Here is an 86,135-nt window from a genome sequence, read left to right on the forward strand (position 1 = left end):
GCGGACCGGCTCCCCGTCGCCCCCAGCACACTCCCGCAGCCGACCCAGGCCTCCCCCGCCGCCCTCCCGCCCCGAGAGGCCCTCCGCCTGCGCATCCGCTGGGTGCAGGAGCTCCAGATACGGCTGGTCAGGGACGTGGCCAGGCGGGCCGGGGCCGACCCCGAGCGCATGGGTCTCCTCCGCTGGCCGGAGCTGGTCACCGCCCTGCGGGGGGATGGGCTCCCCGCCGACCTTCACCTGCGCGGAGCGCCCTCCGCCACACCCCCGCTCCCCGACTCCTTCCGCCTGGCGGACGGCGGCGTCGTCGTCGCCGAGCGGACCCGCGGCCGGGGCGACAGCCTGCGCGGTGTCTCCGCCGGACGCGCGGTCGGCACGGCCTGGGACGGCCTGGGGAAGCGACCGCCGGACGCCGTGCTCGTCGTACGGACCCTGGACCCCGCTCTCGCCCCGCTGCTGCCGGGGCTGACCGGGCTGGTCGCCCAGACCGGCAGCCCGCTGTCCCATCTGGCCGTGCTGGCAAGGGAGTTCCACCTCCCCGCGGTCGTCGGGGCGCCGGACGCGGTACGCCGGTTCCCGGTCGGGGCCCGCCTCACCGTCGACGGGACGGCGGGTGACGTACAGCTGGGGGACGGATCATGAGGAAGATCGCGTATGTCTTCGGAGGGCTCGCCGCCGCCGGGGCGGGGACCTACCTCGTGATCTATCTGTACCGCTGGCAGTGGCAGCGGGCCATGATCTGCGGGGTACTGCTGCTGGTGGTCGAGGTCATGCTGTTCGGTCTGGTGCTGCTGGGACGCCTGGCGCGGATCGAGGAGCGGCTGCGCGACTCCGACCGCAGGCAGCGCGAGCTGGCCGCACGGCAGGACGATGCCCTCGCCCGGCTGCGTTCGGCGCCCGAGCCGGAGCACAGCGGCGGCGGCCGGTTCCGCTGGCTGGACGAGCCGACCGAGCGGACGTACGTCTTCGTGCCGGTGCTCATGGTCGCCGGGGTGGCGCTGTCCGGGATCGCCTGGATCGTCCAGCGGATCGCCTCGGCCACGGCGAAACCCGCCGAGCGGCACCTCGCCGGGCGGCTGGCCGTGCTCACCGCGCCCGATCCGGCCGCGCCCGGCGATCTGGAGGAACTGCCACCGGTCGGCGCCCCGCCCTCCCGGGGCCGTACCGCACGGGCCGTGGCCGCCGGCGTGGTGGGCGCCGCGCTGCTCGCGGCGATGGTCGTGGCGCTCGCCGATCTGACCCAGACCAGGGAGGAGCGGGCGGACGAGAGCGAGGCGACCTCGGTGCTCGTCCAGGTCGATCTGCGGGGCGCCGACCTGACCGAGGCGCGCAGGTCGCTGGCGGCGCAGCAGGTCTGGGAGCGGTGCCGGGACTCCACGTCCGTGCCGCTGCACCACGCGAGCCTGGGCGATCTCGGGGACGGCCTGTACGCGGGAGTGGTGCGGCCGGCCCTCACCGATCACGACCGGATGCGGCTGCGCGGCTGCCTGGAGGACGCGACGCTGGAGCGCGCCAACCTCACCGTCGTGGGCATCGGGGACGCCGAACCGGCCAAGGAGTGAGGCTCTACGACCACTGGTCATGACAAATGAGACATGGCACACAAAACGGACGTAAAACGTAGACGATCACGAACCCGGGGTACGCTGCCTAAGCGCCCATCGTCCCCTAGTCCCCCGGGTCGCCCATGGCTGTCCTCACCGCAACTCTGCCTCGCCCTGCCCTCCGCAAGCGCCCGCTGTCACAGCGCGCCATGCGGGCCCTCGCCGGCGTCATCATCGGTTACCTCATTCTGTGGGCCGTCGGCGCGGGAGGCATTCTCGGCCTCTCGTACTGGGCCAAGGCGGAGACCTCGGCGCCCGCCGGCACCCGCACTGTCCAGGGTGTGCACAACTTCCAGCCGGTCAGCTCGGACGGAAAGCTGTGGCGCGGCGCCGCCCCCTCGCCCGCCGGATACCGCGAGCTGGAGAGCATGGGCTTCGCCACCGTCGTCGACCTGCGCGCCGAGGATCTGAGCGCGAAGCAGCTCGCCGAAGCCGGCGAGGCCGGTCTGGACTACGTACGCCTGCCCATCCGGGACGGCCAGACGCCGACGCCCAAGCAGGTCCAGCAGCTGCTGGCCGTGGTCAAGAACGCGTCAGGGCCGGTGTTCGTGCACTGCGGTGCGGGAGTCGGCCGTACGGGCACGATGGCCGCCGCCTATCTCGTGCAGACCGGCGAGGAGTCGTCCGCCCAGGCGGTCCGGCGCAACCTCGCGGTCGGACCGCCGTCGATCGAGCAGATCTACTACGGGCTGAACCTCAGCCCCAGCAAGGCCGAGCAGCCTCCGCTGCCGGTGGTGGTCGTCAGCCGCGTGGTGGACGCCCCGCGCCGGATCATGTCCTGGTTCTGACACCTGCCCAAGTCGGCTTCCACCAGCGGTCGTTCATCAACTCAGTGTCGTAGTGGGGCAATTGAAAAGGGCACAGGCCTCAGGAGAGCAGGAAGTCCGCCACACCCGCCTTGGCGCCTTCGATGAAGGCCGTCATCTCGTCGGTGGTGTAGATCAGCGCCGGCCCGTCCGGGTCGGTCGACTGGCGGACGGCGATCCGGCCGTCGGCAAGCTTCATCGCCTCCAGGCAGTTGCCGCCGTTGCCGCCGCTCCACGGCTTGTGCCAGCCCTCGCTGCCCAACTCCCGCGCGGGCATGCCGTTGTAGACGGGTATGCGCGGCTTGATGCGATCCATTCACAGCTCCTTGCGGAGATCCCGGAGGATCTCCTTCGTGCGATGTGCCGTAGCGGCCTGCGCCGCCATGCGGTCCATGACCTCCAGGTGGGTCGCCACCTCGGGGCGCGCGTCGAGGTAGACGGCGCCGGTCAGGTACTCGCTGTAGACCATGTCCGGCAGTTCCGACATGGCAAATCGGAACAGCACGAAGGGCCCGTACGTGCCGGGATGCGGTCCGCTCTCGAACGGGGCGACCTGCAACGTCACATTGGGCAGCTTCGTCAGTTCGAGCAGCCGGTCGATCTGGGCACGCATCACCTCCGGGCCGCCGACCCGGCGGCGCAGCACGGTCTCCTCCATGACGACCCAGAAGCGGGGGGCGTCGGGACGCGTGAGCAGTTCCTGGCGCTGCATGCGCAGGGCCACATGGCGCTCGATGTCGTCGGGCTTGGTCTGGCCGATGGCGCCCGATCGCAGCACCCCGCGCGCGTAGTCCTCGGTCTGCATCAGGCCGGGCACGAAGTGGGGCTCGTAGGACCGGATGAGGCTCGCGGCCCCCTCCAGGCTGACGTACATCGAGAACCAGCCCGGCAGGATGTCGTGGAACCGCTGCCACCAGCCGGGCTTGTTGGCGTCCTCGGCGAGCGACACGAAGGCCTCGGCCTCCTCGTCGCCGACCCCGTAGGCCTTCAGCAGCAGTTGGAGGTACGGGATCTTGAGGGCGACCTCGGCCATCTCCATCCGGCGGACGGTGGCGGGGGCGACACGCAGGACGCGGGCGGCCTCCTCACGCTTGAGCCCGGCGCGTTCCCGCAGGTCCAGCAGGCGCCGGCCGAGGACGACCTGGCCGACCGTCGGCGCGGACCGCGGCTCGCTCACGCTCCCACCTCCCAATGAATCCCGACAGCCCTGCGGCGCCATTCGAAGACCTATTCGAAGATCTGGGCAGACCTCCGGCGATCCCAATTGGCGCCGCTCGACATGCTGTTGCGAGCAGTGTGCCACGGCCATCCACCGCGTCACACAGCACTCTGCAATTTTCAGAGTGACACTTGCCAAGTGTTCACGGCGGGGCGATAGTGGCAACCGTGATTCCGTCCGCGCCCTTAGGAACAGACGCTGCCGCAGGCCTGCTCGGCCTCGGTGCCGCCACGGCGGTAGGCCCTCAGCGGGGTCCCGCCGAGCGCCGGTTTCGCTTCGAGCTGGCCGCACATCCGGGCTCCCCGGCACAGGCCAGACGCCTGACGAGGGACCGGCTGACCGGCTGGTCGGTCTGCCAGGACACCTGCGACACGGCGGTCCTGGTGGTCTCCGAACTCGTCACCAACGCCATCGTGCACACCGCGAGCAGGCACATCGTCTGCGAGCTGCACGACGGCGACGAACGGGTGCGAATAGCCGTGCGCGACCAAGGGTGCGCACCGGGCGAGCCCCACCCCGCGGCGCAGCGCGCCGACGAGGAGCACGGGAGGGGATTGCTCCTGGTCGACGCCCTCTGTCACTCCTGGGGCGCCCATGAGCACGGGCCCGGGCTGCTGGTCTGGGCCGAACTGCCGCGCAAGGCGGACACCCCTCGCGAGGACACCAGGCCGCGCAACGACCTGGGCTGGGGAGCCAGGCCCAAGCCCGGCGGCCCGGCCGGCGGATCCGACGGCGACGACGAACACGGGGGGCCTGCGTGAGCGTCACGTCCGGCGGCGGTCAGGTGCTGAGCCTTGACTCACTGGTCCGACTTCGCCGTGGGTTCGCTCCGCGGGCCGAGCCGCCGAAATTGGCGGTGCCGGAAGGTATGACTGCGCCGCTGGGGTTTGATGCAGTGGCCGTACCTGCTCGTCTTGGGCCACTCATTCTGCCTCGACTGCCTCAGGCGGGGTGTGTCTACACCGATGACGCGTACTGGTGGTGGATCGTTCCTGCTGACTCCGACTACGCGCTGGAGTGGCCTTCATCGACCCGGTATGTGACGGGGGCAGTGGTTCCGGATGCGGTGCGGTTGATTCATCGGCCGGACGGGACGGTGCCGTATACGCCGCCGATTCCCTTCTACTTGGTTCTCTGTCGACTTACGGGGACCACGCCTTCCTGGTCTCGGCAGGTCAGCGCGTAGCGCTCCGCGGGTGCGCGGTAAATCAGCTGCGGGCCGGTGGGGGCTGCTCCCAGTACTCCCTGTTTGCGCCCTGGCCGTCGGTCCTCCGCGCCGCCATAGTGTCCCTCCGGCGATCGGGGGAGGCGACGTGGGGAAGAAGGACGCGGCCGAGGTGTCCGAGTCCGAGCAGCTGCTCTTCGGTGGACCGCTGCGGTACGACATGGGCTGGAACCAGCACCGTGACGCGTTTCTGGAGTTGAACTTCCGCTCCATGGTCACCCGCCTGCCCGGGCTGCTGACCTCCAGTTTCCGGCTCGCCTGGCAGGCCGACCGGACGGCAGCGCGGACCGTGCTGGCGGCCGAGGTCGGGCGGGGGCTGACCCAGGCCGTGAGTCTGCTCGCCGTGAACAGCGTGCTGGCGCGGCTGATCGGCGACGGGGCGATCGAGGACCGGCTGCGGCAGGCCGTGCCGGCGCTGGTCACGATGGCCGCCGTGATGCTGGTCGGCGCGCTGCTGCGGGCCGCGTCCACGTACGCCACCGGGCGTCTTGAGCCGAAGGTGGAGCGCGTGGCCACCGAGCTCTACCTGGAGCGGGCCGCCGCCGTGGAGCTGGCCGCGATCGAGGACCACGCCTTCCACAAGCTGCTGGACACCGCCCAGTACGGCGCCTCCTCGGCCCGGCGCATGATCTCCTACAGCGCCCGAGTGGTGAACGCGATGATCTCCCTGATCGCGGCCGCCGGTGTGCTGACCGTGCTGCACCCGGCCCTGCTCCCGCTGCTCGCCACGATGACCCTGCCCAGCGCCTGGAGCGCCCTGACGAACGCCCGGCGCCGCTACGAGTCGTTCCACACCTGGGTGCAGCACGCCCGCGCCGGCCATCTGATCAGCGGACTGCTCACCGAACCGGCCGCCGCCCCGGAGATCCGGGTGCACGGAGTCGGCCCGTTCCTGCTGCGCCACTACCGGGCCATGTCGGAGACCGCGGAGGCGGAACAGGCACGGCTGGCCCGGCTCGCGGCCCGCACCGGCCTGATCGCGGCGGCCTGGACCGGCCTCGCCACGGTGGCGACGTACGCGACGCTCGGCGCCCTGCTGCTGGCCGGGGCGATGGCGCTGTCCGTGGCGGGCACCGCGGTGATCGCCATCCGGACCGGCTCGGCGAGCCTGGACAGCCTGGTGCTGGAGATCAACCAGTTGCACGAGGAGGCCCTGTTCGTGGGCGATCTGCAACGGCTGTACGCCGAGGCGGCCGAACGGGCGATCCCGGTCGGCGGTGAGCCGCTGCCGGAGGACCCGCGGGAGATCCGCTTCGAGAACGTCACCTTCAGCTACCCGGGTGAGTCCACCCACCCGGCCCTGGACGATGTCACGCTCACGCTGCCGCTGGGCCGGATCGTGGCGCTGGTCGGCGAGAACGGCTCCGGCAAGACCACCCTGGTCAAGCTGCTCGCGGGCCTGTACACCCCGGACCGCGGCCGGATCCTGTGGGACGACGTCGACGCGGCCGGGGCCGACCGGCACCAGCTCGCCGAGCGCATCGCGATGGTGGCCCAGGACTTCAAGCGGTGGCCGTTCACCGCGCGGGTCAATGTCGCCGTAGGCCGGTCGGCGGCGCCGTTGACCGAGGAGCGGCTGGCGGACGCGGTGGCCGCGGCCGGGGCCGAGGAGGTGGTGGCCGATCTGCCGCGCGGCCTGGACACCCTGCTGGCCCGGCAGTTCAACGGCGGGCATGAGCTGTCCGGCGGGCAGTGGCAGCGGCTGGGGATCGCGCGGGCCGCCTATCGGCGCGGCCGGATCCTGATCGTGGACGAACCCACGGCCGCCCTGGACGCCCGGGCCGAGCTGGAGGTCTTCGACAAGATCCGCGCCCTGGCCTCGGCCGGGCAGACGGTCGTCCTGATCACCCACCGGCTGGCGTCCGTGCGCCACGCCGATCTGGTGCATGTCCTCGACCAGGGCCGGCTGGTGGAGTCCGGCGCACCCGACGAGCTGCTGGCCGAGGGCGGTCTCTACGCGGAACTGTACGCCCTCCAGGCGGAACAGTTCACGCTACGGGTGCCCGCCCCGAACGCCCGGAACGCCCCGAAGGCGGGCTGAGCTCTTCGAAGACATGCTCATGCGGCCGCGTCGATGGCCACGTCACTGCGCACGATCACCAGGAAGGTGTCGGTCGCCAGGTCCATCACGACCTCGGCGTCCAGGCCTTCCCGACGCCGCGCCTGCGCGAACTCCTCCGCCGGCCACGAGCCTCGCGGACCGCCGGCGGGAAAGCGTTCGAGCACTGTTCGCCCGTTCACCCTGCACCTCCATCTAGCGCTGTACTCGAAGAGTTAAACGCCAACAGCGGGGTGAACGCCTCGCGAAGTGACGGGACTGAGACATAGTTGACACTCGTCCACCGCAGAGTGTGAGGCGGATCGCGGCTTTGTGCCGTTTTCGGTAACTTTCCGCGTCGGTCCTCGTACTCATCGTGATACCGGACGCGTTCCCTCGGTCCCAGGATTCTTTCCGTACGTCACCTCAAGCGCGCGCAGACCCCGGGCGCGCAGGGAGGGGCGCCACCGTACGTCGGTCTCGGCGAGGGCGAGTCGTGGGAACCGTTCGAGGAGCGCGGCGAGGGCGATCTCGGTCTCGGCGCGGGCCAGCGGGGCGCCGAGGCAGTAATGGATGCCGTGTCCCAGGGCGAGATGGCCGGAGGCGTCGCGGCCGAGGTCGAGGCGGTCGGGGTCCGGGAAGCGGGCGGGGTCGCGGTTGGCGGCGGCCAGGGAGAGCAGGACGGTCTCACCGGCGGGGACGGTGACGCCCCCGAGCGTGACGTCCTCGGTGGTGAACCGCCGGATGGCGAGCAGGGCGGGGCCTTCGTGGCGGACGAACTCCTCGACGGCGGCCGGGATCCGGGACGGGTCCTCGCGGAGCACGGCGAGCTGGTCCGGGTGGCGCAGGAGTCCGAGGACCGCGTTGCCGATGAGCTGCACGGTGTTCTCGTAGCCGGCGAAGAGGATGAGGAAGGCGAGCGACATCAACTCGTCCTCGGTGAGTCGGTCGCCCTCGTCGCGCACCGCGATCAGGTCGGAGAGCAGATCGTCGGCGGGCCGCTCGCGCTTGTCCGCGAGGAGCCCGGTGAAGAAGGCGAGCATGGCCGCCACGGCTTCCTTCGCGGCGCCGGGCCGTGCCGGGTCCGGGGCGACGAGGACGTCGGTCCAGGTCCGGAAGTCCCGTCGCTGTCCGTCCGGGACGCCGAGGAGGTCGCAGATGACGGTGATGGGGAGCGGGGCGGCGTAGGAGGCGATGAGGTCGGTGGTGCCGCTCTCGCCGAGGGCGTCGAGGAGCCGGTCGGCGGTCTGTCGTAGGGGCGCGCGGAGTTGCTCGACTCGGCGTGGGGTGAACGCGCGGACGACCAGTCGGCGGATACGGGTGTGGTCCGGTGGGTCCATGTTGAGGAGGTTGGCGTCGAGGGCGGGCGGCAGCGCGAAGCCACGGTAATTCCCGGGCGCCGCATGCCTCTTGTCGAGCGACAGCCGGGGATCGGCGAGCCCCGCGCGGACGTCCTCGTACCGGGTGACGATCCAGGCGGGGTTCCCGTCGGTCCCGGCGATCCGATGCACGGGCGCGCTCTCGCGCAGGCGCCGGTGGACGTCGTGGGGGCGGTCGATGAGGCCGTCGGCGAGGTCGGTCATAGGGGTCAGCCTATGTGCCGTACTCCTGGATGCGTTTGCCGTGGCTCCGGTCGAGGAGGCCGGGCATCCGCTCTGTCAACTCCCCTACCACGGCGGCGACATCGAGGGTCAGCAGCTCGCGGTCGCGCATCAGGACACGGCCGTCGACGATCGTGGTGCGTACGTCGCAGGAGTGGGCGCTGTGGACGAGGGTCGCGGCGAGGTCATGGACGGGTTGGGTGTGCGGGCCGGTCAGGTCGACGAGGATGATGTCCGCCCGTCGGCCGGGGGCGATGCTGCCGATGCGGTCGCCGAGCCCAACAGCCTGCGCGCTTTGGAGCGTTGCGTGGTGCAGGGCTTGACGGGACGTCAGCCAGCGCGGATCACCGGTCGTCGACTTCTGGATGAGCGCGGTGAGCGCCATCGACTCCCAGACGTCGAGGGAGTTGTTGGACGCGGCGCCGTCCGTGGCGAGTCCGACGGGGATTCCGATCTCACGCAGGGCGCGCACCGGAGTGGTGGTGGGCCAGGCGAACTTGAGGTAGCCGCGGGGCGCGGTGGCGACGGAGACACGGCCGCCCGCTTCTGCGAGGAGAGGCAGGTCGGTGTCCAGGATCCCGGTGCCGTGGGCGATCAGGACATCGGTGTCGAGGATCCCGGTGCGCTTCAGGACCCCGATGGGTGTGACGCCGTGCCGGGCGAGGCTCGCCTCGGCCTGGTCGCGGTTCTCGGAGGCGTGGAGGTGGACGGGGAGTCCGTGCTCGCGGGCGAGTTCGGCGGTGGCGGTGAGGTCGGCGTCGGTGACGGTGTAGGGGGCGTGCGGGGCGAGGGCGGTGGTGATACGGCCGCTTCGGTGACGGAGCGCGAACTCCAGTGACCGCTCCCGGCCTTGAGGACCCTGCGAGGAGAAGAAGGCCTCGCCGAGATGAGCCCGCATTCCGCACTCCTCGACGACGGCGCCAACGGCGTCCATGGAGAAGTAGTGGTCGGCGAAGCAGGTGACCCCCGCCCGGATCATCTCGGCGCAGGCGAGCCGCGCCCCCAACTCCACATCCCTTTCCGTGAGGTTGGACTCGATGGGCCAGACGACGTCGTTGAACCACTCCTCGGTGGGCAGATCCTCGGCGACCCCGCGCAACGCGACCATCGGGGCGTGGGTATGGCAGTTGATCAGCCCGGGAAGGGCTACCTGCCCACCCGCGTCGAGCCGCTCCACGGCAGGCAGATCCACCACCTGTGCGGCGCCCGTGACGGACTCGACGGCCCCCTCCCGTACGACGATCGCGGCGTCCTCCTCGAACCGGATCCGCTCTTGATCGTCGTGCAGAAGGACGGTGCATCCGGTGATGATGAGATCGGCGACGGTTGGCGTCATGCGGCCAACGTACGACGGCGTACACGCGTGGTGTGAGCCGAACCGCGCATGTCGTCATCGCTCTGTCGCGGCCCCCGGCGGGCGAGCACTGTGGCCTCACCACAGCCCGCCACAACGGCTTCGGAAAGGGGCCCGGCATGCTCCTCGGCACCTGGAACCTGGAGAACCTCTTCCTGCCCGGCGGCCCGTCGGGCCCCAAGGACAAGGCCGCCTACGAGACGAAGCTGGCCGCTCTGGCCGCCGTGATCGCGGAGCTCGACCCGACGCTGCTCGGCGTGCAGGAGGTCGGCGATCCGGCGGCACTGCGGGACCTGGTCGCCATGCTGGGCGGCGACTGGCACACGGCGCTCTCCGAACACCCCGACGGCCGGGAGATACGGGTCGGGTTCATCAGCAGGGTGCCGTTGCGGGTGCTGGCCGACACGACGGCGTTCCCGCCGAAGGTGCGGCCCGTGCAGGTGGACGACACGGGCGGGGAGACGCGGGAGGCGGGCCGGGGGTTCCTGGCGGTGGAGGCGGGGTCGTTGCGCGTGGCGGTCTGCCACCTGAAGTCGAAGCTGCTGAGCTACCCCGGGGACCGTTTCCAGCCACGGGACGAGGGCGAGCGGGCCCGGTTCGGGGCGTATGCGCTCTACCGGCGGGCGGCGGAGGCAGCGGCGCTGCGCGCACTCGCGGACGAGCTGCTGGAGGGTGCGGGCCGTGAGCGGGAGGTGGCGGTCCTGGGCGATCTGAACGACGAGGTCCAGGCGGCCACGACCCAGATCCTGCTGGGCCCGCCCGGCTCGGAGATCGGCACACCGGGTTTCGAGACCCCGGACAAGGGCGACGGGGCACGCCTGTGGAACACAGCGCCCCTGATCCCGGCCGGGCAGCGCTTCTCCCGTATCAACTCCGGACGACGCGAGCTGATCGACCACGTCCTGCTGAGCCATCGCCTGGTCCACCGCGTGACGGAGGCCGGCACGGGCCTGCCCGGCGCGGACGCCCCGCACCTGCCGTCGATCGGCCCGGACCCGGAGCAGCGCCGCGGGGAGCCGGGGTCGGACCACGCGCCGGTGTGGGTGCGGTTCAACTGACGCGCCGCAGCACGGCCAGTTCGTCCACCGCCCCGGCGAGCTGCTGGGCGTACCGGGGTGTGAGCCGGCCGGAGTCGTCGAGGTGGACGGCGCAGGCGGTCGTGGTGTCCACGAGGCGTTCGAGAGCGCCGGCCACCTCCTCCGTGCCCTCCGAGTGCCGGGCGAGCGGCGGGAGTTCGGCGGCGGCGAGAGCGATGGCGGCACGGGCCTCGGCGAGCGTGCGGTAGGCCTCGCGGCGGAGGGTCCAGCGGGTGGCACGGCTGTCGGCACCGTGACTGTCGGCGCCTTGGCTGTCGGCACCGTGGCTGTCGGCCTCCCGCAACACATGCGTGAGATACGCCTGCGCCGCATGCTCCGCCGCCCCGAGCCGCGCCCGCACTCCCCCACCCCGCTGCCCGGGCATCGGCAGATGTCCTACGACGAGCACGATCGCACAGGCCAGCAGGGTCTCCCCGATCCGGCTGACGGAGGCCTCCGGCTCACCCCCGACCATGACCAGCGCGAGGACGAGCAGCGTGACGACGGCGGTCTGGGCGGCGAAGTGCCGAGTGGCGACGGGAATGAGCGCACCGCACACGGCGACCAGCGCGACGAGCCCCTCGGGCCGGGGCAGCACGGCGGCGAACCCGGCGAAGAGCAGAGCCCCGAGCACAGTCCCGGCGGCCCGGCACAGCACCCGGGACACCAGCGGCCCGAGATCGGGCTTGACGAGGAAGACGGCGGTGGCGGGCAGCCAGTACCAGTGCGTGTGCTGCCCGTACCAGTGGGAGTGGTACAGGCCCTGCGCCACGGCGGAGCTTGCCCCGAAGCAGAGGGCGACCCGAAGCCCGTACTCCCGCCCTCCGGCGCCGAGGACGGTGCGGACAAGGGAGGACAGGGACCGTCGCCGGGTATGCAGATCGTTCCCGCCCTCGGCCCGGTCGAAGGCCTCGGCGGCACGCAGCAGGGCATCGTCGAGGGCACGCAGGGCGGGCACGCTCCGGGAGGGCGCGGGCAGTGGCCCGGTAGGCGTGTTGGCGCGTACGGCGGAGGCGAGCCGCCGTGGCCCTTCGGCGGCTCGCGCCGGGACCGCCGCCCCGGCCCAGGCCAGCGCGGTGGCGGCCTCGGCGAGCGGAAGTGCGGCGGCGTACTGCGCATGCAGCCGCCGCTCGGCGGAGGAGGAGGCGTACCGCCGCAGCCGGGGTCCGGCGAGGGCGTCCTGAGCGTGATCGAGGGCGGCGGTGAGCGAGGCTCGCCGGGCGTGGGCGTGGGCGGTCCCGGCGCCGTCGAGCAGTTCGGCGATGGCGTCATAGACGGACGCGACGGCGTCCCGCTCCCCGTCGAACCGGAAGTCACCGACGAAGGACCCGGGACTCGGCAGCGCGAGCCGCAGCACCAGCAGCCACCCGGCCCCGGCAAGATAGGCAACCGCCCGCTCCCACCCCGTCTCCGGCAAGGGCATCCCGGCGCCGATCGCAGAAGCGACGAGCAACTGAGTACCGGCACCGGAGGCAACGGGCCCGACGGCGCTGACACTGCCGGCGAGCAACCCGACGAGGGTGAGCAGAAGCGTGAGCCCTACGGCCCCCAGGCGCTCCCCGCCATAGGTCCCGACGGCCAACCCGACAGCCCCCGCGACCGCAGGCACCCCCATCCGCCTGACGGCCGCCCGCCGACTGCCGGGCCGGTCATTGATCCCGGCGAGCATGGCAGCGATGGCGGCAACGACCCCGACGGAAGCCTGCCCGGCGAGCACGGCGACCAGCAGCAACGGCCCCGCCGCCAGCCCACCCCGCACCACCGCACTCCACGGAACGGGCCCCCGCTGAGCACGAAAAGCATGACCGAGCCAGGGCGGCAGAACAAACACGCGGCGCGACACAGGGCTCCTGTCAGAACGAGGGCGGGGCATGCCTTCGGGCGACGGTGGCCGGGCTTTCTGGTGTGAGTCCGACGGTAGATCACGCACTTGGAGATTCAGGAACGGGCGTATTACCCGCGTGTGACAATGCTTGCCGGGGCCACGTTCTTTATGAACGCAATGCCGTCGCGCCCTCCATCGCCCTCTCGAACAGCCGCCCCGCTTCGACAGCCGCCCGTCTCAAGGACTCGCGCCCCTCCCCCAGAGCCCCGATGACATCGTCGACACCTCGCAGCCCCGCACGCTCCAGCAGCCGCTTCTCGTTCGTCACCCACTCCCCGCGCGCCGCCAGCACCGCGTGTCCGGTCTGCGCGGCAGCGGTGGCGATGGCACCCGCGAGCTCGGTACGACGGCCTGCCTCGGCATGGTTGGCCTCGGCGTAGGCGAGCGTGGCACGCGCAGTCCCGTACCACCGGTCACTCGCCGTATGTCGCAGCTTCTCCGGATAGACCGTCGGTCGCGGCAGCTGTCCCCGCAGTACCCGGTTGATCGCCAGCTCGGCCACCACCAAGTAGCTCGGGATCCCAGCCAGATGGAAGAGCAGCGGCTCCACCCGGAAGCGGCCCTGCTCCGCCTCCGCGAGCTCGTGTTCCACGACGTCCAGGTCGCGGTAGTGGACGTCCACGCGGTGGCCCTCGATCGTCAGCCAGGCGCCGCCGTTGAAGACGCCGCCGCCCCAGGCGCCGAGTTCCGACACCTCGCCCTCCCAGCCCACCGCGCGCAGGTCGGCCGGATCGAAGGCGCCTCGGTAGTAGATCGCCAAGTCCCAGTCGCTGTCGGGGCGGTGGGTGTGCTGGGCCCGGGAGCCGCCGAGGGCCACCGCCTGCACGGTGGGGAGGGCGGCCAGACGGTCCACCGTCGTATCGAGGAAGTCGGACATGGTGGCTCAGGGCCTCCCAGAGGTCGCGGTGGCGATGGCGGGTGGGTGGGTCACAGGGTTGCGGGGTGGGCCACCGCGTGTCGAATGGTTATCCGTCGGAACAGGAAATCGGGACGGAAAATCGGATGCGCCACCGGCCCCCGAGCCCGAAGATCGGTGGGTTGTCCGCACTCCGTCGCACCGTCCGGGAGCCGCCGTGATCCAGCGCGTCATCAGCCCCGCACTCTTCCCTCCCCCGACCTACTCCCACGCCTCCGTCGTCGAGGCCGGGACGAAGGTCGCCTTCCTCGCCGGGTCCGTTCCGCTCGACGCCGAGGGGAAGATCGTCGGTGAGGGGGATCCCGTACGACAGGCCGAGCAGGTGATCGCCAATCTTCGGGAGCAACTGGCCGCCATCGGCAGCGACTTGGCGCATGTGCTGTCGACCGAGGTGTACGTCGTGAGCAGTGAGACCTCCGTGCTCTCCTCCGTGTGGGAGGTCGTCGAGGCGTCGGGGCTGAGTATCGGGCCGCACTCGTCCACGCTCATCGGGGTGGCATGCCTCGGCTACACCGGGCAGTTGGTGGAGATCACGGCCACCGCGGCCGTACCGGAGGAAGCCCCGTGATCACCCTGCGCAGGGCCACCGCCGCCGACGCCTCCGCCGTCGCCGACGTCTGGCTGCGCTCCTTCGACGCCGCTCTGCCGAGCGTCGTACGGCCGCGCTCCGATGACGAAGTACGCGACTACTTCCGGGAGTTCGTCGTCCCGCGGCAGGACACCTGGGTGGCCGATGCCGACGGCACGCTCGTCGGGGTCATGGTCCTGCACGGCGAACTCCTCTCCCAGCTCTACCTCGAACCCGACTGGCGCGGCCGCGGCCTCGGCGACCGGTTCGTCCAGCTCGCCAAGGAGCGCAGCCCTCAGGGGCTGAACCTGTGGACCTTCCAGATCAACAAGCCCGCCCACCGCTTCTACGAACGCCATGGCTTCGTCGCCGTCGAGCGCACCGACGGCAGCGACAACGAGGAGCGCGAGCCGGACGTACGGTACGTCTGGCGGCCCTAGTCACACGGCCGCCCCCACGCCCTCCGCTTCGGCAGCGGCCGCGCGTACGCCCCCGCCCTGCTCGTCGTCAGCCCCAGCGCGACCAGCGACTCCGCCAGCCGTACCGCCGCCCCGACCCCGTCCACCACCGGCAGCCCCAGCTTCTCCCCCACCGCCCGCTGCAGCCCCGTCATCCCGGCGCACCCCAGCACCAGCACCTCGGCCCCGGCCCCGCGCACCCGCTCGGCCGCCGTCAGGAAGGCGGCCTCGGTGCGCTCGGCGTCCTCCAGTTCCAGGACCCCGAGGCCCGTCCCCACCACGCCCACGCAGTTCCGCCCGACCCCGGCCAGCTCCAGACTGTCCTGGATCTGGCCGCACGACCGTTCCAGCGTGGTGACCACCCCGTACCGCCGCCCCAGCAGACACGCCAGATGCGCCGCCGCCTCCGTGATGTCCACGACGGGGACGTCCACCAACTCCCGTACGCCTTCGCGCCCGTGCTCGCCGAACCCGGCCATGACCACGGCGTCATAGCGAGTTTCGTACGTCCGCAGCGCGTCCAGCACCGCCGCCGCCGACAGATAGCTGTCCAGCCAGCCCTCCGCGGACTCCGGTCCCCAGGACGGGGTGAGGCCGGTCACGGTGGTGCCCGGGCCTGCGGCGGCCCGGGCACCTCGTACGATCTCCTCGGTCATCTCCTGCGTGGTGTTGCAGTTGGTGACGACGATCCGCACCCGCTCAGCCCTCCACTCCGGCACGCTCACCGCGGCACAGCACCAGATACAGGCCCGCCGCCAGCGCCGTACCGATGAACCAGGAGTACGGCGCCACATCACTGAAGGTCGTCACCAGCGCCAGCACCGCCGCGACCCCGGCCGCCGGCAGGAACGCCCACAGTGCCTTGGGGTTGACGCCCTTGCGGTAGTAGTAGCGGGAGCCCGGCTCGGCGGAGAACAGCTCGTCCACGTCCACGCGACCGCGCTTGATCAGGTAGTAGTCGACCATGATCACGCCGAACAGCGGGCCCAGGAAGGCGCCGAGGCCGCCCAGGAAGTAGTTCACGACCGTCGGGTTCGAGAAGAGGTTCCACGGCGTCACCAGCAGCGCGGCGACCGTGCTGATCAGGCCGCCGACCTTGAAGGTGATCTTCTGGGGCCAGACGTTGGCCAGGTCGTAGGCCGGTGAGACGAAGTTGGCGACGATATTGACGCCCATGGTGGCGATGGCGAAGGTGAGCGCCGCCACGACCAGGACCCAGGTGTTGCCGACCTTCGCCACCAGCTCCGCCGGATCCGTGATGGCCTCGCCGAACACCTCCAGCGAACCGGCAGTCACGATCACCGAAACCACCACGAACGCCGTGGAGTTGATCGGCAGACCCCAGAAGTTGCCCCGCTTCACGGTCCGGTAGTCGGGTGCGAACCGCGAGAAGTCGCAGAAGTTGAGCATCAGCGTGCCGTACGTGGCGAGGACAAGACCGATCGCGCCGAACCACTGACGCCACTGCTCCCCCACGGAGACCGGGTGCGGGGTGGAGGTCAGCGAGATCGTCCAGCCCGCCTTGGCGAGGATCCACACCGCCAGCGCGATCATCACCAGCCAGATCGCGGGACCGCAGAAGTCTTGGAACTTCCTTACGGACTCCATCCCCTGACTGATGATCAGCGCCTGGATCAGCCAGAGGGAGACGAAGGAGACCCAGCCGAGCGCGTCCAGGCCGAGGAAGGAGCTGTGGGTCCATGACTCCAGTCCTGGCCACGCGGCCAGCAGCATCACATTGACGGCGACCGACGCGAGGTAGGTCTGGATGCCGTACCACATGATGGCGATCACGGCCCTGATCAGCGCGGGGATGTTGGCGCCCCAGACACCGAAGCTGATCCGGCTGACGACGGGGAAGGGCACGCCGTGGCGCTGGCCGATCTTCCCCATCCAGTTCATGCCGATGTAGATCAGCACGAAGCCGATGAGCAGGGAGGTGAAGATCTGCCACACGTTCATGCCGAGGACCAGCAGGCCCGCGGCGAAGGTGTAGTTGCCGAGGTTGTGGACGTCGGACATCCACAGGGCGAACAGATCGAAGACCTTCCAGTTGCGCTTGCCGGCGGGCGCGAGGTCTTCGTTGGTGAGCCGGGGGTCGGGGACGAACGCTGTTGTGCCGGTGGCTTCGGCACGGTCGGCGAGGGACACGGGGCCTCCAGGAAGGGGACGGAGGAGGACGTACAAGAACCGAGCGCGTTTGGTATACCAAACAACCGACATAGTCCCGCCGTCAACCGTTCCGACGGATATCGCTGCTGTTAACGCTCCGTAAAACACCCCCGGAGTCGGCGAAGATGGGCCCATGACGAAGATCGAACCCCTCGGCGCGGTACGCGAACGCGTCCTGGCCACGCTGCGGCAGGAGATCATCTCGGGCCGCCTCCGCCCCGGCGACCGGCTGGTCGAGCGGGAGCTGGCCGAGCGGTTCGGGGTGTCCCGGGTGCCGGTCCGGGAGGCGATCCGGGCGCTGGTCGCCGAGGGCTTCGTCCTGTTCGAGTCCGCGCGCCGCACGGTCGTACGGCGGCTGACCCCGACCGACGTCAAGGAACTCTTCGAACTGCGCGAGGCGTTGGAGGTGTACGCGGCGGGCCTGGCCGCGTCACGGGCGACACCTCAGGCACTGGCGGAACTGCGGGAGCTGCTGGACAGTGCGGCCGCCGCAACCGAGGCCGGGGACGCCGAGACGATCACCGACGTCAACACCCGTTTCCACGACCGCATCCTCGCCCTGGCCGGCAACAGCCTGCTGATCTCGGTCATGGAACCGGTCGACGGCCGCCTGCGCTGGCTCACCCGGCGCAACGAGGAGTGGCCCCAACTCCTCACCGAGCACCGCGAGTTGTACGAGGCCATCGCCTCCGGCAACCCGGACCGCGCCCGAGCGCACGCCCTCAGCCACGTCCGCGCCAACTACGAGTCGACGGTCCGGCACCTCTTCGGCGACGACGCCTAGAGTCCCGCTTCCTGCGCCGCCGTCCGCAGCACCTCCCGCAGCATCGCGGGGGTGAGCCGGCCGGTGAAGGTGTTGCGCTGGCTGACGTGGAAGCAGCCGAAGAGGGTGAGGCCGTCGAGCGGCACCCGCACCCCGTGTCCGAAGACCGGCCTCGGCCGAGGCACCGGCAGACCCGCCTCCGCCAGCGCGGGCAGCGTCGCCTGCCAGCCGAACGCGCCGAGCACCACCACAGAGCGCAGCGTGGGCCGCAGCAACCGCAGCTCCCGCACCAGCCAGGGCCTGCAGGTGTCGCGCTCCCTGGGTGTGGGCTTGTTGGCGGGCGGCGCGCAGTGCACGGGTGAGGTGACGCGGACGCCGTACAGCTCAAGGCCGTCGTCGGCGGCGACCGCGGTGGGCTGCGAGGCGAGGCCTACGTCGTACAGCGCCTGGTACAGCACGTCCCCGGAGCGGTCGCCGGTGAACATCCGACCGGTGCGGTTTCCGCCGTGCGCGGCCGGGGCGAGGCCGACGATCAGCAGCCGGGCGTCCGGCGGGCCGAATCCCGGCACCGGGCGCCCCCAGTACGTCTGGTCGGCGAAGGCCGCCCGCTTGGTCCGGGCAACCTCCTCCCGCCAGGCGACCAGCCGAGGACAGGCCCGACAGCCCGCGATCCGCCGGTCCAGTGCGACGAGGGCGTCCATGGCTCCACCGTAAGCCCACCGAAATGGCCAGGTCGGTCCTGCGGCTCAGCGACTAAGGTCGGAGACATGGCTTCCGAGGGTGACGAGGACAAGAGCGGCGGGCCCAGCGATGCCGCCGCCGTGGCCGCCGCCGAGGCGGCCGGCCCGCAGGCCGGTGAGAGCGTGCGGGTCGACAGCTGGATCTGGGCGGTACGGCTGATCAAGACACGTTCGGCGGGCGCCGCCGCCTGCAAGGGCGGGCATGTGCGGGTGAACGGCGAGCGGGTCAAGCCCGCTCACTCGGTGCGTGTCGGCGACGAGGTGCGGCTGCGGCACGAGGGCCGGGAGCGGATCGTCGTGGTCAAGCGCCTGATCCGCAAGCGGGTCGGCGCCCCGGTCGCGGTCCAGTGCTACGTCGACAACTCCCCGCCGCCCCCGCCCCGCGAGGCCGTCGCCCCGGCCGGCATCCGCGACCGCGGCGCCGGCCGCCCGACCAAGCGGGACCGCCGCGACCTGGAACGCCTGCGCGCCCTGGAGAAGGGCAGCCGCCCCGGAGCGCGCTGACGGGGACGTACGTACGGCAGCGGCCACGTCCGACCCGGGCCCGGGGCCCGTCGGACGCAGCCGTCACCGTAGGTACGTCGTAGGTCACGCCCGGCGCACCAGCCGCAGCAGCTCCGCGTTGTGGCTGCGCCGCGCCCAGGCGATGAGGGCGAGCGGGATGATCAGGATGAGTGGTGTGGCGGCGTTCTCCCCGTCGAAGGCGGTGACCGAGACCACGAACGCACCGACCATCAGCGCGCTGAGCGCGATTCCCGCCACCGACTGGAGGACCGGGATCAACAGGGCGACGGCTCCGGCGAGTTCGAGGGCGCCGATGGTGTACATGCCCGCGCTGCCCCAGCCCAGCTCGTCGAAGGCCTCGACGGCCGTGGAGTGCGCGATCAGCTTCGGCAGAGCGCTCGCGAGGCCGAAGAACAGCGCGAGCAGGATCTGCAGCCCGCGCAGGGCGATCCGGGCGCGGCGCCCACGGGCGGTCGCGGACTCGGCGATGACGGGGGCAGGAGCGGTGGTCTCGGACATCGGGGTCTCCTGTGTACGGCGGTTGGTGTCGCTGTCACAGAGACAGACCGCCGCCCGCCGCGAAACTCATCGCCGCCCGGCGGAAGTTGACCCTTCCAGTGGGAACCAGCCGTGCCCGATGTACCAGTGACCGCCCGCCCGCAGATGATCCCCCACCGCCCGCTCGACCGCCGTCCGCCGAGGCAGCCCCTCGACCGGCAGTTCCGGGTCCCCGAACACGAACTGCACCGGCTCGGTGTCTGCCTCCTCGACGTCGTCACGGCCGATCCGGAACCGCTCCTGGAAGCGCACGATGTTGGAATCGGCCGGCAGATACTCCTTGAGCTGCGGATCGAGCAGCCAGGAGTGGCACAGCGCGGCCGAGTACCGCTCCTCGGGGAAGTGCCGGGCGAAGAACTCCCGGGCCAGCGCCAGGGACCGGTCGCAGGCGGCCGGGGACAGCGGTCCGTGGAAGTCGGGGATATGGAGGTTCAGGCAGAGTGTGTCAGGGTCCGGCCCGTCCGCGGCAGACATCTGCCCCGTACGCGTCCGCTCGAACTGGAGCCGCCCCAGCTGGTACAGCTCCCCGCGGAAGTGATGGGTGAGCCACCTCGGAGCCTGTACGCCCGCCCGGCCGTGCCGTCTGCGGTGCACGGCCATGTTCCGGCCGAGGTCGGCCAGGGTGCGCCGAGTCACCTCGGCGGGGACACCGCGCTCGCGGTGGTACGCGCGCGTGTGGGGCAGCGCCGCGACGAAGACGTACACGGGGAAACAGCGCTGCAAGGGCCCGGCGGGCCAGTCCAGCTCGGGCAGCTCGACCCTGGCGCCCAGCGTCCCCATGTCCCGGACAAGCTCCTCGACCGACGCCTCCAGGAACCGCCTGAGCTCGGGATCGTCGACGACTCTTCGGCGCATGCGGACCAGGGCCTCGATATCCTCGTGAGGCACGGCGAGGTCGATCAGGATCTCGGGCAGATCATCGGCATCCGGCAGCGGCACGACACAGACCCCCTTTTTGTGAACGGCCCTTCGAAGAGTACGTTCCGAAGGAGGAGTAGTGATCCCGATGCGTACGGGCAGTGAACCCACGACCGCGCGCAGTGCTTTGCGCACGCGGTTCTGGCTGAGTGTGTGGGGGCTGGTCTGGGCGGTCTTCGGTACGGCCGCCTTCGCGCTGGCCGGCCGTACCGGCTGGGCCGTGGCCTGCGGGGTCCTGGCGCTGGTCGCCGCCTTGGACATGTTCTTCATCGTCCGGCACATCCGTCAGGGCCCGCACTACCAGCCGGGCCCGGACGTCCCGCCGTACAACCCGCCCGACAGGCGCTGACGCTCAGGTCTCGAACCGCGCCGCCTTCATGTACTGCGGGTTGGGGTCCAGCGCGGCCGCCAGACGGAAGTGCCGTACGGCCTGGTCGCGTCGCCCCTGTCGCTCATAGGTGCGGGCGAGCGCGAAGTGCGCGAACGCGTTGTCCGGCTCGCGCTCCAGGACGATGGTGAACTCCAGCTCGGCGGGCCGCAGTTGGGCGGCGGCGAAGAAGGCACGCGCGCGCAGCAGGCGTGCGGCGGTGTTCTCGGGGTGCGCGGCGATGACACCGTCGAGCAGCTTCACCGCGCCCCTCGGGTCCCGCGCGGCGAGCAGATGCTCGGCGGCACGGAAATCGATGACATGCGTCTCCGGAGTACGTCCGGTCGAACCGCTGGTCTCGGGCACGGCAGAGTCCTTCCCTCACTGAAGGGCTTCAACGCCCCGACGAGGGGCCGCTATTCCTGAGGAGGCGTCCGGGACGCGTGCGCTCGGCGCTCCAGCTCGGCCCAGACCTCCCGCACCCGCCGCTGAAGCTGCTCCAGCGGTACGTCGTTGTCAATGACGATGTCCGCGATCTCCAGGCGCTTCTCCCGCGTCGCCTGGGCGGCCATCCGGGCGCGGGCGTCCTCCTCGGTCATCCCGCGCAGCCGGACGAGCCGGTCGAGCTGTGTCTCGGGGCTGGCGTCGACGACGACCACGAGGTCGTACAGCGGCGCCAGGCCGTTCTCCGTCAGCAGCGGGACGTCATGAATCACGACCGCGTCCTCGGCGGCGGCCTGCTCCAACTCGCGGGAGCGGGCGCCGACCAGGGGGTGCACGATCGAGTTCAGTACGGCGAGCTTGTCGGGGTCGGCGAAGACGATGGAGCCCAGCTTGGGGCGGTCCAGGCTCCCGTCCTCGGCCAGCACGCCCTCGCCGAAGGCCTCCACGACCGCGGTGAGCCCGGGCGTTCCGGGCGCCACGACCTCCCGCGCGATACGGTCCGCGTCGATCAACACGGCACCGCAGTCCACGAGCAGCCGTGACACCTCGCTCTTGCCGGCACCGATGCCGCCGGTCAGACCAACTTTCAGCATGGCCCAGAGCTTAGGGCCTGCTGTTCCGGCGTCAGTTGTCGCCTTCCCGCTCGGCCAGGAACCGCTCGAACTCGCGCCCGATCTCGTCCGCCGACGGAATCTCCACCGGCTCGGCCAGCATGTTGCCCCGCGTCTCGGCCCCCGCCGCCGCGTCGTACTGGTGCTCAAGGCCCTGGACCAGCGCCACCAGTTCCTCGTCGCCCTCCTGGATCTGGCGGTCGATCTCGGTCTGGGTGCGGTGGGCGTCCGTGCGCAGGGCGTGCGCGATGCCGGGGAGGACCAGGCCGGTCGCGGCCGTGATGGCCTCCAGGACGGTCAGGGCGGCGTCCGGGTACGGGGAACGCGCGATGTAGTGCGGGACGTGCGCGGCGACACCGAGGACCTCATGGCCCGCCTCCATCAGGCGGTACTCCAGCAGCGACTCGGCGCTGCCCGGTACCTGCGCCTCCTCGAAGGGGCTGCGATGGCCCGGGACGAGGTCGGTGCGGTTGCCGTGCGGGGTGAGGCCGACGGGCCGCGTGTGCGGGACACCCATGGGGATGCCGTGGAAGTTCACGGACAGCCGGACGCCGAGCCGCTCCACGATCTGCTGCACGGCGGCGGCGAAGCGCTCCCACTCCACGTCCGGCTCGGGCCCGGACAGCAGCAGGAAGGGCGCTCCGGTGGCGTCCTGGACGAGCCGTACCTCGATGGCCGGCACTTCGTATTCGGTCCAGCGGTCGCGCTTGAACGTCAGCAGCGGGCGGCGGGCGCGATAGTCCACGAGCCGGTCATGGTCGAACCGGGCCACGAGCTGGTGGGGCAGCGAGTCGAGCAGCCGGTCGACGATCTGGTCGCCGGTCTCGCCCGCGTCGATGTATCCGTCGAAGTGGTAGAGCATGACAAGGCCGGCCGACTCCTGCGCCAGCGCCATGTCGACGACAGCCAGGCCCTTCGGCTCCCATGCGTACAAACCCTGCGGATCAAGCACAGTGACCGCTCCTCCTCGTGTTCATACGGAACAACGCGGAGTAGGGCAGGGCCATTCCCCTGATCATGAAACTCAGGGGACAGCAACTCCCGTAAGGGGCGCAGGGAACTGCGCGACAAGCCCCCCCCCGGCCCGCAGCCGACGTACTGGCACGCCAAAGGGGCCGCACCCCGAAAGGTACGGCCCCTCAGTCAGGAGCTACTGCTCAGTGGGCGTCAGCTCTGCCCACCCGCCAGCTTCTCTCGCAGAGCGGCCAGCGCCTCGTCCGAGGCAAGCGCGCCGGAGTTGTCCGGGCCCTCGGAGGAGTACGAGCCACCGGACGCGGCCGGAGCCGCACCCGCCGCGTCGCCACCCTCGGCAGCGGCGGCAGCGTCGGCCTCACGGCTCTTGATGACCTGCTGCTGGTGCTGCTCGAAGCGCTGCTGCGCCTCGGCGTACTGGCGCTCCCACTCCTCGCGCTGCTTCTCGTACCCTTCGAGCCAGTCGTTGGTCTCGGGGTCGAAGCCCTCGGGGTAGATGTAGTTGCCCTGGTCGTCGTAGGACGCGGCCATGCCGTACAGCGTCGGGTCGAACTCGACCGAGGCCGGGTCGGCACCGAAGGACTCGTTGGCCTGCTTCAGGGACAGCGAGATCCGGCGACGCTCAAGGTCGATGTCGATGACCTTGACGAAGATCTCGTCGTTGACCTGGACGACCTGCTCCGGGATCTCCACGTGGCGCTCGGCCAGCTCGGAGATGTGGACCAGACCCTCGATGCCCTCGTCCACGCGGACGAACGCACCGAACGGAACCAGCTTCGTGACCTTGCCGGGCACGACCTGGCCGATCTGGTGGGTGCGGGCGAACTGCTGCCACGGGTCTTCCTGGGTCGCCTTCAGCGACAGGGAGACACGCTCGCGGTCCATGTCGACGTCGAGAACCTCGACGGTGACCTCCTGGCCGACCTCGACAACCTCGGACGGGTGGTCGATGTGCTTCCAGGACAGCTCGGAGACGTGGACCAGACCGTCGACGCCACCCAGGTCCACGAAGGCACCGAAGTTGACGATCGAGGAGACGACGCCGGAACGGACCTGACCCTTCTGGAGGGTGGTGAGGAACGTCTGGCGGACCTCGGACTGGGTCTGCTCCAGCCAGGCACGGCGGGACAGGACCACGTTGTTGCGGTTCTTGTCCAGCTCGATGATCTTGGCCTCGAGCTCCTTGCCCACGTAGGGCTGGAGGTCGCGGACGCGGCGCATCTCGACCAGGGAGGCCGGGAGGAAGCCACGGAGGCCGATGTCGAGGATGAGACCACCCTTGACGACCTCGATGACGGTACCGGTGACGATCCCGTCCTCTTCCTTGATCTTCTCGATCGTGCCCCAGGCACGCTCGTACTGAGCGCGCTTCTTGGACAGGATGAGGCGGCCTTCCTTGTCCTCCTTCTGGAGAACCAGGGCCTCGATCTCATCGCCCACGGCGACGACCTCGTTCGGGTCGACGTCGTGCTTGATGGAGAGCTCACGGCTCGGGATAACGCCTTCGGTCTTGTAACCGATGTCGAGCAGGACCTCGTCCCGGTCGACCTTCACGATGACGCCGTCGACGATGTCGCCGTCGTTGAAGTACTTGATCGTCTCGTCGATCGCGGCGAGGAAGGCTTCCTCGTTACCGATGTCGTTGACCGCTACCTGCGGGGTGGTGGCGGTGGTCTCGGTGCTGCTCGTCATGTGGGAAAGGGCTCCGGTACGGACATTGAAGTCGTAGGTACTGCTACGCCGGGAGCCCGTATCGCTCTGAAGAAGCCGGACAGCCAAGGAAGCGCCCCACCAGCCAAAACCGGTGATGCGCCTCGAAAACCGAGGGGACATACAACAGATGCGAGCGCAGCCTGCTACGTCTGAGGTGCGCAGGCCCGCAGCGCAACTTGTAGCATACGGGGGCAGCCGGGCAGGGTCAATGCGCGAAGGCGCACACCCGGGGCGGATCGCCGCATACCCGGCACAAGACCTGTCTCCTGAGGCCACGCAGGGCCCACTGCGCCCCTTTCGTGACGCCGCCGGGGGGCCGCGCCGTCCAGGTGACGGAAGAGTACGACGAGGGAGCCGATCATCCAAGAGCCCGTATCCATCGAGACCGCGCCCGGGTCCGAAGCCGAACCCGAGGCCACTCGGCGTGTCGCCGGGGTCGCGGAGAGTTCCCGCGCCAACCGGGGCTGGTGGGACCGCAACGCGGACGAGTACCAGATCGAGCACGGCACCTTCCTCGGCGACGACCGCTTCGTCTGGGGCCCCGAGGGCCTGGACGAGGTGGAGGCGGAGCTGCTCGGCCCGCCGGAGCAGCTGAAGGGCAAGGACGTCCTGGAGATCGGCGCCGGCGCGGCCCAGTGCTCGCGCTGGCTTGCCGCGCAGGGCGCCCGCCCGGTCGCCCTGGACCTGTCCCACCGTCAGCTCCAGCACGCGCTGCGGATCGGCGGCTCCTTCCCGCTGGTCTGCGCCGACGCGGGCGCCCTCCCCTTCGCCAACGGCACCTTCGACCTGGCCTGCTCGGCGTACGGGGCGCTGCCCTTCGTCGCCGATCCGGTGCTGGTGCTGCGCGAGGTGCGCCGGGTGCTGCGCCCGGGCGGCCGGTTCGTCTTCTCGGTCACCCACCCCATCCGCTGGGCGTTCCCGGACGAGCCGGGCCCCGAGGGCCTTTCGGTGTCCGCCTCGTACTTCGACCGCACGCCGTACGTCGAGCAGGACGAGGCGGGCCGCGCGGTGTACGTCGAGCACCACCGGACGATCGGCGACCGCGTCCGGGACATCGTGGCGGCGGACCTCCGCCTGGTCGACCTGGTGGAGCCGGAGTGGCCGGCCTGGAACTCCTCGGAGTGGGGCGGCTGGTCCCCGCTGCGCGGCAATCTGATCCCGGGGACGGCGATCTTCGTCTGCGTACGAGACTGAGCGTGTGATCCGCTACGACGCTCTGGACGCCCTTCCCGTACGCGGTGCCCTTCCCGGCCTGACCGACGCCCTGGAGGCGCACGGCACCGCGGTCCTGGTCGCCCCGCCCGGCACCGGCAAGACGACCCTCGTCCCGCTGGCGCTGGCGGGGCTCCTCGGCGAGGGGCCCGCCCGACGGGTCGTCGTCGCGGAGCCCCGCCGTATCGCCGCCCGCGCCGCGGCCCGGCGGATGGCGTGGCTGCTGGGCGAGAAGGTCGGCGAGAGCGTCGGGTACACCGTGCGCGGCGAGCGGGTCGTCGGACGGCACGCACGCGTGGAGGTCGTCACGACGGGTGTGCTCCTGCAGCGCCTCCAGCGCGACCAGGAGCTCGCGGGCGTGGACGTCGTGGTCCTGGACGAGTGCCATGAGCGGCATCTGGACGCGGACACGACGGCGGCCTTTCTGTGGGACGTACGGCAGGCGCTGCGGCCGGAGCTGCGGCTGGTGGCCGCGTCGGCGACGACGGACGCGGAGGGCTGGGCCCGGCTGCTGGGCGGCGCGCCGGTGGTCGAGGCGGACGGCGTCTCGTATCCGGTGGAGGTCGTGTGGGCACCGCCGGCGCGTCCGGTACGGCCGCCGCACGGCATGCGCGTCGACCCGGCGCTGCTGACGCATGTGGCCTCGGTGGTACGGCGGGCACTGGCGGAGCGGCAGGGGGACGTGCTGTGTTTCCTGCCGGGCGTCGGGGAGATCGCGCGGGTGGCCGGACAACTGGGTGACCTGGGCGATGCGGAGGTGCTCCAGGTGCACGGCCGCGCTCCGGCGGCGGTGCAGGACGCGGTGCTGTCGGGCGGGGAGCGGCGCCGGGTGGTGCTGGCGACCTCCGTGGCCGAGTCCTCGCTGACGGTTCCCGGGGTCCGGGTGGTCGTCGACTGCGGTCTCGCGCGGGAGCCGCGTGTCGACCACGCGCGTGGACTGAGCGCGCTGACGACGGTACGGGCCTCGCAGGCGGCGGGACGGCAGCGGGCGGGCCGGGCCGGGCGTGAGGCGCCGGGTGCGGTGTACCGCTGCTGGGCGGAGGCGGAGGACGCGCGTCTGCCGCGGTTCCCCTCCCCCGAGATCAAGGTGGCGGACCTGACGGCGTTCGCGTTGCAGGCGGCGTGCTGGGGAGATCCGTCGGCCGCCGCTCTGGCCCTGCTGGACCCGCCTCCGGCGGGCGCGATGGCGGCGGCACGGGACGCCTTGGCGGCGGTGGGAGCCGTGGATTCCCGGGGCCGGGCCACGGAGCGCGGGCTGAGGCTGGCCCGGCTCGGGCTGCATCCGCGTCTGGGGCGGGCTCTGCTGGACACCTCCGGTGCGGGCGCCGAGGTGGTGGCTCTGCTGTCGGAGGAGGCGCCGCGGGAGTACGGCGATGATCTGGCGGCGGCTTGGCGGGCCGCCCGGCGTGGGGGTGACGCCTACTCGGGGCGGTGGCGTGCCGAAGTCCGGCGGCTGCGGGCCGTCGCCGGGGAGGTTTCCCCGCCGCCCGCCCATGACCGCCGGTCACCGGCAGCCGCCGAGGCCGGACCGGGCGCCCCCGATCAGGACGCGGCCCTCTTCGCCGACCGGCTCGCCGGGGTCGTCGCCGCCCTCGCCTTCCCGGAGCGCGTCGCCAAGCTCGACGGCCGCTCGTACCTCATGGCATCCGGGACCAGGGCCGACCTGCCCGACGGCTCACCCCTGCACGGCGCCCCCTGGATCGCCGTCGCCGCGGCGGACCGGCCCGTCGGCAAGGGGCACGCACGCGTGCAGCTCGCCGCCGTGGTGGACGAGGAGACGGCTCGCTCGGCAGCCGCTCCTCTGTATACGGAGGGCGAGGAAGTCCACTGGGCCGACGGGGACGTGGTCGCACGGCAGGTGGAGCGGTTGGGGGCGATCGAGCTGACGGTGCGTCCGTTGCGCGACGCCGACCCCGCGCTCGTACGCGACGCCCTGTTGGAGGGGTTGCGTCAGGAGGGGCTGGGCCTGTTGCGATGGTCGCCGGAGGCGGTCGTACTGCGGCAGCGGCTGGCGTTTCTGCGGCTGCGGGTGGGCGACCCGTGGCCCGATGTGTCCGAGGATGCGCTGCACGCGCGCGTGGAGGAGTGGCTGGAGCCGGAGCTGAGCCGTGCCCGGCGACGGGCGGACCTTGCGCGGATCGATGCGGGGGCGGGCCTGGGCCGACTGCTGCCCTGGGCCTCGGGCGAGGCGGCACGGCTGGACGAGCTGGCGCCCGAGCGCCTCACCGTCCCCAGTGGGTCCAGAATCCGGATCGACTACACGAACCCCGAACAGCCCGTCCTCGCCGTGAAGTTGCAGGAGATGTTCGGCCTGCACGAATCGCCGACGGTCGCCGGGGTGCCGGTCCTCGTCCATCTCCTCTCCCCCGCCGGCCGTCCCGCCGCCGTCACCGCCGACCTCGCCTCCTTCTGGAAGGACGGCTACAAGGGCGTACGAGCGGAGCTGCGGGGACGGTACCCGAAGCATCCGTGGCCCGAGGATCCGGCGACGGCCGAGCCGACGCGGCATACCGCGGCTCGGGCTCGGCGTCAGGCGGGCGGGAGCTGAAGGGCGAACAAGGCGTTGGCCGTGGCTACGCCGATGAGCCGGTCGTCGACAGGGGCGACGGACCAGATGTCGGCGCCTACGTGGACATTCGCGATGGGTTGGGCAGAGCCCGGCGCATAGAAGTGAAGAGGCCGTCGGAGGTGGGGTTGTGGAGGCGGTCGCCGTCCTCGTAGCCGAGCTCGCGGAACACCTCGGCGATGGTGTCCATGTCCAGCTCCGCGCAGGGCAGCGGGGGCAGCTCGTGGTCGTAGGAGTCCGTGCCGCTGACGACGACCGTACGGCGGGTCATGGCAGAAGTCCGGCGGCTACGGCCGCTCCCGTCTCGGCGGCGGTGAGGTGGGGGACGAGGTCGTGGGCCTGGCGGCCGTTGTCGATCAGGATGTCCGTGACGGCGAGGCCGTCCGGGGACTTGAACAGCGGCGCCAGTTCCTTGGCGAGGGCCACCACGTCTCCTCGGTCGCAGATGTTCGTCCACTCCCGTAAGCCGGCGGGCCAGGTGCCCGGCGCGGGGCGCAGCCGGTCGTAGACCAGGCGCGGGATGCCGAGCGGGGACCCGAGGCTCACCAGTGTGCACACCGGCCACTCGGGACGCGCGCACAGGGCCTCGTACGCGATCACGCTGCCCAGGGAGTGCGCCACGAGCACCTGGGTGTCGTCGGTGACGGTGTCCGCGATGCTCCGCTGGACCCGCTCGCGGGTGTCGTCGTCCGTCAGGTAGAGGCGCACCTGCTTGAGGACACCGATCAGGAAGCGGTCGGTGAAGCGGGACGGCAGCAGGGCGCTGAGCGCGTGCAGGGCGCGCTGCACGGTATGGGGGGTGGTGGCCTTGGCGGTCTCGGCGGGGGCGGGCGGTGGCACGCGGTCGGGGGCGATACGGGCCGCCTCCTGCCACAGCGCCATCAGCAGCTCGGTCTCGAAGCCCTCGGTCACATCGCGGTGGGTCCAGGCGTAGCCGTCGCTCTTCACCGGAGCGCCCGGAGGCCGGAACCAGTGGCCATAGAAGGCCACTTCGATGTCCCGGGGCGTCAGGTCGAAGGCGCGCCCGTCGCCCTCAGGCCGTCCAACAGCGCTGGTGCCACTCCCCCGTGCAGGGTGTGCGGTCCGAGGTACTGCTTCCCGATCCCGTGTACGACGACGACCCTGGCCATGACAGCGGCCTCCCCCGATGCTGCGTACGTCATGCCGGATCGTACAACTCGGGCCCTCCGCTCAGGCGTTGACCGGCTCCGGTTCCGTGGTCTGTGCCGGTGCCGGGTCCTCGGGGCGGCGGCTGCGGGCCTCCAGGTAGAGGGACAGGGAGAGCAGGAGGATGCCCAGGGTCAGGAAGCCCCAGGGCAGGTAGGACGTCATCAGGAGGACCAGGGTGCGGTTCGATTTGACCAGGTCGACCGTGTAGTCGATGTAGTCCTCGCGCATCTTCACATGGCCTGCGAACGCCGTGACCTTGTCACGGTCGCCGAGCAGGGTGCCGCCGCGCAGCTCCTCCTTGTGGATCTCCTCGCCGTAGACGGGGGCGCCGGTGAGGGGTTCGACCCAGAACTTGCGGACGGTGGTGTACCAGCGGGTGGTGCCGGTGTCGGCGAGTGACTCCGGTGTGACTCCGTCGACGGGCATCGTCCTGGGGTACGGCACCTTCGTCCACGGGATGGTCTGCTCGAAGTAGTAGACCTCGACGCCGCGGAAGTCCTCGGTGCCCTTGTAGTGGATGGGCGCGGCGGTGCGGGTCTGGGCGTCGAAGTACTCGTAGTCCCGTTTCTCGGTCAGGAAGGGCCACTTGAACTCGATGCCCTCGCGGTGCACGGGGTCGCCGTCGACCATCTCGCCGGTGGCGTGGACGGGTTCCTGGGTGTGGGCGTCGAAGATGTAGCGCTCGGGGATCCGGGAGACCATCTTGCCGTCGGGGCCCTGGACATAGGAGAGGCCGTCCCAGACCACCACGTCCCGGCCCGCCGTCTTCTCGATCCGTTCCGAGGCCTCCACGTTGCCCTTGAGGGTCTGCACGATGGTGACCTCGGAGACCTTCCTCGCCTTCATGGTGCCGTAGTCGAGAAGGGTGGCGTCCTTCGCCTCCAGGACCATGTCCTGGTACTGGTTCGCGGGGATCTTGGCCAGGCGCGGGAAGGCGTACCAGCGCAGCATCGGGGACAGCGCGGCGAAGAACACGGCGAAGGCGAGCAGGATCAGACTGGCCTTGCGGCGCATCTCGGCCTCCCTCCCGGGCGGTTACGGGTGTGCGGGCACCGTCGTCAGCAGCGGCTTGGGGGAGGTCTCGCCGGCCGGGGAGCCGAGCGCGGTGAGCGTGAAGACCAGGGCGAGCGCGACGGCGAGACCGGTCGCGGCGGCGATCAGGGCGCGCACGGTGCCTCCCCACGGGCCGGAGCTGATACATCGTCAGGTTCCGGCACCGTAGCAACGGGCGGGCGAGATGAGAACACGTCGCACACGACGACGGCGCCCCTCCGGGCTGGAGGGGCGCCGCTCGGGCCGTGCTTATGCGCTGGGGCTCGCCGACGGGGTGGGCGACGGCGACTCGGCCGCCGCGACGGTCAGTTCGATCGTCAGCGTCGCGCCGCCCGCGGTGTTGATACGGAGCAGGAAGGTGCCGGTGGTGTCGTCGGCGTACAGCTTCGGCAGCTTCAACAGGCCGTCGGCGTCCGTCTCCAGGCCGGTCAGGGTCCGTACGGCCTTGCCCTCGGCGTCCTTGAAGTAGGGGCCCTTGTCGTTCTCGGTCGGGTCGTCCGCCGACTTGATCAGGGTGGCGGTGGCCGCGACTCCGTCCGCGACGGCGCCCTTGTAGGTGGCCTTCACCTCGACCTGTTCCGCGAACTCGCCGCCCGGGGTGCAGGTCAGCGCGGTCTCGGTGGTACGGGCGAGGGTGTCGGCGGCGCGTTCGGTGACCGTGGCCGTGTAGTCGAGCCCGCTGATCGAGCGGCCCACGACGGTCGCCCGGACGATGAACTCGCCGGTCTCCTCGCCCGCCTGGAGCGCGGGCGCCACGGCCGTACCGCTGCTGTTCGTGAGGGCTGTGGCGTACTTCTCGCCGCCGGTGAAGGTGGTGTCGGTGTCGCCGACGATGGTGAAGCGGATCCGCACCTTGCCGACGCCCTTGCCGGCCGAGGTCTCGGCACGGGTGCTGATCTTCTCGCCGAAGGCGTCGCCCGCCATCGCGGTGAGCTTGGCGGTGTCGGCGTCCTCCAGGTGGTGCACCGTGTCGGTGGGGGTCCCCGGAGGCGTCGTGGGCGGGGGTGCAGAAGGCGGCGCGGACGGGGGCGGCGTCGTCTGTGGGGGCGTAGTAGGCGGCGGCGTGCTCGGCGGCTGCGAGGCCGGAGGCGACGGCTGGGTCCTGGCCCCGTCGTTGTCGTCGCTGCGGTCCTGGGGGATCGTGCCGGTGCCGTCGGGGATCTCGTCGACGCCCTTGCGGTAGTGCTCCAGCCACGCCAGGACCGTGTTCAGGTAGTCCGTGGAGTTGTTGTAGCTGAGGATCGCGCTCTTGAGGTCGGACGGGTCGGACAGGTCCCAGTCGAAGCGGCACAGATAGTGGCCTGCGGCGAGGGCGGCGTCGTAGACGTTGTTGGGGTCCTTCTCGCCGTCGCCGTTGCCGTCGCGGCCCGCCCACGCCCAGGTGGACGGGATGAACTGCATCGGGCCCACGGCACGGTCGTAGGAGCTGTCGCCGTCGTAGGCGCCGCCGTCGGTGTCGCTGATGTTCGCGAAGCCGTTGCCGTTGAGCTGCGGGCCGAGGATCGGGGAGGTCGTGGTGCCGTCGGCGCTCACCCGGCCGCCGCGGGCGTGGCCCGACTCGACATGGCCGATGGCGGCGAGCAGTTCCCAGGGCAGGTTGCAGCCGGGCTTGGAATCCTGGAGCGAGGCGGCGGCCTGCTTGTAGGCGTCCAGGACGGTCGCGGGTATGTCGGACTCGGTGTCCGTGATGTCCGTCCCGCCCGCGCTCGGCGAGGGCTGGGGGCTGTCGAGGGGCGGCAGGTCCGTGTAGTACGGGGAGTTACCGGTCGCGCTGTCGTCGGCGTCGGGGGTCGGCTGGGTGTCGGAAGTCGTCCGTCTGCCCTGGTCGTCGACCGTCACTCCGGGAGCCTGGGAGCCGGACAGCGCCGCGACCGCCAGTGCGGCCACGGCGGCGGTGGCCGCACCCTTGTACAGCCTCCTGCCGAATTGCGCCGACATAGAGTGAACCCCTCCCGTGGACGCCCGAGCGCCCGTCTCTGTCTGTCCCGTCGCCCTGTTGTGACGAACGACCCGCCGTGGGGGTTGCGCTCGTGGGGCCGTTCGGTGGTGCGCCCGCGAGCATCCGTCCGTTTTTGTCCGTACGTCGGCCACGCTCCCCGCGCGCCAACCCAAGTGACCCTACGACAACTTCAGTGCCACGGGCACCCGTTCGGGTCCGATATTCACCAGTTGGCCATGCGTGATACTGGCCGGGTCGATCACATCCCCCAGTAAGGAGCGTCGGTGCCGTTCACCCTGAGCCATGCGGCGGCGGTGCTGCCCGCCGTGCGCACCGACGGAACGGGCCGGAGCCGCCTGGTTCCCGCCGTCCTCGTGGCGGGGTCCTTCGGGCCCGACATGACCTACTACGCGGCCGGCGCCGTCCCCGGCGCGATGGAGTTCGGCGACGTCACGCACTCCTTCGCGGGCGTGTTCACGGTGGATGTGGCCATCGCCTGGGCGCTGGTGGGGCTGTGGCTGCTCATGCGCGAGCCCTTGGTGGCCCTGCTGCCGCCGGCCCGGCAGGGGCGGGTGGCCGCGCTGCTGCGCTGCGGTGCGCCACGCGCGCGCGTGGGGCCGGAACTGGTGGTGTGGTGGTACGTCTCCGCGGTCCTCGGTGCGCTCACCCATGTCGTCTGGGACGCGTTCACGCATCTCGACCGGTGGGGGATGTGGCTGTTCCCCGTCCTCGGGGAGGAGTTCGCGGGGTCCCCTTTGTACTGGTATCTCCAGTACGGCGGTTCGGCGGTGGCGGCGGTCGTCATCGCCGGGTTCCTGTCGGTGGCGCTACGGCGGGTTCCGGCCGGCGTCCTGCCGGTCGGGGTGCCGGTGCTGTCCTCGCGGGACCGGTGGGTGGCCGGGGTGGTGCTCCTCGGCTGCGCGGTGGTGTTCGCGGTGCAGCGGGCGGTGCGCTGGTGGGCGTACTGGGGGTCGGTCGCGAAGCCCTGGGAGCTGATTCCGACGGTGTGCTTCGGGGCGGGCTCGGGACTGGTGCTGGGGGTGCTGGTGTACGCCGTGGCGGTCAGGGTGTGGCGTCCTGTCGAGGCGCTCGCACCGCGGACGCCACAAATACGGTGACTCTGCGCAGGGGGCGTGGCCCTACGGGCCGGGTGAGCTCCGCCCAGAGAAGGAGCGTTGCCCTCAGGTCGGTGGGGATGCGGGGGGTGCTGGCGTCAGCCGCGTGTGCCGTCCGGCGGTGGCGTGTGCGTATACCCATGCCCGCATCCTGACGGTGTCCGGGGCCCGGGGGCGTCTTCGCGGGGGCCACGTGGGTGACGGTCCCTTCGGGGGTGGGGCCGCGTCCTTCGCGTCTGCGTGGTTACGGTTGTTTGGGGGGCGCGGGTGGTTTGTGGCTGGTCGCGCCCACGCGGCGGAGCCGCACATCGACACAGCCCCGCGCCCCTTTCCGGAGCTGCAGTGCCCCTCGTTTTAATGCGCCGCCGATTCCCAGTCCGCGCCCGAGCCCACCGAGACTCCCAGGGGCACGTCCAAGGTGACCGCGTTGGACATCTGCTCGCGGACCAGTTCCTCTGCCCGTTCCCGCTCGCCCGGGGCGATCTCCAGGACGATTTCGTCGTGGACCTGGAGGAGCATGCGGGACTTGAGGTCGGCCTCTCGCAGGGCCTTGTCGACCTTGAGCATGGCGATCTTGACGATGTCGGCCGCCGTGCCCTGGATCGGGGCGTTGAGGGCCATGCGCTCGGCCGCCTCCCGGCGCTGGCGGTTGTCGCTGTTGAGATCGGGCAGGTAGCGGCGGCGGCCGAAGAGGGTCGCCGTGTAGCCCGTCGCGCGGGCCTCGTCGACCGCTCGGCGCAGATAGTCCCGTACGCCGCCGAAGCGCTCGAAGTAGGCGTCCATCAGGGCGCGGGCCTCGGCCGCCTCGATGTTCAGCTGCTGGGAGAGGCCGAAGGCCGAGAGGCCGTACGCCAGGCCGTAGGACATCGCCTTGATCTTGCGGCGCATCTCCGCGTCCACCGCGCCGGGCTCGACGGCGAAGACCTGGGAGGCGGCCGTGGTGTGCAGGTCCTCCCCCGAGGTGAACGCCTCGATCAGGCCCTCGTCGGCGGACAGGTGGGCCATCACACGCAGCTCGATCTGGCTGTAGTCCGCGGTCATCAGGGACTCGAAGCCCTCGCCGACCACGAAGCCGCGGCGGATCGCGCGGCCCTCGTCGGTGCGGACCGGGATGTTCTGGAGGTTCGGGTCCGTCGAGGAGAGCCGACCGGTCGCGGCGACCGTCTGGTTGAAGGTGGTGTGGATCCGGCCGTCCGCCGCGATCGTCTTGATCAGACCCTCGACCGTGACCCGCAGTTTCGCCTGCTCACGGTGGCGGAGCATGATCACCGGGAGTTCGTTGTCCGTCTGGGTCGCGAGCCAGGCCAGGGCGTCGGCGTCGGTGGTGTAGCCGGTCTTGGTCTTCTTCGTCCTGGGCAGGCCGAGCTCGCCGAAGAGGACCTCCTGGAGCTGCTTGGGCGAACCGAGGTTGAACTCGTGTCCGGCCGCGGCGTGCGCCTCCTTCACCACCTGCTGCACGGCGCCCGCGAACATCTGTTCCATTGCTTCCAGGTGGGCCCGGTCGGCGGCGATGCCGTGCCGCTCCATACGGGCCAGCAGCGCGGAGGTGGGCAGCTCCATGTCGCGCAGGAGGTCGGCCGCGCCGACCTCCTGGAGCCGGCCCTCGAAGGCCTCGCCCAGGTCGAGGACCGCGCGGGCCTGGACCATGAGCGCCTCGGCCTCGGCGCCGTCGTCCGCGCCGAAGGCGAGCTGGCCGTCGGCCGCGGCGGCGGGGGCCAGCTCGCGGTGGAGGTACTCCAGGGAGAGCGCGTCCAGGTCGAAGGAGCGGCGGCCGGGCTTGACCAGGTAGGCGGCGAGGGCGGTGTCCATGGTCACGCCGTCCACGGTCCAGCCGTGCTCGGCGAAGACCCGCATCGCGCCCTTGGCGTTGTGGAAGACCTTGGGGCGCTCGGCGTCGGCCAGCCAGGCCGCGAACGCCGTCTCGTCGGCCTCGTCCAGCTGGGACGGGTCGAACCAGGCCGCCGGTCCGCCGGCCGTGGCCAGCGCGACCTCGGCGACCGAGCCGGTGCCGAGTGCCCAGGTGTCGACGGTGGCGATGCCGAGGGGCGCGGTGCCGTGCCCGGCCAGCCACGGGGCAAGATCGCCGGTGCCGAGCACCTTGCCGTCCAGCTCCACGCCGTCCGCGACGACCGGGGTCTCCTCGGCCTCCTCGGCGCCCGGGTCGACCGCCAGCAGTCGCTCCCGGAGGGAGGGGTTACGGATCTCCAGGGTGTCGAGGACCATCGCGACGGCCTTGCGGTCGTACGCGGCCCGCTCCAGGTCGGCGACCGTCTTGGGCAGCTCGACGGTGCGGACCATCTCGGTCAGCCGGCGGTTGAGCTTGACCGCCTCCAGGTGGTCGCGGAGGTTCTGACCCGCCTTGCCCTTGACCTCCTCGACCCGCTCGACCAGCTCCGCGAACGAACCGAACTGGTTGATCCACTTCGCGGCGGTCTTCTCGCCGACGCCGGGGATGCCCGGCAGGTTGTCGGACGGGTCGCCGCGCAGGGCCGCGAAGTCGGGGTACTGGGCGGGCGTCAACCCGTACTTCTCGATGACCTTCTCCGGCGTGAACCGGGTCAGCTCGGAGACGCCCTTCGTCGGGTACAGCACGGTGACGTTCTCGGTGATCAACTGGAAGTTGTCCCGGTCGCCGGTGACGATCAGCACCTCGAAGCCCTCGGCCTCGGCCTGGGTGGCGAGGGTGGCGATGACGTCGTCCGCCTCGTACCCCTCGACCGCGAAGCGCTCGGCGTGCATCGCGTCGAGCAGCTCGCCGATCAGCTCGACCTGGCCCTTGAACTCGTCCGGGGTCTTGGAGCGGTTCGCCTTGTACTCCGTGAACTCCTCGGAGCGCCAGGTCTTGCGGGACACGTCGAAGGCGACCGCGAAGTGCGTGGGCGCCTCGTCGCGCAGCGTGTTGGCCAGCATCGACGCGAAGCCGTAGATCGCGTTCGTCGGCTGGCCCGTCGCGGTCGTGAAGTTCTCCGCGGGCAGCGCGAAGAACGCGCGGTAGGCCAGGGAATGCCCGTCCATGAGCATCAGCCGCGGACGGCTGCCGCCGGGGTTCGTTTCGGTCTTCTTCGATGCTGTCTCTGCCACGTCCCCGATCCTGCCACGCCGCACTGACAGTCGGGGCCCACGGCCGGATCGGCGGTGCCCGAGGGGTTCCCGCACCCATTGCTCGCGCCCGGCGGTGAACCCGGGCGCGGGCGTTGTCGGTGACACGTGCGAGGATCGGAGACGTACCTCACATACGCAGTCGTAAGGAGAGCGTGCGATGGCGACGAAGCCGCCCAAGGGTGATCCGGTTCAGGACGCGCCGCAGGTCGCCGAGCCGAAGCACGCGGCGGCGGGGCTGCCCGCCATCGGGCACACCCTGCGCGTCGCCCAGCAGCAGATGGGCGTGAAGCGGACCGCGCTGACGCTGCTGCGGGTCAATCAGAAGGACGGGTTCGACTGCCCGGGCTGCGCCTGGCCGGAGCCGGAGCACCGGCACACCGCGGAGTTCTGTGAGAACGGCGCGAAGGCGGTCGCCGAGGAGGCCACCCTGCGCCGGGTGACCCCGGAGTTCTTCGCCGCGCACTCCGTCGCCGACCTGGCGACCCGCAGCGGCTACTGGCTGGGACAGCAGGGACGGCTGACCCACCCCATGTATCTCCCCGAGGGCGGCGACCACTACGAGCCGGTCACCTGGGAGCGCGCCTTCGACATCGTCGCCGAGGAGCTGGCGGCCCTCGGCTCCCCCGACGAGGCCCTCTTCTACACCTCCGGGCGGACCAGCAACGAGGCGGCGTTCCTCTACCAGCTGTTCGCCCGCGAGTTCGGCACCAACAATCTGCCGGACTGCTCGAACATGTGCCATGAGTCGTCGGGTTCCGCGCTGAACGAGACCATCGGCATCGGCAAGGGCAGCGTGCTGCTGGAGGACCTCTACAAGGCCGATCTGATCATCGTGGCCGGACAGAACCCGGGCACGAACCACCCCCGGATGCTCTCCGCGCTGGAGAAGGCCAAGGCGAACGGCGCCAAGGTGATCAGCGTCAACCCGCTGCCCGAGGCCGGTCTGGAGCGGTTCAAGAACCCGCAGACCCCGCAGGGCATGCTCAAGGGCGCCGCGCTCACCGATCTGTTCCTGCAGATCCGCATCGGCGGCGACCAGGCGCTGTTCCGGCTGCTCAACAAGCTGATCCTGGAGAGTGAGGGCGCGGTCGACGAGGAGTTCGTCCGCGAACACACTCACGGGTACGAGGAGTTCGCGGCCGCCGCGCGCGCCGCCGACTGGGACGAGACGCTCACCGCGACCGGGCTGTCCCAGGAGGAGATCGAGCGGGCCCTCGGCATGATCCTCGCCTCCGAGCGGACGATCGTCTGCTGGGCGATGGGCCTGACCCAGCACAAGCACTCCGTGCCGACCATCCGCGAGGTGGTCAACTTCCTGCTTCTGCGCGGCAACATCGGGCGCCCGGGCGCGGGCGTGTGCCCGGTGCGCGGGCACTCCAATGTGCAGGGCGACCGCACGATGGGCATCTTCGAGCGGCCCGCCCCGGCCTTCCTGGACGCCCTGGAGAAGGAGTTCGGGTTCGCGCCGCCGCGCGAGCACGGCTATGACGTCGTACGGGCCATCCGCGCGATGCGGGACGACAAGGCGAAGGTGTTCTTCGCGATGGGCGGCAACTTCGTGTCGGCGTCGCCCGACACGGAGGTGACCGAGGCGGCGATGCGGCGGGCGCGGCTGACGGTGCATGTGTCGACCAAACTGAACCGTTCGCACGCGGTCACGGGTGCGCGGGCGCTGATCCTGCCGACGCTGGGGCGGACCGAGCGCGATCTTCAGGGCAGTGGCGAGCAGTTCGTGACCGTCGAGGACTCCATGGGCATGGTGCACGCCTCGCGCGGGCGGCTGGAACCGGCGAGTGCGCAGTTGCTGTCGGAGCCGGCGATCGTGTGCAGGCTGGCGCGTCGGGTGCTCGGCTCGGACAGCCGGGTGCCGTGGGAGGAGTTCGAGAAGGACTACGCGACGATCCGTGATCGCATCGCGCGGGTGATCCCCGGTTTCGAGGACTTCAACGCGCGCGTGGCGCGTCCCGGCGGGTTCGCCCTGCCGCACGCTCCGCGTGACGAGCGGCGGTTCCCGACGGCGACGGGCAAGGCGAACTTCACGGCGGCGCCGGTGGAGTATCCGGAGCTGCCCGAGGGGCGGCTGCTGTTGCAGACGCTGCGGTCGCACGACCAGTACAACACCACGATCTACGGCCTCGACGACCGTTATCGGGGGATCAGGAACGGTCGGCGGGTGGTGCTGGTGAACCCCGAGGACGCGCGGGGGCTCGGGGTCGCGGACGGGTCGTACGTCGATCTGGTCAGTGAGTGGAAGGACGGGGTCGAGCGGAGGGCTCCCGGGTTCCGGGTCGTGCTCTATCCGACGGCTCGGGGGTGTGCGGCGGCGTACTACCCCGAGACCAATGTGCTGGTGCCGCTGGACGCCACGGCGGACACCAGTAACACCCCGGCCAGCAAGTCCGTCGTCGTGCGTCTGGAACAATCGGCGACCGACTGAGCGTTTGCTCAGGTGCCGGCGAACGCTGGACCGGATCGACGACGAACGGAGTCTGGCCCCATGGGCGAGCAGCAGCAGGTGAGGTTCCCGCAAGAGGTCATAGACGAGTACGCCGCGCTCGGGGTGGATCTGCCGGCGCTGTTCTCGGCGGGGCATCTGGGGACGCGGATGGGGGTGCAGATCCTGGAGGCGTCGGCGGAGCGGGTAGTCGGGACGATGCCGGTGGAGGGGAACACGCAGCCGTACGGGTTGCTGCACGGGGGTGCGTCCGCGGTGCTGGCGGAGACGCTGGGGTCTGTGGGGTCGATGTTGCACGGGGGGTCTTCGAAGATCGCCGTGGGTGTCGATCTCAACTGCACGCACCATCGGGGGGTGCGGTCGGGATTGGTGACCGGGGTTGCTACACCGGTGCACCGGGGGCGCTCTACGGCGACGTACGAGATCGTGATCAGTGACGAGGACGACAAGCGGGTGTGTACGGCGCGGCTGACCTGCCTGCTTCGGGATGTGCGGCCGGGGGACGGGGCGCATGTGGGTGCCGCCGGCTGATCGACTGACCGCGCACTGGGGCTGAGCGGGAGGTGGGAGGCGCGGCCCGTCGCTGACAGGGTGCCGCCGCTTTGGCGGCGGGCGCCTCCCCAGCGGCGCGGCTGCCCCAGCTGTGCCGGCCATTCAGCGGCGACCGTCCCCGGCTTCCGCGGTACCGTTCCCTCATGACCGGCACCGGCCCCGTCGAGCCCGTCAACGCCCCTGATGCTGACGGGAGTTTCGAGGTCATCGGGGCCGATGCACCGCGCCTCACCGACCGGGTCGCTCAGCGATGGGGCGCGCTCCCTCCCCGCGCGCGGAAGAGCGCCGTCGCCGCGGGTCTCGCGCTCCTCACCGCCGTCGGAGCCCTCCTTCTCGCCCCCGACGACCCCGAGACCCGCGAACCCCTCGACCTCTCCGCCTGGCCTGCCGACGTCACCAGATGGGACTACCTCGGCCTCGCCGAGCACCCCAACTCCCCCACCACCAGGGGAAGTTACCGATTCGCCGTATCGGTGCTCCGGGGGCCTGACGTCACCTTGCGGGTCACCGGGGCCGCCTTCGACGGGCTCCGTGCCCAGAGCACCCCTCGTCCCGAGTTCACCGTCCCGGGTGGCGCAACTCGGCGCATCACGGTGGAGATTTCCGTATCCGACTGTTCGGAACTGCCCCTGGATGCGGGATTTCACTATCTCGACGTAACGCTGCGTAACACCCACGCAATACAGCGCCACAGCTTCATCTTCGGTGGCGCATTCTCGCGGGACCTTTCCGATCTTCTTCACGAGGCCTGCGACCCCATACCCCCTGGACCGGGCCCACGGCCAATCGGAAGTGCAAGTTCTCAGAATGCGGACTGAGTGGAAATTCTGCCAAAACGGCTGAGAGCGCCCTCAGGCGAGGCCTGCCCTCCACCACGTCATAACAAGAAAGTCACAAGGAAGCTCACGACGATGCTCATCCGCACATACCGGGCTTAGAGTCACGGCCAGTCACCGCTCCATCGGGAGTTCGGTACCAGCGCGGCACCCGCCGTCCCTACCCGGGACGGGCGTGACTGCGGAAAGGACTGATTGTGCGACGTTCCTTGGTGATACTTACCTCCGTCCTCGCGACCGGAGCTCTGACGCTCACCGCCTGCGGCTCCCGAGACGACAACGGCGGCAGCGACAACAGCGACGGAGACACCACCACCCTGACCATCGGCGTGGACGCCCCGCTGTCCGGTGAGAACTCCACCACCGGCCTCGGCATCCAGTACGGCGCCCAGATCGCCGTCGACGACGCCAACAAGAACAAGCTCGTCCCGGGCGTGACCTTCAAGCTGAAGGCCTACGACGACAAGGCGCAGCCCGCCACCGGCCAGTCGAACGCCACGGCGATCACCGGCGACAAGACCGCCGTCGGCGCCGTCGGCCCGCTGAACTCCGGCGTCGCCCAGACGATGCAGCAGGTCTTCGCCTCGGCCAAGATGGTCCAGATCTCGCCGTCCAACACCAACCCCGAGCTCACCCAGGGCAAGGACTGGCAGACGTCGAAGAAGCGGCCGTACGACACATACTTCCGCACCGCCACCACCGACGAGCTCCAGGGCAGCTTCGCCGCCGACTACGCCTACAACGGCCTCAAGAAGAAGAGCGTCTTCGTCGTCGACGACAAGCAGACCTACGGCGCCGGTCTGGCGAAGATCTTCAGCGAGCAGTTCAAGAAGCTCGGCGGCAAGGTCGTCCAGACCGACCACGTCAACACCGGTGACAAGGACTTCGGCTCACTGGTCACCAAGATCAAGAACTCCAAGGCCGACCTGCTCTACTACGGCGGCCAGTACGACGAGTCGGCGCTGCTCACCAAGCAGATGAAGGACGGCGGCGCCAACATCCCGCTGTTCGGCGGTGACGGCATGTTCGCCACCACCTACATCGAGGCCGGCGGCGCGGCCACCGAGGGCGACCTCGCCACCGCGATCGGCGTCCCCGCGGACACCCTGCCCGCCGCGAAGTCGTTCATCGAGACCTACAAGGCCAAGGGCTACAAGGGTGACTACGGCGCCTACGGTGCCTACTCCTACGACGCCACCACCGCCATCATCAAGGCTGTGAAGGCGGTCGTGGACGCCAACGACGGCAAGGTCCCGAGCGACATCAACGACCTGCGTGCCAAGGTCGTCGAAGAGGTCCAGAAGTCGGACTTCGAGGGCCTCAGCGGCAAGGTCGCGTTCGACGAGTACGGCGACACCACCAACAAGCAGCTGACGGTTTACCAGGTCGAAAAGGGTGCGTGGAAGGCTGTGAAGACCGGCACCGCCGACCTCGGCTGACCCAGGCAGCCCACCAGCAACGCGGGCCGCGCGGGCGGGGACCCCGACCGCGCGGCCCGTTCTCACACCCAGACCCTGCACACGTTCAGTGCACCCACGACCTTGCACGCGACCAGTGCACAAGACATCCAGCGACATGGAGGCCATGCGGTGAACACCCTGCCGCAGCAGCTGGCCAACGGGCTGCTTCTAGGCTCGATGTACGGGCTGATCGCCATCGGCTACACGATGGTGTACGGCATCGTCCAGCTCATCAACTTCGCGCACGGCGAAATCTTCATGACCGGGGCCTTCGGCGCCTTCACGGTCTACTTCTACATCCTTCCCGACGGCACCTCGATGGCCGTCGCCGTCCCGCTGATGCTGATAGGCGGTGGCCTCGTGGCCATCCTCATCGCCGTCGGCGCGGAGCGGTTCGCCTACCGACCACTGCGCGGAGCACCACGACTGGCGCCACTCATCACCGCGATCGGCCTCTCCCTGGCTCTCCAGGAAGTCGTCCGCAACTTCTACCCCGGCGCCGACCGCGCCATCGCCTTCCCGGGCCTGGACACCACGCATGACATCGGCTCCATCACCATCAAGGACGCCGACATCTTCCTGATCCTCTCCGCGATCGTGTGCATGGCGGCGCTGGCGTACTTCGTCCGCAAGAGCCGTACCGGCCGCGCCATGCAGGCCACCGCGCAGGACCCGGACACCGCCCAGCTGATGGGCATCGACACCAACCGCATCATCGTGATCGCCTTCGCGATCGGTGGCTTCTTCGCCGCCGTCGCCGCGGTCGCCTACGGCCTGAAGTACGGCAACATCGACTACCGCATGGGCTTCCTGATGGGCCTCAAGGCCTTCACCGCGGCCGTCCTCGGCGGCATCGGCAACATCTACGGCGCCATGCTCGGTGGTCTGGTCCTCGGCATCGCCGAGACCCTGGCCTCCGCCTACATCGACGAGATCCCCGGCATGCAGCAGCTCGGCGGTCAGAGCTGGGCCAACGTCTGGGCCTTCTGCCTCCTCATCCTCGTACTCCTGGTCAGGCCACAGGGTCTGCTCGGCGAGCGCGTCGCGGACAGGGCGTGATCACGTGACCGAGATCGAGAAGACCACCCCTGACACGCCGGCCGCCCCCACCCCGGCCGCCCGCGGTCTGATCGCGCTGCCGCTCGCCGCGGCCCGCGCGCTCCTGCTGGCCGGCGGTATAGCCACCGCCGCCTCCGCCTTCCTCGCCTGGACCTGGACCGACGAGTTCCCCGGCGACCTCACCATCACCGGCTACCCGGGCGGCCTGCAGTGGCTGACCTTCATCGCCGGTGCGCTCACCGCCCTGTTCGCGCTGTCCTCGTACGGCATCCGCGGCCTCGGCTGGCTGCTGCCCGCCGGGAACAACGCCCCGCTGGCACTCACCGCGCTCGGCGGCTTCGCCACCACCTGGTTCACCGTCATCGCCATCTGCACGGAACTCGGCGGTGTGGTCAACCTGGAGCCCGGCGGCTGGATCGCGGCCATCGCCTCCCTGCTGCCCGTGCTCGGCGCCCTCGCCCTGCCCGAGCAGCTCGGGGAGGACACCAAGGAGAACCTGAAGGCGTACGTCGCCAAGCCCGACCGCATCCCCGCCCCGAAGGCGCTCGCGCCCTGGGTCGAGAGGGCGATCATCACAATCGTCACCGCGATCGGCCTGGCCGTCTTCACGTACGGCATCGACACGGAATACGGCGAGCTGTTCATCGGCTACCTGATCCTGATCGCCTTCTCCCTGTGGGCCCTGCACACCGCGGGCCTGATGGACCGTTTCTCCCGGATCGTCGCCCACAACCGCAGCTTCACGCTGGCCATGGGCTTCGTCGCCGCGATCGCGTTCCCCTTCACCCAGACCGACGACCACTACGCCAACATCGGCGTGAACATCCTGATCTTCGGTACGGTCGCCCTCGGTCTGAACATCGTCGTCGGCCTCGCCGGCCTGCTGGACCTCGGTTACGTCGCCTTCCTCGGCGTCGGCGCCTACACCGCCGCGCTGGTCTCGGGCTCCGAGTTCTCCCGGTTCTCCGGTGTGCAGTTCCCGTTCTGGGCCTCGGCACTGACCGGCGCCGCCGCCTCGCTGCTGTTCGGTGTGCTCATCGGTGCCCCGACCCTGCGACTGCGCGGCGACTACCTCGCCATCGTCACCCTGGGCTTCGGTGAGATCTTCCGTATCGCCGTGAACAACATGGACGGCGACTCGGGTCCGGACATCACCAACGGCCCCAACGGCATCCCGTCCATCCCGGACCTGAGCTTCTTCGGGTTCAACCTGGGCGAGTCGCACGACATCGGCGGCTTCACCCTCGGCCGGTTCGCCAACTACTACCTGCTGATGGTCCTGATCATGGCCATCGTGGTCCTCGTCTACACGCGTGCCGCGGACTCCCGCATCGGCCGATCCTGGATCGCCATCCGGGAGGACGAGACCGCCGCCACCGCCATGGGCATCAACGGCTTCAGGGTCAAGCTCGTCGCCTTCGCGCTCGGCGCGGCCCTCGCGGGTCTGGCCGGCACGGTCAGCGCCCACGTGACCTACTCCGTCGTGCCGACGCCGTACCAGTTCGCCGGTTCCACGCCGCCCAACTCGGCGTTCCTCCTGGCGGCCGTCGTCCTCGGCGGCATGGGCACGGTCGCGGGTCCGCTGCTCGGTGCGGCGCTGCTGTACCTGCTCCCGGAGAAGCTGAACTTCCTCCAGGACAAGTCGCTGCTGGCCTTCGGTATCGCGCTGGTGCTGCTGATGCGCTTCCGCCCGGAGGGCATCATCGCCAACCGCCGCCGCCAGCTCGAATTCCACGAGACCGGCCAACTCGACGTACCAGAACAAGCGACGCTGACCGACGAACCGGCCGTCACCAAGGCAGGGGCGTAACGAACCATGACGACACCTGTACTCGAAGCCCGCGACGTCACCATGCGCTTCGGTGGCCTGACCGCCGTCCGCTCGGTCGACTTCACGGTCAACGCCGGCGAGATCGTCGGCCTGATCGGCCCCAACGGCGCCGGCAAGACGACCTTCTTCAACTGCCTGACGGGCCTGTACATCCCCACCGAGGGCACGGTCTCCTACAAGGGCACGGTGCTGCCGCCCAAGCCGCACCTGGTGACCAAGGCGGGCATCGCCCGTACCTTCCAGAACATCCGGCTGTTCGCCAACATGACGGTGCTGGAGAACGTCCTCGTCGGCCGTCACACGCGCACCAAGGAAGGCCTGTGGTCGGCACTGCTGCGCGGACCCGGCTTCAAGAAGGCGGAGAAGGCCAGCGAGGAACGGGCCATGGAACTCCTGGAGTTCATCGGCCTCGCCCACAAGCGCGACCACCTCGCCCGCAACCTCCCCTACGGCGAGCAGCGCAAGCTGGAAATCGCGCGCGCCCTCGCCTCCGACCCCGGCCTGCTGCTCCTCGACGAGCCGACGGCCGGTATGAACCCGCAGGAGACGCGGGCGACGGAGGACCTGGTCTTCGCCATCCGCGACAAGGGCATCGCCGTCCTCCTCATCGAGCACGACATGCGCTTCGTCTTCAACCTCTGCGACCGCGTCGCCGTCCTGGTCCAGGGCGAGAAGCTCGTCGAGGGCACCTCCGAGGTCGTCCAGGCCGACGAGCGGGTCATCGCCGCCTATCTCGGTGAGCCCTTCGAGGGCGAGCCCGGCGAGGCGGAGGCCGCCGAGGTCGCGGCCGCCGAGGCCGGGTCCACCAACGCCGCGGCCGAGGAGCGGAGCACCACCAGCACCAAGGGAGAGTCCCAGTGACCGCACTGCTAGAGGTCGAGGACCTCAGGGTCGCCTACGGCAAGATCGAGGCCGTCAAGGGCATCTCCTTCAGCGTCGAGGCCGGCCAGGTCGTGACCCTGATCGGCACCAACGGCGCCGGCAAGACCACGACCCTGCGCACCCTGTCGGGTCTGCTGAAGCCCACCTCCGGGAAGATCCTGTTCGAGGGCAAGCCGCTCACCGGCGTCCCCGCCCACAAGATCGTCGCGCTGGGCCTGGCCCACTCCCCCGAGGGCCGGCACATCTTCCCGCGCCTGACCATCTTCGAGAACCTCCAGCTCGGCGCGTTCCTCCGGAACGACAAGGAGGGCATCGCGAAGGACATCCAGAAGGCGTACGACCTGTTCCCCATCCTCGGAGAGCGCCGCAACCAGGCGGCCGGCACCCTCTCCGGCGGTGAGCAGCAGATGCTGGCGATGGGCCGCGCCCTGATGTCCCAGCCGAAGCTGCTGATGCTCGACGAGCCCTCCATGGGTCTGTCGCCGATCATGATGCAGAAGATCATGGCGACGATCGCCGAGCTGAAGTCGCAGGGCACGACGATCCTGCTGGTCGAGCAGAACGCCCAGGCGGCGCTCTCGCTCGCCGACCAGGGCCACGTCATGGAGGTCGGCAACATCGTCCTGTCGGGCACCGGCCAGGACCTGCTGCACGACGAGTCGGTCCGCAAGGCCTACCTCGGCGAGGACTGATCCCCTATGACGAAGGCCCGCGCCCCCAGCCGGGGGTGCGGGCCTTCGTCATACCGGCTGAAGGGCTCAGCCCTTGGCGGCCTTCTTCTCCTCGGCGTCCTGGATGACGGCCTCGGCGACCTGCTGCATGGACATCCGCCGGTCCATCGAGGTCTTCTGGATCCACCGGAAGGCGGCCGGCTCGGTCAGGCCGTACACGGTCTGAAGGATCGACTTGGCGCGGTCGACGAGCTTGCGGGTCTCCAGGCGCTGGGTGAGGTCGGCGACCTCCTTCTCCAGCTCCCTCAGCTCGGTGAACCGCGAGACGGCCATCTCGATCGCGGGCACGACATCGCTCTTGCTGAACGGCTTGACGAGGTACGCCATCGCTCCGGCGTCCCGAGCCCGCTCCACCAGATCGCGCTGCGAGAACGCGGTGAGCATGAGAACCGGGGCGATGCTCTCCTCGGCGATCTTCTCGGCGGCCGAGATGCCGTCGAGCTTCGGCATCTTCACATCGAGGATGACGAGGTCGGGCCGGTGCTCCCGGGCCAGCTCGATGGCCTGCTCGCCATCGCCCGCCTCACCGACGACGGAGTAGCCCTCTTCTTCGAGCATCTCTTTGAGGTCGAGCCGAATCAACGCCTCGTCCTCGGCGATGACGACACGGGTCGTCAGCGGAGGCACGTGCGACTTGTCGTCGTCGGGCGCGTCTACGGGCTGGGGCGACTCGGGGGCGGTCACGGGGGCTCCTCGTTCAGGGGCAGGGGTGCTGCTCCCAAGAGCCTACCTAGCTACGGTATGGTGGACGGGCAGCGGGTCGAGGTGAACCTTCGATTCATGAGCCCCGGTAGCCCAATCGGCAGCAGGCGATGCTCTCAAACAGCATACAGTGTGGGTTCGAATCCCACCCGGGGCACTTTTCCTTCGATTCCAAGGTTGCCACCCATAAGCGGATGTTCCCGTTCTCGTGAACATCCGCTTTTTTGACCCGCGGACGTTTGCGCGTAGACCGGGAAGGTCCGTCCCGGTATCGGCGTCTACACCCTTCAGAAGCAGGGACCTCAAGGACTGAAGAGGGGCCCTCCGCCTTCTACTTGGGACTGTCGTCCTCCCCGATGTGATGCACCCGCACCATGTTCGTCGAGCCCGACACCCCCGGAGGCGAGCCCGCCGTGATGACCACCGTGTCGCCCTTCTGGCAGCGCCCGTACTTCAGGAGCAGCTCATCCACCTGGTCGACCATCGCGTCCGTGGACTCCACATGCGGGCCCAGGAACGTCTCCACACCCCACGTCAGGTTCAGCTGCGAGCGGGTGGCCGGCTCCGGGGTGAACGCCAGCAGGGGGATCGGGGAGCGGTAGCGGGAGAGGCGGCGGGCCGTGTCGCCGGACTGGGTGAAGGCGACCAGGAACTTGGCTCCCAGGAAGTCGCCCATTTCCGCTGCCGCACGGGCGACCGCTCCGCCCTGCGTCCTCGGCTTGTTGCGTTCCGTCAGGGGCGGGAGGCCCTTCGCGAGGAGGTCCTCCTCCGCCGCCTCGACAATCTTCGCCATCGTCCTGACCGTCTCGATCGCGTATTTGCCGACGCTCGTCTCGCCGGACAGCATCACCGCGTCCGTGCCATCGATCACCGCGTTCGCCACGTCCGACGCCTCCGCCCTCGTCGGACGGGAATTGTCGATCATCGAGTCCAGCATCTGCGTCGCCACAATCACCGGCTTGGCGTTGCGCTTCGCCAGCTTGATCGCGCGCTTCTGGACGATCGGGACCTGTTCCAGCGGCATCTCCACGCCGAGGTCCCCTCGCGCGACCATGATGCCGTCGAAGGCGGCCACGATGTCGTCGATGGCCTCTACGGCCTGTGGCTTCTCCACCTTGGCGATGACAGGGAGTCGGCGGCCCTCCTCGTCCATGATCCGGTGGACGTCCTCGATGTCCCGGCCGCTGCGCACGAAGGACAGGGCGATCACGTCGAAGCCGGTCCGCAACGCCCAGCGGAGGTCGGCCTCGTCCTTCTCGGAGAGAGCGGGGACGGAGACGGCTACGCCCGGCAGGTTCAGGCCCTTGTTGTCGGAGACCATGCCGCCCTCGACCACCGTGGTGCGGACGCGGGGGCCGTCGACGGCCGTGACCTCCAGGCAGACCTTGCCGTCGTCGACGAGGATGCGCTCGCCCGGGGTGACATCGCCGGCGAGGCCCGCGTAGGTGGTGCCGCACTGCTCGCGGTCGCCGTCGGCGCCCTCTTCCACGGTGATGGTGAAGGAGTCGCCACGTTCAAGGAGTACGGGTCCTTCGGTGAAGCGGCCGAGGCGGATCTTCGGGCCTTGAAGGTCGGCGAGCAGGCCGACGCTGTGGCCGGTCTCGTCGGAGGCCTTTCGTACGCGCTGGTAGCGCTCCTCGTGTTCGGCGTAGCTGCCGTGGCTGAGGTTGAATCGGGCTACGTCCATTCCGGCGTCGACCAGTTCCTTGATCTGGTCGTACGAGTCGGTGGCGGGGCCCAGGGTGCAGACGATTTTCGCTCGGCGCATGTTTCGAGCCTAGGCCTTACCGACGGGTAGCGAATTGGCCCTGCATGACTACTCAACAACCTTTGCGTGAAGGGCTATTGACAAGTGTTGAATTGTGCGGCCGGTCGCTCCGATGAGCGAAATTCGGAGACTTGCACTACAACTGCGGCGGCCTCATGGTGAATCGCGCATTCACCTGGGCGTAGACCTGCTGGCGCTGGGGTTCGAGATCGAGGGCGGCCACGGTGTCCTCGGCGGCCTCGGCGAAGGCCATGGAGCGCATGCGGCCCGCCGCCATCGGGCGGGGGCCGCCGTCCTCGGCGCCGATGTCGGCGATCTCCACCAGGGCCGCCAGTGAGGTGCCCAGCGCCTCGGCGTACTCGCGGGCCCGCTGGACCGCCTCGCTGACGGCCTGCTCGCGGGCCCGGCGGTGGGCGGGCGAGTCGGGGCGCAGGTCCCACCAGGGGCCGTCGACGCGGGTGAGCTCCAAGTCGGCCAGGCGTGTGGTGAGTTCACCGAGAGCGGTGAAGTCGGTGAGTTCGGCGGTGAGATGGACGGTGCCGTGGTAGGTGCGCACACGCTCGCCGCGTCCGTGCTTGGTGAGTTCGGGCCGCACGGAGAAGGCGCCGGTCTCCAGCCGTTCCACCGCCTCGCCGTACGACTTGATCAGGTCGAGGGCGGTGGCGTTGCGCCGGGTGAGGTCTTCGAGGGCGGAGCGTCGGTCCTTGCCTCGGGAGGCGACCGTGATGCCGATCCGGCCGATCTCGGGGTCGACTTCGAGGTGGGCCTCGCCACGGACGGCGATGCGTGGGGCGTCGGGGGTGCCGTAGGGGACGGCGGGCGTGGTCATACGCCCCACTCTGTCACTCCTTGACGGGTTGTGGATCCGCCAACTCACAGCTTTGGACATCAGATCGCAACCTGCGGGGCCTATTGCCGGTCGCCATGTCCGGGACAGAATCTACGCGCGTCGGTCCGTCTTCATGTCCGGGATCTACGCGCGTCATTGACCATCCCGAGGAGAACCGAGACATGCCCCTGAACCGTCGGAAGTTCCTGAAGAAGTCGGCCGTGACCGGAGCGGGGGTCGCGCTGGCCGGCGCGGCGGCGGCTCCCGCGGCCGAAGCCGCCGAGGCGACGAAGGGCCCGAGGCCCGCCAAGCGGTACTCCCTGACGGTGATGGGCACGACCGATCTGCACGGCAACATCTTCAACTGGGACTACTTCAAGGACGCGGAGTACACCGACGCCAAGGGCAACGCGAAGGGCCTCGCCCGTATCTCGACGCTCGTCGACCAGGTCCGCGCGGAGAAGGGCCGCCGTAACACGCTGCTGATCGACGCCGGCGACACGATCCAGGGTACGCCTCTGACGTACTACTACGCCAAGGTCGACCCGATCACGGCCCCCGGCGGGCCCGTCCACCCCATGGCGCAGGCCATGAACGCCATCGGATACGACGCGGTGGCGCTCGGCAACCACGAGTTCAACTACGGCATCGAGACGCTGCGCAAGTTCGAGGAGCAGTGCGACTTCCCGCTGCTCGGCGCGAACGCGCTGGACGCGAAGACGCTGAAGCCGGCCTTCCCGCCCTACTTCATCAAGAAGTTCCATGTGGAGGGCGTGCCGCCGGTCAAGGTCGCGGTCCTCGGTCTCACCAACCCCGGCATCGCGATCTGGGACAAGGCCTATGTGCAGGGCAAGATGACCTTCCCCGGCCTGGAGGAGCAGGCGGCGAAGTGGGTGCCGAAGCTGCGCTCGATGGGCGCGGACGTGGTCGTCGTATCGGCGCACTCGGGCTCCTCCGGCACTTCCTCCTACGGTGACCAGCTGCCGTACATCGAGAACTCCTCGGCGCTCGTCGCGCAGAAGGTGCCGGGCATCGACGCGATCCTGGTGGGCCACGCGCACACGGAGATCGCCGAGTTGAAGGTGACGAACGAGCAGACCGGCAAGACGGTGATCCTGTCCGAGCCGCTGGCCTACGCGGAGCGGCTGTCGCTGTTCGACATCGAGCTGGTCTTCGCCAAGGGCCGCTGGACCGTCGAGTCGGTCGCGGCGACGGTGCGTGACTCCAAGACGGTCGCCGACGACCCGGAGATCACCAAGCTGCTCCAGGACGAGCACGACCTCGTGGTGGCGTACGTCAACCAGGTCGTCGGCACCGCCACCGAGACGCTGACGACGGTGGACGCCCGCTACAAGGACGCCCCGATCATCGACCTGATCACCAAGGTCCAGGAGGACGTGGTCAAGGCGGCGCTGGCGGGCACCGAGTACGCCTCGCTGCCGGTGATCGCGCAGGCCTCGCCGTTCTCCCGGACCTCGGAGATCCCGGCGGGCAATGTGACCATCCGGGATCTGTCGAGCCTGTACGTCTACGACAACACGCTGGTCGCCAAGTTGATGACGGGCGCGCAGCTCAAGGCGTACCTGGAGTATTCGGCGGGGTACTTCGTGCAGACGGCGGCCGGTGCGGCCGTGGACGTGGAGAAGCTGACGAACGCGGGCGGCCGCCCGGACTACAACTACGACTACGTGTCGGGTCTGTCGTACGACATCGACATCGCCCAGGCGGCGGGTTCGCGGATCAAGAACCTGACCTACAACGGTGCCGCGCTGGACGACGCGCAGCAGTTCGTGTTCGCGGTGAACAACTACCGTGCCAACGGCGGCGGCGCGTTCCCGCATGTCGCCTCGGCGCAGGAGCTGTGGTCGGAGTCGATCGAGATCCGCACCCGGATCGCCGAATGGGTCACCGCGAAGGGTGTGCTGGACCCGAAGGAGTTCGCCTCGGTGGACTGGAAGCTGACGCGGGACGGCACGCCGGTCTTCTGAGTCGTTGTTGATCGAGCCTCAGATCCCGTCCATGAGCGGTGTCAGTGCCTTCGGGCGGCGCGCGGGTGGGATCTGGGGCTGCCGTGTTTCCAGGCCGAAGGTGGTGAAGGCGGTGCGGGCGGGAAGGGGGTAGGGCTCCTTCTCCGTCACGGAGTTGAGGATGGTCGCGCTGCGCCAGGCGGCGAGGCCGAGGTCGGGGGTGCCGACGCCGTGGGTGTGGCGTTCGGCGTTCTGGACGTAGACATTGCAGCCCGAGCCGGTGACGGAGGGGTCGAGCACGAGCCGGAACCGCTCGTCCACGCGCGGGCGTTCGCTGTTGTCGCGGCGCAGGTAGGGGTCGAGACCGGCGAGGACGCGGTCGAGGGGGCGTTCGCGGTAGCCGGTGGCGAGGACGACGGCGTCGGTGGTGAGGCGGTCGCGGGTGTTCTGCTCGATGTGTTCCAGGTGGAGTTCGACCCGGGCGGTCGCGACCCGGCCGGCGGTGCGGACGCGCACGCCCGGGGTGAGCACGGTGTCCGGCCAACCGCCGTCCAGCGTACGGCGGTAGAGCTCGTCGTGGATGGCGGCGAGGGTGCCGCTGTCGATGCCCCTGTGGAGCTGCCACTGCGAGGTGACGAGCCGGTCGCGGACGGGTTCGGCGAGGGCGTGGAAGTAGCGGGTGTGGTCGGGGGTGAAGTGCTCCAGGCCGAGCTTGGAGTACTCCATGGGGGCGAAGGCCTCGGTACGGCCGATCCAGTGCAGCCTCTCGCGGCCGGCGGGGCGGGCGCGGAGCAGGTCGAGGAAGATCTCGGCGCCCGACTGTCCCGAGCCGACGACGGTGACGTGCTCGGCGGCCAGCAGTTCCGCGCGGTGGGTCAGGTAGTCGGCGGCGTGGAACACCGGTACGCCCGGGGCCTCGACGAGGGGCCGCAGCGGGTCGGGGACGTACGGCTCGGTGCCGATGCCGAGGACGACGTTCCGGGTGTACGTACGGCCCAGTGCCTCTGCCTCTCCTTCGGCGTCGAGCTGGGTGAAGTCGACCTCGAACACGTCCCGTTCGGGGTTGAAGCGCACGGCGTCGACCTGGTGGCCGAAGTGGAGCGCGAGGAGGTTCTCCGACACCCAGCGGCAGTAGGCGTCGTACTCGGCGCGCTGGATGTGGAAGCGCTCGGCGAAGTAGAAGGGGAAGAGCCGGTCGCGGCTTCTGAGGTAGTTGAGGAACGACCAGGGGCTCGCGGGGTCGACGAGGGTCACCAGGTCGGCGAGGAAGGGGACCTGGATGGTGGCGCCCTCGATCAGCAGGCCCGAGTGCCAGGCGAAGGCGGGGCGCTGGTCGTAGAAGACCGTGTCGAGTTCGGCGAGCGGTTGGGCGAGGGCGGCGAGGGAGAGGTTGAACGGGCCGATGCCGATGCCGACCAGGTCGCGGGGGGTGTCGGGGGTGGGGCTCATCGGGGGGTGGTTCCTTCCACGAGGTTCAGGAGGGCGGCCAGGTCGTCTTGGCGGGTGTGGGGGTTGAGGAGGGTGACCTTCAGCCACAGTCGGCCGTCCAGCCGGGCGCGGCCGATGACGGCGCGGCCTTCGGTGAGGAGCTTTCGGCGTACGGCGGCGACGGTGTCGTCGGTGGCTTTGGTGGGGCGGAAGACGACCGTGCTGATGGTGGGGCGGTCGTAGAGCTCGAAGCCGGGGTGCTTGTCGACGAGGTCGGCGAACTCGCTTGCCTGTTCGCAGACTTGGTCGACCAGTCGCCCCATCCCCTTGCGTCCGAGGGTCTTGAGGGTGACCGCGATCTTGAGGATGTCGGGGCGGCGGGTGGTGCGCAGGGAGCGGGCGAGGAGGTCGGGGAGGCCGGCCTCGGTGTCGTCGTCGGCGTTGAGGTAGTCGGCGTGCTGGTGCAGGGCGGTGAGGTCGTGGGGGTCCCTGACGACCAGGAGTCCTGCGGCTACGGGCTGCCAGCCGAGCTTGTGCAGATCGAGGGTGACGGTCGCGGCGGCGTCGAGGCCGGCGAGCTTGTGGCGGTGCCGGTCGCTGAAGAGAAGACCGCCGCCGTAGGCCGCGTCGATGTGGAGGCGGGCGTGGTGTGCGGCGGTGATGCGGGCGATCTCGGCGAGCGGGTCGATGAGGCCCGCGTCTGTGGTGCCGGCGGTCGCGGCTACGAGGTGGGGGCCGGGGAGGCGGGTGAGGGCCTCGTCGAGGGCGACGGGATCGAGGATGCCGGCGGGGGCGGGTACGACGACGGGGTCGGGGAGCCCGAGGAGCCAGGCGGCACGGGAGAGGGAGTGGTGGGCGTTGGCACCGTGGATCAGGCGGGCGCCGGGGTGAGCTTCGCGGGCGAGGAGGAGGGCGAGCTGGTTGGATTCGGTGCCGCCGGTGGTGACGAGGGCGTCTGGTGGAGTGCCGTGGATTGGGGCTGCCGTGGCGCGGGAGCCACTCGCCCGCGCATGCGGGGCGCCGCTTGCCGTTGGGCCGGGCACCGCCCCAACGGCGCAACTGCCCGCGACCGGAACGGTGGCCGCGGACCTCTTGGCGCCCGCGGCTGCGGCGGGGGCCGGGGTGCCGGCGGCCGGGGCGGGAGCCAGAGCATCGGCGCCCGCGCCCTGGGCGGGATCCGGGGTGCCAGCGCCCGCGGCTTGGGCGGGACCATCGGCCGCGGCCTGGGCGGGAGCCGGGGTGTCCGCCGCCGGGGCGGGGGCCAGAGCATCGGCGCCCGCGGCCCGGGCGGGAGCCATGGCGTCGGCGGCTGGGGCTGGAGCCAGAGCGTCGCCCGCGGCTGCGGCGGGGGCCGGGGTGTCGGCGGCCGGGACGGGGGCCAAAGCGTCGGCGCCCACGGCCCGGGCGGGAGCCATGGCGCCGGCGGCCGGGGCGGGGACCAGAGCATCGGCGCCCGCAGCTGCGGCGGGAGCCACGGCGCCGGCGGCCGGGGCCAGAGCATCGGCGCCCGCGCCCTGGGCGGGGGCCGGGGTGACGGCGCCCTGGGCGGGGGCCGGGGCGTTGGCGGTTGTGGTCAGCTTGGTGAGGGCTCGGGTTACCAGGGCTTCCAGTTCCGAGGCCGCCGGGGCCTGGTCCCAGGAGTCCAGGGAGGGGTTCAGGGTGCTTGCCGCCAGGTCGGCTGCCGTTGCTACCGCCAGGGGTGGGCAGTGGAGGTGGGCCGCGCACAGGGGGTGCGCGGGGTCCGAGGCGCCCTCTGCCAGGGCCCGGACCAGGGTGTACAGGGCGTCCGGGGTGCCCTCCTCCGGCAGTGCCTCGCCCAGCGCCTCCCGGACCCTCGCCGCCACCGCCTCCGGGCCTCCCGACGGCAGCGGGCCGCCGCGTGCCCTGGTGCCGTCGGTCAGTGCGTCGAGGACCGTGTCGAGCAACGGGCCCAGGGCTTGGGGGCCTTCTGGGCCCGATGCTGGAGACGACGTGCTCATGGCTTCCAGCTTGTACGCCGATGAGGCGTCGTGTCCGAAAAGCCCGGGGTTCGGAACCCGAAAGAGGGTACTTCCGTCCGCGGGCCGTCAGGCCTGCCGTACCCCCTGCCTCACCCGCAACGCCCTCCCCAGGTCGTCCAGTTGGTCCACCAGCTTGCGCCGCAGTGCCGGGATCGGATCCGCTTCGCTCAGACAGGTCTCGCCCAGGCCCAGGGTCTCCTCGTCCACCGCGTACACCGGGAACGCCCACCGGCCCACGACGTCCGCGATGGCCGGGCCCCGCCGGGCGGCGACGGCGACCGCGTCCTCGTAGAAGCGCGGCACGTACTGCCGTACGAGATCGGCCTGTTCGGGCTGCCAGAAGCCCTGGGCCGTGGCGGTGAAGAGGTAGTTGGAGAGGTCGTCCGTGGCGAACATCGCGTCCCACGCGCGTGCCTTGGCCTCCGCGTCCGGCAGGGCCGCACGGCAGCGGGCCGCGCCCTCCCGTCCGGTGGCGCTCGGGTCGCGCTCCAGCTCGGCGGCGATGGCGGCCTCGTCGGTGGCGCCGAGGACCGCGAGCCGGGACAGGATCCGCCAGCGCAGTTCGGGGTCGAGCTCGGGTCCGCCGGGCACGGTGCCGTCGGCGAGCCAGGCGGCGATCGTGTCGGGGTGCGCGGCGACGTCGATGGCGTGGCGTACGGCGATCAGGCGCAGGCCGGGGTGGTCGCCGTCCTCGGTGCGGCGGATGAGGTCGCGGCACAGGGAGGAGAGGGTGGCCAGGGCGGCGGGGCGCTCCTCGGGGGCGAGGTAGCGGTCGGCGACCTGCGCGGCGGCAAAGCCGAGGACACCTTGGACCAGGGCCAGGTCCGTCTCGTGCGGGAGATGCGTACGGGCCGTCTCCAGGTAGGCGGCGGCCGGGAGTTCGCCGTCGCGGACGGCGTCCCTGAGGGCGTTCCACACCACCGCGCGGGTCAGCGGCTCGGGCAGCCCGGACAGGGCCGTACGCACGCCCTCGAAGGACTCGGCGTCGAAGCGGACCTTGGCGTAGGAGAGGTCGCCGTCGTTGAGCAGGAGCAGGGTGGGGCGCTTGCCGATGGGCCGCGGCTCGGTCTGCGGGACGTCGAGGGCGAGGCGCTCGCGCAGGACCAGATGGCGGCCCTCGTCGGCGACGTCGAGGTCGTAGAGGCCGACGGCGATGTGGTGCGGGCGGCTGCCGGTGCGCTCGACCTGCAAGGTGTACGTGCCGTCGTCGCCGGGCGTCACGCGCGGGGTGAGGGTGTCGACGCCGGTGGTGCGCAGCCAGGAGTCGGCCCAGGCGTGCACATCGCGGTCGGTGTGGGCGGCGAGGGAGTCGATGAAGTCCGCGAGGGTGGCGTTGGCGAACTTGTGCCGCTTGAAGTGGGTGTTGATACCGGCGAGGAAGTCCTTCTCGCCGAGCCAGGCGACCAGCTGGCGCAGTGCGGAGGCGCCCTTGGCGTAGGAGATGCCGTCGAAGTTGAGCAGCGCGGAGGCGGTGTCGTCGACGGCCTCGGGGGCGACGGGGTGGGTGGAGGGGCGCTGGTCGGCGTCGTAGCCCCAGCCCTTGCGGACGACTCCGAAGTCGGTCCAGGTGTCGGTGAAGCGGGTCGCCTCGGTGAGGGTGTGGTAGCCCATGTACTCGGCGAAGGACTCGTTCAGCCAGATGTCGTCCCACCAGCGCAGGGTGACGAGGTCGCCGAACCACATGTGGGCCATCTCGTGGGCGATGACCATGGCGCGGGTCTGCCGCTCGGTGTCGGTGACGGCGGAGCGGTAGACGAACTCGTCACGGAAGGTGACGAGGCCCGGGTTCTCCATGGCGCCGGCGTTGAACTCGGGGACGAACGCCTGGTCGTAGGAGTCGAAGGGGTAGGGCTCGTCGAACTTCTCGTGGTAGCGGTCGTAGCACTGCTTGGTGATCTCGAAGAGCTCGTCGGCGTCCGCGTCCAGGTAGGGGGCGAGGGAGCGGCGGCAGTGGATGCCGAAGGGCAGTCCGCGGTGTTCGGTGGTGACCGAGTGCCAGGGTCCCGCGGCGACGGCGACGAGGTAGGTGGAGATCAGCGGGGTAGGCGCGGCCTTCCAGACGCCGTCGGTGTGCTCGGTGACGCCGTTGGCGAGCACGGTCCAGCCCTCGGGGGCCTTGACGGAGAGCTCGAAGACGGACTTGAGGTCGGGCTGGTCGAAGGCGGCGAAGACGCGCTGCACGTCGTCCATGAACAGCTGGGTGTAGACGTACGCCTCGCCGTCGGTGGGGTCCGTGAAGCGGTGCATGCCCTCGCCGGTGCGCGAGTAGCGCATGGCCGCGTCGACGCGCAGTTCGTGCTCTCCGGCGGTGAGGTTCTTCAGGGGCAGCCGGTTGCCGTCCAGGGTCTCCGGGTCGAGGGGCTGTCCGTCGAGCGTGACCGAGCGCAGTTCCGCAGGCTTGACCTCGACGAAGGTGTCCGCGTCCGCGCGCGTGACGAACCGGATGACGGTCAGGGAGTCGAAGGTCTCGTCCCCGGTGGTCAGATCGAGTTCGATCGTGTAGCGGCGGACGTCGAGGAGCTGGGCACGGGTCTGCGCTTCGTCGCGCGTCAGTACGGACATGCAGGACATGCTGCCTGATGGCACTGACAAGTCACAGAGGCGGATCGGTACGCGGCCTATGTCCGGTCCTGCGCCGGTCGGGCGCCGGAGGGGTCGCGCTGCGGCGGGACCTGGGCGTCGGGGTGGGGCAGGACGGGCTCGTCGGGCTCCGTCTGGCCCTTGACCAGGGCGCGCAGTTCGCGGACCTCCTGCTCCAGGGCGCGGTGGCGGCGGTGGGCGTCGTAGAGGTAGCGGACCTTGGTGCGCAACGCCCAGGGGTCGATGGGTTTCATCACGAGGTCGGCCACGCCCAACCCGAAGGCGGCCGAGGTCAGTTCCTGATCCTGACCGAAGCCGGTCAGTAAAATGACCGGAATGTGCTGGGTCTGTTCCAGGCGGCGCATGTAGCGCACCACGTCCAGACCGCTGACGCCGGGCATGCGCACATCGAGCAGAAGGAGCCCGACCTGCCCGCGCAGCACCTGCTTGAGCGCTTCGTCGCCGGTGGTGGCGCGGCTGAGCCGGTAGCCCAGGGGGGCGAGGGCGCTCTCCAGCGCGTACAGCGTGTCCTCATGGTCGTCGACGATGAGGATCTTGGCATCCGACGGCATGGCCCGACGTCCCTCCCGCATGGGACAACCAGCTTATGTCTGTGATGCTGACGGGTTGTGCCCGCCGGCTGACAAGAAGTGCACAGCGCAGCATGCCCCGCGCGGGCGGCCGTGTCACGCCCTCGGAGGGGTGGGAGGTGGTCAGTTCGCCGTGGGCGCAGCGCCGTTGACGGCATCCTCGGCGATGGACTCGTGGTGTCTGATCACCTCGGCGATGATGAAGTTCAGGAATTTCTCGGCGAAGGCCGGGTCGAGCTTGGCGTTCTCGGCGAGAGTGCGCAGCCGGGCGATCTGCCGGGCCTCGCGGGCCGGGTCGGCGGGCGGCAGCTGGTGGGCGGCCTTGAGGTGGCCGACCTGCTGGGTGCACTTGAAGCGCTCGGCGAGCATATGGACGACGGCCGCGTCGATGTTGTCGATGCTGTCGCGCAGCCGGGCGAGCTCCTCGCGGACGGCGGGGTCGACGTCACCGGTTCCGGTGTTGCTGGTGGTCATAAGCGACAACCCTACGGGGCTCAGGGGCGCTCGATCATCGGTGGATCATCCGGGTCCGGAATGCGGTCGCTCCAGCCACCGGGGACGGTCCGGCCCTGCTGGGCGCGGAAGCGTACGGGGGGCATGCCGACGCGGCGGGTGAACAGGCGGGAGAAGTAGGCCGGATCGTCGTAGCCGACGCGGCGGGCGACGGCCGCGACGGGCAGTTCGGTGGCGGCGAGGAGTTCCTTGGCGCGGCCGAGGCGGCTGCCGAGGAGGTAGTCCTTGGGGCTGTGTCCGGCGCCGCGGCGGACGGCGGTGCGCAGTTCGGCGACGGTCATGCCGTACCGGGCGGCGTGCTGCCGAGGGCCCGCTCCCCCGCCTGACCACCTGGGCGTCCCTGGCCGCCGTACTGTAGGCGCGTGGCGGTGCGGAGGTGTCCGGGCCCGTTCCGCCGACGTTCGAGGAGCTGGGCGTGGACCGGGGTGTGGTGCGCTACGAGGTGGGCGTGCCGGGGCCGCGGCAGCCGTATCCGCTGATCGCGCGGGGGCTGCGGGACATCGCGGTGGTGTACGCCGACGGGGAGCGGGCCGGGGGCAGCGGGGAGGCCAAGGGGATCACCGGGGGGATCCTGCACGAGCGGCAGTATCGGCACGGCGTACGCGCGCGTGGGCTGCGGCTCGACGACCTGGACGACGTGTCGGGCGTGCTTCGCTGCTGGAACTGTCGGGCTGGACACGCGGGTTCGTGTGGATGAACGGCTTCAACCTGGGCCGGTACTGGTCGGCGGGGCCGCAGCGGGCGCTGTTCGTTCCGGGACCGGTGCTGGGCGAGGGGGAGAACGAGGTGCGGGTGCTGGAGTTCGAGAGCGCCCCGGCGCAGGCGCCCGCCCTGAAGAGCGTGTGAGCCGCACCGGAACGCGTTGAGCCGTACGCCCTCCCTGACGGTGAGGGCGTACGGCTCACGCCGTCCGTGACCGCGTGCCCTACAGGGCCGACGCGGCCCGGGCTATGTCGGCGGCGAACGTGTTCACCTGGGTGTAGACGCCGGGCACGCCCGCGCGGGCGCAGCCGTCGCCCCAGCTGACGATGCCGACCTGGATCCACTTGCCGGCGTCGTCCTTGCGGAACATCGGGCCGCCGGAGTCGCCCTGGCAGGTGTCGACGCTGCCGCGCGTCCAGCCGGCGCAGATCTCCTCGTTGGCGACCAGACGGTTGCCGTAGTGGCGCTTGCAGACGCGGTCGGCGACGAACGGCACCGTGGCCTTGCGCAGCTTGGTGGTGCCGGTGCCCGCGCCCTCCTGGGTGTCGCCCCAGCCGGCGATCGTGAACATGCCGCGGTTGTAGCGGTCGGTGGTGGCGATCTTCAGCGTGGGCTTGTCGATCGGCTTGGCGAGCTTGATCAGCGCCCAGTCCTTGCCGGTGCCGTCATAGCCCGGGGCCACCTTCACCTTGGTCGACTTGACCTTGATCGCCGCGGAGGAGTTGAGGTCGTTGACACCCGCGGTGACGGTGATGCGGTTGTTGTTGCCGGAGCCGTCCATGCAGTGGGCGGCGGTCAGGACGATGTCCTTCTTGTAGAGCGCCCCGCCGCAGCCCATCGAGAGGTGGACCATGAAGGGGAACTCGTTCTGCGCCGCGGGCGTTCCACCCACGACGCGGGTGTCCGCGGCCTGGGCGTCGCTCACGGGCTGGAGGGAGGCGACGGCGAGGGCGACGGCACCGAGCGCCGCGGCTCTCTTGACCAGGGTCAGGCCGCCGCTTCTCTTGGGCGAGTTATGGGTCAACGCATGTCCTTTCGTGGGGGGTTGGGCGGCCCGCAGTATGGAGATCAAGGAGGGGGCATGACAAGGACGGATCTCACGTACCGGGGATGGAACCCGAGCGGGGAAATATCCCTCACATCCCCGTAGAGTGGAATCGGGTTCAGGCGTCTTGGGGGTTCGGACGTGGCGAACGGCGGACCGGTCGAGCACGGCTACCCACACCTGGAGAAGGTGCGGGCGGCGATCACCGCGCTGTACAAGCGGTTGTCGTACGACACCATCCAGACGTTCGCGAGCAGTGTGGTCCCGGCGGATATGGCGTTCTGCGACACCGATGATCTCTATCTGGGCACCCAGCGTGTGGCTCGGGAGCTGGTGCGGCACTATCGGCTGCCGGACGCCCGGATCATTGTGAGCTTCCGGGAGATGACGCATGCGGCGAATGTCGAACTCGCCGCGGGGCCCGAGTACTTCGTAGAGCTGAACGACCGGTTCCGGAAGCATCGGCGGGACATCGGGGCGGCGCTGGCGCACGAGATCATGCATGTGTATCTGCACCGGCTGGATCTGTCGTTCCCCGGGACGAGGGACAACGAGATCCTCACGGACACGGCGACGACATATCTGGGCGCGGGGTGGCTGCTGCTGGACGCGTACCGGGAGGACGGGGCGTCGTCGCAGAAGCTCGGGTATCTGACGCCGGAGGAGTTCGGCTATGTCCTCGCCAAGCGGGCGCTGGTCTTCGGGGAGGATCCCTCGGTGTGGTTCACCAGTCCGCAGGCGTATGTGGCATACGGCAAGGGCATGGCGGAGGCCCGCCACGACGAGCAGCAGCCTCCGCTGACGGCTGCGGGATGGGCGGGGCGGCGACGGTATGCGCGGGACCGGCGGTACGGGCGTGCCGGGCCGGCTCCGGGGGCGCCGTACACGTTCAGTCCGGATGGCGGGGGGCTGCGGGTGTCGTTTCCCTGTCCTACCTGTCATCAGCGGATTCGGGTGCCGGTGCGGGGGAGGGTACGGGCGCGGTGTGGGTTGTGCCGGACGGTTCTTGAGTGCGATACGTAGGATTTCGGCCCCGAAAGGGCCTCGGCCTCAAACACCGGGCGGCTGAACAGCCCTACGCCCCGTACACCGGCTCTGGCGCCTGTGCCTCCCCCAACAACTTCAGCACCGTCTCCCCCACCTCCCCCACATCCCACCGTGCCCCCTTGTCCGCGCTGGGCCCCCTCCGCCAGCCCTCCATCACCGTGATGCGCCCCGCCTCCGCCTCGAAGATCCGGCCCGTCACCCCCGCGCTCGCCGCCGACCCCAGCCACACGACCAGCGGGGACACGTTCTGCGGGGCCATGGCGTCGAAGCCCGATTCGGGGGGCGCCATCGTGTCGGCGAAGGTGCGTTCCGTCATCCTCGTTCGGGCCGCCGGGGCGATCGCGTTGACCTGGACGCCGTAACGACCGAGTTCGGCCGCCGCCACCAGGGTCAGCGCCACGATTCCCGCCTTCGCGGCGCTGTAGTTGCCCTGCCCCACCGCGCCCAACAGACCTGCCCCGCTGCTGGTGTTGACGATCCTGGCCGTTGGAGTGCGCCCCGCCTTCGCCTCCGTGCGCCAGTGCGCCGCCGCGTGTTTCAGGGGCAGGAAGTGGCCCTTCAGGTGGACGCGCACCACCGCGTCCCACTCCTCCTCGTCGAGGTTCACCAGCATCCGGTCACGCAGGAACCCGGCGTTGTTGACCAGGGTGTCGAGGCGGCCGTACGTCTCCAGGGCCGTCCCGATCAAGGATGCCGCGCCCCCCGACGTCGCTATGTCGCCTCCGTGTGCCACCGCCTCGCCGCCCGCCTCGCGGATCTCCGCCACCACCTGTGCCGCCGGGCTGTCGGGGTCCGGCGTGCCGTCGAGGCCGACGCCGAGGTCGTTCACCACCACCCGCGCGCCCTCCGCAGCAAAGGCGAGCGCGTGGGCGCGGCCGAGGCCCCGGCCCGCGCCGGTGACGACGACGACCCGTCCGTCGCAGATTCCGGTCATCTCAAGCCTCCTTGTGGGCAGTTGCCCGCGCCGGCGAAGGCGACGCGCTCTCCCTGTCCCGCACACACCCGCTCATCTCAGGCCTCCTTGCGGGCCGTTGCCGCATCCAGGAAGGCGGGCCGCTCCCCGCCGCCGTGCACATGCAGGCTCGCCCCGCTGACATACGCGGCCGCGTCCGAGGCGAGGAAGACCGCCGCCGCGCCCACGTCCGCCGGCTCGGCCAGGCGGCCCAGCGGGACCGTGCGAGACACCGCCGCGACGCCCTCCTCACCGCCGTAGTGCAGATGCGCCAGCTCGGTGCGGACCATCCCGACCACCAGCGTGTTGACCCGGACCTCCGGCGCCCACTCCACCGCCATCGAACGGGCGAGGCTCTCCAGTCCCGCCTTCGCCGCCCCGTACGCCGCCGAACCCGGCGAGGGCCGGCCGCCGCTCACGCTGCCGATCATCACCACGCTCCCCCTGGCCCGCCGCAACAGCTCGTACGCGGCGAGCGAGACCGTGAGCGGGGCGGTCAGGTTCAGCTCCAGCACGCGCGCGTGCCGCTCCGCGTCCGCCTCCGTCAGGAGCCGGTACGGCGTGCCGCCCGCGTTGTTCACGAGGACGTCGAGCCGGGGCAGACCGTCGAAGAACCGACGCACGGATCCGGGGTCCCGTACTTCCAGAGACCTGAACTCGGCGCCCTGGCACGGCACTTCCGGCGCCCGACGCGCGCCCACCACCACCTGCGCCCCCGCCTCCACGAAGGCCCTGGCGATACCGGCGCCGACGCCCCGCGTGCCGCCGGTGACGACGGCGAGCTTCCCGTTCAGCTCCATCCGCTGCTACCTTCCACCTAACAAACGTTAGGTGGAAGGTAGCTGATGCGCCCATGAGTGTCTCCACCTCGTCCCCGGAAAAGGGGATCCGTGTCGTCACGGTCGACCACCCGCCCGTCAACGCCCTCCCGGTGACCAGCTGGTTCGCCCTCGCCGACGCCCTGCGCACGGCGGGCCGCGACCCGGAAGTGCGGTGCGTGGTGCTGGCCGCGGCGGGGCGGGGCTTCAACGCGGGCGTGGACATCAAGGAGATCCAGGCCCACGGCCGGGCCGCGCTCATCGGCGCCAACCGGGGCTGCTACGAGGCCTTTTCGGCCGTGTACGAGTGCGAGGTCCCCGTGGTGGTGGCGGTGCAGGGGTTCTGCCTCGGCGGGGGCATCGGTCTTGTCGGGAACGCCGACGTGATCGTCGCGAGCGAGGACGCCACCTTCGGGCTCCCCGAGCTGGACCGGGGAGCGCTGGGCGCCGCCACCCATCTGGCCCGCCTCGTCCCCCAACACCTCATGCGCGCCCTGTACTTCACCTCCCGCACGGTCACGGCGGCCGAGCTGCACGCCCACGGCTCGGTGTGGCGAGTCGTGGCGCGGGAGCAACTCCAGCAGGAGGCCTTGGAGTTGGCCCGGGACATCGCCGCCAAGGACGGCGAGCTGCTGCGTCTCGCCAAGGCCGCCATCAACGGCATCGACCCCGTCGACGTCCGCCGCAGCTACCGCTTCGAGCAGGGCTTCACCTACGAGGCGAGCGTGAGCGGCGTCGGCGACCGGGTCCGGGACGCCTTCGGCGCCGAAGGCCCAGGACGGTGACCGGCATGACCGACAAGACGATGACCGCCGACGACGTGGCGTCCCGGCTGTCCGACGGCATGACCCTCGGCATCGGCGGCTGGGGCTCCCGCCGCAAGCCGATGGCCCTGGTGAGAGCACTGCTCCGCGCCGAGATCACCGATCTCACGATCGTCTCCTACGGCGGCCCCGACGTCGGCATGCTCGCCGCCGCCGGACGTATCCGAAGGCTCGTCGCCCCCTTTGTCACCCTCGACTCGATCCCCCTCGAACCCCACTACCGCGCGGCCCGCGAGCACGGCACCCTCGAACTCACCGAGATCGACGAGGCGATGTTCCTGTGGGGCCTGCGCGCCGCCGCCAGCCGGCTGCCCTTCCTCCCGGTGCGCGCCGGACTCGGCTCGGACGTGATGCGGGTCAACCCCGGCCTGCGCACGGTGACTTCGCCGTACGAGGACGGTGAGACCTTCGTGGCCATGCCCGCACTGCGGCTCGACGCGGCCCTCGTCCACGTCAACCGCGCCGACCGGCGGGGCAACGGCCAGTATCTGGGCCCCGACCCGTACTTCGACGATCTGTTCTGCGAGGCGGCCGACACCGCGTACGTCTCCTGTGAGCGGATCGTCGACACCGCCGAGCTGACGAAGGAGGCGACACCCCAGACCCTGCTGATCAAACGGCACACCGTCACCGGCGTGATCGAGGCCCCGTACGGCGCCCACTTCACCTCCTGCGCCCCCGACTACGGCCGCGACGAGGCCGTACAGCGGGAGTACGCGACCACGCCCTGGCCGGAGTTCGCCGAGCGGTACCTCAAGGACGGGAGGACGGCATGACCGCCACCCGCGCCGAGTACTGCGTCATCGCCTGCGCCGAGGCCTGGCGCGGCGCGGGCGAGATCCTCGCGAGCCCCATGGGCCTGATCCCCTCTGTCGGTGCCCGCCTCGCCCGGCTGACCTTCGCCCCCGACCTGCTGCTCACCGACGGCGAGGCGATGCTCGTCCGCCCGGACGGCACCGTCGAGGGCTGGCTGCCGTACCGGCAGCACCTCACCCTGGTCACCGGGGGACGGCGGCACGTGATGATGGGCGCGAGCCAGATCGACCGTTTCGGCAACCAGAACATCTCCTGCGTCGGGGAGTGGGCGAGGCCCAGGCGGCAGCTCCTCGGTGTGCGCGGGGCACCGGTGAACACCCTCAACAACCCCACCAGTTACTGGATCCCCCGCCACTCCCGGCGCGTCTTCGTCGAGCGCGTCGACATGGTCTGCGGAGTCGGCTACGACCATGCCGCCGGCGCCCGGTACCACCACATCCCGCGCGTCGTCTCCGACCTCGGCGTCTTCGACTTCGCCACCCCCGACCGCTCGATGCGGCTGGCCTCGCTGCACCCAGGGGTCAGCGTCGAGGAGGTCCGGGAGGCGACGGGCTTCGCGCTGACGGTCCCGGACGAGGTGCCGTACACCCGCGACCCCTCCCCCGGGGAACTACGCCTGATCCGCGAGGAGATCGACCCGGAGAACACCCGCGCGCGGGAGGTGGACCGCTGATGGAGACCGCGCTCACCCGGCTGGTCGGGGTCCGGCATCCGCTCGTGCAGACCGGCATGGGCTGGGTGGCGGGCCCTCGTCTCGTCTCCGCCACGGCCGACGCGGGCGCGCTCGGCATCCTCGCCTCCGCCACGATGACCGTCGACCGGCTGCGCGAGGCGATCCGCGAGGTCAGGTTCCGTACGGACGCGCCCTTCGGCGTCAATCTGCGCGCGGACGCCTCGGACGCCGGGGACCGTATCCAGGTGATCATCGGCGAGGGCGTCCGGGTCGCCTCCTTCGCCCTCGCGCCCTCCCCCGGCCTGATCGCCGAACTGAAGGAGGCAGGGGTGGTGGTGATCCCGACCGTCGGCGCCCGGCGGCATGCCGAGAAGGTCGCGGGCTGGGGCGCGGACGCGGTGATCGTGCAGGGCGGGGAGGGCGGCGGGCACACCGGCGAGGTGGCCACGACGGTGCTGTTGCCGCAGGTGGTGGACGCCGTGCGGATTCCGGTGGTGGCAGCGGGTGGGTTCTTCGACGGGCGGGGTCTGGTGGCCGCGCTCGCCTATGGGGCGGCGGGCGTCGCCATGGGCACCCGCTTCCTGCTGACCTCGGACTCGACGGTCCCGGACGCGGTGAAGGCGCGCTATCTGGCGGCGACGGTCCGGGACGTCACCGTCACCACGGCGGTCGACGGTCTGCCGCACCGCATGCTCCGTACGGAACTGGTCGAGTCCCTGGAGAACTCCGGCCGTGCGAAAGCCCTGTTCCAGGCCGTACGGCGGGCCGCGGGCTTCCGGCGGCTCTCGGGGCTGACCTGGCGCCGGATGATCCAGGACGGGCGGGCGCTGCGGCACGGCAAGGACCTCACCTGGAGCCAGGTGCTGCTCGCGGCCAACACACCGATGCTGCTCAAGGCCTCGATGGTGGACGGCCGTACGGATCTCGGGGTGATGGCGTCCGGACAGGTCGCCGGAGTCATCGACGACCTGCCGTCGTGCAAGGAACTGGTAGAGCGGATCATGGCCGAGGCCGCGCGAACCGTGGGCGCGCTCTCGGCGGGCGGTGCTTCAATGCGCGCATGACTGAGACGATCAAGGAGCCCTGGGGGCGAATGGGGGTACCGCCCGCGCGAGCGAAGCCGAGCGTGGGGGAGTGTTCGGCGCGGGCGAGGTGCGGGCGGAGCCCCAGCTGGTCCGTGTGAAGCTGGGCGTGGAGGTGCTGGAGCCCGCCCCGGAGCAGGCGTTCCACGAGGCGGGCGCGGCCGTGACCCGGCTGCGTGAGGTGCTGCGCGGGCATGGCATAGCCGACTCCTCGGTGTCGGGTTCCCGGCTGAGGCTCAGCTCGGAGTACGGCCATGCCAATGGCACGCGGAAGTTCCTCGGCTACTTCTGCCAGGCCCAGTACGTCATCGAGAGCGAGGCGCTGGACGACCTCCAGCAGCTCATGGTGGATGTGGTGGAGGCCGGTGCGCGCAGCATCGACAGCGTGGAGTTCGATGTGCACGACAAGCCCGCGCTGCGGGACGAGGCGCGCCGCAGGGCGGTGGCCGCCGCCCGCCGCAAGGCCGAGGTGTACGCGGAGGCGGCGGGCGTGCATCTGGGCCCTGTCGTGCACATCCAGGACGTGGACGCCGAGTCGTACGAGTTCCGTCAGTACCGTGGGCACGGTGGCGGTGGCGGCGGTGCCTCCGCCAATGACCTCGCACCGGGGATGGTGCAGGTGGCCGCCGGGGTGGTGCTCGGCTTCTCACTCGGCCACTGACAGCCTCTCGATGATCGTCACATTGGCCTGACCCCCGCCCTCGCACATGGTCTGGAGCCCGAACCGGCCGCCGGTGCGCTCCAGTTCGTGCAGCAGGGTCGTCATGAGCCGCACGCCTGTGGCTCCCAAGGGGTGCCCCAGGGCTATGGCGCCCCCGTTGACGTTGACCCTCTCGGGGTCCGCGCCGGTCTCCTTCAGCCAGGCCAGGACGACCGGCGCGAAGGCCTCGTTGATCTCGACGAGGTCGATGGCGTCGATGGTCATGCCGGTCTTCTTCAGGGCGTGCGCGGTGGCCGGGATCGGCGCGGTGAGCATCCGGATCGGGTCCTCGCCGCGCACCGAGAGGTGGTGCACGCGCGCGCGTGGCGTGAGCCCGTGTTCGCGCACCGCCCGCTCGGAGGCGAGCAGCATGGCCGCCGCGCCGTCGGAGACCTGCGAGGAGCAGGCGGCGGTGATCGTGCCGCCGTCCACGACCGGCTTCAGCGCGGCCATCTTCTCCAGCGAGGTGTCCCGGCGCGGGCCCTCGTCGGCCACGACGTCGCCGTGGGCCACCAGTTCCCGGTCGAAGCGCCCCTCGTCGATCGCCCGGACCGCCCGCTGATGGGAGCGCAGCGCGAACTCCTCCTGGTCGCGCCTGCTGATCCCCCACTTCGCGGCGATCATCTCGGCGCCGACGAACTGGTTCACCGGCTTCGAGCCGTACCGCGCCCGCCAGCCCTCGCTGCCCGCGAAGGGGCCCTGGGTCAGCCCGAGGGGCTCGGCGGCCTGCCGGGTGGCGTAGGCGATCGGGATCATCGACATGTTCTGCACGCCCCCGGCCACGACCAGGTCCTGGGTGCCGGAGAGCACGGCCTGCGCGGCGAAGTGCACGGCCTGCTGGGAGGATCCGCACTGCCGGTCGACGGTCACTCCCGGCACCTCCTCGGGCAGCCCGGCCGCCAGCCAGCAGGTCCGCGCGATGTCCCCGGCCTGCGGCCCCACGGCGTCCAGGCAGCCGAACACGACGTCCTCGACGGCCGCCGGATCGACGCCCGTACGCGCCACCAGCTCCTTCAGCACATGGGCACCGAGGTCGGCCGGATGCACCTGGCCGAGCCCTCCACCGCGCCGCCCCACGGGCGTACGGACCGCTTCGACGATATAGGCCTCGGCCATGGCAACTCCCCAGTGGTTTACGTGCGTACGGCGATCCCGTCCAGCACCATCGACAGGTACTGCCGGGCGATCTCCTCCGGGCTGTGGTGTCCGCCGGGCCGGTACCAGGACGCGGCGACCCACACCGTGTCCCGCACGAACCGGTAGGTGAGCCGGACGTCGAGGTCGGCCCGGAAGACCCGGGCGGCGACCCCGCGCTCCAGCGTGGACAGCCACGCCTTCTCGAACCGGCGCTGGGACTCGGCGAGGAACGCGAACCGCTCCTGCGCCACCAGCTGCCTGCTCTCCTTCTGGTAGATCGCGACGGCGGCGCGGTGCCGGTCGATCTCCCGGAACGACTCGGTGACCAGTGCTTCGAGGGTCTCCCGGGGCCCCAGCTCGGCGCCGAGGACGGTGTCGTAGCCGTCCCACAGCTCGTCGAGGAAGGTGCGCAGGATCTCCTCCAGCATCGACTCCTTGGAGTCGAAGTGGTAGTAGAGGCTGCCCGCGAGCATGCCCGCGTGGTCCGCGATCTTGCGTACGGTGGTGGCGTTGTAGCCCTGATCGGCGAAGACCTCGGCGGCGGTGTCGAGGAGTTCGCGGCGCCGGGCGGGGGCGGCGGTCACCTGGGGCTTCTTCTTGGTCGGCACGGATCCATTCTCGTCCTACGCGTGCTGGCTGCTGACGGAGACGACCTCTCCGGTCAGGTACGAGGAGTAGCCGGACGCCAGAAAGACGATCACGTTGGCCACCTCCCAGGGTTCGGCGTACCGCCCGAAGGCCTCGCGCGCGGTGAGTTCCTCCAGCAGTTCGGGCGAGGTCACCTTCGCCAGGTGCGGATGCATGGCGAGGCTCGGTGCGACGGCGTTGACCCGCACCCCGTACTCGACGGCCTCCAGCGCGGCGCACCGGGTCAGCGCCATGACGCCCGCCTTCGCGGCGGCGTAGTGCGCCTGCCCGGCCTGCGCGCGCCAGCCCAGCACGGAAGCGTTGTTGACGATCACCCCGCCGCTCTGCCGCATCCGGCGCAGGGCGGCCCGGGTGCACCGGAAGGTGCCGTTCAGCGTCACGTCGAGCACCCGCGACCACTGCTCGTCGGTCATGTCGACCAGGGCCGAAGTCCCGCCGAGCCCGGCGTTGTTGACGACGACGTCCAGCCGTCCGTGCTCCTCCAAAGCCGCGTCGAACAGCGCTCCGACCTGCCGCTCGTCGGTGACGTCACAGGGCACGGCGGCCACCGACTCCCCGCCGAACTCGCCGGTCAGCTCGGCCTCGCACTCCTTCAGCCGCCGGGCGTGCGCGTCGCTGATCAGCACCCGCGCGCCCTCCTCCAGGAACCGCCGCGCGGTGGCCCCGCCGATGCCCGCGCCCGCGGCCGCCGTGATGACGGCGGTACGGCTCTGCAGCAGCCCGTGCCCGGGTACGTACGCCGGGCTCTCGACGCCTGTCATAGGAGCACGCTAACCTACCAAACACTTGTTAGGGAAGGACTGGCGGCCGATGGATCTCACGTTCACCGCGGAGGAGACGGCCCTGCGCGACCAGGCCCGGGCCTGGCTGCGCGCGCATGTGCCGGCCGAGCCGCTGCCGTCCCTGGAGACCGAGGAGGGCTTCGCGGCGCATCGCGCGTGGGAGGCCGAACTGGCCGCGGACCGCTGGTCGGTGGTCAACTGGCCGACGGAGTACGGCGGCCGGGGCGCCTCGCTCGTCGACTGGCTGCTGTTCGAGGAGGAGTACCACGCGGCGGGCGCGCCGGGCAGGGTCGGCCAGAACGGCGTCAACCTGCTCGCGCCGACCCTGTTCGACTTCGGTACGGCTGAGCAGCGGGCGCGGGTGCTGCCGCCGATGGCCTCCGGCGAGGTGGTGTGGGCCCAGGCCTGGTCGGAGCCGGAGGCCGGCTCGGATCTGGCGTCCCTGAGGTCGAGGGCGACGCGCACGGACGGCGGCTGGCTGCTGTCGGGGCAGAAGACCTGGTCGTCCCGGGCGGCCTTCGCGGACCGCGCGTTCGGCCTGTTCCGCAGCGACCCCGACCCGGCGAAGCCCCATCAGGGGCTGACCTACCTGATGTTCGACCTGCGCGCACCCGGTGTCACGGTCCGCCCGATCCGCCGACTGGACGGAAAACCCGCCTTCGCCGAGCTGTTCCTGGACGAGGTGTTCGTGCCGGACGAGGACGTGATCGGCGAGCCGGGGCATGGCTGGCGGATCGCGATGTCCACGGCGGGGAACGAGCGGGGGCTGATGCTGCGTTCGCCGGGCCGGTTCCTGGCATCGGCGGAGCGGCTGCGTCGGCTGTGGGCGGAAAAGGGCAGCCCCGAGGGCACGAAGGCCCGCGTCGCCGACGCCCTCATCGGCGCCCGCGCCTACCAGCTCTTCACCTACGCCGCCGCCTCCCGCTTCCTCGACGGCGAGCGGATCGGCCCCGAGTCCAGCCTGAACAAGGTCTTCTGGTCGGAGTACGACATCGCGCTGCACGAGACGGCGCTCGATCTCCTCGGCGAGGACGGCGAGTCGGCGGACACGGACTGGGCCGAGCGCTATGTCTTCGCCCTCGCGGGCCCGATCTACGCCGGGACGAACGAGATACAGCGGGACATCATCGCCGAGCGGCTGCTGGGCCTGCCGAAGGGACGCCGCTGATGCGCTTCCTGCCCGACGTCGAACAGCGCGCGTTCGTCTCCTCCCTGGACGCCATGCTGGGCTCCGCGGACACGCCGACGGTCGTACGGGACTGGAGCCGGGGCCGGCACACGCGCGGGCGCGCGCTGTGGGGCCGTATCGCCGAGGCCGGGGTGTTCGGACTCGCCGTACCGGAGGAGTGCGACGGCCTCGGACTCCGTCCTGTGGAACTCGCCCTCGCCTTCGTGGAGTTGGGTCGGTATGCCGTCCCCGGTCCACTCGTCGAGACCGTCACGGCGGCCGTCCTGCTCGCTGAGCCCAAGCGGCTCGTCTCCGGAGAGGCCATGGCGACGGTGTCCTACGGCGGCCCGTACGCCCTGGACGCAGACGTGGCCGACATCCGCCTCGCGCTGACCCCCGACGGCCTGTTCCGCTCCCCCGGACACGGCCCGGTACGCCCGTCGATCGACCCCGCCCGCCGTCTCACCGCCCTGGAAGCAGGCGAACTCCTCACGCCCGCCCCGCCCACCGGACAGGCCCTCGCCCTCGCCCGTCTCACCACCGCCGCCCAGGCCCTCGGCGTAGGACTGACCCTCCTGGACAAGACCGTCACCCACGTCAAACGGCGGACCCAATTCGGCGCCCCCATAGGCTCGTTCCAGGCCGTCAAGCACCGCCTGGCCGACGCGAAGATCGCCCTGGAGTTCGCCCGCCCCCTGGTCCTCGGCGCCGCCCTCACCCTCACGCCCGCGGACATGGCCGCCGCCAAGACCGCGGCCTGCGAGGCGGCATACGCCACCGCCCGCACCGCCCTCCAGTTGCACGGCGCGATCGGCTACACGGCGGAGTGCGATCTGTCGCTCTGGCTGACCAAGGCCCGCGCCCTGCGCACCGCCTGGGGCAGTCCGGAGGAGTGCCGGGCCGTGGTCCTCAGTGGTGGTGGTCGCCGCTGGTGACCTCTCGGTACTCCTCGGCCGTCGGCTTCGGGATGTGTGTCCCGGGCCCGAACATGGCCCGCGCAAGCCTCGCCCGCACCCGCTGCGAGGGCTTCACCGGCCTGCGCACCCCGTTCGCGTCGACCAGCGGCCCGATCTCGTACGGCGGGTGCTGCTCGTGCGCGGTCAGGGTGTGCAACTGCGCCTGCGAGAGCGGTTCGTGGACCTCGACGTACTCGCCGTGCGGGAGTCGTTTGACGGTGCCGGTCTCCCTGCCGTGCAGCACCTTGTCCCGGTCCCGGCGCTGGAGGCCGAGACAGATCCGTTGGGTGACGATGAAGGCGAGGACGGGCGCGACGAAGACGGAGATCCGGACGAACCAGGTGATGGCGTTGATGGACAGATGCAGATGCGTGGCCACGATGTCGTTGCCGCCGCCGATCAGCAGCACCACGTACAGGGTCAGCCAGGCCACGCCGAGGCCGGTGCGCACGGGTACGTTGCGCGGCCGGTCCAGGATGTGGTGGTCGCGTTTGTCGCCGGTGATCCACGCCTCGATGAAGGGATAGACACCGAGGGCCAGCAGGATCAGCGGGAAGAGCGAGAAGGGGATGAACACGCCCAGCACCAGGGTGTGGCCCCAGGCGTTGATCTCCCATCCCGGCATCACCCGGATCAGGCCCTCGGAGAAGCCGAGGTACCAGTCCGGTTGGGCGCCGGTGGTGACCAGGTCGGGGCGGTAGGGGCCGAAGGCCCACACGGGGTTGATCTGGGCGAGCCCGCCCATGATCGCGAGCGCCCCGAAGACCAGGAAGAAGAAGCCGCCCGCCTTGGCCATGTACACCGGCAGCAGCGGCATGCCGGTGACCGTGCGCTGATCGCGTCCCGGACCCGGGAACTGCGTGTGCTTGTGGTACCAGACCAGGATCACATGGGCGACCACCAGGCCCAGCATGATCCCGGGCAGCAGCAGCACATGGATCGGGAAGAGCCGCGAGATGATGTCGTGCCCGGGGAACTCCCCGCCGAACAGGAAGAAGGACAGATACGTCCCGACGATCGGCACCGACAGGATGGCGCCCTGCGCGAACCGGATACCGGTGCCGGAGAGCAGGTCGTCGGGGAGCGAGTAGCCGGTCAGGCCTGTGATGATGCCGAGCATCAACAGGGTCCAGCCGAACACCCAGTTGAGCTCCCGGGGCTTGCGGTAGGCGCCGGTGAAGAACACCCGCATCATGTGCACGAGCATGCCGGTGACGAAGACCAGCGCGGCCCAGTGGTGCATCTGCCGGATCAGCAGACCGCCGCGCACATCGAAGCTGATGTCCAGCGTGGACTCGAACGCCCGGGTCATCATCACGCCGTTGAGCGGCTCGTACGAGCCGTGGTAGACGACCTCGACGCCGCTCGGCTCGAAGAACAGCGTGAGGTAGATGCCGGTCAGGATCAGCACGATGAAGCTGTAGAGACAGACCTCGCCCAGCATGAAGGACCAGTGGTCCGGAAAGACCTTCCGCATCCCCTTGCCGAGCGAGTAGATCCCGAGCCGCCCGTCGGCCCAGTCGGCAACCTTCTCGCCCTTGCCGGCCGCGCCCCTGCGGGCCGTCCGGTTGTCCGATCGTGCGCCGTCCATACGTCGTCGCCCTCCCCGTCGGATCAACCTCAGGGTGGCACGGCCGTACGGCTGAGCCAACGGGGCGAGCAGCGTTCAGGCGCGTGGCGGGATGATCCCCTGCGCCCTCGCCGCCACCAGCCACTTGGGGAACTCGCTCACCAGGCGGTCGTACAACTCGGCGTCGGACACCTTGCGCGGGTCCTGCCCGGCGTGGAAGAAGCCGGCGTTGTCGATCACCCGCTTGCCCGGCACCGACAGCTCGTCCAGCTTGCGCAGATAGTCGAACTGCTTGCTGGAGGGGTCCCCGAAGCCGATGAACTGCCAGAACAGCGGCAGCCTGGCCGCCTTGCACAGATAGCGTTCCGCGGCGAGCTTGTTGATCGGGCCGCCGTCGGTCTGGAAGACCACGAGGGCGGGTTCCCGGGAGCCGCTGTCGAGGTAGTGGTCGATCACGGCGTCCATGGCGAGGTGGTAGCTGGTCTTGCCCATGTGCCCGAGCCCGGCCACGATCCGCTCGATCCGCCCCTGATGGTCGGCGAGGGCGATATCGGTCTCGGCGTCTACGTCCGTGGAGAAGAACACCACCGGCACCCGGCCGTCGTCGTCGAGATGCGCGGAGAGCCCGAGCACCCGGTCGGCGAGCGCCTGCACACTGCCGTCCTTGTAGTACGGCTTCATGGAACCGGAGTAGTCGACGACCAGGTAGACCGCGGCCCGCAGCCCGTCCAGACCGTGCTTGGTGAGTGACACCCCGGCGCTCTTGTACAGGCTGACCAGCGCGGGCGCGGTCTCCTCCACCTTGCTGAGACTGATCGCCGCCATGCGGCTCCCCCCTTGACTCGACCCACCGGCAGCCGAGATTACGTCACACTTGACCCGCCTCTCCCGGCATCCACAGCTGTTCGTTATTTTGATCGCCGCCGTCCCCACCGGCTCACCGACCGTCCCAGCCTTTCGAGGAGCCGGCATGGAACCCGAGTCCACCGTCACGACTTGCTACCGCCATCCCGCGGTGGAGTCGTACGTCCGCTGCACCCGCTGCGAGCGGTTCATCTGCCCCGACTGCATGCGCGAGGCGGCCGTCGGCCACCAGTGCGTCGAGTGCGTACGGGAGGGCGCGAAGTCGGTGCGGCAGGCGCGCACGATCGTCGGCGGCCGGATATCGGGGACGCCGGTGGTGACGTATGTCCTGATATCGCTGAATGCGCTGGCGTATCTGGCGGAGCTGGTGCGTCCGGAGATCGTGGAGCGGTTCTCGATGGTCGCGGCGGGGATGGTGGGCCCGGACGGCGCCCACTACCTGTACCAGTCGCCCCTCCCGGCCGGTTTCGAGGCCGAGGGTCTGGTGGCCGGAGAGTGGGAGCGGCTGATCACCAGCGCGTTTCTGCACCAGGAGCCGACCGGGGGCATGTTCGGGCCGCTGCACATCGTGGTGAACATGTTCTCGCTGTGGATGCTGGGCCGGGCCGTGGAGGGAATGCTCGGGCGCACCCGCTATCTGACGCTGTATCTGCTCTCGGCTCTCGGCGGATCGGTCCTCGTGCTGCTGCTGGACGACCCCGCGTCCCCCACGCTGGGTGCGTCCGGCGCGATCTTCGGCCTGGGTGCCGCCTATTACGCGGTCGCCCGGCGGATCGGCGCCGACATGCGGGGCGTCAACCAGTTCATGGCCTTCCTGCTGCTCTGGCTGCTGGTCTCCGCGGGCCTGACCTCCTGGCAGGGCCACCTCGGCGGGCTGCTGACCGGCGGGGTGGTGGCGCTGGCGTACGCCTATGTGCCCCGGGGGCCGCGCCGGGTGCTGATCCAGGCGGTGGCCTGCGTGGCGGTGCTGGCGGTGCTGGTGCTGGCGGCCGTGGTGAAGGTCGGAGGACTGAAGTGAGACGTACCGGAATCCTGGCCTTCGCGGCCGTGCCCGTCGCCATCACGGCGGCGGTGTACTTCCTGATGCCCACCGACTCCGCGGAGAGTCCGGCCAAGCCGCCCGTCTCGGCCGCCCAGCTGGCCCGCGAGGAGGCCAAGGAGCGGGCCGAGACGGAACGCGCCGAGGACGAGAAGATGATCGCGAGCCTCCCGCCGGGTCTCGCCGACCCCGCGAAGAAGGAGCTCGCCCTCCAGATCACGGCCACGGCCGAGTTCTCCAGCCTGAACTGGCGCCTGGGCTACGGCAGCGTCGAGGACAACCACGACGGTTGCGGCTACACGGCCGGCATCATCGGCTTCTGCACCGGCACCCACGATCTGCTCGCCCTGGTCGAGCGGTACACGAAGGCCCACCCGGACAACGGCCTGGCCCGCTATCTGCCCGCCCTGCGCGAGGTGGACGGCACGGACTCGCACGAGGGCCTGGACCCCGGCTTCACGGCGGCCTGGAAGGCGGAGTCGAAGAAGCCGGCGTTCCGCGCGGCCCAGGACGAGGAGCGCGACCGCGTCTACTTCAACCCCGCGGTCCGGCTCGCCAAGCTCGACGGCCTGGGCACGCTGGGACAGTTCGTCTACTACGACGCGATGGTCCTGCACGGCCCCGACCCGAGCCCGAACGGCTTCTACGGCCTGCGTGAACGCGCCCTGCACGAGGCGGAGCTGCCGTCCCGTGGCGGCTCGGAGAAGGCGTACCTCGACATCTTCCTGGACATCCGCAAGCAGGCGATGCAGCGGAAGAAGTCGACCGCCGACACCAGCCGGGTGGACACGGCTCAGCGGGAGTGGCTGTACAACGGCAACCTCTCGCTGAGCACGCCGCTGCGTTGGCGGATGTACGGGGAGCCGTACCAGGTGTCCTAAGAAGCACCCCACTTCTCTCTCAGCACCTTCTCCGCCGGCTTCCCGTGCGGGGTGTACGCCAGCTTCGCCGGTGTCTCCCCGCTGTCGGGCCAGTCGTCCCACATCCACCAGCAGACGCCGGCCCACCAGCGGCGGCCGGTGAAGGTGTCCAGCAACGCCCGGTAGGCCGCCGCCTGTTCGGCGTCGCCGGGGCGGGTGCTGACCGTCCAGTCGTACGGGGCTGTCGTCGTCCCGCGCTGGCTGACGTAACCCGCCTCGGTGAACAGGATGCGGCGGTCCTGCTCGCGGGAGTAGGCGGCGAGCCGTTCGCTGATCGGCTTCCATGCCTTGCGGAGCCGTTCACCGGACTGGGTCGGGCGGTCCGACAGCGGCCAGTACGCGTCGATGCCGATCAGGTCGAGTTCGCGCCAGAAGCCGATCCGCCGGTACTCGTCGTAGTTGGCGGCGTAGGTGAGGGTGCCGTCGTAGTGGTCGCGGACGGCCTCGATCACCTCCGTCCAGGCGGCGCGGTCGCCGGAGACCCCGGCGAGTTCGGTGCCCACGGCGAACTGCTCGGCGTCGGTCGCCGCGGCGAGGTCGGCGTAGTGGGTGATGAAGTGCCGGTACGAGGTGAACCAGACGGCGCGGTCGCGGGGGCGGATCTCGGCGCGGTCGCCGTCGCCCGGCAGGTCGACATGGGGTTTGATCATCACCTTCAGGCCGTGTGCGTGCGCCCGCCGCACGATCCTGCGCAGGCCCGCGTCGCTCGCCGTCTCCTCGGTGGGCCGCATCACCGAGTCGCCCCGGCGCTTCTGGTACCAGGTCGGGGTGAAGGTGACCCAGCGCGCTCCGGTGGCCCTGATGTCCCGCAGATAGCGGTCGGCTGCGGGGCTGTCGTAGTCGGTGCGGTACCACGAGGGCAGGGTGATGCCCCGGATCACGGGCGCCTCCTCGCGCTCCGGCTGACAGCCGCCCACGGCGAGGAGGACCGCCGCCAGCACGGCGGCGGTCCTCCCCCTCACTGCCTCCTCACAGGCTCGCGGGGCTGACGAAGGTGTAGCCCAGGGCCTTGATGCCCTCCACCGTCTCCTGCAACGGCTGGACCGGGAAGTACGGGTGGTAGAAGAAGCTGGCGAAGCCGTCCCGTACCGCGAGATTGGCCTTGGCCGAGGCGATCAGATCGGCCGGCAGGCGTGGCGGATGATTGTTGTATGCCTCCGGCTCGTAATTCCCGATGTTTTCGGGAATCACCTTCGTCCCGTACACATCACGCACCACATACGGGAAGAACTGCCCGATGAATCGGTTCGGATCCGACGAGACCCCGCTGAGGGTTCCGGCGAAATAAAGCGACCGTTCGAGCCGGGCCGAGAAGTTCGAGCTGAAGACCTGGTAGTCGGTGGCCGAACCGGCGTAGTGCGGGGTCGTCCACAGCGTCGGCCTCGGCAGCCCCGCCGCCGCGAACTCGGCGAGCGCGCTGTCGACCCGTCCCTGCGCCCAGGCGGCGGAGTCCTCGGCCACCGGGCCGTCGTAGATCACGCTGTTCGCGGAGTCCACGTGCGCCCGGTAGAACTCGAAGTCGTCGCCGCTGACGCCGTTGTAGGGGTTGGCGACGGTGCCGTACTGATGGGTGTAGCCGTGGTTCATCAGCACCGCGCCCCTGGCCAGCATGTACTTCAGCGCGTTGACCAGCTGGGGCCGGTCGGTCAGCTTGACCGTCTCCGGGACACCGTTGTTGTAGGTGCCGTTCGGATCCGTGTAGACGGGGATCACATTGATGCCGTACGGGATCTGCTGCGCGTACAAGTAGTCCGCGATGGCCCGCAGTTCTGCCGGTTCGGAGTTGGGGCTGATGTCCTCAAGCCGTACGACCGCCCGGTGCCGCTCGGCGGTGGCCGGCGCGAGGGCGTCGAAGAGCAGGTCCTCGAAGACGATGACCCGGTCGCTCTCGGAGACGTAGGCGAAGGGGATCTCACCGATGTAGGTGAGGTTGGACGAGCGGATCGCCCAGCCGAAGGTGTGCCCGTTGGAGCTGTCGAGGCCCTCGGCGAGCCGGGTGACCTGCGGATATCCGGCGCCTGTCAGGACGTTGGGGCGCAGCACCCCGCCGTCCTGCCCGGCCGGGATCTTCCGGGTGAGCGTCTGGCCCTTGTACGTCACCTGTGTGACGGTGCCGATGGAGCCGCCGTCCTCGTAGTACGACGTCGTGGGGTCCCAGCCGTACTTCTGCGAGAACTGGGTGACACCCACGGCACCCGCCATGTTCCAGATGTTGGCGCCCATCCAGGTCACGGGCTTGGTCGTGGTCAGCGCGTCCTGGTAGAAGGCGGCCGGAACCGCGTCCGGGACGTCGCAGCAGTAGTAGGTCGACCCGATGTAGATCGTGGCCGTGTACGACTCGATCAGGCCCGCGGTGTACTGCGAGACCGGCCTGGTCGTGACGGTCCCGAAGTGCCCGGCCAGGTTGGCCGTGGCCATGGCGTACAGCTCGCCGAGGTGCCCGTAGGGCCCCGCGGTGTCGTAGAGGACGAGGGTGGTCGGTTCGGCGGCGGGGCCGACCTCGGCCGGGGAGATCAGCTCCGCCTGGCGGCTCACGGCGGAGGCGAGTGCGGACGCGGTCGTGCTCGCCGAGGTGACGGCGGCTGTGGTGGTCTTGGCGCGAGCTCGGTCGTGGCGCGCCTTATCGGCCTTGAGCTGGGCCTTCGCCCAGGCCGTCAGGTCGACCCGGTTGAGTCCAGAGCGGGTTCCGTTCGATTCGCCGTGGTGCGGGTCCGGGTTGCCGGCCGCGTTGGCTCCGGCGGCCAGGAAGGTTCCGCTGAACAGTGCGGCGACGAGCAACAGGACCAGGGAAAGCCTCGAAAATCCCCTTCTCCGAGGCCGGTTGAGTGGTCTCACGATCATTCCCCCCACTTTGCCAAGCTTTTGGCAAAGAGTTTTTCCGGCAAGAAGCCACCGATTGTTCTCGGCGATCAAGAAGGGTGTCAATGGGCCGAAGGGTGAATTCCTGTAGGACAGGTTGACCCCATCAGAAGATCGAACCTGTCCTTTTTCCTGATGCTCTTCTGAGGCGGCCCGGGGGTCTGCTACGTTCACCTTCGCGCGTTGGGGACGCGCTGTGAAATGTGGGGGGAAAATGTACGGACGACCCGCCCTGGGGGCACTCCTGCCCCTGGCAGGGGCCATGGCCGCGCCGGAAGCAATACCCGGGCTGCCCTTGGCCAGGACTCTGCAGGCCACGGCAGGCGCCGGATTCCTGCTCTACTGCTTGACCGCCTGTCTCATACTCGGGGCCCGGACGCGACTGCGCAGACAATCAAGGAAAGCGCGGGTCAGCGCCCGGGAGCAACCATGATCATCGAGCTGCTGCTGTGGGCCAGTGTCAGTCTGATCGTGCTGGCCGGCTGTTACAACACAAGTCTTTTCCTTCTCTCCCGACGCAGAATTCGGCGCGTCCGAACAGACCGGAGAGAACGGTTCTATGTATTCCTGCTCGCCTGTCTGAACGAGGAGCGAGTGCTTTCCGAAAGCCTGGCGCGTATCATCTCTCTGCCCGCCGGGAATTTCATGGCGCTGGTCATCGACGACGGCTCCGACGACCGCACCTCCGAGATCGCGCTGGCCGCCGACCCCGACCGGGTCCGGGTACACCGGCGCACACTGCCGAACGCACGCCGGGGCAAAGGCGCAGCGCTCAATGACGGAGTGCGCCACCTCCGGGAGTCCGGACTCCTCGTCGGCCACGATCCCGAGGACATCGTCCTGTGCGTGGTGGACGCCGACGGCCGCCTCGACCCGCATGTCGTGCAGTCGGTGGACCCCTACTTCGACGACCCCCGTACGGGCGCGGTTCAGGTCTGCGTCCGGATGTACAACCGCGGGCAGGGGCTGCTCGCCCGTATGCAGGACATGGAGTTCGTCGTCTACGGCGATGTCTTCCAGAGCGCGCGCCGCTTCATCGGCAGCGTGGGCATGGGCGGCAACGGACAGTTCATGCGGCTGTCCGCGCTGAACACCCTGGGCGGGGACGGCCCGTGGAGCGACAGCCTCACCGAGGATCTGGACCTCGGCGTCCGGCTGATCGCCAAGGGCTGGACCAACCAGCACTGCACCACCGCCTCCGTCTCCCAGCAGGCCGTGCTCAGTCTGCGTCGGCTGATCCGGCAGCGGTCGCGCTGGTTCCAGGGACACCTCCAGTCGGCGGGGCTCGTACCGCTCATCCTGCGGGACGTGCCGACCAGGCCGGCGCTGGATCTCCTCTACCACCTGTCCAGCCCGGTGTTGATCCTGCTCACCTCGCTGCTCCCGTTGTCCTTCCTCGTCGCCCTGGGCGCCACCACCGTGGCCTCGATCCAGGAGGGACAGCCGCTCGTGTCGCCCATGTGGCTGCTCGGCCCGTATCTGCTCTCGTTCACGGCCGCCTACGCCTACGGCTTCGTGTACGCCAGGCGTGAGCGGGACCTCGGCCTGGTGCGTTCGGTGCTGCTGGCGCATGTCTTCGTCTTCTACGGCTACATCTGGTTCGCCGCCGGCTGGTGGGGCTTCTGGCGGATGCTCACCGGCAAGCGGACCTGGCTGAAGACCGCGCGCACCTGACGTCTTCGACCCTCCGCCATCTCTCATCTCTCACCCTTTACGCGCGGCCCTACGACCGCGCGCGCCCAAGGGGGGCTTGCCATGTCCATACCTCCATCCGTGATGCCCGTACGCGCCATGCTGGTGCTCGGCACCCGGCCCGAAGCGATCAAACTGGCGCCGGTGGCCCGCTCCATGGCCGCCGGCACCCGGTTCGAACCCGTTGTCGTCACCACCGGCCAGCACCGCGAGATGCTCCACCAGATGCTCGGTCTGCTCGGCATCACCAGCCGGATCGCGCTCGACGTGATGCGCAGCCGCCAGCAGTTGTCCGACCTCACCGCCCGTCTGGTCGCCGAGCTCGGTGAGGTGATGCGGTTGGAGCGTCCGGACCTCGTCATGGTGCAGGGGGACACCACGACCGCGCTGGCCGGCGCCCTGGCCGCCTTCTACGAGAAGATCCCGGTCGCCCATGTCGAGGCAGGGCTGCGCACGGGCGTGCTGGACAACCCGTTCCCGGAGGAGCTCAACCGCATTCTGATCGGCCGTATGGCCCGCTGGCACTTCGCCCCGACCCCGCGCGCCGCCAGGCATCTCACCGACGAGGGGACGCCGAAGGAGCAGGTCTTCGTCACCGGCAACACCGTCATCGACAACCTGCTGTGGGTGCTGGCCGAGGGCAGCGGCAGCTCCGCGTTCCGCACTCCGGCCCGGCGGATCCTGGTCACCCTGCACCGGCGGGAGAACCAGGGCGAGCGGATGCGCGGCATGGGCCGGGCGCTGCGGCGGCTCGCCGGGCGGGGGGACGTGGAGATCGTGCTGCCGCTGCACAAGAGCCCGGCCGTGCGGGAGGTGCTGCTGCCCGAACTCGACGGCCACGACGGCATCTCGCTGGTCGAACCGCTCGACTATCTGGACTTCGCGGCGACACTCGCCGAGTGCGATCTGGTCCTCACCGACTCCGGCGGCATCCAGGAGGAGGCTCCGAGCCTGGGCAAGCCGGCGCTGGTGCTGCGGACCACCACCGAGCGCCCGGAGGCGGTGGAGGTGGGCGCGGCCCGGCTGATCGGCACGGATCCGGAGGTCATCGTGGAGTCCGCGACGGAACTTCTCGACGATCCGGCGCTGTACCGGCGGATGGCGGGCGCGGGCAATCCGTTCGGCGACGGACGGGCCGCGGACCGTGTACTGGCCCAACTGGCCGAGGACTTCGCCGCGGATGTTCCTGTCGACGCGACGGTCTGAGGGCCATACTCGACGGCATGACTCGCTCCCTCCTGCGTGGCGTCCTGTTGGCGGTGGCGCTCGCCGGGGTGCTGGCCATCACCTTGAGCCAGTGCGGGTCTGACGGGCCGTCACCGACGCCGACACCCTGGGCCGACGGTTCCACGCACGGCCGTTGGCTCTCGGTGTTCAACGGCCATGGCACCAACTCGGGCGACGACGACTCGCTGACGCTGTCGCCGATGCCCGCGGAGGATCCGGGGACCACGCATGCGGGACTCGTGGTGAGTACGGCGTCGTACACCGACGTGCGCTTCGAGGCCCGGATGCGGACGGTGGAGCAACTGCGCGAACCCGACCCGAATCCCTGGGAGGTGCCGTGGCTGGTGTGGGCGTACACCGATCCGGAGCACTTCTACTACGTCGCCCTGAAGCCCAACGGCTGGGAGCTCGGCAAGCGTGACCCGGCGTACCCGGGCGGACAGCGGTTCCTGGCCACCGGGCACGAGAGGTACGCCGTGGGCGACTGGTACGACGTGCGGGTGGAACAGCGCGGCGCCTCGGTCAACGTCACGGTGGAGGGGGAGCCGCTGGTGAAGTACACCGACGCCGAACGCCCTTACCTGGAAGGGAAGGTGGGGGCGTACACCGAGGACGCCACCGTGAGGTTCGAGGGGTTGGAAGCCCGGTAAAGGCGACGGCGCCTGCCCAATCGTCCGGTCGGGGACAAGGGGCAGGCGCCATCAGTGTTCCGTACGCCTTTGTACGGGACGTCTCTTGAGCGGTCCTCGGGGAACCGTCAGACCATCAGGGACCGGTCGGTCGGGCGGATCGGGGCCGGCAGGTCGCTGGCGCCGGTCAGGAAGCGGTCGGTGCCGCGGGCGGCCGAGCGGCCCTCCGCGATGGCCCACACGATCAGCGACTGACCGCGGCCCGCGTCACCGGCGACGAACACGCCCGGCACATTGGTCTGGAAGTCGGCGTCGCGGGCGATGTTGCCGCGCTCGTCGAGGTCCAGGCCGAACTGCTCGACCAGGCCGTTCTCCCGGTCGGTGCCGGTGAAGCCCATGGCGAGGGTGACCAGCTGGGCGGGGATCTTCCGCTCGGTGCCTGGCTTCGGGGTCAGCTTGCCGTCGATGAACTCCACCTCGGTCAGGTGCAGCCACTGGACGTTGCCGTCCTCGTCGCCCTCGAAGTGGGTCGTCGAGACGGAGTAGACCCGCTCGCCGCCCTCCTCGTGCGCGGAGGTGACCTTGTAGAGCATCGGGAAGGTCGGCCACGGCTGGGAGACGGTGTTCCGCTCGTCGTTAGGGCGGGGCATGATCTCCAGCTGCGTCACCGAGGCCGCGCCCTGACGGTGGGCGGTGCCCACGCAGTCGGCGCCGGTGTCGCCACCGCCGATGACGACGACGTGCTTGCCCTCGGCCGAGATCGGGGAGGTGACGTAGTCGCCCTCCTGGACCTTGTTGGCCAGCGGCAGGTACTCCATGGCCTGGTGGATGCCCTTCAACTCCCGCCCGGGGACGGGGAGATCACGGGCGGTGGTGGCACCGGCGGCGATGACGACGGCGTCGTACCGCTTCTTCAGGTCGGTCGCCTTGAGGTCGCGGCCGATCTCGATGCCGGTACGGAACCGGGTGCCCTCCGCGCGCATCTGCTCGATACGGCGGTTGATGTGCCGCTTCTCCATCTTGAACTCGGGGATGCCGTACCGGAGAAGGCCTCCGATGCGGTCCGCGCGCTCGTAGACGGCGACCGTGTGACCGGCCCGCGTGAGCTGCTGGGCGGCGGCCAGGCCGGCCGGGCCCGAGCCGATGACCGCGACGGTCTTGCCGGACAGCCGCTCGGGCGCCTGCGGGGCGACGTCACCGGTCTCCCACGCCTTGTCGATGATCGAGACCTCGACGTTCTTGATGGTGACGGCCGGCTGGTTGATGCCGAGCACACACGCCGACTCACAGGGCGCCGGGCAGAGGCGACCGGTGAACTCCGGGAAGTTGTTGGTCGCGTGCAGCCGCTCCTGCGCGGCCGACCAGTCCTCGCGGTAGGCGTAGTCGTTCCACTCCGGGATCAGGTTCCCGAGCGGACAGCCGTTGTGGCAGAACGGGATGCCGCAGTCCATGCAGCGGCTGGCCTGCTTGCTGATGATCGGCAGCAGGGAGCCGGGGACGTAGACCTCGTTCCAGTCCTTCAGCCGGACGTCGACGGGACGGGACTTGGCGACCTCGCGCCCGTGGTTGAGAAAGCCCTTGGGATCAGCCATTGGTCGCCGCCTCCATCATCTTCTCGGTGATCTCGGTCTCGGAGAGACCGGCTCGCTCGGCGGCGTCCTTGGCGGCGAGCACTGCCTTGTACGTGCTGGGGATGATCTTGCTGAAGCGCTCCACGGACGCGTCCCAGTCGGCGAGCAGCTTCTCGGCGACCGTCGAGCCGGTCTCCTCGGCGTGCCGGCGCACCACGTCGTGCAGCCACTTCCGGTCGTCGTCCGACAGGGCCTCGATCGCGTCGAGGTTGCCGACGTTGACGTTGTCGCGGTCGAGGTCGATGACGTAGGCGACACCGCCCGACATACCGGCCGCGAAGTTACGGCCCGTCTCACCGAGCACCACCGCGTGACCGCCGGTCATGTACTCGCAGCCGTGGTCGCCCACGCCCTCGGAGACGACGGTCGCGCCGGAGTTGCGGACGCAGAACCGCTCACCGGTACGACCGCGCAGGAACAGCTCGCCGCCGGTCGCGCCGTACGCGATGGTGTTGCCCGCGATCGTCGAGTACTCGGCGAGGTGGTCGGCGCCGCGGTCCGGGCGCACGATCACACGGCCGCCGGAGAGGCCCTTGCCGACGTAGTCGTTGGCGTCGCCCTCCAGGCGCAGCGTGACACCGCGCGGGAGGAAGGCGCCGAAGGACTGGCCGGCGGAGCCGGTGAAGGTGATGTCGATGGTGTCGTCGGGCAGGCCCGCGCCACCGAACTTCTTCGTCACCTCGTGGCCGAGCATGGTGCCGACCGTGCGGTTGATGTTGCGGACCTTGACCTGGGCGCGCACCGGCTGGGCGTCGGTCGCGGAGTCCGCGGCGAGGGCGTCGGCGGCGAGCTTGATCAGCTCGTTGTCGAGCGCCTTCTCCAGGCCGTGGTCCTGGGCGATCAGCTGGTGGCGGACGGCGCCCTCGGGCAGCTCGGGCACGTGGAACAGCGGGGCCAGGTCCAGGCCCTGCGCCTTCCAGTGGTTCACGGCGCGGGTCACGTCGAGCGCCTCGGCGTGGCCGACGGCCTCCTCGATGGAGCGGAAGCCCAGCTCGGCGAGGAGCTCGCGGACCTCTTCGGCGATGAACCGGAAGAAGTTCACGACGTACTCGGCCTTGCCGGAGAACCGGTCCCGCAGCGTCGGGTTCTGCGTGGCGATGCCGACCGGGCAGGTGTCCAGGTGGCAGACGCGCATCATGACGCAGCCGGAGACGACGAGCGGCGCGGTCGCGAAACCGAACTCCTCGGCGCCGAGCAGCGCGGCGATGACGACGTCACGGCCGGTCTTCAGCTGGCCGTCGGTCTGCACGACGATGCGGTCGCGCAGGCCGTTGAGCAGCAGGGTCTGCTGGGTCTCGGCGAGGCCGAGCTCCCAGGGACCACCGGCGTGCTTCAGGGAGGTCAGCGGGGAGGCACCCGTGCCACCGTCGTGACCGGAGATCAGGACCACGTCCGCGTGCGCCTTGGAGACACCCGCGGCGACCGTGCCGACGCCGACCTCGGAGACCAGCTTCACGTGAATCCGCGCCTGCGGGTTCGCGTTCTTCAGGTCGTGGATCAGCTGG

Annotated in this window: 79 protein-coding genes, 1 tRNA gene and 3 pseudogenes; 39 read left to right on the plus strand and 44 right to left on the minus strand. The window is 70.3% G+C overall.

Annotated features, from left to right (window positions below; translation table 11 throughout):
- The 3 genes from H4N64_RS30450 to H4N64_RS30460 all read left to right on the plus strand — a co-directional run.
- The coding region (locus H4N64_RS30450; RefSeq protein ID WP_260860069.1) for a PEP-utilizing enzyme at nucleotides 1–639 on the plus strand (639 nt) is incomplete at its 5' end.
- Nucleotides 636–1,559, plus strand: coding sequence for a hypothetical protein (locus H4N64_RS30455; RefSeq protein ID WP_186285654.1), 924 nt, complete (start codon nucleotides 636–638; stop codon nucleotides 1,557–1,559). The genes H4N64_RS30450 and H4N64_RS30455, both read left to right, overlap by 4 nt.
- 125 nt (nucleotides 1,560–1,684) lie before the next feature.
- Nucleotides 1,685–2,389: a fused DSP-PTPase phosphatase/NAD kinase-like protein gene (locus H4N64_RS30460; protein ID WP_186285655.1), complete on the plus strand. Its 705-nt coding sequence runs from the start codon at nucleotides 1,685–1,687 to the stop codon at nucleotides 2,387–2,389.
- A gap of 79 nt (nucleotides 2,390–2,468) precedes the next feature.
- On the opposite strand, the gene H4N64_RS30465 is transcribed toward H4N64_RS30460, so the two are convergent.
- A complete protein-coding gene (locus tag H4N64_RS30465; RefSeq protein ID WP_015661207.1) occupies nucleotides 2,469–2,723 on the minus strand; it encodes a DUF397 domain-containing protein in 255 nt (84 codons plus the stop codon).
- A complete protein-coding gene (locus H4N64_RS30470; RefSeq protein WP_186285656.1) occupies nucleotides 2,724–3,584 on the minus strand; it encodes a Scr1 family TA system antitoxin-like transcriptional regulator in 861 nt (286 codons plus the stop codon).
- A gap of 200 nt (nucleotides 3,585–3,784) precedes the next feature.
- Here H4N64_RS30470 and H4N64_RS30475 point away from each other — a divergent pair, with 200 nt between their 5' ends.
- From H4N64_RS30475 to H4N64_RS30480, 3 genes are all read left to right on the plus strand, one after another.
- Nucleotides 3,785–4,387 (plus strand): ATP-binding protein, encoded by a 603-nt coding sequence (locus H4N64_RS30475; RefSeq protein ID WP_186285657.1) that lies wholly within the window; start codon nucleotides 3,785–3,787, stop codon nucleotides 4,385–4,387.
- Complete coding sequence (locus H4N64_RS45670) at nucleotides 4,384–4,812, plus strand: hypothetical protein (protein WP_336246834.1); 429 nt, start codon at nucleotides 4,384–4,386, stop codon at nucleotides 4,810–4,812. Before H4N64_RS30475 ends, H4N64_RS45670 begins: the two co-directional genes overlap by 4 nt.
- A gap of 199 nt (nucleotides 4,813–5,011) precedes the next feature.
- Complete coding sequence (locus H4N64_RS30480) at nucleotides 5,012–6,892, plus strand: ABC transporter ATP-binding protein (RefSeq protein ID WP_260860074.1); 1,881 nt, start codon at nucleotides 5,012–5,014, stop codon at nucleotides 6,890–6,892.
- Nucleotides 6,893–6,909: 17 nt separating this feature from the next.
- Here the strand turns inward: H4N64_RS30480 and H4N64_RS30485 are convergent, their stop codons facing one another.
- The 3 genes from H4N64_RS30485 to H4N64_RS30495 form a co-directional block, all read right to left on the minus strand.
- Nucleotides 6,910–7,092, minus strand: coding sequence for a hypothetical protein (locus H4N64_RS30485; protein ID WP_186285659.1), 183 nt, complete (start codon nucleotides 7,090–7,092; stop codon nucleotides 6,910–6,912).
- Between the two features lie 168 nt (nucleotides 7,093–7,260).
- Complete coding sequence (locus H4N64_RS30490) at nucleotides 7,261–8,472, minus strand: cytochrome P450 family protein (RefSeq protein ID WP_186285660.1); 1,212 nt, start codon at nucleotides 8,470–8,472, stop codon at nucleotides 7,261–7,263.
- 10 nt (nucleotides 8,473–8,482) lie between these two features.
- Nucleotides 8,483–9,826 (minus strand): amidohydrolase, encoded by a 1,344-nt coding sequence (locus tag H4N64_RS30495; RefSeq protein WP_186285661.1) that lies wholly within the window; start codon nucleotides 9,824–9,826, stop codon nucleotides 8,483–8,485.
- A gap of 137 nt (nucleotides 9,827–9,963) precedes the next feature.
- Here H4N64_RS30495 and H4N64_RS30500 point away from each other — a divergent pair, with 137 nt between their 5' ends.
- Entirely contained in the window at nucleotides 9,964–10,902 is a 939-nt protein-coding gene (locus tag H4N64_RS30500) for an endonuclease/exonuclease/phosphatase family protein (protein ID WP_186285721.1), read from the plus strand.
- Here H4N64_RS30500 and H4N64_RS30505 read toward each other — a convergent pair.
- Both H4N64_RS30505 and H4N64_RS30510 read right to left on the minus strand, forming a co-directional pair.
- Nucleotides 10,895–12,793 (minus strand): FUSC family protein, encoded by a 1,899-nt coding sequence (locus H4N64_RS30505; protein ID WP_186285662.1) that lies wholly within the window; start codon nucleotides 12,791–12,793, stop codon nucleotides 10,895–10,897. The two genes, H4N64_RS30500 and H4N64_RS30505, sit on opposite strands and share 8 nt — an antisense overlap.
- 118 nt (nucleotides 12,794–12,911) lie before the next feature.
- A complete protein-coding gene (locus H4N64_RS30510; protein WP_186285663.1) occupies nucleotides 12,912–13,682 on the minus strand; it encodes a nucleotidyltransferase domain-containing protein in 771 nt (256 codons plus the stop codon).
- Nucleotides 13,683–13,878: 196 nt separating this feature from the next.
- On the opposite strand from H4N64_RS30510, the gene H4N64_RS30515 reads away from it, so the two are divergent.
- Both H4N64_RS30515 and H4N64_RS30520 read left to right on the plus strand, forming a co-directional pair.
- Nucleotides 13,879–14,289, plus strand: coding sequence for a Rid family hydrolase (locus H4N64_RS30515; RefSeq protein WP_186285664.1), 411 nt, complete (start codon nucleotides 13,879–13,881; stop codon nucleotides 14,287–14,289).
- Nucleotides 14,286–14,729 (plus strand): GNAT family N-acetyltransferase, encoded by a 444-nt coding sequence (locus tag H4N64_RS30520; RefSeq protein WP_336246835.1) that lies wholly within the window; start codon nucleotides 14,286–14,288, stop codon nucleotides 14,727–14,729. The genes H4N64_RS30515 and H4N64_RS30520 overlap by 4 nt, the downstream gene beginning before the upstream one ends.
- Here H4N64_RS30520 and H4N64_RS30525 read toward each other — a convergent pair.
- Nucleotides 14,726–15,442 (minus strand): aspartate/glutamate racemase family protein, encoded by a 717-nt coding sequence (locus H4N64_RS30525; protein WP_186285722.1) that lies wholly within the window; start codon nucleotides 15,440–15,442, stop codon nucleotides 14,726–14,728. The genes H4N64_RS30520 and H4N64_RS30525 overlap by 4 nt on opposite strands.
- 4 nt (nucleotides 15,443–15,446) lie before the next feature.
- A complete protein-coding gene (locus H4N64_RS30530) occupies nucleotides 15,447–16,898 on the minus strand; it encodes a cytosine permease (RefSeq protein WP_186285666.1) in 1,452 nt (483 codons plus the stop codon).
- Nucleotides 16,899–17,052: 154 nt separating this feature from the next.
- On the opposite strand from H4N64_RS30530, the gene H4N64_RS30535 reads away from it, so the two are divergent.
- Nucleotides 17,053–17,703, plus strand: coding sequence for a GntR family transcriptional regulator (locus tag H4N64_RS30535; protein WP_186285667.1), 651 nt, complete (start codon nucleotides 17,053–17,055; stop codon nucleotides 17,701–17,703).
- Here H4N64_RS30535 and H4N64_RS30540 read toward each other — a convergent pair.
- Complete coding sequence (locus H4N64_RS30540) at nucleotides 17,700–18,383, minus strand: uracil-DNA glycosylase (RefSeq protein ID WP_186285668.1); 684 nt, start codon at nucleotides 18,381–18,383, stop codon at nucleotides 17,700–17,702. The genes H4N64_RS30535 and H4N64_RS30540 overlap by 4 nt on opposite strands.
- Before the next feature lie 66 nt (nucleotides 18,384–18,449).
- On the opposite strand from H4N64_RS30540, the gene H4N64_RS30545 reads away from it, so the two are divergent.
- Nucleotides 18,450–18,926, plus strand: a complete 477-nt coding sequence (locus H4N64_RS30545; protein WP_186285669.1) for an RNA-binding S4 domain-containing protein — start codon at nucleotides 18,450–18,452, stop codon at nucleotides 18,924–18,926.
- Between the two features lie 84 nt (nucleotides 18,927–19,010).
- Here H4N64_RS30545 and H4N64_RS30550 read toward each other — a convergent pair whose 3' ends face one another.
- Together H4N64_RS30550 and H4N64_RS30555 are read right to left on the minus strand one after the other, a co-directional pair.
- Nucleotides 19,011–19,445: a DoxX family protein gene (locus H4N64_RS30550; protein WP_186285670.1), complete on the minus strand. Its 435-nt coding sequence runs from the start codon at nucleotides 19,443–19,445 to the stop codon at nucleotides 19,011–19,013.
- Between the two features lie 66 nt (nucleotides 19,446–19,511).
- Nucleotides 19,512–20,423 (minus strand): acyltransferase domain-containing protein, encoded by a 912-nt coding sequence (locus H4N64_RS30555; protein ID WP_336246836.1) that lies wholly within the window; start codon nucleotides 20,421–20,423, stop codon nucleotides 19,512–19,514.
- A 67-nt stretch (nucleotides 20,424–20,490) separates the two neighbouring features.
- Here H4N64_RS30555 and H4N64_RS30560 point away from each other — a divergent pair, with 67 nt between their 5' ends.
- Nucleotides 20,491–20,751 (plus strand): DUF6343 family protein, encoded by a 261-nt coding sequence (locus H4N64_RS30560; protein WP_186285671.1) that lies wholly within the window; start codon nucleotides 20,491–20,493, stop codon nucleotides 20,749–20,751.
- A gap of 3 nt (nucleotides 20,752–20,754) precedes the next feature.
- Here H4N64_RS30560 and H4N64_RS30565 read toward each other — a convergent pair whose 3' ends face one another.
- From H4N64_RS30565 to rpsA, 4 genes are all read right to left on the minus strand, one after another.
- Nucleotides 20,755–21,135, minus strand: coding sequence for a tetratricopeptide repeat protein (locus H4N64_RS30565; RefSeq protein ID WP_186285672.1), 381 nt, complete (start codon nucleotides 21,133–21,135; stop codon nucleotides 20,755–20,757).
- A gap of 50 nt (nucleotides 21,136–21,185) precedes the next feature.
- Nucleotides 21,186–21,806: a dephospho-CoA kinase gene (gene coaE, locus H4N64_RS30570; RefSeq protein WP_186285673.1), complete on the minus strand. Its 621-nt coding sequence runs from the start codon at nucleotides 21,804–21,806 to the stop codon at nucleotides 21,186–21,188.
- Between the two features lie 31 nt (nucleotides 21,807–21,837).
- The gene (locus H4N64_RS30575) at nucleotides 21,838–22,776 is read right to left on the minus strand and encodes a PAC2 family protein (protein ID WP_186285674.1); all 939 of its coding nucleotides are present in this window, start codon (nucleotides 22,774–22,776) and stop codon (nucleotides 21,838–21,840) included.
- A 215-nt stretch (nucleotides 22,777–22,991) separates the two neighbouring features.
- Nucleotides 22,992–24,488 (minus strand): 30S ribosomal protein S1, encoded by a 1,497-nt coding sequence (gene rpsA / locus H4N64_RS30580; RefSeq protein ID WP_186285675.1) that lies wholly within the window; start codon nucleotides 24,486–24,488, stop codon nucleotides 22,992–22,994.
- 378 nt (nucleotides 24,489–24,866) lie between these two features.
- Between rpsA and H4N64_RS30585 the strand changes: the two genes are divergently transcribed.
- Both H4N64_RS30585 and hrpB read left to right on the plus strand, forming a co-directional pair.
- Nucleotides 24,867–25,703 carry a methyltransferase domain-containing protein gene (locus H4N64_RS30585; protein WP_186285724.1) on the plus strand — a complete coding sequence of 279 codons (837 nt, stop codon included), beginning with the start codon at nucleotides 24,867–24,869 and terminating at the stop codon, nucleotides 25,701–25,703.
- A 4-nt stretch (nucleotides 25,704–25,707) separates the two neighbouring features.
- The gene (gene hrpB / locus H4N64_RS30590; RefSeq protein ID WP_186285676.1) at nucleotides 25,708–28,269 is read left to right on the plus strand and encodes an ATP-dependent helicase HrpB; all 2,562 of its coding nucleotides are present in this window, start codon (nucleotides 25,708–25,710) and stop codon (nucleotides 28,267–28,269) included.
- A 76-nt stretch (nucleotides 28,270–28,345) separates the two neighbouring features.
- On the opposite strand, the gene H4N64_RS30595 is transcribed toward hrpB, so the two are convergent.
- The 5 genes from H4N64_RS30595 to H4N64_RS30615 all read right to left on the minus strand — a co-directional run bounded on the left by H4N64_RS30595 (nucleotide 28,346) and on the right by H4N64_RS30615 (nucleotide 32,448).
- On the minus strand, nucleotides 28,346–28,558 hold the full coding sequence (locus H4N64_RS30595; RefSeq protein ID WP_186285677.1) for a caspase family protein: 213 nt from the start codon (nucleotides 28,556–28,558) through the stop codon (nucleotides 28,346–28,348).
- Nucleotides 28,555–29,277 (minus strand): hypothetical protein, encoded by a 723-nt coding sequence (locus H4N64_RS30600; RefSeq protein WP_336246837.1) that lies wholly within the window; start codon nucleotides 29,275–29,277, stop codon nucleotides 28,555–28,557. Before H4N64_RS30600 ends, H4N64_RS30595 begins: the two co-directional genes overlap by 4 nt.
- A 201-nt stretch (nucleotides 29,278–29,478) precedes the next feature.
- The gene (gene pgfA / locus H4N64_RS30605) at nucleotides 29,479–30,471 is read right to left on the minus strand and encodes a cell envelope lipid trafficking protein PgfA (protein ID WP_186285678.1); all 993 of its coding nucleotides are present in this window, start codon (nucleotides 30,469–30,471) and stop codon (nucleotides 29,479–29,481) included.
- Between the two features lie 21 nt (nucleotides 30,472–30,492).
- Nucleotides 30,493–30,627 carry an SPW_0924 family protein gene (locus H4N64_RS30610; RefSeq protein ID WP_186285679.1) on the minus strand — a complete coding sequence of 45 codons (135 nt, stop codon included), beginning with the start codon at nucleotides 30,625–30,627 and terminating at the stop codon, nucleotides 30,493–30,495.
- A 132-nt stretch (nucleotides 30,628–30,759) separates the two neighbouring features.
- Nucleotides 30,760–32,448: a lytic transglycosylase domain-containing protein gene (locus H4N64_RS30615; protein ID WP_186285680.1), complete on the minus strand. Its 1,689-nt coding sequence runs from the start codon at nucleotides 32,446–32,448 to the stop codon at nucleotides 30,760–30,762.
- A gap of 285 nt (nucleotides 32,449–32,733) precedes the next feature.
- On the opposite strand from H4N64_RS30615, the gene H4N64_RS30620 reads away from it, so the two are divergent.
- Nucleotides 32,734–33,567 carry a DUF4184 family protein gene (locus tag H4N64_RS30620; protein WP_186285681.1) on the plus strand — a complete coding sequence of 278 codons (834 nt, stop codon included), beginning with the start codon at nucleotides 32,734–32,736 and terminating at the stop codon, nucleotides 33,565–33,567.
- Between the two features lie 351 nt (nucleotides 33,568–33,918).
- Here the strand turns inward: H4N64_RS30620 and polA are convergent, their stop codons facing one another.
- Complete coding sequence (polA, locus tag H4N64_RS30625) at nucleotides 33,919–36,645, minus strand: DNA polymerase I (protein ID WP_186285682.1); 2,727 nt, start codon at nucleotides 36,643–36,645, stop codon at nucleotides 33,919–33,921.
- A gap of 178 nt (nucleotides 36,646–36,823) precedes the next feature.
- Between polA and H4N64_RS30630 the strand changes: the two genes are divergently transcribed.
- From H4N64_RS30630 to H4N64_RS30665, 8 genes are all read left to right on the plus strand, one after another.
- Complete coding sequence (locus H4N64_RS30630) at nucleotides 36,824–39,103, plus strand: FdhF/YdeP family oxidoreductase (RefSeq protein WP_186285683.1); 2,280 nt, start codon at nucleotides 36,824–36,826, stop codon at nucleotides 39,101–39,103.
- A 60-nt stretch (nucleotides 39,104–39,163) separates the two neighbouring features.
- Entirely contained in the window at nucleotides 39,164–39,652 is a 489-nt protein-coding gene (locus H4N64_RS30635; RefSeq protein ID WP_186285684.1) for a PaaI family thioesterase, read from the plus strand.
- 164 nt (nucleotides 39,653–39,816) lie between these two features.
- Entirely contained in the window at nucleotides 39,817–40,491 is a 675-nt protein-coding gene (locus tag H4N64_RS30640) for a hypothetical protein (protein WP_186285685.1), read from the plus strand.
- A 227-nt stretch (nucleotides 40,492–40,718) separates the two neighbouring features.
- Nucleotides 40,719–41,948: a branched-chain amino acid ABC transporter substrate-binding protein gene (locus tag H4N64_RS30645; RefSeq protein ID WP_186285686.1), complete on the plus strand. Its 1,230-nt coding sequence runs from the start codon at nucleotides 40,719–40,721 to the stop codon at nucleotides 41,946–41,948.
- Between the two features lie 150 nt (nucleotides 41,949–42,098).
- Nucleotides 42,099–43,028, plus strand: coding sequence for an ABC transporter permease subunit (locus H4N64_RS30650; RefSeq protein ID WP_186285687.1), 930 nt, complete (start codon nucleotides 42,099–42,101; stop codon nucleotides 43,026–43,028).
- Nucleotides 43,029–43,032: 4 nt separating this feature from the next.
- Nucleotides 43,033–44,838 carry an ABC transporter permease subunit gene (locus H4N64_RS30655; RefSeq protein ID WP_186285688.1) on the plus strand — a complete coding sequence of 602 codons (1,806 nt, stop codon included), beginning with the start codon at nucleotides 43,033–43,035 and terminating at the stop codon, nucleotides 44,836–44,838.
- Between the two features lie 6 nt (nucleotides 44,839–44,844).
- Nucleotides 44,845–45,720 carry an ABC transporter ATP-binding protein gene (locus H4N64_RS30660; RefSeq protein WP_186285689.1) on the plus strand — a complete coding sequence of 292 codons (876 nt, stop codon included), beginning with the start codon at nucleotides 44,845–44,847 and terminating at the stop codon, nucleotides 45,718–45,720.
- Nucleotides 45,717–46,433 carry an ATP-binding cassette domain-containing protein gene (locus H4N64_RS30665; protein WP_186285690.1) on the plus strand — a complete coding sequence of 239 codons (717 nt, stop codon included), beginning with the start codon at nucleotides 45,717–45,719 and terminating at the stop codon, nucleotides 46,431–46,433. The genes H4N64_RS30660 and H4N64_RS30665 overlap by 4 nt, the downstream gene beginning before the upstream one ends.
- 66 nt (nucleotides 46,434–46,499) lie before the next feature.
- Here H4N64_RS30665 and H4N64_RS30670 read toward each other — a convergent pair whose 3' ends face one another.
- On the minus strand, nucleotides 46,500–47,156 hold the full coding sequence (locus H4N64_RS30670) for a response regulator (protein ID WP_186285691.1): 657 nt from the start codon (nucleotides 47,154–47,156) through the stop codon (nucleotides 46,500–46,502).
- A 100-nt stretch (nucleotides 47,157–47,256) separates the two neighbouring features.
- On the opposite strand from H4N64_RS30670, the gene H4N64_RS30675 reads away from it, so the two are divergent.
- A tRNA-Leu gene (locus H4N64_RS30675) sits at nucleotides 47,257–47,331 on the plus strand.
- A 174-nt stretch (nucleotides 47,332–47,505) separates the two neighbouring features.
- Here the strand turns inward: H4N64_RS30675 and pyk are convergent.
- Complete coding sequence (gene pyk / locus H4N64_RS30680; RefSeq protein ID WP_186285692.1) at nucleotides 47,506–48,942, minus strand: pyruvate kinase; 1,437 nt, start codon at nucleotides 48,940–48,942, stop codon at nucleotides 47,506–47,508.
- A gap of 136 nt (nucleotides 48,943–49,078) precedes the next feature.
- A complete protein-coding gene (locus H4N64_RS30685; protein ID WP_186285693.1) occupies nucleotides 49,079–49,771 on the minus strand; it encodes an SIMPL domain-containing protein in 693 nt (230 codons plus the stop codon).
- A 182-nt stretch (nucleotides 49,772–49,953) separates the two neighbouring features.
- On the opposite strand from H4N64_RS30685, the gene H4N64_RS30690 reads away from it, so the two are divergent.
- Nucleotides 49,954–51,759, plus strand: a complete 1,806-nt coding sequence (locus H4N64_RS30690; RefSeq protein ID WP_186285694.1) for a bifunctional metallophosphatase/5'-nucleotidase — start codon at nucleotides 49,954–49,956, stop codon at nucleotides 51,757–51,759.
- Between the two features lie 18 nt (nucleotides 51,760–51,777).
- Here H4N64_RS30690 and H4N64_RS30695 read toward each other — a convergent pair whose 3' ends face one another.
- The 7 genes and pseudogenes from H4N64_RS30695 to H4N64_RS30725 all read right to left on the minus strand — a co-directional run.
- The gene (locus H4N64_RS30695; protein WP_186285695.1) at nucleotides 51,778–53,187 is read right to left on the minus strand and encodes a lysine N(6)-hydroxylase/L-ornithine N(5)-oxygenase family protein; all 1,410 of its coding nucleotides are present in this window, start codon (nucleotides 53,185–53,187) and stop codon (nucleotides 51,778–51,780) included.
- Complete coding sequence (locus H4N64_RS30700) at nucleotides 53,184–54,581, minus strand: pyridoxal phosphate-dependent decarboxylase family protein (RefSeq protein WP_186285725.1); 1,398 nt, start codon at nucleotides 54,579–54,581, stop codon at nucleotides 53,184–53,186. The genes H4N64_RS30695 and H4N64_RS30700 overlap by 4 nt, the downstream gene beginning before the upstream one ends.
- A gap of 164 nt (nucleotides 54,582–54,745) precedes the next feature.
- Nucleotides 54,746–55,145, minus strand: a pseudogene (locus tag H4N64_RS46220) (aspartate aminotransferase family protein); the annotation flags it as partial.
- A gap of 87 nt (nucleotides 55,146–55,232) precedes the next feature.
- Complete coding sequence (gene pepN / locus H4N64_RS30710) at nucleotides 55,233–57,728, minus strand: aminopeptidase N (RefSeq protein WP_186285696.1); 2,496 nt, start codon at nucleotides 57,726–57,728, stop codon at nucleotides 55,233–55,235.
- Between the two features lie 56 nt (nucleotides 57,729–57,784).
- On the minus strand, nucleotides 57,785–58,318 hold the full coding sequence (locus H4N64_RS30715) for a response regulator (RefSeq protein WP_186285697.1): 534 nt from the start codon (nucleotides 58,316–58,318) through the stop codon (nucleotides 57,785–57,787).
- A 141-nt stretch (nucleotides 58,319–58,459) separates the two neighbouring features.
- Nucleotides 58,460–58,810 carry a chorismate mutase gene (locus H4N64_RS30720; RefSeq protein ID WP_186285698.1) on the minus strand — a complete coding sequence of 117 codons (351 nt, stop codon included), beginning with the start codon at nucleotides 58,808–58,810 and terminating at the stop codon, nucleotides 58,460–58,462.
- Between the two features lie 20 nt (nucleotides 58,811–58,830).
- Nucleotides 58,831–59,151 (minus strand): annotated as a pseudogene (locus H4N64_RS30725) (helix-turn-helix transcriptional regulator); the annotation flags it as partial.
- Here H4N64_RS30725 and H4N64_RS30730 point away from each other — a divergent pair.
- A pseudogene (locus tag H4N64_RS30730) lies at nucleotides 59,151–59,695 on the plus strand (beta-galactosidase); the annotation flags it as partial. The pseudogenes H4N64_RS30725 and H4N64_RS30730 sit on opposite strands and share 1 nt — an antisense overlap.
- Before the next feature lie 79 nt (nucleotides 59,696–59,774).
- Here H4N64_RS30730 and H4N64_RS30735 read toward each other — a convergent pair.
- On the minus strand, nucleotides 59,775–60,575 hold the full coding sequence (locus H4N64_RS30735) for a S1 family peptidase (protein WP_260860070.1): 801 nt from the start codon (nucleotides 60,573–60,575) through the stop codon (nucleotides 59,775–59,777).
- A 162-nt stretch (nucleotides 60,576–60,737) separates the two neighbouring features.
- Here H4N64_RS30735 and H4N64_RS30740 point away from each other — a divergent pair, with 162 nt between their 5' ends.
- Nucleotides 60,738–61,619, plus strand: a complete 882-nt coding sequence (locus tag H4N64_RS30740; RefSeq protein WP_186285699.1) for a hypothetical protein — start codon at nucleotides 60,738–60,740, stop codon at nucleotides 61,617–61,619.
- A 52-nt stretch (nucleotides 61,620–61,671) separates the two neighbouring features.
- On the opposite strand, the gene H4N64_RS30745 is transcribed toward H4N64_RS30740, so the two are convergent.
- Nucleotides 61,672–62,577 carry an SDR family oxidoreductase gene (locus H4N64_RS30745; protein ID WP_186285700.1) on the minus strand — a complete coding sequence of 302 codons (906 nt, stop codon included), beginning with the start codon at nucleotides 62,575–62,577 and terminating at the stop codon, nucleotides 61,672–61,674.
- A 77-nt stretch (nucleotides 62,578–62,654) separates the two neighbouring features.
- The gene (locus H4N64_RS30750; RefSeq protein ID WP_186285701.1) at nucleotides 62,655–63,395 is read right to left on the minus strand and encodes an SDR family oxidoreductase; all 741 of its coding nucleotides are present in this window, start codon (nucleotides 63,393–63,395) and stop codon (nucleotides 62,655–62,657) included.
- Between the two features lie 53 nt (nucleotides 63,396–63,448).
- Between H4N64_RS30750 and H4N64_RS30755 the strand changes: the two genes are divergently transcribed.
- The 5 genes from H4N64_RS30755 to H4N64_RS30775 all read left to right on the plus strand — a co-directional run bounded on the left by H4N64_RS30755 (nucleotide 63,449) and on the right by H4N64_RS30775 (nucleotide 67,469).
- Nucleotides 63,449–64,198: an enoyl-CoA hydratase family protein gene (locus tag H4N64_RS30755; RefSeq protein WP_186285702.1), complete on the plus strand. Its 750-nt coding sequence runs from the start codon at nucleotides 63,449–63,451 to the stop codon at nucleotides 64,196–64,198.
- Between the two features lie 5 nt (nucleotides 64,199–64,203).
- Nucleotides 64,204–65,013, plus strand: a complete 810-nt coding sequence (locus tag H4N64_RS30760; RefSeq protein WP_186285703.1) for a CoA transferase subunit A — start codon at nucleotides 64,204–64,206, stop codon at nucleotides 65,011–65,013.
- Entirely contained in the window at nucleotides 65,010–65,726 is a 717-nt protein-coding gene (locus H4N64_RS30765) for a CoA-transferase subunit beta (RefSeq protein WP_186285704.1), read from the plus strand. The genes H4N64_RS30760 and H4N64_RS30765 overlap by 4 nt, the downstream gene beginning before the upstream one ends.
- A complete protein-coding gene (locus H4N64_RS30770; RefSeq protein WP_186285705.1) occupies nucleotides 65,726–66,790 on the plus strand; it encodes an NAD(P)H-dependent flavin oxidoreductase in 1,065 nt (354 codons plus the stop codon). Before H4N64_RS30765 ends, H4N64_RS30770 begins: the two co-directional genes overlap by 1 nt.
- Nucleotides 66,791–66,860: 70 nt before the next feature.
- Nucleotides 66,861–67,469 carry an SIMPL domain-containing protein gene (locus tag H4N64_RS30775; RefSeq protein WP_186285706.1) on the plus strand — a complete coding sequence of 203 codons (609 nt, stop codon included), beginning with the start codon at nucleotides 66,861–66,863 and terminating at the stop codon, nucleotides 67,467–67,469.
- On the opposite strand, the gene H4N64_RS30780 is transcribed toward H4N64_RS30775, so the two are convergent.
- The 3 genes from H4N64_RS30780 to H4N64_RS30790 are packed head-to-tail and all read right to left on the minus strand — an operon-like array spanning nucleotide 67,455 to nucleotide 70,054.
- A complete protein-coding gene (locus H4N64_RS30780) occupies nucleotides 67,455–68,624 on the minus strand; it encodes an acetyl-CoA C-acetyltransferase (RefSeq protein ID WP_186285707.1) in 1,170 nt (389 codons plus the stop codon). The genes H4N64_RS30775 and H4N64_RS30780 overlap by 15 nt on opposite strands.
- A gap of 17 nt (nucleotides 68,625–68,641) precedes the next feature.
- On the minus strand, nucleotides 68,642–69,253 hold the full coding sequence (locus H4N64_RS30785) for a TetR-type transcription factor C-terminal domain-containing protein (RefSeq protein ID WP_186285708.1): 612 nt from the start codon (nucleotides 69,251–69,253) through the stop codon (nucleotides 68,642–68,644).
- Nucleotides 69,254–69,268: 15 nt separating this feature from the next.
- A complete protein-coding gene (locus H4N64_RS30790) occupies nucleotides 69,269–70,054 on the minus strand; it encodes an SDR family oxidoreductase (RefSeq protein WP_186285709.1) in 786 nt (261 codons plus the stop codon).
- A gap of 49 nt (nucleotides 70,055–70,103) precedes the next feature.
- Here H4N64_RS30790 and H4N64_RS30795 point away from each other — a divergent pair, with 49 nt between their 5' ends.
- Nucleotides 70,104–71,243: an acyl-CoA dehydrogenase family protein gene (locus H4N64_RS30795; protein WP_186285710.1), complete on the plus strand. Its 1,140-nt coding sequence runs from the start codon at nucleotides 70,104–70,106 to the stop codon at nucleotides 71,241–71,243.
- A complete protein-coding gene (locus H4N64_RS30800) occupies nucleotides 71,243–72,178 on the plus strand; it encodes an acyl-CoA dehydrogenase family protein (RefSeq protein WP_186285711.1) in 936 nt (311 codons plus the stop codon). Before H4N64_RS30795 ends, H4N64_RS30800 begins: the two co-directional genes overlap by 1 nt.
- Here H4N64_RS30800 and qcrB read toward each other — a convergent pair.
- Both qcrB and H4N64_RS30810 read right to left on the minus strand, forming a co-directional pair.
- Nucleotides 72,153–73,790, minus strand: coding sequence for a cytochrome bc1 complex cytochrome b subunit (gene qcrB / locus H4N64_RS30805; RefSeq protein ID WP_186285712.1), 1,638 nt, complete (start codon nucleotides 73,788–73,790; stop codon nucleotides 72,153–72,155). The two genes, H4N64_RS30800 and qcrB, sit on opposite strands and share 26 nt — an antisense overlap.
- A gap of 75 nt (nucleotides 73,791–73,865) precedes the next feature.
- Nucleotides 73,866–74,594, minus strand: coding sequence for a vWA domain-containing protein (locus H4N64_RS30810; protein ID WP_186285713.1), 729 nt, complete (start codon nucleotides 74,592–74,594; stop codon nucleotides 73,866–73,868).
- A gap of 145 nt (nucleotides 74,595–74,739) precedes the next feature.
- Here H4N64_RS30810 and H4N64_RS30815 point away from each other — a divergent pair, with 145 nt between their 5' ends.
- The gene (locus tag H4N64_RS30815) at nucleotides 74,740–75,651 is read left to right on the plus strand and encodes a rhomboid family intramembrane serine protease (RefSeq protein WP_186285714.1); all 912 of its coding nucleotides are present in this window, start codon (nucleotides 74,740–74,742) and stop codon (nucleotides 75,649–75,651) included.
- Nucleotides 75,648–76,553, plus strand: coding sequence for a chitosanase (locus tag H4N64_RS30820; protein WP_186285715.1), 906 nt, complete (start codon nucleotides 75,648–75,650; stop codon nucleotides 76,551–76,553). Before H4N64_RS30815 ends, H4N64_RS30820 begins: the two co-directional genes overlap by 4 nt.
- Here H4N64_RS30820 and H4N64_RS30825 read toward each other — a convergent pair.
- Both H4N64_RS30825 and H4N64_RS30830 read right to left on the minus strand, forming a co-directional pair.
- A complete protein-coding gene (locus H4N64_RS30825; protein ID WP_336246838.1) occupies nucleotides 76,550–77,554 on the minus strand; it encodes a glycoside hydrolase family 113 in 1,005 nt (334 codons plus the stop codon). The genes H4N64_RS30820 and H4N64_RS30825 overlap by 4 nt on opposite strands.
- Nucleotides 77,555–77,561: 7 nt before the next feature.
- Nucleotides 77,562–79,370 (minus strand): polysaccharide deacetylase family protein, encoded by a 1,809-nt coding sequence (locus H4N64_RS30830; protein WP_260860071.1) that lies wholly within the window; start codon nucleotides 79,368–79,370, stop codon nucleotides 77,562–77,564.
- A gap of 510 nt (nucleotides 79,371–79,880) precedes the next feature.
- Between H4N64_RS30830 and H4N64_RS30835 the strand changes: the two genes are divergently transcribed.
- The 3 genes from H4N64_RS30835 to H4N64_RS30845 all read left to right on the plus strand — a co-directional run bounded on the left by H4N64_RS30835 (nucleotide 79,881) and on the right by H4N64_RS30845 (nucleotide 83,020).
- Nucleotides 79,881–81,125 carry a glycosyltransferase family 2 protein gene (locus H4N64_RS30835; protein ID WP_186285717.1) on the plus strand — a complete coding sequence of 415 codons (1,245 nt, stop codon included), beginning with the start codon at nucleotides 79,881–79,883 and terminating at the stop codon, nucleotides 81,123–81,125.
- Nucleotides 81,126–81,206: 81 nt separating this feature from the next.
- The gene (wecB, locus tag H4N64_RS30840) at nucleotides 81,207–82,349 is read left to right on the plus strand and encodes a non-hydrolyzing UDP-N-acetylglucosamine 2-epimerase (protein WP_186285718.1); all 1,143 of its coding nucleotides are present in this window, start codon (nucleotides 81,207–81,209) and stop codon (nucleotides 82,347–82,349) included.
- A 17-nt stretch (nucleotides 82,350–82,366) separates the two neighbouring features.
- A complete protein-coding gene (locus H4N64_RS30845) occupies nucleotides 82,367–83,020 on the plus strand; it encodes a 3-keto-alpha-glucoside-1,2-lyase-like domain-containing protein (protein WP_186285719.1) in 654 nt (217 codons plus the stop codon).
- A 107-nt stretch (nucleotides 83,021–83,127) separates the two neighbouring features.
- Here the strand turns inward: H4N64_RS30845 and H4N64_RS30850 are convergent, their stop codons facing one another.
- Both H4N64_RS30850 and H4N64_RS30855 read right to left on the minus strand, forming a co-directional pair.
- Nucleotides 83,128–84,591 (minus strand): glutamate synthase subunit beta, encoded by a 1,464-nt coding sequence (locus tag H4N64_RS30850; protein WP_186285720.1) that lies wholly within the window; start codon nucleotides 84,589–84,591, stop codon nucleotides 83,128–83,130.
- Nucleotides 84,584–86,135, minus strand: a 1,552-nt coding sequence (locus tag H4N64_RS30855) for a GltB/FmdC/FwdC-like GXGXG domain-containing protein (RefSeq protein ID WP_260860072.1), incomplete at its 5' end; no start/stop codon positions are given. The genes H4N64_RS30855 and H4N64_RS30850, both read right to left, overlap by 8 nt.

The sequence above is a fragment of the Streptomyces cupreus genome (assembly GCF_014257025.1).
Taxonomy (GTDB): domain Bacteria; phylum Actinomycetota; class Actinomycetes; order Streptomycetales; family Streptomycetaceae; genus Streptomyces; species Streptomyces cupreus.

Bases quoted from the DNA above. Each gene is read 5' to 3' on its own strand.
- coaE (WP_186285673.1), bottom strand. From the start codon at position 21,806: ATGCTGAAAGTTGGTCTGACCGGCGGCATCGGTGCCGGCAAGAGCGAG.
- H4N64_RS30465 (WP_015661207.1), bottom strand. From the start codon at position 2,723: ATGGATCGCATCAAGCCGCGCATACCCGTCTACAACGGCATGCCCGCG.
- H4N64_RS30850 (WP_186285720.1), bottom strand. From the start codon at position 84,591: ATGGCTGATCCCAAGGGCTTTCTCAACCACGGGCGCGAGGTCGCCAAG.
- H4N64_RS30715 (WP_186285697.1), bottom strand. From the start codon at position 58,318: ATGCCGTCGGATGCCAAGATCCTCATCGTCGACGACCATGAGGACACG.
- H4N64_RS30660 (WP_186285689.1), top strand. From the start codon at position 44,845: ATGACGACACCTGTACTCGAAGCCCGCGACGTCACCATGCGCTTCGGT.
- H4N64_RS30745 (WP_186285700.1), bottom strand. From the start codon at position 62,577: ATGACCGGAATCTGCGACGGACGGGTCGTCGTCGTCACCGGCGCGGGC.
- H4N64_RS30755 (WP_186285702.1), top strand. From the start codon at position 63,449: ATGAGTGTCTCCACCTCGTCCCCGGAAAAGGGGATCCGTGTCGTCACG.
- H4N64_RS30540 (WP_186285668.1), bottom strand. From the start codon at position 18,383: ATGGACGCCCTCGTCGCACTGGACCGGCGGATCGCGGGCTGTCGGGCC.
- H4N64_RS30815 (WP_186285714.1), top strand. From the start codon at position 74,740: ATGGAACCCGAGTCCACCGTCACGACTTGCTACCGCCATCCCGCGGTG.
- H4N64_RS30845 (WP_186285719.1), top strand. From the start codon at position 82,367: ATGACTCGCTCCCTCCTGCGTGGCGTCCTGTTGGCGGTGGCGCTCGCC.
- H4N64_RS30765 (WP_186285704.1), top strand. From the start codon at position 65,010: ATGACCGCCACCCGCGCCGAGTACTGCGTCATCGCCTGCGCCGAGGCC.
- pgfA (WP_186285678.1), bottom strand. From the start codon at position 30,471: ATGCGCCGCAAGGCCAGTCTGATCCTGCTCGCCTTCGCCGTGTTCTTC.
- H4N64_RS30500 (WP_186285721.1), top strand. From the start codon at position 9,964: ATGCTCCTCGGCACCTGGAACCTGGAGAACCTCTTCCTGCCCGGCGGC.
- H4N64_RS30700 (WP_186285725.1), bottom strand. From the start codon at position 54,581: ATGGCTCCCGCCCGGGCCGTGGGCGCCGACGCTTTGGCCCCCGTCCCG.
- H4N64_RS30535 (WP_186285667.1), top strand. From the start codon at position 17,053: ATGACGAAGATCGAACCCCTCGGCGCGGTACGCGAACGCGTCCTGGCC.
- H4N64_RS30720 (WP_186285698.1), bottom strand. From the start codon at position 58,810: ATGACCACCAGCAACACCGGAACCGGTGACGTCGACCCCGCCGTCCGC.
- H4N64_RS30490 (WP_186285660.1), bottom strand. From the start codon at position 8,472: ATGACCGACCTCGCCGACGGCCTCATCGACCGCCCCCACGACGTCCAC.
- qcrB (WP_186285712.1), bottom strand. From the start codon at position 73,790: ATGGACGGCGCACGATCGGACAACCGGACGGCCCGCAGGGGCGCGGCC.
- H4N64_RS30635 (WP_186285684.1), top strand. From the start codon at position 39,164: ATGGGCGAGCAGCAGCAGGTGAGGTTCCCGCAAGAGGTCATAGACGAG.
- H4N64_RS30615 (WP_186285680.1), bottom strand. From the start codon at position 32,448: ATGTCGGCGCAATTCGGCAGGAGGCTGTACAAGGGTGCGGCCACCGCC.
- H4N64_RS30795 (WP_186285710.1), top strand. From the start codon at position 70,104: ATGGATCTCACGTTCACCGCGGAGGAGACGGCCCTGCGCGACCAGGCC.
- H4N64_RS30835 (WP_186285717.1), top strand. From the start codon at position 79,881: ATGATCATCGAGCTGCTGCTGTGGGCCAGTGTCAGTCTGATCGTGCTG.
- H4N64_RS30810 (WP_186285713.1), bottom strand. From the start codon at position 74,594: ATGGCGGCGATCAGTCTCAGCAAGGTGGAGGAGACCGCGCCCGCGCTG.
- H4N64_RS30455 (WP_186285654.1), top strand. From the start codon at position 636: ATGAGGAAGATCGCGTATGTCTTCGGAGGGCTCGCCGCCGCCGGGGCG.
- H4N64_RS30800 (WP_186285711.1), top strand. From the start codon at position 71,243: ATGCGCTTCCTGCCCGACGTCGAACAGCGCGCGTTCGTCTCCTCCCTG.
- H4N64_RS30545 (WP_186285669.1), top strand. From the start codon at position 18,450: ATGGCTTCCGAGGGTGACGAGGACAAGAGCGGCGGGCCCAGCGATGCC.
- H4N64_RS30595 (WP_186285677.1), bottom strand. From the start codon at position 28,558: ATGACCCGCCGTACGGTCGTCGTCAGCGGCACGGACTCCTACGACCAC.
- H4N64_RS30630 (WP_186285683.1), top strand. From the start codon at position 36,824: ATGGCGACGAAGCCGCCCAAGGGTGATCCGGTTCAGGACGCGCCGCAG.
- wecB (WP_186285718.1), top strand. From the start codon at position 81,207: ATGTCCATACCTCCATCCGTGATGCCCGTACGCGCCATGCTGGTGCTC.
- H4N64_RS30770 (WP_186285705.1), top strand. From the start codon at position 65,726: ATGGAGACCGCGCTCACCCGGCTGGTCGGGGTCCGGCATCCGCTCGTG.
- pepN (WP_186285696.1), bottom strand. From the start codon at position 57,728: ATGTCCGTACTGACGCGCGACGAAGCGCAGACCCGTGCCCAGCTCCTC.
- H4N64_RS30550 (WP_186285670.1), bottom strand. From the start codon at position 19,445: ATGTCCGAGACCACCGCTCCTGCCCCCGTCATCGCCGAGTCCGCGACC.
- H4N64_RS30560 (WP_186285671.1), top strand. From the start codon at position 20,491: ATGCGTACGGGCAGTGAACCCACGACCGCGCGCAGTGCTTTGCGCACG.
- H4N64_RS30505 (WP_186285662.1), bottom strand. From the start codon at position 12,793: ATGCCCCGCCCTCGTTCTGACAGGAGCCCTGTGTCGCGCCGCGTGTTT.
- H4N64_RS30695 (WP_186285695.1), bottom strand. From the start codon at position 53,187: ATGAGCCCCACCCCCGACACCCCCCGCGACCTGGTCGGCATCGGCATC.
- H4N64_RS30750 (WP_186285701.1), bottom strand. From the start codon at position 63,395: ATGGAGCTGAACGGGAAGCTCGCCGTCGTCACCGGCGGCACGCGGGGC.
- H4N64_RS30480 (WP_260860074.1), top strand. From the start codon at position 5,012: ATGGGCTGGAACCAGCACCGTGACGCGTTTCTGGAGTTGAACTTCCGC.
- H4N64_RS30640 (WP_186285685.1), top strand. From the start codon at position 39,817: ATGACCGGCACCGGCCCCGTCGAGCCCGTCAACGCCCCTGATGCTGAC.
- H4N64_RS30495 (WP_186285661.1), bottom strand. From the start codon at position 9,826: ATGACGCCAACCGTCGCCGATCTCATCATCACCGGATGCACCGTCCTT.
- H4N64_RS30460 (WP_186285655.1), top strand. From the start codon at position 1,685: ATGGCTGTCCTCACCGCAACTCTGCCTCGCCCTGCCCTCCGCAAGCGC.
- H4N64_RS30685 (WP_186285693.1), bottom strand. From the start codon at position 49,771: ATGACCACGCCCGCCGTCCCCTACGGCACCCCCGACGCCCCACGCATC.
- H4N64_RS30690 (WP_186285694.1), top strand. From the start codon at position 49,954: ATGCCCCTGAACCGTCGGAAGTTCCTGAAGAAGTCGGCCGTGACCGGA.
- pyk (WP_186285692.1), bottom strand. From the start codon at position 48,942: ATGCGCCGAGCGAAAATCGTCTGCACCCTGGGCCCCGCCACCGACTCG.
- H4N64_RS30510 (WP_186285663.1), bottom strand. From the start codon at position 13,682: ATGTCCGACTTCCTCGATACGACGGTGGACCGTCTGGCCGCCCTCCCC.
- rpsA (WP_186285675.1), bottom strand. From the start codon at position 24,488: ATGACGAGCAGCACCGAGACCACCGCCACCACCCCGCAGGTAGCGGTC.
- H4N64_RS30760 (WP_186285703.1), top strand. From the start codon at position 64,204: ATGACCGACAAGACGATGACCGCCGACGACGTGGCGTCCCGGCTGTCC.
- H4N64_RS30790 (WP_186285709.1), bottom strand. From the start codon at position 70,054: ATGACAGGCGTCGAGAGCCCGGCGTACGTACCCGGGCACGGGCTGCTG.
- H4N64_RS30780 (WP_186285707.1), bottom strand. From the start codon at position 68,624: ATGGCCGAGGCCTATATCGTCGAAGCGGTCCGTACGCCCGTGGGGCGG.